Origin of the sequence: Streptomyces hokutonensis, assembly GCF_000376565.1 — a bacterium.
Lineage (GTDB): Bacteria > Actinomycetota > Actinomycetes > Streptomycetales > Streptomycetaceae > Streptomyces > Streptomyces hokutonensis.
Map to the genome: position 1 here is coordinate 1 of NZ_BARG01000075.1, position 114803 is coordinate 114803.

102 protein-coding genes and 1 pseudogene are annotated in these 114803 nt (G+C 69.5%); 46 read left to right on the forward strand and 57 right to left on the reverse strand.

Going from position 1 to position 114803, the window contains the following annotated elements; translation table 11 throughout:
• From SSP08S_RS56855 to dnaA, 3 genes are all read right to left on the reverse strand, one after another.
• Positions 1 to 245: NAD(P)-binding domain-containing protein (locus tag SSP08S_RS56855; RefSeq protein ID WP_043260130.1), on the reverse strand; the 245-nt coding region annotated here is incomplete at its 3' end.
• Positions 246 to 396: 151 nt separating this feature from the next.
• Positions 397 to 1527 (reverse strand): DNA polymerase III subunit beta, encoded by a 1131-nt coding sequence (gene dnaN / locus SSP08S_RS40425; protein ID WP_019073352.1) that lies wholly within the window; start codon positions 1525 to 1527, stop codon positions 397 to 399.
• 1155 nt (positions 1528 to 2682) lie between these two features.
• The gene (gene dnaA, locus SSP08S_RS40430; protein WP_078532679.1) at positions 2683 to 4647 is read right to left on the reverse strand and encodes a chromosomal replication initiator protein DnaA; all 1965 of its coding nucleotides are present in this window, start codon (positions 4645 to 4647) and stop codon (positions 2683 to 2685) included.
• Between the two features lie 399 nt (positions 4648 to 5046).
• Here dnaA and rpmH point away from each other — a divergent pair, with 399 nt between their 5' ends.
• From rpmH to SSP08S_RS40475, 9 genes are all read left to right on the forward strand, one after another.
• A complete protein-coding gene (gene rpmH, locus SSP08S_RS40435; protein WP_006381191.1) occupies positions 5047 to 5184 on the forward strand; it encodes a 50S ribosomal protein L34 in 138 nt (45 codons plus the stop codon).
• A gap of 21 nt (positions 5185 to 5205) precedes the next feature.
• Entirely contained in the window at positions 5206 to 5577 is a 372-nt protein-coding gene (gene rnpA, locus SSP08S_RS60010) for a ribonuclease P protein component (RefSeq protein WP_078532680.1), read from the forward strand.
• A complete protein-coding gene (gene yidD / locus SSP08S_RS40445) occupies positions 5574 to 5927 on the forward strand; it encodes a membrane protein insertion efficiency factor YidD (RefSeq protein WP_019073355.1) in 354 nt (117 codons plus the stop codon). Before rnpA ends, yidD begins: the two co-directional genes overlap by 4 nt.
• A 3-nt stretch (positions 5928 to 5930) precedes the next feature.
• Positions 5931 to 7211, forward strand: coding sequence for a membrane protein insertase YidC (yidC, locus tag SSP08S_RS40450; protein WP_019073356.1), 1281 nt, complete (start codon positions 5931 to 5933; stop codon positions 7209 to 7211).
• A 15-nt stretch (positions 7212 to 7226) separates the two neighbouring features.
• The gene (locus SSP08S_RS40455) at positions 7227 to 7742 is read left to right on the forward strand and encodes a Jag family protein (RefSeq protein ID WP_019073357.1); all 516 of its coding nucleotides are present in this window, start codon (positions 7227 to 7229) and stop codon (positions 7740 to 7742) included.
• A 135-nt stretch (positions 7743 to 7877) separates the two neighbouring features.
• Positions 7878 to 8594 carry a 16S rRNA (guanine(527)-N(7))-methyltransferase RsmG gene (rsmG, locus tag SSP08S_RS40460; RefSeq protein ID WP_026179255.1) on the forward strand — a complete coding sequence of 239 codons (717 nt, stop codon included), beginning with the start codon at positions 7878 to 7880 and terminating at the stop codon, positions 8592 to 8594.
• 263 nt (positions 8595 to 8857) lie between these two features.
• Positions 8858 to 9931: a ParA family protein gene (locus SSP08S_RS40465; RefSeq protein ID WP_078532690.1), complete on the forward strand. Its 1074-nt coding sequence runs from the start codon at positions 8858 to 8860 to the stop codon at positions 9929 to 9931.
• Positions 9928 to 11028: a ParB/RepB/Spo0J family partition protein gene (locus tag SSP08S_RS40470; protein WP_026179257.1), complete on the forward strand. Its 1101-nt coding sequence runs from the start codon at positions 9928 to 9930 to the stop codon at positions 11026 to 11028. The genes SSP08S_RS40465 and SSP08S_RS40470 overlap by 4 nt, the downstream gene beginning before the upstream one ends.
• A gap of 330 nt (positions 11029 to 11358) precedes the next feature.
• On the forward strand, positions 11359 to 11976 hold the full coding sequence (locus SSP08S_RS40475) for a GNAT family N-acetyltransferase (RefSeq protein ID WP_019073361.1): 618 nt from the start codon (positions 11359 to 11361) through the stop codon (positions 11974 to 11976).
• Positions 11977 to 12060: 84 nt separating this feature from the next.
• Here SSP08S_RS40475 and trxA read toward each other — a convergent pair whose 3' ends face one another.
• The 7 genes from trxA to SSP08S_RS40510 form a co-directional block, all read right to left on the reverse strand.
• Entirely contained in the window at positions 12061 to 12393 is a 333-nt protein-coding gene (gene trxA, locus SSP08S_RS40480; RefSeq protein WP_019073362.1) for a thioredoxin, read from the reverse strand.
• A gap of 42 nt (positions 12394 to 12435) precedes the next feature.
• Entirely contained in the window at positions 12436 to 13404 is a 969-nt protein-coding gene (gene trxB, locus SSP08S_RS40485) for a thioredoxin-disulfide reductase (protein ID WP_019073363.1), read from the reverse strand.
• 171 nt (positions 13405 to 13575) lie between these two features.
• On the reverse strand, positions 13576 to 14514 hold the full coding sequence (locus SSP08S_RS40490) for an anti-sigma factor family protein (protein ID WP_019073364.1): 939 nt from the start codon (positions 14512 to 14514) through the stop codon (positions 13576 to 13578).
• Positions 14511 to 15239, reverse strand: a complete 729-nt coding sequence (gene sigM, locus SSP08S_RS40495; RefSeq protein ID WP_019073365.1) for an RNA polymerase sigma factor SigM — start codon at positions 15237 to 15239, stop codon at positions 14511 to 14513. Before sigM ends, SSP08S_RS40490 begins: the two co-directional genes overlap by 4 nt.
• Positions 15240 to 15266: 27 nt before the next feature.
• Positions 15267 to 16982, reverse strand: coding sequence for a protein kinase family protein (locus SSP08S_RS40500; protein ID WP_019073366.1), 1716 nt, complete (start codon positions 16980 to 16982; stop codon positions 15267 to 15269).
• Between the two features lie 117 nt (positions 16983 to 17099).
• On the reverse strand, positions 17100 to 19352 hold the full coding sequence (gene murJ / locus SSP08S_RS40505; RefSeq protein ID WP_019073367.1) for a murein biosynthesis integral membrane protein MurJ: 2253 nt from the start codon (positions 19350 to 19352) through the stop codon (positions 17100 to 17102).
• Between the two features lie 46 nt (positions 19353 to 19398).
• The gene (locus SSP08S_RS40510; RefSeq protein WP_019073368.1) at positions 19399 to 21801 is read right to left on the reverse strand and encodes a DUF6049 family protein; all 2403 of its coding nucleotides are present in this window, start codon (positions 21799 to 21801) and stop codon (positions 19399 to 19401) included.
• Positions 21802 to 22059: 258 nt separating this feature from the next.
• Here SSP08S_RS40510 and SSP08S_RS40515 point away from each other — a divergent pair, with 258 nt between their 5' ends.
• Positions 22060 to 23526 carry a CCA tRNA nucleotidyltransferase gene (locus tag SSP08S_RS40515; protein WP_019073369.1) on the forward strand — a complete coding sequence of 489 codons (1467 nt, stop codon included), beginning with the start codon at positions 22060 to 22062 and terminating at the stop codon, positions 23524 to 23526.
• Positions 23527 to 23622: 96 nt separating this feature from the next.
• Here SSP08S_RS40515 and SSP08S_RS40520 read toward each other — a convergent pair whose 3' ends face one another.
• From SSP08S_RS40520 to SSP08S_RS40535, 4 genes are all read right to left on the reverse strand, one after another.
• Positions 23623 to 24165 carry an LppU/SCO3897 family protein gene (locus SSP08S_RS40520; protein ID WP_019073370.1) on the reverse strand — a complete coding sequence of 181 codons (543 nt, stop codon included), beginning with the start codon at positions 24163 to 24165 and terminating at the stop codon, positions 23623 to 23625.
• Positions 24166 to 24284: 119 nt separating this feature from the next.
• Positions 24285 to 25562, reverse strand: coding sequence for an MFS transporter (locus SSP08S_RS40525; protein ID WP_019073371.1), 1278 nt, complete (start codon positions 25560 to 25562; stop codon positions 24285 to 24287).
• A 75-nt stretch (positions 25563 to 25637) separates the two neighbouring features.
• Positions 25638 to 26720, reverse strand: coding sequence for an inositol-3-phosphate synthase (locus SSP08S_RS40530; RefSeq protein ID WP_019073372.1), 1083 nt, complete (start codon positions 26718 to 26720; stop codon positions 25638 to 25640).
• Positions 26721 to 26764: 44 nt separating this feature from the next.
• The gene (locus SSP08S_RS40535; RefSeq protein WP_019073373.1) at positions 26765 to 27451 is read right to left on the reverse strand and encodes a PadR family transcriptional regulator; all 687 of its coding nucleotides are present in this window, start codon (positions 27449 to 27451) and stop codon (positions 26765 to 26767) included.
• 741 nt (positions 27452 to 28192) lie between these two features.
• Between SSP08S_RS40535 and SSP08S_RS40540 the strand changes: the two genes are divergently transcribed.
• Both SSP08S_RS40540 and SSP08S_RS40545 read left to right on the forward strand, forming a co-directional pair.
• Positions 28193 to 30439: a transglycosylase domain-containing protein gene (locus SSP08S_RS40540; protein ID WP_019073374.1), complete on the forward strand. Its 2247-nt coding sequence runs from the start codon at positions 28193 to 28195 to the stop codon at positions 30437 to 30439.
• Positions 30440 to 30576: 137 nt separating this feature from the next.
• Entirely contained in the window at positions 30577 to 32076 is a 1500-nt protein-coding gene (locus SSP08S_RS40545; protein ID WP_019073375.1) for a glycosyltransferase family 87 protein, read from the forward strand.
• 81 nt (positions 32077 to 32157) lie between these two features.
• Here the strand turns inward: SSP08S_RS40545 and SSP08S_RS40550 are convergent, their stop codons facing one another.
• The 3 genes from SSP08S_RS40550 to SSP08S_RS40560 form a co-directional block, all read right to left on the reverse strand.
• Complete coding sequence (locus SSP08S_RS40550; protein ID WP_019073376.1) at positions 32158 to 33189, reverse strand: alanine racemase; 1032 nt, start codon at positions 33187 to 33189, stop codon at positions 32158 to 32160.
• Between the two features lie 83 nt (positions 33190 to 33272).
• The gene (femX, locus tag SSP08S_RS40555; protein WP_019073377.1) at positions 33273 to 34394 is read right to left on the reverse strand and encodes a peptidoglycan bridge formation glycyltransferase FemX; all 1122 of its coding nucleotides are present in this window, start codon (positions 34392 to 34394) and stop codon (positions 33273 to 33275) included.
• A 178-nt stretch (positions 34395 to 34572) separates the two neighbouring features.
• On the reverse strand, positions 34573 to 34887 hold the full coding sequence (locus SSP08S_RS40560) for a hypothetical protein (RefSeq protein WP_019073378.1): 315 nt from the start codon (positions 34885 to 34887) through the stop codon (positions 34573 to 34575).
• Between the two features lie 279 nt (positions 34888 to 35166).
• On the opposite strand from SSP08S_RS40560, the gene rpsF reads away from it, so the two are divergent.
• The 4 genes from rpsF (at position 35167) to rplI (ending at position 36902) form a co-directional block, all read left to right on the forward strand.
• Complete coding sequence (gene rpsF / locus SSP08S_RS40565; RefSeq protein WP_006604399.1) at positions 35167 to 35457, forward strand: 30S ribosomal protein S6; 291 nt, start codon at positions 35167 to 35169, stop codon at positions 35455 to 35457.
• An 80-nt stretch (positions 35458 to 35537) separates the two neighbouring features.
• Positions 35538 to 36143, forward strand: coding sequence for a single-stranded DNA-binding protein (locus SSP08S_RS40570; RefSeq protein ID WP_019073379.1), 606 nt, complete (start codon positions 35538 to 35540; stop codon positions 36141 to 36143).
• A 57-nt stretch (positions 36144 to 36200) separates the two neighbouring features.
• Entirely contained in the window at positions 36201 to 36437 is a 237-nt protein-coding gene (gene rpsR / locus SSP08S_RS40575) for a 30S ribosomal protein S18 (RefSeq protein WP_006381652.1), read from the forward strand.
• Between the two features lie 18 nt (positions 36438 to 36455).
• Positions 36456 to 36902, forward strand: coding sequence for a 50S ribosomal protein L9 (rplI, locus tag SSP08S_RS40580; RefSeq protein ID WP_019073380.1), 447 nt, complete (start codon positions 36456 to 36458; stop codon positions 36900 to 36902).
• Between the two features lie 163 nt (positions 36903 to 37065).
• Here rplI and SSP08S_RS40585 read toward each other — a convergent pair whose 3' ends face one another.
• A complete protein-coding gene (locus SSP08S_RS40585; RefSeq protein WP_026179258.1) occupies positions 37066 to 38403 on the reverse strand; it encodes an MATE family efflux transporter in 1338 nt (445 codons plus the stop codon).
• Between the two features lie 460 nt (positions 38404 to 38863).
• Here SSP08S_RS40585 and dnaB point away from each other — a divergent pair, with 460 nt between their 5' ends.
• Positions 38864 to 40342, forward strand: a complete 1479-nt coding sequence (gene dnaB, locus SSP08S_RS40590) for a replicative DNA helicase (protein WP_026179259.1) — start codon at positions 38864 to 38866, stop codon at positions 40340 to 40342.
• Positions 40343 to 40369: 27 nt separating this feature from the next.
• Here the strand turns inward: dnaB and SSP08S_RS40595 are convergent, their stop codons facing one another.
• The gene (locus tag SSP08S_RS40595; protein ID WP_019073383.1) at positions 40370 to 40936 is read right to left on the reverse strand and encodes a dihydrofolate reductase family protein; all 567 of its coding nucleotides are present in this window, start codon (positions 40934 to 40936) and stop codon (positions 40370 to 40372) included.
• A 170-nt stretch (positions 40937 to 41106) separates the two neighbouring features.
• Here SSP08S_RS40595 and SSP08S_RS40600 point away from each other — a divergent pair, with 170 nt between their 5' ends.
• Positions 41107 to 42492 carry a serine hydrolase domain-containing protein gene (locus tag SSP08S_RS40600; RefSeq protein WP_019073384.1) on the forward strand — a complete coding sequence of 462 codons (1386 nt, stop codon included), beginning with the start codon at positions 41107 to 41109 and terminating at the stop codon, positions 42490 to 42492.
• 112 nt (positions 42493 to 42604) lie between these two features.
• On the opposite strand, the gene SSP08S_RS40605 is transcribed toward SSP08S_RS40600, so the two are convergent.
• Both SSP08S_RS40605 and SSP08S_RS40610 read right to left on the reverse strand, forming a co-directional pair.
• Positions 42605 to 43057: a GNAT family N-acetyltransferase gene (locus SSP08S_RS40605; protein WP_019073385.1), complete on the reverse strand. Its 453-nt coding sequence runs from the start codon at positions 43055 to 43057 to the stop codon at positions 42605 to 42607.
• A gap of 36 nt (positions 43058 to 43093) precedes the next feature.
• On the reverse strand, positions 43094 to 43552 hold the full coding sequence (locus SSP08S_RS40610; RefSeq protein WP_019073386.1) for a MarR family winged helix-turn-helix transcriptional regulator: 459 nt from the start codon (positions 43550 to 43552) through the stop codon (positions 43094 to 43096).
• A 141-nt stretch (positions 43553 to 43693) separates the two neighbouring features.
• On the opposite strand from SSP08S_RS40610, the gene SSP08S_RS40615 reads away from it, so the two are divergent.
• Both SSP08S_RS40615 and SSP08S_RS40620 read left to right on the forward strand, forming a co-directional pair.
• Positions 43694 to 44902 carry an MFS transporter gene (locus SSP08S_RS40615; RefSeq protein WP_019073387.1) on the forward strand — a complete coding sequence of 403 codons (1209 nt, stop codon included), beginning with the start codon at positions 43694 to 43696 and terminating at the stop codon, positions 44900 to 44902.
• 96 nt (positions 44903 to 44998) lie between these two features.
• Positions 44999 to 45421, forward strand: coding sequence for a GlcG/HbpS family heme-binding protein (locus SSP08S_RS40620; RefSeq protein WP_019073388.1), 423 nt, complete (start codon positions 44999 to 45001; stop codon positions 45419 to 45421).
• Between the two features lie 69 nt (positions 45422 to 45490).
• Here SSP08S_RS40620 and SSP08S_RS40625 read toward each other — a convergent pair whose 3' ends face one another.
• Complete coding sequence (locus tag SSP08S_RS40625; protein WP_019073389.1) at positions 45491 to 46366, reverse strand: GNAT family N-acetyltransferase; 876 nt, start codon at positions 46364 to 46366, stop codon at positions 45491 to 45493.
• A gap of 194 nt (positions 46367 to 46560) precedes the next feature.
• Here SSP08S_RS40625 and SSP08S_RS40630 point away from each other — a divergent pair, with 194 nt between their 5' ends.
• Together SSP08S_RS40630 and SSP08S_RS60015 are read left to right on the forward strand one after the other, a co-directional pair.
• Positions 46561 to 47196: an HAD family hydrolase gene (locus SSP08S_RS40630; protein ID WP_019073390.1), complete on the forward strand. Its 636-nt coding sequence runs from the start codon at positions 46561 to 46563 to the stop codon at positions 47194 to 47196.
• A gap of 454 nt (positions 47197 to 47650) precedes the next feature.
• Complete coding sequence (locus SSP08S_RS60015) at positions 47651 to 49321, forward strand: globin domain-containing protein (protein WP_439654593.1); 1671 nt, start codon at positions 47651 to 47653, stop codon at positions 49319 to 49321.
• A gap of 16 nt (positions 49322 to 49337) precedes the next feature.
• Here SSP08S_RS60015 and SSP08S_RS40640 read toward each other — a convergent pair whose 3' ends face one another.
• The 5 genes from SSP08S_RS40640 to SSP08S_RS40660 all read right to left on the reverse strand — a co-directional run bounded on the left by SSP08S_RS40640 (position 49338) and on the right by SSP08S_RS40660 (position 53096).
• Complete coding sequence (locus SSP08S_RS40640; protein ID WP_019073392.1) at positions 49338 to 49820, reverse strand: NUDIX domain-containing protein; 483 nt, start codon at positions 49818 to 49820, stop codon at positions 49338 to 49340.
• Between the two features lie 111 nt (positions 49821 to 49931).
• Complete coding sequence (locus tag SSP08S_RS40645) at positions 49932 to 50837, reverse strand: LysR family transcriptional regulator (RefSeq protein ID WP_019073393.1); 906 nt, start codon at positions 50835 to 50837, stop codon at positions 49932 to 49934.
• Between the two features lie 228 nt (positions 50838 to 51065).
• On the reverse strand, positions 51066 to 52223 hold the full coding sequence (locus tag SSP08S_RS40650) for a cystathionine gamma-lyase (protein ID WP_019073394.1): 1158 nt from the start codon (positions 52221 to 52223) through the stop codon (positions 51066 to 51068).
• Positions 52220 to 52711: a low molecular weight protein-tyrosine-phosphatase gene (locus SSP08S_RS40655; RefSeq protein WP_019073395.1), complete on the reverse strand. Its 492-nt coding sequence runs from the start codon at positions 52709 to 52711 to the stop codon at positions 52220 to 52222. Before SSP08S_RS40655 ends, SSP08S_RS40650 begins: the two co-directional genes overlap by 4 nt.
• Positions 52712 to 52718: 7 nt before the next feature.
• Positions 52719 to 53096: a phage holin family protein gene (locus SSP08S_RS40660; RefSeq protein WP_019073396.1), complete on the reverse strand. Its 378-nt coding sequence runs from the start codon at positions 53094 to 53096 to the stop codon at positions 52719 to 52721.
• Positions 53097 to 53144: 48 nt separating this feature from the next.
• On the opposite strand from SSP08S_RS40660, the gene SSP08S_RS40665 reads away from it, so the two are divergent.
• The 4 genes from SSP08S_RS40665 to SSP08S_RS40680 all read left to right on the forward strand — a co-directional run bounded on the left by SSP08S_RS40665 (position 53145) and on the right by SSP08S_RS40680 (position 55533).
• Positions 53145 to 53462, forward strand: coding sequence for a cupin domain-containing protein (locus SSP08S_RS40665; protein WP_019073397.1), 318 nt, complete (start codon positions 53145 to 53147; stop codon positions 53460 to 53462).
• A 214-nt stretch (positions 53463 to 53676) separates the two neighbouring features.
• Positions 53677 to 53889 carry a DUF5326 family protein gene (locus tag SSP08S_RS40670; protein ID WP_019073398.1) on the forward strand — a complete coding sequence of 71 codons (213 nt, stop codon included), beginning with the start codon at positions 53677 to 53679 and terminating at the stop codon, positions 53887 to 53889.
• Between the two features lie 198 nt (positions 53890 to 54087).
• A complete protein-coding gene (locus tag SSP08S_RS40675) occupies positions 54088 to 54996 on the forward strand; it encodes an IclR family transcriptional regulator (protein ID WP_174479442.1) in 909 nt (302 codons plus the stop codon).
• A 99-nt stretch (positions 54997 to 55095) separates the two neighbouring features.
• Positions 55096 to 55533 carry an SsgA family sporulation/cell division regulator gene (locus tag SSP08S_RS40680; protein ID WP_019073400.1) on the forward strand — a complete coding sequence of 146 codons (438 nt, stop codon included), beginning with the start codon at positions 55096 to 55098 and terminating at the stop codon, positions 55531 to 55533.
• Positions 55534 to 55725: 192 nt separating this feature from the next.
• On the opposite strand, the gene SSP08S_RS40685 is transcribed toward SSP08S_RS40680, so the two are convergent.
• A complete protein-coding gene (locus SSP08S_RS40685; RefSeq protein WP_019073401.1) occupies positions 55726 to 57228 on the reverse strand; it encodes a YibE/F family protein in 1503 nt (500 codons plus the stop codon).
• Positions 57229 to 57481: 253 nt separating this feature from the next.
• Here SSP08S_RS40685 and thiC point away from each other — a divergent pair, with 253 nt between their 5' ends.
• Entirely contained in the window at positions 57482 to 59320 is a 1839-nt protein-coding gene (gene thiC, locus SSP08S_RS40690; protein ID WP_019073402.1) for a phosphomethylpyrimidine synthase ThiC, read from the forward strand.
• 38 nt (positions 59321 to 59358) lie between these two features.
• On the opposite strand, the gene SSP08S_RS40695 is transcribed toward thiC, so the two are convergent.
• Positions 59359 to 60609 (reverse strand): serine hydrolase domain-containing protein, encoded by a 1251-nt coding sequence (locus SSP08S_RS40695; protein WP_019073403.1) that lies wholly within the window; start codon positions 60607 to 60609, stop codon positions 59359 to 59361.
• 171 nt (positions 60610 to 60780) lie between these two features.
• The gene (locus SSP08S_RS40700) at positions 60781 to 61719 is read right to left on the reverse strand and encodes an NADP-dependent oxidoreductase (RefSeq protein ID WP_019073404.1); all 939 of its coding nucleotides are present in this window, start codon (positions 61717 to 61719) and stop codon (positions 60781 to 60783) included.
• A 100-nt stretch (positions 61720 to 61819) separates the two neighbouring features.
• On the opposite strand from SSP08S_RS40700, the gene SSP08S_RS40705 reads away from it, so the two are divergent.
• Positions 61820 to 62224 (forward strand): winged helix-turn-helix transcriptional regulator, encoded by a 405-nt coding sequence (locus SSP08S_RS40705; protein WP_019073405.1) that lies wholly within the window; start codon positions 61820 to 61822, stop codon positions 62222 to 62224.
• A gap of 48 nt (positions 62225 to 62272) precedes the next feature.
• Here SSP08S_RS40705 and SSP08S_RS40710 read toward each other — a convergent pair whose 3' ends face one another.
• The 3 genes from SSP08S_RS40710 to SSP08S_RS40720 form a co-directional block, all read right to left on the reverse strand.
• On the reverse strand, positions 62273 to 63133 hold the full coding sequence (locus tag SSP08S_RS40710; protein ID WP_019073406.1) for a membrane protein: 861 nt from the start codon (positions 63131 to 63133) through the stop codon (positions 62273 to 62275).
• Between the two features lie 192 nt (positions 63134 to 63325).
• Positions 63326 to 64414, reverse strand: a complete 1089-nt coding sequence (locus tag SSP08S_RS40715) for a metallophosphoesterase (RefSeq protein WP_019073407.1) — start codon at positions 64412 to 64414, stop codon at positions 63326 to 63328.
• 1437 nt (positions 64415 to 65851) lie between these two features.
• Positions 65852 to 66964 carry a LacI family DNA-binding transcriptional regulator gene (locus SSP08S_RS40720; RefSeq protein ID WP_078532683.1) on the reverse strand — a complete coding sequence of 371 codons (1113 nt, stop codon included), beginning with the start codon at positions 66962 to 66964 and terminating at the stop codon, positions 65852 to 65854.
• Between the two features lie 431 nt (positions 66965 to 67395).
• Between SSP08S_RS40720 and hisC the strand changes: the two genes are divergently transcribed.
• The 6 genes and pseudogenes from hisC to SSP08S_RS56860 form a co-directional block, all read left to right on the forward strand.
• Positions 67396 to 68475 carry a histidinol-phosphate transaminase gene (gene hisC / locus SSP08S_RS40725; protein WP_019073409.1) on the forward strand — a complete coding sequence of 360 codons (1080 nt, stop codon included), beginning with the start codon at positions 67396 to 67398 and terminating at the stop codon, positions 68473 to 68475.
• Positions 68476 to 68690: 215 nt separating this feature from the next.
• Entirely contained in the window at positions 68691 to 70199 is a 1509-nt protein-coding gene (locus tag SSP08S_RS40730; protein WP_019073410.1) for a cytochrome ubiquinol oxidase subunit I, read from the forward strand.
• Positions 70200 to 70219: 20 nt separating this feature from the next.
• On the forward strand, positions 70220 to 71224 hold the full coding sequence (gene cydB, locus SSP08S_RS40735; protein WP_019073411.1) for a cytochrome d ubiquinol oxidase subunit II: 1005 nt from the start codon (positions 70220 to 70222) through the stop codon (positions 71222 to 71224).
• Between the two features lie 101 nt (positions 71225 to 71325).
• Positions 71326 to 74814 carry a thiol reductant ABC exporter subunit CydD gene (cydD, locus tag SSP08S_RS40740; RefSeq protein ID WP_026179262.1) on the forward strand — a complete coding sequence of 1163 codons (3489 nt, stop codon included), beginning with the start codon at positions 71326 to 71328 and terminating at the stop codon, positions 74812 to 74814.
• Between the two features lie 61 nt (positions 74815 to 74875).
• Positions 74876 to 76555: a sensor histidine kinase gene (locus tag SSP08S_RS40745; protein WP_019073413.1), complete on the forward strand. Its 1680-nt coding sequence runs from the start codon at positions 74876 to 74878 to the stop codon at positions 76553 to 76555.
• A gap of 210 nt (positions 76556 to 76765) precedes the next feature.
• Positions 76766 to 77251 (forward strand): annotated as a pseudogene (locus SSP08S_RS56860) (M23 family metallopeptidase); the annotation flags it as partial.
• A gap of 1 nt (position 77252) precedes the next feature.
• Here SSP08S_RS56860 and SSP08S_RS40755 read toward each other — a convergent pair.
• The 8 genes from SSP08S_RS40755 to SSP08S_RS40790 all read right to left on the reverse strand — a co-directional run bounded on the left by SSP08S_RS40755 (position 77253) and on the right by SSP08S_RS40790 (position 84814).
• Complete coding sequence (locus tag SSP08S_RS40755) at positions 77253 to 78140, reverse strand: Cof-type HAD-IIB family hydrolase (RefSeq protein ID WP_174479443.1); 888 nt, start codon at positions 78138 to 78140, stop codon at positions 77253 to 77255.
• A gap of 90 nt (positions 78141 to 78230) precedes the next feature.
• Positions 78231 to 79133, reverse strand: a complete 903-nt coding sequence (locus SSP08S_RS40760; protein WP_019073416.1) for an LLM class flavin-dependent oxidoreductase — start codon at positions 79131 to 79133, stop codon at positions 78231 to 78233.
• Between the two features lie 42 nt (positions 79134 to 79175).
• On the reverse strand, positions 79176 to 79622 hold the full coding sequence (locus SSP08S_RS40765; protein WP_019073417.1) for a hypothetical protein: 447 nt from the start codon (positions 79620 to 79622) through the stop codon (positions 79176 to 79178).
• Positions 79623 to 79690: 68 nt separating this feature from the next.
• Positions 79691 to 80239, reverse strand: coding sequence for an RNA 2'-phosphotransferase (locus SSP08S_RS40770; protein WP_026179263.1), 549 nt, complete (start codon positions 80237 to 80239; stop codon positions 79691 to 79693).
• 123 nt (positions 80240 to 80362) lie between these two features.
• Positions 80363 to 81310 carry a MerR family transcriptional regulator gene (locus SSP08S_RS40775; RefSeq protein WP_019073419.1) on the reverse strand — a complete coding sequence of 316 codons (948 nt, stop codon included), beginning with the start codon at positions 81308 to 81310 and terminating at the stop codon, positions 80363 to 80365.
• Positions 81307 to 82224: a metal-dependent hydrolase gene (locus SSP08S_RS40780; protein ID WP_019073420.1), complete on the reverse strand. Its 918-nt coding sequence runs from the start codon at positions 82222 to 82224 to the stop codon at positions 81307 to 81309. The genes SSP08S_RS40775 and SSP08S_RS40780 overlap by 4 nt, the downstream gene beginning before the upstream one ends.
• Positions 82221 to 83975 (reverse strand): SDR family oxidoreductase, encoded by a 1755-nt coding sequence (locus SSP08S_RS40785; protein WP_019073421.1) that lies wholly within the window; start codon positions 83973 to 83975, stop codon positions 82221 to 82223. The genes SSP08S_RS40780 and SSP08S_RS40785 overlap by 4 nt, the downstream gene beginning before the upstream one ends.
• Positions 83972 to 84814 carry a M24 family metallopeptidase gene (locus SSP08S_RS40790; protein WP_026179265.1) on the reverse strand — a complete coding sequence of 281 codons (843 nt, stop codon included), beginning with the start codon at positions 84812 to 84814 and terminating at the stop codon, positions 83972 to 83974. The genes SSP08S_RS40785 and SSP08S_RS40790 overlap by 4 nt, the downstream gene beginning before the upstream one ends.
• Before the next feature lie 247 nt (positions 84815 to 85061).
• Between SSP08S_RS40790 and SSP08S_RS40795 the strand changes: the two genes are divergently transcribed.
• From SSP08S_RS40795 to SSP08S_RS40815, 5 genes are all read left to right on the forward strand, one after another.
• Positions 85062 to 86042: an ABC transporter ATP-binding protein gene (locus tag SSP08S_RS40795; protein WP_026179266.1), complete on the forward strand. Its 981-nt coding sequence runs from the start codon at positions 85062 to 85064 to the stop codon at positions 86040 to 86042.
• Positions 86032 to 86940: an ABC transporter permease subunit gene (locus SSP08S_RS40800; RefSeq protein WP_019073424.1), complete on the forward strand. Its 909-nt coding sequence runs from the start codon at positions 86032 to 86034 to the stop codon at positions 86938 to 86940. The genes SSP08S_RS40795 and SSP08S_RS40800 overlap by 11 nt, the downstream gene beginning before the upstream one ends.
• Entirely contained in the window at positions 86937 to 87848 is a 912-nt protein-coding gene (locus SSP08S_RS40805) for an ABC transporter ATP-binding protein (protein ID WP_019073425.1), read from the forward strand. Before SSP08S_RS40800 ends, SSP08S_RS40805 begins: the two co-directional genes overlap by 4 nt.
• 11 nt (positions 87849 to 87859) lie before the next feature.
• Positions 87860 to 88579: an ABC transporter permease subunit gene (locus tag SSP08S_RS40810; RefSeq protein WP_019073426.1), complete on the forward strand. Its 720-nt coding sequence runs from the start codon at positions 87860 to 87862 to the stop codon at positions 88577 to 88579.
• 80 nt (positions 88580 to 88659) lie between these two features.
• The gene (locus SSP08S_RS40815; RefSeq protein WP_019073427.1) at positions 88660 to 88899 is read left to right on the forward strand and encodes an SGM_3592 family protein; all 240 of its coding nucleotides are present in this window, start codon (positions 88660 to 88662) and stop codon (positions 88897 to 88899) included.
• 311 nt (positions 88900 to 89210) lie between these two features.
• On the opposite strand, the gene SSP08S_RS40820 is transcribed toward SSP08S_RS40815, so the two are convergent.
• The 9 genes from SSP08S_RS40820 to SSP08S_RS40860 form a co-directional block, all read right to left on the reverse strand.
• Positions 89211 to 90014 (reverse strand): HAD family hydrolase, encoded by an 804-nt coding sequence (locus SSP08S_RS40820; RefSeq protein ID WP_019073428.1) that lies wholly within the window; start codon positions 90012 to 90014, stop codon positions 89211 to 89213.
• Positions 90011 to 91288, reverse strand: a complete 1278-nt coding sequence (gene serS, locus SSP08S_RS40825) for a serine--tRNA ligase (RefSeq protein ID WP_019073429.1) — start codon at positions 91286 to 91288, stop codon at positions 90011 to 90013. Before serS ends, SSP08S_RS40820 begins: the two co-directional genes overlap by 4 nt.
• Positions 91289 to 91861: 573 nt before the next feature.
• Positions 91862 to 92794, reverse strand: coding sequence for a prephenate dehydratase (pheA, locus tag SSP08S_RS40830; RefSeq protein WP_019073430.1), 933 nt, complete (start codon positions 92792 to 92794; stop codon positions 91862 to 91864).
• 97 nt (positions 92795 to 92891) lie between these two features.
• Positions 92892 to 94190 (reverse strand): iron uptake transporter deferrochelatase/peroxidase subunit, encoded by a 1299-nt coding sequence (efeB, locus tag SSP08S_RS40835; protein WP_026179267.1) that lies wholly within the window; start codon positions 94188 to 94190, stop codon positions 92892 to 92894.
• Positions 94191 to 94198: 8 nt separating this feature from the next.
• Positions 94199 to 96139, reverse strand: coding sequence for a copper resistance CopC/CopD family protein (locus SSP08S_RS40840; RefSeq protein ID WP_019073432.1), 1941 nt, complete (start codon positions 96137 to 96139; stop codon positions 94199 to 94201).
• Between the two features lie 16 nt (positions 96140 to 96155).
• Positions 96156 to 96602: a copper chaperone PCu(A)C gene (locus SSP08S_RS40845; protein WP_019073433.1), complete on the reverse strand. Its 447-nt coding sequence runs from the start codon at positions 96600 to 96602 to the stop codon at positions 96156 to 96158.
• Positions 96599 to 97249: an SCO family protein gene (locus SSP08S_RS40850; protein ID WP_019073434.1), complete on the reverse strand. Its 651-nt coding sequence runs from the start codon at positions 97247 to 97249 to the stop codon at positions 96599 to 96601. The genes SSP08S_RS40845 and SSP08S_RS40850 overlap by 4 nt, the downstream gene beginning before the upstream one ends.
• Positions 97250 to 97343: 94 nt before the next feature.
• On the reverse strand, positions 97344 to 98060 hold the full coding sequence (locus SSP08S_RS40855; protein WP_019073435.1) for a YcnI family copper-binding membrane protein: 717 nt from the start codon (positions 98058 to 98060) through the stop codon (positions 97344 to 97346).
• Between the two features lie 131 nt (positions 98061 to 98191).
• A complete protein-coding gene (locus SSP08S_RS40860) occupies positions 98192 to 99028 on the reverse strand; it encodes a hypothetical protein (protein ID WP_019073436.1) in 837 nt (278 codons plus the stop codon).
• A gap of 236 nt (positions 99029 to 99264) precedes the next feature.
• Here SSP08S_RS40860 and SSP08S_RS40865 point away from each other — a divergent pair, with 236 nt between their 5' ends.
• The 4 genes from SSP08S_RS40865 (at position 99265) to SSP08S_RS40880 (ending at position 102176) form a co-directional block, all read left to right on the forward strand.
• Positions 99265 to 99711, forward strand: a complete 447-nt coding sequence (locus SSP08S_RS40865) for an ATP-binding protein (RefSeq protein ID WP_019073437.1) — start codon at positions 99265 to 99267, stop codon at positions 99709 to 99711.
• Between the two features lie 52 nt (positions 99712 to 99763).
• Complete coding sequence (locus tag SSP08S_RS40870) at positions 99764 to 100321, forward strand: GNAT family N-acetyltransferase (RefSeq protein ID WP_019073438.1); 558 nt, start codon at positions 99764 to 99766, stop codon at positions 100319 to 100321.
• Positions 100322 to 100387: 66 nt separating this feature from the next.
• Positions 100388 to 101332, forward strand: coding sequence for an intradiol ring-cleavage dioxygenase (locus SSP08S_RS40875; protein WP_078532686.1), 945 nt, complete (start codon positions 100388 to 100390; stop codon positions 101330 to 101332).
• A 10-nt stretch (positions 101333 to 101342) separates the two neighbouring features.
• Positions 101343 to 102176 (forward strand): triphosphoribosyl-dephospho-CoA synthase, encoded by an 834-nt coding sequence (locus SSP08S_RS40880; RefSeq protein WP_019073440.1) that lies wholly within the window; start codon positions 101343 to 101345, stop codon positions 102174 to 102176.
• Between the two features lie 44 nt (positions 102177 to 102220).
• Here the strand turns inward: SSP08S_RS40880 and SSP08S_RS40885 are convergent, their stop codons facing one another.
• From SSP08S_RS40885 to SSP08S_RS40900, 4 genes are all read right to left on the reverse strand, one after another.
• Positions 102221 to 103447 carry an MFS transporter gene (locus SSP08S_RS40885; RefSeq protein ID WP_019073441.1) on the reverse strand — a complete coding sequence of 409 codons (1227 nt, stop codon included), beginning with the start codon at positions 103445 to 103447 and terminating at the stop codon, positions 102221 to 102223.
• 68 nt (positions 103448 to 103515) lie between these two features.
• Positions 103516 to 104883 carry a MocR-like pyridoxine biosynthesis transcription factor PdxR gene (gene pdxR, locus SSP08S_RS40890; protein ID WP_019073442.1) on the reverse strand — a complete coding sequence of 456 codons (1368 nt, stop codon included), beginning with the start codon at positions 104881 to 104883 and terminating at the stop codon, positions 103516 to 103518.
• A 116-nt stretch (positions 104884 to 104999) separates the two neighbouring features.
• Complete coding sequence (locus tag SSP08S_RS40895) at positions 105000 to 106466, reverse strand: aminopeptidase P family protein (RefSeq protein ID WP_019073443.1); 1467 nt, start codon at positions 106464 to 106466, stop codon at positions 105000 to 105002.
• Positions 106467 to 106559: 93 nt separating this feature from the next.
• Positions 106560 to 108104: a PP2C family protein-serine/threonine phosphatase gene (locus SSP08S_RS40900; RefSeq protein ID WP_078532687.1), complete on the reverse strand. Its 1545-nt coding sequence runs from the start codon at positions 108102 to 108104 to the stop codon at positions 106560 to 106562.
• Between the two features lie 458 nt (positions 108105 to 108562).
• On the opposite strand from SSP08S_RS40900, the gene SSP08S_RS40905 reads away from it, so the two are divergent.
• Positions 108563 to 109228: a bifunctional DNA primase/polymerase gene (locus SSP08S_RS40905; RefSeq protein WP_026179268.1), complete on the forward strand. Its 666-nt coding sequence runs from the start codon at positions 108563 to 108565 to the stop codon at positions 109226 to 109228.
• 56 nt (positions 109229 to 109284) lie between these two features.
• A complete protein-coding gene (locus tag SSP08S_RS40910; protein WP_019073446.1) occupies positions 109285 to 109857 on the forward strand; it encodes a hypothetical protein in 573 nt (190 codons plus the stop codon).
• 244 nt (positions 109858 to 110101) lie between these two features.
• Here the strand turns inward: SSP08S_RS40910 and SSP08S_RS40915 are convergent, their stop codons facing one another.
• The 3 genes from SSP08S_RS40915 to SSP08S_RS40925 form a co-directional block, all read right to left on the reverse strand.
• On the reverse strand, positions 110102 to 111067 hold the full coding sequence (locus SSP08S_RS40915) for a DUF5926 family protein (RefSeq protein ID WP_019073447.1): 966 nt from the start codon (positions 111065 to 111067) through the stop codon (positions 110102 to 110104).
• A gap of 135 nt (positions 111068 to 111202) precedes the next feature.
• On the reverse strand, positions 111203 to 111751 hold the full coding sequence (locus SSP08S_RS40920) for an ATP-binding protein (RefSeq protein WP_043260138.1): 549 nt from the start codon (positions 111749 to 111751) through the stop codon (positions 111203 to 111205).
• Positions 111752 to 111981: 230 nt separating this feature from the next.
• Entirely contained in the window at positions 111982 to 112827 is an 846-nt protein-coding gene (locus tag SSP08S_RS40925; protein WP_019073449.1) for a glycerophosphodiester phosphodiesterase, read from the reverse strand.
• A 258-nt stretch (positions 112828 to 113085) separates the two neighbouring features.
• Here SSP08S_RS40925 and SSP08S_RS40930 point away from each other — a divergent pair, with 258 nt between their 5' ends.
• On the forward strand, positions 113086 to 114630 hold the full coding sequence (locus tag SSP08S_RS40930) for a S1C family serine protease (RefSeq protein ID WP_026179269.1): 1545 nt from the start codon (positions 113086 to 113088) through the stop codon (positions 114628 to 114630).
• Positions 114631 to 114803 lie beyond the last annotated feature (173 nt).

Here is a 114803-nt window from a genome sequence, read left to right on the forward strand (position 1 = left end):
ACGACGACGTCGCCGGGCTCCAGGAGCTCGCCCAGCTCGTCGACGGTCGACTGGGTGGCGGCACCGGCCGGGACCATCACCCACACGACGCGGGGGGCCTTGAGCCTGTCCACAAGCTCTCCCAGGCTGTGGACATCGGCGAGGTCCGGGTTGCGGTCGTATCCGATGACGGTGTGGCCTGCGCGGCGGATGCGCTCGCGCATGTTGCCGCCCATCTTGCCGAGGCCGACGAGACCGAGCTCCATCAGTTGTTCCTTAGGGTGCGACGTGGCATGAGGGCACTTGCGTACCTGTGTCCGAGCCTAAACCCGGACGGTCATGCACACCTGTGGGCATACGCGCTCAGGAGTACCCGGCCGCGTATGCCCCGACCTGCGGTGTTCTCGTCGGTACGGGTCAGCCGCTCAGGCGGACCGGCATGATCAGGTACTTGTAGGCCTCGTCCGCCTCGGCGTCCAGGGCCGGCTTGCCGCTGAGCAGCGCGGGCTTGGTGGAGGTCGTGAAGGACAGCTGGGCCACCGGGGAGTCGATGGCGCTCAGGCCGTCCAGCAGGAACGTCGGGTTGAAGGCGATCGACACGTCGTCGCCCTCGAGGTTCGCGTCGACCCGCTCCACAGCCTGTGCGTCGTCGCTGGAACCGGCCTCCAGGATCAGCACGCCCTGCTCGAAGCTCAGTCGCACCGGCGTGTTGCGCTCGGCGACCAGGGCCACGCGCTTGACGGCCTCCACGAAGGGGGCGGTCTCGATCACGGCGATGGAGTTGAACTCCGTCGGGAAGAGCGAGCGGTACTTCGGGAGGTCACCCTCCAGGAGGCGGGTCGTCGTACGACGGCCGGCGCCCTCGAAGCCGATGAGGCCCTCGCCCGCGCCCGAGCCGGAGAGCGCCAGGATCACGCTGTCGCCGCTCGTGAGGGCCTTGGCGGTGTCCAGGAGCGTCTTGGCGGGCACCAGGGCGACCGCGGACGCCTCCGGGTTCTCCGGCTTCCACAGGAACTCGCGGACCGCGAAGCGGTAGCGGTCGGTGGACGCCAGCGTCACCGTGTCGCCCTCGATCTCGATGCGCACACCGGTGAGGACGGGCAGCGTGTCGTCACGCCCGGCGGCGATGGCCACCTGGGCTGCGGCCGAGGCGAACACCTCACCGGGGACGGTGCCCGTGGCGCCCGGCATCTGCGGAAGCGCCGGGTACTCCTCCACAGGCAGTGTGTGCAGCGTGAAGCGGGAGGAGCCGCAGACCACCGTCGCCCGTACACCGTCTGTGGAAATCTCCACCGGCCGGTTGGGAAGGGCGCGGCAGATGTCGGCGAGCAGCCGGCCGGAGACGAGGACGGTGCCCTCCTCCTCGACCTCCGCGTCGACCGACACCCGCGCGGAGACCTCGTAGTCGAAGCTGGACAGGCTCAGCTGCCCCTCCTCGGACTTCAGCAGGAGGCCGGCGAGGACCGGCGCCGGCGGACGGGCCGGGAGGCTGCGTGCCGCCCAGGCAACTGCCTCCGCGAGTACGTCGCGTTCCACCCGGATCTTCACTGTTGCCGCCTCCTGCTGTTGCCGGCGCTTCTCGGCCTGCCTGGCTTCGTCGTCTGTCTCGGTGTGGTCGGTCCCTGTGAGGGGAAGGACACCGGGGAACAGTCTGACGCACGGCACTGACAGTAGGTGCCTCTCGGGGTCAAGTCGTGACGAGGGGCGGTCGGGCGACGAAGCGCGAGTTGTGCACAGGCCCCGCTTCGAAACGGTTTCCCAGCTCTCTCTAGTTGCTAGTAGTAGTAGGGGCTGTGGATACCGTGGATAACCCCGTTTTCCCAGCTCAGAGCGGGAATTTTGTCCACCGGTCCTGTGGGTGACGGCGGTGGACAACCTCGGGTTTCTGTGGAGAACGGAAAGTTCTGCACACCCCATGCACAGCCGAGGGCCACTTCTCCCCAGCGCCGTCCCCAGCTTTACCCACCTTTCCCACAGCCCAACCCGGCACCTTCGTGTGACGCCTTTCACTCGACACGGTGAGATGGCGCGTCGCGTTGCCGAACAGTGGACAGCGGTGTGGAGAAGCTGGGGGTCGCTGGGGACAACCGGCCCCGGCCTGTGGGTTGTCGGTGGACAACTCCGTCCCCAGCCTGTGGATCACGGATTTGTCCACAGCCTGTGGAGATCTTTTGTCCACGAATCCACAAGCACCTGACCTGGACTGATGGTCTCTCACCCGCGAGGCCTGTGGACACGATCTGGACAACTTCCCAGTCCCCAGGATGTGGACGGAAGAAAGTCGCCAAATCTGTGGAGGGCGGCCGTAACCCGGCGGGTATTCGAACAGCGGGCGGTCTGTACACAGCTGTGGATGGACGGCGGACACGTCCCGAGCGGCCGCGGGATCGGTCCGGGAAGGGCGTTGGACCGCTTCAAAGCGGCTTCCGACTTGCTCCCGACCGCCGCCAGACCGCCGCGGGAGCGGCTGGGGAGCAGCTGGGGAGCAGCGCCGCCCCGGCTGCGGCTCGCCCTGGAGAACTCCGCGACGCCTTCGGACGCCTTTGAGCCCGCCTTCCCCGCTGGCCGTTGAAGCGCCTGCACGTTCCCTCCGAGCGGCGTCGCGGCCGGCTCCCGGCAAGCCGAAGGGCGCCCGGGGAGAAATCCCTGGGCGCCCTCCGGTGTCGTGGATCCGCCGCCTTCGGCGTCGTAGCTGCGCTGCTGTCAGCCGTTCTTGATGCGGTTGGTCAGCTCGGTCACCTGGTTGTAGATCGAGCGGCGCTCGGCCATCAGCGCGCGGATCTTGCGGTCGGCGTGCATGACCGTGGTGTGGTCGCGGCCGCCGAACTGCGCGCCGATCTTCGGCAGCGAGAGGTCCGTCAGTTCGCGGCACACGTACATGGCGATCTGCCGGGCCGTGACCAGCTGGCGCCCGCGCGAACTGCCGCACAGGTCCTCGACCGTGATGCCGAAGTAGTCGGCGGTCGCTCCCATGATCGCCGACGCGGTGATCTCCGGGGTCGAGTCCTCGCCGCCAGGGATGAGGTCCTTGAGGACGATCTCGGTGAGACCGAGGTCCACCGGCTGCCGGTTGAGCGACGCGAACGCCGTCACCCGGATCAGCGCCCCCTCCAGCTCGCGGATGTTGCGCGAGATGCGGGAGGCGATGAACTCCAGGACCTCCGGCGGGGCGTTGAGCTGCTCCTGCACCGCCTTCTTACGAAGGATGGCGATACGGGTCTCCAGCTCGGGCGGCTGGACGTCGGTGATCAGGCCCCACTCGAAACGGTTCCGCAGCCGGTCCTCCAGCGTGACCAGCTGCTTCGGCGGCCGGTCGCTGGAGAGCACGATCTGCTTGTTCGCGTTGTGGAGCGTGTTGAACGTGTGGAAGAACTCCTCCTGCGTCGACTCCTTGTCCGCGAGGAACTGGATGTCGTCGACAAGAAGGATGTCCATCTCGCGGTACCGCTTGCGGAAGCTGTCGCCCTTGCCGTCGCGGATCGAGTTGATGAACTCGTTGGTGAACTCCTCCGAGCTCACGTACCGCACGCGCGTGCCGGGGTACAGGCTCCGCGCGTAGTGCCCGATCGCGTGCAGCAGGTGCGTCTTGCCGAGTCCCGACTCCCCATAGATGAAAAGGGGGTTGTACGCCTTCGCGGGCGCCTCGGCGACGGCGACAGCGGCGGCGTGCGCGAAGCGGTTCGAGGCGCCGATGACGAACGTGTCGAAGAGGTATTTCGGATTCAGGCGCGCGGTCGGCTCACCCGGGCCGGCCGCCGGCGCGGGCTTCGAGCCCAGCGGCCCCGGCGACCCCGGACCGCCGCGGTGCACATGGCCGGAGTTCGACGACGAGCGCGAGTCGGACAGATCGCGGCGTGCGTCGCGCTGGTTGTACTCCGCGCGGGACTTCTCGTACTCGGCCCGCGACTGCTCGTACTCCGCGCGCTGCTGCTCGTACGACGGACGCTCCATCGACTGCGGGCGGTAGTCCTGCGCCGGCGGGGCGTACTGGTCCTGCTGCGGCTTGTACGAGTCCTGGGGCGGTGCGCCGTACTGGTCCTTCGACGGCGCTCCGTACTGCTCCGAGGAGGGGGAGCCGTACTGATCCTGTGCGGGCGGCGCGTACTGGTCCTGGGACGGTGACGCGTACGGATCCCGCTCGGGGAAGCCGAGGCGCTGCTGCTGCCAGCCGTAGTCGTCCTGCGACGGCCGCGGCCAGGCGCCGGGCTCGGGCCGCTGGTACTCCGACGGGTAGGCGGGGCGGGCGGTGGGCAGCTGGTCGCCGGGGCCGCCCGGGAGCGGTTCGGCGCGATGACGGCCGTAGCCGCCCTCGTACGGGTCCCGGTTCTGCTCGGGTTCCTCGTAGCGGCGCTGGGGCGGGGCGGGGGGCGCCGGCGGGCCCGGGGGCTCGCCCGCGGAGTCGTCGACGGTGATCGCGATCCGGATCGGCCGGCCGCACTCGCGGCTCAGGGTCTCGCTGACGATCGGCGCGAGGCGGCCCTCGAGCACGCCCTTCGCAAATTCGTTCGGTACGGCGAGCAAGGCGGTGTCTGCGACGAGTGCCAGGGGCTGGCAGCGCCGGATCCAGTGCTCGTCCTTGGTCTCGACACCCTGCCCACGCCCCTCACCGAGAAGTTGCTCCAGCACTCGTGGCCACACTGCGGCAAGATCGGCAGGTACGTCAGCCACAGGGCACGCTCTCTCACGGGTCCCACGAACGTGTGGTTCGCGGACGGGACGGGATGTAAATCGGGTGGGACGCAGGGGAAAAAGGTGTCGGGGCGGGGGACAAAGGAACGAATCAGAGTCCAGCCACGGTAGTCAGGGCGACGGGTGCGGTTCAAGTTGTTGTCCCCAGCCTGTGGATAGTGTCTCGCTGTGACCGCTGGTTTGACCGGATGGCGTAGCCCCGCGTACCGTGACCAGGTCGAGTTGTCGATGGCTGCTGCCGCCTGCCTCCGATGGGCACAGATCGCATGTGGGTGATCGGTCAGCGGTGCACTCGGGCGTTACTGCGAGCTACTCGTGGGCGCACGGTGACAGCCAGGACGGCACCCGCAACCACCGATTTATTTCTGGAGCCCCCTCGTGAGCAAGCGCACCTTCCAGCCGAACAACCGTCGCCGGGCCAAGACCCACGGCTTCCGCCTGCGGATGCGTACCCGTGCCGGTCGCGCGATTCTCGCGAACCGTCGTGGCAAGGGTCGCGCCAGCCTGTCCGCCTGATCCCGATCAGGTCATGACGTCGTGCTGCCTACCGAGCATCGGCTGAGGCGGCGCGAAGACTTCGCGACCGCGGTACGACGGGGTCGCCGGGCCGGCCGCCCGCTTCTCGTCGTCCACTTTCGTAGCGGTGCCACGGACCCGCACGCGCCAGGGGAGAGCGCTCCCCCGACGCGTGCGGGTTTCGTCGTCAGCAAGGCAGTGGGCGGCGCCGTGGTGCGCAACAAAGTGAAGCGCAGACTTCGCCATCTGATGCGTGAGCGAGTCGCTCTGTTTCCCCCCGGTAGCCTGGTAGTCGTACGAGCGCTGCCCGGAGCGGGCGACGCCGACCATGCACAGCTGGCCCAAGACCTGGATGCCGCCGTTCAGCGGCTGCTGGGAGGGGGCGCGCGATGAAGTACCCACTACTGGCACTGATCAAGCTGTACCAGTGGACGATCAGTCCTTTGCTCGGGCCGGTGTGCAAGTACTACCCGTCGTGCTCCCACTACGGCTATACGGCCATCGACCGGCACGGCGCGATCAAGGGCACCGCGCTCACGGCCTGGCGCATCCTGCGGTGCAATCCGTGGTCGCTCGGCGGTGTGGACCATGTCCCGCCGCGCAAGCGTCCTCGGTGGCACGAGATGCTGCGGGGCGCACGGCGCGCAGACAAGGGCGGGACCTCCGCCGCCGAAACGGCCACTGAAGGGCTGAGTCCTTCGAGCCCGGCCGCAGAGACACCGTCCCATGCCCAAGGAGCATGATTAGTGGACACGATTGCCAGTCTTTTCAGCTTCATCACGACACCCGTTTCCTGGGTCATCGTCCAGTTCCACTCGGTGTACGGGAAGGTCTTCGGTCCCGACACGGGCTGGGCCTGGGGCCTGTCCATCGTGTCCCTGGTGATCCTGATCCGCATCTGCCTGATCCCGCTCTTCGTGAAGCAGATCAAGGCGACCCGGGCCATGCAGACCCTGCAGCCCGAGATGAAGAAGATCCAGGAACGCTACAAGAACGACAAGCAGCGTCAGTCCGAAGAGATGATGAAGCTGTACAAGGAGTCGGGTACCAACCCGCTCTCCTCGTGCCTTCCCATCCTGGCGCAGTCTCCGTTCTTCTTCGCCCTGTACCACGTGCTCAACGGCATCGCGACGGGCAAGACGATCGGCGTCATCAACGACTCGCTGCTCGCCAGCGCGCGTCAGGCGCACATCTTCGGTGCCCCGCTGGCTGCGAAGTTCACGGATGGTAGCGCCAAGGTCGCGGACCTCGGCGCCACGCTGACCGACGTCCGGGTCGTCACCGCGGTCATGATCGTGATGATGTCGGCGTCGCAGTTCTACACGCAGCGCCAGCTGATGACGAAGAACGTCGACACCACGGTGAAGACCCCGTTCATGCAGCAGCAGAAGATGCTGATGTACGTCTTCCCGGTCATGTTCGCCATCTTCGGCATCAACTTCCCCGTCGGTGTCCTCGTCTACTGGCTTACCACCAACGTGTGGACCATGGGCCAGCAGATGTACGTCATCCGCAACAACCCGACCCCGGGTTCCAAGGCCCAGGCCGCCTACCTGGAGCGCCTGACCAAGCACGTCACGCACCACGAGAAGACCCGCAGCCGGGGCGAGAAGGCCATCGTCAAGGCGATCGTCTCCAAGGGCCGTGAGCGCAACGAGTTCGAGCGCAAGTTCATCAACAGCCTCACCAAGGTGGGCCTCGTGGCCCAGGCCGACGGGACTGTGGTGAAGGGCGAGGCAGCGGTGGAGTCCGAGGACGGCACGCCGACCACGGCCGCGCCCAAGCGCCAGCAGCCCAAGCGGCAGACCAAGTCCCAGCGCCAGTCAACCGCCGCGAAGTCGGCCGACGACACTCCCGAGGACGCCGAGCCGAAGACCTCGCTGAGCAAGTCGGACGAACCCGAGGACGCCAAGCCCGCCACCGCTGCCAAGAAGGCCGCCCCGAAGCCCGCCGGCGGTACCCGCAGCAAGGCCCAGTCCGGACAGCGCAAGGGTCCGCAGCGGCCCAAGTCCCCGTCCAAGAAGTAAGAAGGAGTCCATCCCGTGACGGAAGGCACCACCACCTCCGCCGCTGCCGAGGGTGCAGACACCCTGTCCCGCCTGGAGCAGGAGGGCGAGATCGCGGCGGACTACCTTGAGGGTCTGCTCGACATCGCCGATCTCGACGGCGACATCGACATGGATGTCGAGGCCGACCGCGCCGCTGTGTCGATCATCAGCGACAGCGGCGGCCGCGATCTGCAGAAGCTCGTCGGCCGTGACGGTGAGGTGCTGGAAGCACTCCAGGAGCTCACCCGCCTGGCCGTCCACCGGGAGACCGGGGACCGCAGCCGGCTGATGCTGGACATCGCCGGCTACCGGGCCAAGAAGCGCACCGAGCTCTCCGAGCTGGGCGCCAAGACCGCGGCCGATGTGAAGAACACCGGCGAGCCGGTGAAGCTGAACCCGATGACCCCGTTCGAGCGCAAGGTCGTGCACGACGCCGTCAAGGCCGCGGGACTGCGCAGCGAGTCGGAGGGCGAGGAGCCGCAGCGCTTCGTCGTCGTGCTTCCCGCCTGATCGGTCCCCACGTTCCACCGGCCCCGTCTGTTGAGCAGACGGGGCCGAACTTTGTCAGCCTGATAGTCCTGTAGTTCTGGTGGTCCTGATGGTCAGCGCCCCATGCGCTTTTGCGGTACGGAAGGACGGTCCCCCGTGACGGAGGCAGCGGAGCTTCCCCCTGCGCCCGAGGTGGCGCGCGAGGTGTTCGGCGATCGCTTCGAGGATGCGGTCCGATACGCCGAGCTGCTCGCCGACGCGGGTGTGCAGCGTGGTCTCATCGGCCCGCGTGAGGTGCCCCGCCTGTGGGAACGGCACATCCTGAACTGTGCGGTCCTCTCGGAGGTCGTGCCGGAGAGCGTGACCGTCTGCGACGTCGGTTCGGGGGCCGGCCTGCCGGGCATTCCCCTGGCGCTCGTCCGGGAGGATCTGAAGATCACGCTGCTGGAGCCTCTGCTGCGGCGGACCAACTTCCTTGCCGAGGTCGTCGAGTTGCTGGGCCTGGACCATGTGACCGTCGTGCGCGGGCGGGCCGAAGAGGTCATGGGCAAGTTGCAGCCCGTCCATGTGGTGACGGCCCGGGCCGTGGCACCGCTGGACCGGCTGGCCACCTGGGGCATCCCGTTGCTGCGTCCCTACGGAGAGATGCTCGCCCTCAAGGGCGACACTGCCGAGGAAGAGCTCAAGGCAGCGGGAACAGCCCTGAGCAAGCTCGGTGCTGTGGAGACGTCCATCCTCCATGTGGGCGAGGGCATCGTGGATCCACTGTCCACGGTCGTGCGCGTCGAGGTCGGGGAGAGTCCTGGTGGTGTTCGCTTCGCCGCCAAGCGCGCGAAGGCGGCGCGCACCGGACGGACTCGCCGTCGTCGCTGATCCGTCCTGACGACGAGACTTACTCCACACAAGCTGCCTAACCTACGCATGCCGGAGTGTCGCGGACAGTTCGGCCTCGGCTGCTGTGCATCGTGTTTCACGTGAAACGTCGCTCACTGCTCCACGGCATCATCAGCCGCAGCCGCGCGGCCGAACCCCGCGATCGGAAGCCTCTCGGATCACTCGGAGAGGGCACGGAGTTGTCCACAGAGGTGGAATTCTCCACAGAACAACAGGCCTCACTGGTTCACGACCCTGAAGACATGGGAGGCTCTGTTCATTGCGAGCCTGAAGTCGAGGAGAGTGAATCCTTGCGGTCCGACGCCAACATCGCGGGACCGATGACCGATCCGGTCCCCGGTCCCCGTACCGAGTCGATGGGGGAGGATGTTTCACGTGAAACACCGCCCCCTATGGACGACACTCCCATCGGTCGTGCTGCCCAACTGGCTGTGGAAGCCCTAGGTCGTGCGGGCGAGGGCCTGCCGCGACCAGAGCAGACCCGAATCATGGTTGTCGCCAACCAGAAGGGCGGGGTGGGCAAGACGACGACGACCGTCAATCTTGCCGCTTCGCTGGCACTGCACGGTGCCCGTGTTCTGGTGGTCGACCTCGACCCCCAGGGCAATGCCTCCACGGCACTGGGGATCGATCATCACGCGGAAGTCCCTTCCATCTATGACGTGTTGGTCGACAGCAGGCCTCTCTCCGAGGTGGTTCAGCCGGTTCCCGATGTCGAGGGTCTCTTCTGTGCCCCTGCCACGATCGATCTCGCCGGTGCGGAGATCGAGCTGGTGTCCCTGGTGGCGAGAGAGAGCAGGCTGCAGCGGGCGATTCAGGCCTACGAGCAGCCGCTGGACTACATCCTCATCGACTGTCCGCCCTCGCTCGGCCTGCTGACGGTCAATGCGCTGGTCGCCGGTGCGGAGGTCCTCATCCCGATCCAGTGCGAGTACTACGCGCTGGAGGGCCTCGGGCAACTGCTCCGCAATGTCGACCTGGTGCGGGGTCACCTCAACCCCAACCTGCATGTGTCGACCATCCTGCTCACCATGTACGACGGTCGGACGCGTCTCGCGTCCCAGGTCGCGGACGAGGTGCGCAGTCACTTCGGCGACGAGGTGCTGCGGACGAGCATTCCCCGCTCGGTCCGTATCTCCGAGGCGCCGAGTTATGGGCAGACGGTACTGACCTACGATCCCGGATCGAGCGGTGCCCTCTCCTACTTTGAGGCAGCAAGGGAAATCGCACTGAAGGGTGTGGGCGTCAGCTACGACGCACCACATGCGCACATCGGCGCGCAGAGCGACCAGAGCATGGTGGAGGGCATCCAGTGAGCGAGCGACGGAGGGGTTTGGGCCGTGGGCTCGGCGCACTGATCCCCGCAGCCCCGACCGGGGAGAAGACGGTGGCTCCGGCCGCGATGGGAGGCGGCGCTGCTTCCGCGTCCCCCACGGTTGTACCAGTCATCACCGGCGACCGAGGAGTGGCCGCGGCGAAGGTCACCACGCTGCCCCCGGTTTCCTACGACACAGAGGACACGTCGGCGTACGGCACTCCGGAGACGCCGGCGCCTCCCGTCGGTGCCTTCTTCGCCGAGCTGCCTCTCGACTCCATCACGCCGAACTCGCGTCAGCCGCGTGAGGTCTTCGACGAGGACGCGCTGCAGGAACTCGTCACCTCCATCAAGGAGGTCGGCCTTCTCCAGCCCGTCGTCGTACGGCAGATCGCCCCGACGCGCTACGAGCTCATCATGGGCGAGCGGCGCTGGCGGGCCTGCCGTGAGGCGGGACTTGAGGCGATCCCGGCGATCGTGCGGGCCACGGAGGACGAGAAGCTTCTCCTGGACGCCCTCCTGGAGAACCTGCACCGCGCCCAGCTGAACCCGCTCGAAGAGGCGGCTGCCTACGACCAGTTGCTCAAGGACTTCAACTGCACGCACGATCAGCTGGCGGACCGTATCGGGCGTTCTCGCCCGCAGGTCTCCAACACTCTGCGGCTGCTGAAGCTCTCGCCGTCGGTCCAGCGCCGGGTTGCGGCCGGAGTGCTCTCCGCCGGCCATGCCCGGGCGCTGCTGTCCGTGGACGACTCGGAGGAGCAGGACCGGCTGGCTCACCGGATCGTGGCGGAGGGGCTCTCGGTGCGGGCCGTCGAGGAGATCGTGCACCTGATGGATTCGCGGCCCCAGTCGGCTCAGCGCTCCAAGGGGCCGCGGGCCGGCGCCCTGGTCTCCCCAGCGCTGTCGGATCTCGCCACGCGTCTCTCTGATCGCTTCGAGACCCGGGTGAAGGTCGACCTGGGCCAGAAGAAGGGCAAGATCACTGTCGAGTTCGCCTCGATGGAGGATCTTGAGCGGATCCTCGGTTCCTTGGCTCCGGGCGAGGGACCGGTCCTGCAGAGGAGTCTGGTGGACGACTCGGAGGACGAGGCCTGAGCCGTCTCGCCTTCGGCATGGTTGTTTCTGTTCGTCCGACCAGCAGAGCGGGCCGTGTCCGGTGTGTACCGGAACGCGGCCCGCTCTTTGCTTTCTGTCGGTATCGATGCAATCGCATCATGGATACGATGCGTTCGGGTATGGCGCATCCACCTGGCAGCACCTCTTAGAGGAGGCAGGGGCCATGCGAACGGTGAGCCGCACCGGACTGGTGAGCGCGGGTCTGGGCCTGGGAGCGGTCGGCGGATTCGTCGGCAGCCTGCTCAGGGAACGCAGCGCTCTGACAGCCGCCCGCGACGCTGCGGGCGAAGGAAGCGAGGATCAGCCTTCATGGGGCGTCGGCTCGTACCGCTCACGTTGGACAACCTCCCGGACATTCCCCAGCGTTGCCGGTCGTGCGTCTTCTGGGAGCTGGACCCCGTCAGCGGCCAGGCCGCGGTAAGAGCGGGCACGACAGCCCTGGAGAAGGAAGCCTGGATCTCCGCCGTCCTACTGGACTGGGGCTCCTGCGGGCGGGTCGTCTACGTCGACGACGTCCCGGTGGGCTTCGTCCTCTACGCGCCCCCTGCCTACGTTCCTCGCTCAACGGCGTTTCCCACGAGCCCCGTCTCGCCGGACGCCGTGCAGCTGATGACGGCGTTCATCATGCCGGGCTACCAGGGACAGGGGCTGGGCCGCGTCATGGTGCAGACGGTCGCCAAGGATCTGCTGCGGCGGGGCTTCAAGGCGATCGAGGCCTTCGGTGACACCCGCTGGAAAGAGCCTTCCTGCGTACTGCCTGCCGACCATCTGCTCGCTGTGGGCTTCAAGACGGTCCGCCCGCACCCCGCCCACCCACGACTGCGGCTGGAGCTGCGCACAACGCTCTCCTGGAAGGAGGACGTGGAGCTGGCGCTTGACCGGCTGTTGGGGGCCGTACAGAAGGAGCCGGCGCTGCGACCGCTCTAGGAGCGGCAAGGAACAGCTAGGGACGGCTCCAAAGCAAATGGGCCGGCTCCGGGGAGTCGGCCCATTCATGTTTCACGTGAAACATCACTCGGCGATGAAGTCCTCAAGGTCGCGGACGATCGCGGCCTTCGGCTTGGCACCGACGATGGTCTTGGCGACCTCGCCACCCTGGTAGACGTTCAGGGTCGGGATGGACATCACGCCGTACTTGGCGGCCGTACCCGGGTTCTCGTCGATGTTGAGCTTGACGATCTCGATCTTGTCGCCGTACTCGGCGGCGATGGCTTCGAGGGACGGAGCGATCTGACGGCACGGACCGCACCAGGCGGCCCAGAAGTCCACGAGGACGGGCTTGTCGCTCTTGAGGACGTCCTGCTCGAAGGTATCGTCGGTCACATTCTTCAGAGTGCCGGCCACGGCGGGCTCCTTAACTTGATCGTGCGGTGGGGCGGATGGGGGTCAGACGGTGGTCTTCGCGGGCTCTGCCTTCTCCTCGTCCGCGAGGGCGGAGAGGAAACGCTCGGCGTCGAGAGCCGCGGAGCAGCCGGTGCCGGCGGCGGTGATCGCTTGGCGGTAGGTGTGGTCGACGACGTCACCGGCGCCGAAGACACCGGTCAGGTTGGTCCGGGTCGAGGGCGCCTCGACCTTCAGGTAGCCCTCGCCGTCCAGGTCCAGCTGGCCCTTGAAGAGCTCCGTGCGGGGGTCGTGGCCGATCGCGATGAACAGACCCGTCACCGCGAGGTCCGAGAGCTCCCCGGTCTTCAGGTTGCGCAGCTTGAGGCCGGCCAGCTTCGGGTCGCCCTCGATCTCGGCGACCTCGCTGTCCCAGATGAACTTGATCTTCGGGTCGGCGAAGGCACGCTCCTGCATCGCCTTAGAGGCGCGCAGGCTGTCCCGGCGGTGGACGATCGTCACGGACTTGGCGAAGCGGGAGAGGAAGGTCGCCTCCTCCATCGCCGTGTCGCCACCACCGATGACGGCGATGTCCTGGTCCTTGAAGAAGAACCCGTCACAGGTGGCACACCAGGAGACACCCCGACCGGAGAGCGCGTCCTCGTTCGGCAGACCCAGCTTGCGGTGCTGCGAGCCGGTGGTGACGATGACGGCCTTCGCCTTGTGCACGGTGCCCGAGGTGTCCGTGACGGTCTTGATCTCACCGGTCAGGTCGACGGAGACCACGTCGTCCGGGATCAGCTCGGCACCGAAGCGCTCGGCCTGGGCGCGCATGTTGTCCATGAGCTCGGGGCCCATGATGCCGTCCTGGAAGCCCGGGAAGTTCTCGACCTCGGTGGTGTTCATCAGCGCACCACCGGCGGTGACGGCGCCCTCGAACACCAGCGGCTTCAGCGACGCGCGCGCGGTGTAGAGCGCCGCCGTGTAGCCGGCGGGCCCGGAGCCGATGATGATCACGTTTCGGACGTCGCTCACGGCTTGGTTCCTCGTCTCTGGACTGCGTCAGTACGACCGGTGGGAGCCCCTGTCAGAGCCTCCACCCCACCCAACGGATCCTACGGGGCCCGCATTCCCGGTGTGTCCGGGCACACGGAGACAGCACACAGGAGGGAAGTACCACGCCGGCCGGCGATGAGGCCTCCGGAGTCAGGGATGGGCGTACGACTGCGTCAGGAGGACCTTGCCAGGAGCGGACGTCTGACCGCTCGTGCAGGCTGAGTCGACGATGTAAGCCGTGACCCGGCTGCTGTCGGAAGCGTCAGGCAGCACCACGAGATAGACAGCGGTTCCGTCGTAGGTGCCTTGTTTGGCACCGAGGACATCCTCGTTGCCCCGGTTGATGCCCTGCCGGATGCAGCTCGGGATGGGATCCGAGGGCTGGATGAGCGTCTTGGTGGAGGGCTCTCCGTTGCCGGGTGCGGTTTCGGCCTTATAGGGGTGGCCGTCGCCGGTAGTGCCTCGACGCGTGGCCGTCCTGGTGGACAGCAGATCCGAGACCTCGCTCTCCAACTTCCCCTTGGAGAAGGTGTCCGCAGCGCTGGTCGGATTCCCGTGAGCCGCGTCGGACGTCTTGTGGTCGCCCAGCGACTGGAGGAACAGAGAGCCGGCCCCGAGAACGGCCGCGGTGAACACGGCTCCCAGGACGATCCTCCCGCGACGACCGCTGCGACTCCGGTCCTTGCGTCCGGGACCGGTCGCAGCATGCGCACGTCCCGACGGGCGGGCGGCCGGAGGCGATGTTTCACGTGAAACATGCGTCGCGGTGTCCTCGCCGGACACGGATCGGGACGCGCTCACCAAGGTGGGCGCGGCCAAGGTCTCCGGGGTGGTGGCACCCAGCAGCGCCTCGGCGGCGAGGGCCGCGTCGATACGACCCGCGATCTCGGCGGGCATCCGCGGTGGACCGGGCAGTGTGCCCAGCAGTCCCCGGATCTCCTCCAGGGAGTCATAGACGTCCGCGCAGAGTTCACACTCGTCCAGATGCTGTCGTACCTCGGCCGTCCTGGACGGCGGGAGGAGGCCCTCGGTGAGATCGGAGATCTCCGCGACATCCGGGTGCCCGGCCATGTCCGTCGTGGATGTCACGCTCGCCCACCTCCGCCCTTCACAGCAGCTGAATCGCTCGGCCCTGCGTCCTTGGGACCCGACGATTCGCGTGGTCCCGCTGCCGGTGGGACGGATGTCCCCTGCGCCCGGTTCCGTCGTGCGCCCGGTTCCTCGTCGTCAGCGGCTCTTTCCGGCCGCAGATGGGTGAGGAGCGGAAGCAGTCTGGCTCTACCGCGTGCGCAGCGGCTCTTCACCGTGCCCGTCGGAACATCGAGGATGCTGGCGGCCTCGGCGACCGGGTAGCCCTGCATGTCCACGAGGACGAGGGCGGCGCGCTGGTCGGGCGGGAGGGTGCCCAGGGCTTCCAGCAGCTGGCGGTGCAGGTCGTTGCGCTCCGCCGGGGCGGCGGCCGACTCGTGCGGCTCCAGGAGCTGTTCGAGGCGCTCGGTGTCGTCGACCGGGGACGTCTTCCTGGATGCGGCCTTGCGGGCACGGTCCAGGCAGGCGTTCACGGTGATCCGGTGCAGCCAGGTCGTGACGGCGGACTGGCCGCGGAAGGTGTGGGCGGCCCGGTAGGCGGAGACCAGGGCGTCCTGGACCGCGTCAGCGGCCTCCTCGCGGTCGCCCAGCGTGCGGAGGGCCACGGCCCAGAGACGGTCCCGGTGGCGCCGTACGAGCTCACCGAAGGCGTCCGGGTCGCCTTCGACATGACGGGCGAGCAGATCCTGATCGCTCATGCCGTCGTGTCCGGCGCCTTCCGCCATCGGACCCCCTCCCCCTTCGGTGAGACGTCAGCCCGTGAACTTCACGTCGGTGATGGCCTGCTTGTAGCCGGCATCGCTGTACCGGTCGCTCGGCGCGTGGGGCAGCGCGGTGAGCCAGACAAGAACGTACCGGGTCTTCACCTGCTTGGTGACCTTCACCGTCGCACTGGTCCCGGACGTCGTGACAGTGCCGATCTGCGTCATGGAGTCCAGGGAGGAGGGCGACAGCGAGTCGGCCGCGTACAGCTGCACCGTTGTGTGGTTGCCGCTGTAGTAGAGCCCTATGGTCGACGTGGCGACGCTCTGCGCCGAACCGAGGTCGTAGACGATGCCCACGCCCGGCTTGTACGGCGCGAGCACCGGGCCCCCTATGAAGCTCGAGGTCCGCCAGTACGTCGACGAGTCGCCGTCGTACGTCTTGTCGACATCGTTGGGGTGCTGAGCGTCGCCCTTCGCCACGAACTCCTGGGCGGCCTGGATGGAGAGCGTCTTCACCGGCTTGGTCTTGTCGCCGCTCTTGTCGTTACCGTCCGTCGGCTGCGTCTGCTTGGTGTCGTCGGACTTGTTGCCCTGATCCATCAGAGCGTCCGCGAGCTGCCAACTGCCCAGGCCCAGCGCGGCGATCAGCAGCGCGGACACGGCCCACTTGAGCGCCTTGCCGGTGCGACTCTGCAGCGGGGGCGGCGGGGTCGGCACCGCCTGGCTGGCCCCGGGACGCGGCGCGGGGCGGCCGTACGTGCCCTGTTGGTAGGTCGTGCGCTGGTATTCGGGAGGCGCGGTGAACGCGGGCTCCGGCGGGCGGATGCGGGGCATCTCGCCGATCGCCTTGACCAGCTCCTCCGGAGTGGTGCACGCCGCTTCGTGCCGGGAGGCCGTGGCACCGTCGTTGGCGAGCGCGCGCATGGCGAGCTCCGAGAGACCCCGGTGGACGCCTGCGCGCACCTGGTCGGGGGCGATGAGACCGACGCCCTTGGGCAGCCCGGACAGGCCGTAGGCGTCGCTCTCGTACGGCCAGCGCTGGGTGAGCGCCGCGTACAGCAGGGCGCCGATCGCCTCGGTGTCCGTGCGCTGCGGGGTGTCCGAACTGATGCCGCGCAGCGCGGCGTTGACGGCCAGGCCCCGGATGCGCCACTGGCCGGACGAGGTGCGCAGCACCGCGTTCGGGTTCAGGCGCAGATGGGCGAGGCCCTCGCGGTGGGCGGCGGCCATGGCGGAGGCGATCTGACTGACCATCTGGTAGGCGTCGTGCGCCTCCAGCGGGGCGGGCGCCAGAAGCGCCGTCAGTTCCGTGGCGTCGGGCAGCCATTCGTGCACGACGTAGACGAGGTCGTTCTCCTCCACGGCGTCCAGGACCTGCACGAAACGGGGATCACCCAGCAGCGCCGAGGAACGGGCCGCGGCCAGCACCGAGCGGGCCCGCGCATGGTCCGCGGGCAGGATGTGCACACCGACGGCACGGCGGAGTTTCTCGTCCACCGCGCGCCAACTGCTGAAGCCGTCCAGACGGGTGACGCACTCTTCGAGGCGATAGCGTCTGGCGAGCTTGTGCCCGCTGTGCAGTTCGGGAGGTGAGGCCTTCCCGGTTTCCTCGATCCCGCCGCTCCCCTGTGCCTGGTCGCTGTCCGTGTCCCGCTCCGGGTTCTGGGCCACCCCGTCGGCCGTGGACTGGTCCGCCTTGGCGGTCAGCGGCTTGTCGCCGCTGTTGTCTGCCACGTCGACGGCAGCCGTGCTCCGTTCCGCCACCGCCGCTCCTGCCTCCCCATCCGTTGCACGCTGTCCGACGCCGAAACCAATTGTGCCCACAGTCTGCCGCTATGCACGACACACAGCGGCGGACGATGGTTGTGCATGTGCCCCCGCTCAGCGCCCCAACCGCCCGCGCACCATGCCCACGAGGGAGTTGAGCTCCTCGATGCGCATGCGGCGGGCCGCGATGTAGAAGACTCCGAGCAGTACGGCACCGCCCACCAGAAGTGCGGCGAACGAGCCGACGACACCCTGACCGAGCGTATGTCCGATCCCGTAGCAGGCCGCACCACTGAGCAGCGCGGCCGGCACCGAGGCGATACAGAGCCGAGCGTACGTCCGCAGCACGCGGGCGCCGTCCAGGTCGCCGTCCAGCCGCTTGCGCAGCCGGTTCCAGGCGACACCGACACCGGTCGCGTACGCGAGGCCGTACGAGGCCGCCATGCCGACCACGGCCCAGCGGGCCGGGAGCACGAAGAAGCAGACCGCCGAGGCGCCCGCGTTGACCGCGGCCACGATGACGGTGTTGTAGAAGGGCGTCCGGGTGTCCTCGTAGGCGTAGAAGGCACGCAGGACGACGTACTGCACCGAGTACGGGATCAGGCCGAGGGCGAAGGCCATCAGCATGAAGCCCATGTTCGTGGCCTCGCTGGTGCCCGAGGAGCCGAAGATCAGGGTGCACATCGGGATGCCGAGCGAGAGGAAGCCGAAGGCGACGGGCACGATCGCGACGGCCGTCGTCCGCAGGCCCTGCGAGATGTCGTCGCGGACGGCACCGCCGTCGCCCTCGGCGGCCGAGCGCGAAATTCGCGGCAGCAGCGCGGCCATCAGGGACACCGTAATGATCGCCTGCGGCAGGCCCCAGATCAGCTGGGCGTTGGCGTAGGCGGCGAAGCCGGTGCCGTCGACCTTCGTGTCGTTGCCCGCGGCCGTGGACAGCTGGGTGACGACCAGCGCGCCCGCCTGGTTGGCCAGGACGAACAGAACCGTCCACTTGGCGAGCATCGCGGCCTTGCCGAGGCCGTGGCCCTTCCAGTCGAAGCGCAACCGCAGCCGGAAGTCGGTCTCCCTCAGGTACGGGATCATCGCGAGGGCCTGGACGACGAGACCGAGAAGAACACCGATGCCGAGGAGCCGCTGGCCCTCCGGCGGGATGGTCGTGACCTCCATGCCGGAGTTCGCCGCGGTGCCGTACACCCAGATGAACATGCCGAGCGTCACGATGATGACGATGTTGTTCAGGACCGGCGTCCACATCATCGCGCCGAACTTGCCGCGGGCGTTGAGGATCTGGCCCATCACCACGTGGATGCCCATGAAGAAGATCGAGGGCAGGAAGTAGCGGGTGAAGGTGACGGCGACCTCGTTGGCGGCCGGGTCGTTGGCGACCTTCACCGACAGCAGGCGGACCAGGAGGGGGGCGGCGAAGACCGCGAGCGCGGTCAGTGCGCCGAGCGCCACCATGACCAGGGTCAGCAGCCGGTTGGCGAACGCCTCGCCGCCGTCCTCGTCCTCCTTCATGGCGCGCACGAGCTGCGGCACGAAGACGGAGTTGAGTCCGCCGCCGACGGTCAGGATGTAGATCATCGTCGGCAGCTGGTAGGCGACCTGGAAGGTGTCGCCGAGCAGTCCGACACCCAGTGCGGAGACGATCAGCGCGGAGCGGACGAAGCCCGTCAGGCGGGAGACCATCGTGCCCGCCGCCATCACGGCACTCGACTTCAGGAGCCCGCCGGCCTTCCCGCCCTTCTTGGGAGCGGCCGAGGGCGCCGGTGCGGTCGGGGTGAGCTGCATCGTGGCGTCGGACATCGGGGCCGGAGCCGGCGCGAGGGGTGCCTGGCCCGGCTGCGGTGCCGGGGACGGGCCGGGGACCCCGGGGGGATCTGTCGACGGGCGTCCGCCGCCCTGGCCCTGGTCCCGGAAGAGGTGAGCGAAGGCGTCCGGCTCCTGGTAGTTCTCGCCGGCCCCGGTCACCAGGTCGTCGACGCCCACGAACTGCGTCGTGCGGGCGTCGTCGCCGTAGGGCAGGTACTGGGTCGGGCCTTCGGGTTCGGGCGCCGGGGTCTGCGCCCACACACGGGGGTCGGGGGCGTACGGGGACTGGGGCGGCTGGGCGTAGAGCGGGGGCTGCGGCGGGTACGTGCCCGGAGGCGGCGGGGGGTGTGCGGCGCGGTCGTAGAGCGCCTCGGCGACCGGGTCCTGGGCGGAGAGGTCCTGCGCCCGGTAGGGGTCCTGGTCGTAGGCGTCCTGGAGGTACATGTCCGCGGGGGGCTGCGGCGGCACCTGGCCGTGTTCGGGCGGCGGGCCCTCGGGGTAGCCCGAGCTGCCCGCGCCCTGACCGCGGTCACCGTCGTACGGCGCGTTCATGGTTACCCCACCTCATCGTCCCCGGGCCCACCGGCCACGACATCGCTCAACGGTCCACTCTCTCACCCGTGCCGGACGGGTCGGCGCTTTCCGGTGCGGTGTCCGGTGTCGGGTCACTCGGGTGCTCCGGGTCGTCTGCCCGGGACGGAGCGCCCGACTCCTCCTGGAGACGGTCCTGCGGGCCCTCGGGGTTCTCCGGGCCCTCCGGTGCCTCGCCCGCCGCGTCGTCGGGCCCGTCGGGACCCTCCTCCTCGGCCTGGCGGGCGGCGGCGCGCTTGCGGTGCGTGTACATCCGGAAGCCGGCCAGGACGAGCAGCAGGACACCGCCGCCGATGACCAGCATCACCGTGGCGGTGACCTCGGTGACCTTGACGTCGAAGTTGACGGCCTGCCCGTACTCCTGCCCGTCCTCCGTGTACAGCTGGGCGACCACGCCGACCTTGCCGTTGGCGTTGGCCGTCGTGGTGAACTTCACCGACTGGCTGTGCCCGCCGTTGACCGTGACCTGCTGCTCCGTGTAGGCCTTGCCGCCGATCTTGAGGCGCGTGGGGTTCGTCGAGGTGAGGCGCAGGATCAGGTGGTCGACGCCCTGCACCAGGTTGTTCTGCACGGTCACGGGGATCGTGGCGCTGCGGCCCGACAGCTTGGTCTCGGACTTGTCGATCAGTTTGACCTGGTCGATGAGGTCGTCGAGATAACCCAGCACGCCCTGGCGGAAGTTCGCCGCCTCGCCCGCCTGGCCGCGCCACGACGTGGACATCTCGCGGTTCATGGCCCGCCCGAAGGGGGTCACCACGCGGGCCTCGTTGGTGAGGATCACCTGGAAGTTGTCGAGCTTGTCCTGAGTGGTCGCGATCTCCTCGAAGGCCGACCTCGGCAGCTCCTGCTTGCGCAGCGAGGAGGGGTACCTGGAGGACGACGGGATCTTCGTGGTGGCACCCGGATCCGGCTTGGCCTTGGCCGCCGCGGCGAGATCCTGAGACTCGGTCCAGGTGCTGCCCTGCAGGGCCGTCAGCGCCTCGGCCATCGCCTGGGCCTGGCTGGCGGTCGGCATGCGCTGCGGGGCGACGACGATGCTGCGCTGCTTGTCCGACTGCAGGTCCAGCGCCAGGCTCTGGGCCAGGAACCGCTGCTCGGCGAGCGTGGCCGCCCCGGCCTTCGTCAGATCGCCCTCGAACGCCGTCGAGAGGCGCGCGTCGGCGACCACCGCCGTCGTACCGCCACCGATGGGGCGGGCCGCGGAGGGCGTGTACGGCAGGCCGCCGGTCTCCTGGAGGCTGTCGCTGCGGGCGATCACCTTGTCGGCGCCGGCCGAGGTGGCGACCTTGATGATCGACGGGTCCACGGCGCCGCTCACCGGCCAGGCGAAGTCGGTGTTCGGTGTCACGTGGAGCACGGTTTCCACTGTGGTCGCGGCGACGTCCGTGGCGTCCTTGAGATGACTCAGCGAACCGGTGACGCTGGTGCCGTTGTGGGCGAGGGACGCCAGGTCCGGGTCGGCGAAGGGGAGGGCGACGACCTCCTTGTCCGCCACCGCAGACTGCAGCTCGGCCAGCCACGCCTTGGCTACCGCCTGGTGGGTGCCGGTCGTGGTGGTGTCGCCGTCGCCCTGGATCTTGTAGCTACGGGTCATCGCGTCGACGGAGGCCAGCAGGTCCGGGTCGATCACCCAGGTGACGTCGAGGTCCTTGCCCAGGGAGACCATCTGCTCGAGCCGGCCGCCGGGGGCGATCTCCTTGGCGAGGTCGTCGTTCAGGAAGACCGGAGTCTGCTGTTCGTTGGAACCCGTCTGGGCCGTCATGTGGACAGAGGAGACGAGCGGCCACAGAAACGTCGTCTTCGTCTTCGTGTCCGCGTCGTCGGGCTGCCACGGCAGGAACGTCCGCTGGATGCCCAGCACCTGGTCCCACGGCTGGGCGGAGGTCTGGCCGGAGAGCGAGACACCGAGCGGGTAGACGCCGTCGTCGCCGAGGTCCAGCTTGTCGACCGGCACGGAGAGCGTGAAGGGCTCGGCGACGCCCGGAGTGAGCTTGGAGAACTTCTGCGTGTACTTGTCGTCGATCTCCGAGCCGTCGACACCCTGGACGTAGCCGGTGCGCTCGGCGACGCTGTCGATCGCCGAGCGGGTGTTCAGAGCCTGTCCCAGGCGCAGTCCCACGTGGGCGTCGGTGACCGCCTGCTTGCCGTTGTTCGTCACTGTCCCCGAGACGGTCAGTGTGTCCCCGTCCGTGGGGATGCCGGGCGTGAGTGTGTCCACGGACACGGACACCGTCTGCGAGCCGGAGGCGGCCCGTGCGGAGGTCTGCTCGGCAGCGCCGGCAGGCGCGGCGACGGACATCTGGAGGAGGCCGGCCAGCAGAGGCGCCCCGGCGAGCAGTGCGCCGGTGCGCCGCAGCCACCGGCGGGCAGGTGAGGGACACGTCCCCTGGAAGTCTGCCGCCTCGGCCACGCGCTCGCCCGTCCCTCGTCGTCGTCAGTGGTCGTCGCAATGTGCGTCCACGCATGGTAACGATGCGCGCTGAGGGGAAGTGCCGCGGACTGCTCCACAAGATCGCAGATCGATATCGGCGCGTCCTGTATGTGTGCGTATGAAGAGGAGCGCTCCGGTACGTCGCAAGGGCTGTGCTTGCAGGGGTATCAGGGGATGTATCCGTGGATATTTAATGGAGGCGCTCGCGGTCGCCCGGGCCACGTAACCTTTTCTGTTGTGCCGAACGCCAACGAAGACAACCTCAGTGCCCTGAGCCAGGTGCAGCATCGCGCGGTGAGCGAACTGCTGCGGGTGGCCCCCGTCGCCGGCGAGCTCGCCCGCCGCTTCCAGGCGGCCGGGTTCTCCCTCGCCCTGGTCGGCGGGTCGGTCCGTGACGCGCTGCTCGGCCGGCTCGGCAATGACCTGGACTTCACGACGGACGCGCGGCCCGAGGACGTACTGAAGATCGTCCGACCGTGGGCGGACGCCGTCTGGGAGGTCGGGATCGCCTTCGGCACCGTGGGCGTGCAGAAGGACGCCCGCGTCGGAGACGTCGACCGGAGCTTCCAGATCGAGGTGACCACCTATCGGTCGGAGGCCTACGACCGGACCTCACGCAAGCCCGAGGTCTCGTACGGCGACTCCATCGAGGAGGACCTCGTCCGGCGCGACTTCACGGTGAACGCGATGGCTGTCGCCCTCCCGGAGAAAGAGTTCATCGACCCGCACGGCGGTCTCGGCGACCTCGCCGCCCGCGTGCTGCGTACCCCGGGTACTCCCGAGGCGTCCTTCTCGGACGATCCCCTGCGGATGATGCGGGCGGCCCGCTTCGCCGCGCAGCTCGATTTCGAGGTCGCTCCCGAGGTCGTCGCGGCGATGAAGGAGATGTCCGGGCGGATCGAGATCGTCTCGGCCGAGCGGGTCCGGGACGAGCTGAACAAGCTGATCCTCTCCGCGCACCCCCGCAAGGGTCTGGCGCTGCTCGTCGACACCGGTCTCGCCGACCATGTCCTGCCCGAGCTGCCCGCCCTGCGTCTGGAGAGCGACGAGCACCACCGGCACAAGGACGTCTACGAACACACGCTGATCGTGCTGGAGCAGGCGATCGAACTGGAGGAGAACGGTCCCGACCTGACCCTCCGGTTGGCCGCACTGCTGCACGACATCGGCAAGCCGCGCACCCGCCGCTTCGAGAACGACGGCCGGGTCTCGTTCCACCACCACGAGGTGGTCGGCGCCAAGATGACCAAGAAGCGCATGCTGGCGCTCAAGTACTCCAACGAACTCGTGAAGGACGTCTCGCGGCTCGTCGAACTCCACCTGCGTTTCCACGGCTACGGCACCGGCGAGTGGACCGACTCGGCGGTCCGGCGCTACGTCCGTGACGCCGGCCCGCTCCTGGACCGGCTCCACAAGCTGACCCGCTCGGACTGCACCACACGCAATAAGCGCAGGGCCGCTGCGCTGTCTCGCGCCTACGACGGGCTGGAAGAGCGCATCGCGCAGCTTCAGGAGCAGGAGGAACTGGACTCGATCCGTCCCGACCTCGACGGCAACCAGATCATGGAGATCCTGGGCGTCACGCCGGGGCCGGTCATCGGTCGGGCCTACAAGTTCCTGCTCGAACTGCGGCTGGAGAACGGGCCGATGGAGCATGAGGCGGCGGTGGCCGCGCTCAAGGAGTGGTGGGCCTCGGAGGGCTGAGGCCGTGAAACGGGGTCATGTTTCACGTGAAACATGACCCCGGACAGCATCAGGGGCGGTGTTTCACGTGAAACACCGCCCCTCGCTGCAACTGCCTTACTTCTTGTAGTCCTTCAGGCAGAGCAGGAAGTCGCTGCCGTCACCGCTCTCGGTGTACGAGTACTGGAAGTCCTTCGCGGCCGCCGTGCACTTGCTCTCCGCCTCGGCCTCGGAGTACTTGCCGCTGATCTTGGCCAGCACCGTGTACTGGGCCTTCGCGTCGCTGCACTTCACGACTTCGAGGTCCGGGTTGGTGTCGCTGGTGCTGCCGCGGTGCATGCAGTCGCCGACCTTTGCGGTGTCGGCGTCGTTCTGGCTCGATATGACGCCGTAGATGGCCGCGCCAATACCGATCACGATGATGATGGCGAGCCGGATCAGCTTGGGGCTGAAACGGCGCCTGGGCTGCGCCGGGACCGGGGCGAACGGAGCCGCGCCCTGCGGCGGGAACCCGGGCTGGCCGGGCTGCTGCGGGTAGCCGCCCTGGGGCGGGTACGGGGCCTGACCCTGCGGCGGGTACGGGGCCTGCGCCTGAGGCTCGCCGTAGGGCTGCTGGCCCTGGGCGTATGGGTTCGGGCTCTGAGGCGGCGGAGTTGTCATTGGGGTCCCCCCTGGAACGTGGGCGCATGACGCGGCATGGCACGCGGCATGGTGCGAAGTAAGACGCACGTAAGTTACCGGCACCCACTGACACCGCTGTGACCCGGATGGACTCCGTGTCAGTGATGTGACACTTTCCGGCGCTCAAAGTGGGCCATAGCCGCAGCAACCGCCGAGTAGATAACGGCGACCGTGACCACCAGCGTCACCGAGCGGCCGTCAGGCGGCAGTACCAGGGCGGCCATCGCCGCCGCGCCGACGAAGGCGACGTTGAACAGGACGTCGTAGACGGAGAAGATCCGGCCGCGGAAGCCGTCGTCGACCGAGAACTGGACGATCGTGTCCGTGGCGATCTTCGCGCCCTGTGTGGTCAGGCCCAGGACGAAGGCCGCGGCCAGCATCGGGGCGGTGGTGAACGGGAGGCCGAGGGCCGGTTCCAGGACCGCGGCGCCCGCTGCGCACACGGCGATCCAGCGGCCGGGCCCCAGTCGCCCGGCGGCCCAGGGTGTCACCACGGCCGCCACAAAGAAGCCGGCGCCGGAAACCCCCAACGCCAGCCCCAGCAGGCGCAGTCCGTCGTCCGGGGTCGACGACAGGGCGTACCGGCAGAGCATCAGCAGCAGGACCGTCAGGGCGCCGTAGCAGAAACGCATCAGGGTCATCGCGAGGAGCGCCCGGACCGCCTCACGGCGGTGTGGCGCGGCGAGATGCCGTAGAGCCGCTCTCAGGTCCCGGGCGGTGCCGGCGAGGGCTGTCGCCAGGCGGGGGCGGGTCAACGCGAGGTCGGGGCCGAGGAGTTCGGGGGCGATGCGCAAGGACGTCAGGGCCGCGCACAGGTACAGGGCGGCGCCGAGCAGGACCACCGTCGCGTCGGTGTCCGCGACCAGCAGCCGGACGACGAAGGCGAGGCCGCCGCCCGCGGTCGCCGCCAGTGTTCCGGCCGTGGGGGAAAGGGAGTTGGCGAGGACGAGCCGTTCGTCGTCGACCACGCGAGGGAGCGCGGCGGACAGGCCGGCGAGGACGAAGCGGTTGACGGCGGTGACGCACAGGGCGGAGACGTAGAAGAGCCAGTCCGGGACGTGACTCACCATCAGGACGGCGGTGGCCGCGGCCAGCAGGGCGCGCAACAGGTTGCCGTAGAGGAAGACCTGGCGGCGGCGCCAGCGGTCCAGGAGGACGCCGGCGAAGGGGCCGATGAGGGAATACGGGAGGAGCAGGACCGCCATCGCAGAGGCGATCGAGCCGGCCGAGGTCTGTTTCTCCGGGGAGAAGACGACGTAGGCGGCGAGTGCGACCTGGTAGACGCCGTCCGCGCCCTGGGACAGGAGGCGTACGGCGAGCAGGCGGCGGAAGCCCTGGAAGCGCAGAAGGACGCGCAGGTCATGGACGACGGCCATGGGCACAGCCTCACATACGAGGAGGGTCCCCGGGCGGAATGCCCCGGGGACCCTCGACGAGCGGACCGGCGGGTCCTAGCGCTCGACCTCCCCCTTGATGAACTTCTCGACGTTGGCGTACGCCTCGTCGTCGAAGTACTGGACCGGCGGGGACTTCATGAAGTAGCTCGACGCGGAGAGGATCGGGCCGCCGATGCCGCGGTCCTTGGCGATCTTCGCGGCGCGCAGGGCGTCGATGATGACACCCGCGGAGTTCGGGGAGTCCCAGACCTCGAGCTTGTACTCGAGGTTCAGCGGGACGTCGCCGAAGGCACGGCCCTCAAGGCGGACGTAGGCCCACTTGCGGTCGTCGAGCCACTGGACGTAGTCCGACGGGCCGATGTGGACGTTCTTCTCGCCCAGGTCGCGGTCCGGGATCTGCGAGGTGACGGCCTGCGTCTTCGAGATCTTCTTGGACTCGAGGCGGTCGCGCTCCAGCATGTTCTTGAAGTCCATGTTGCCGCCGACGTTGAGCTGCATCGTGCGCTCGAGACGGACACCGCGGTCCTCGAACAGCTTCGCCATCACACGGTGCGTGATGGTGGCGCCGACCTGCGACTTGATGTCGTCGCCGACGATCGGGACCCCGGCCTCGGTGAACTTGTCCGCCCACTCCTTGGTGCCGGCGATGAAGACCGGGAGGGCGTTGACGAAGGCGACCTTGGCGTCGATGGCGCACTGGGCGTAGAACTTCGCCGCGTCCTCGGAGCCGACGGGCAGGTAGCAGATCAGGACGTCGACCTGCTTGTCCTTGAGGACCTGGACCACGTCGACCGGAGCCTCGTCGGACTCCTCGATCGTCATGCGGTAGTACTTGCCCAGGCCGTCGAGGGTGTGACCGCGCTGGACCGTGACGCCCTTGTTCGGGACGTCGCAGATCTTGATGGTGTTGTTCTCACTGGCACCGATGGCGTCCGAGAGGTCGAGGCCGACCTTCTTCGCGTCGACGTCGAACGCGGCGACGAACTCGACGTCACCGACGTGGTAGTCGCCGAACTGGACGTGCATCAGACCCGGCACCTTGGCCGCCGGATCGGCGTCCTTGTAGTACTCGACGCCCTGTACCAGTGAGGCGGCGCAGTTGCCCACGCCGACGATGGCTACGCGAACCGAACCCATTCCGGTTGCTCCCTGTGTGTGCGAGGTGAGGTCCTGACTGGACCTCATGTGGTGGTTTCATCGGACGGATCCGGCCCGGGGGTGGCACCCCCGAGCCGGGGCAGGCCGCCCGACTCCCCGGATGTGCTGTCCTGCTGAGCGGTGCCGTCCGGAACGGGACCCTTCAGGTCACGTCCGGCCCGCTCGCTCTCGATGAGCTCGTTCAGCCAGCGCACTTCGCGCTCCACGGACTCCATTCCGTGGCGCTGGAGCTCAAGGGTGTAGTCGTCGAGGCGCTCCCGGGTCCGCGCCAAGGAGGCGCGCATCTTCTCCAGACGCTCCTCCAGCCGGCTGCGGCGGCCCTCCAGTACGCGCATGCGTACGTCGCGTGACGTCTGCCCGAAGAAGGCGAAACGAGCGGCGAAATGTTCGTCCTCGTACGCGTCGGGCCCCGTCTGCGAGAGCAGCTCCTCGAAGTGCTCCTTACCTTCCGCCGTCAACCGGTAGACGATCTTGGCGCGACGCCCCGCGAGTGTGGCCGTGAGGGCGTCCTCAGGAGTGTTCCCCGACTCCTCGATCAACCAGCCGTTGGAGACCAGCGTCTTGAGGCAGGGATAGAGCGTCCCGTAGCTGAACGCACGGAACACACCCAGTGACGTATTGAGTCGTTTGCGCAGCTCGTAGCCGTGCATCGGGGATTCGCGGAGCAGGCCGAGGATGGCGAACTCGAGGATGCCGGAACGTCGGCTCATCGTCGCCTCCTCTCTGTCCGCGGTCCGACCGTGACGGTCTTTATGCCGAGCTGATGTATCGACTCGATACATCCAGACGATAGAACGGCCTTCCGGATGCGACAAGTGGGGAGATGGTGAGCGGCGTCACATCACTGATTCGTTGGATGCAAGTTGCCTGATTTGGGGTGAACTTCGGGGCTAAGCAGGTTTTGACGGTGCGTAGTCTGTGCGGCATGCACACCACCGGGAACCAAGTGACGCGTGGGGGCGTCAACGTCCCCGGTGCGGTACGGATGAATGCAGAACCGACCACATCCGTACTTCGGGGGGACCGGAAACCAGCCGCCGTTTCCAGGCGCGCACGGGTGCGCCTGCCCGAGGAGTAATCGTTCGATGAGCGAGCACCGTCGCAAACCGCCGCAGCCGCAGGGAGGCGGACGTGCCGCGGACCGACGCGGTCAGTCCGGACCGACCTCCGGCCGCCGCGCGGCACCGCGAGGCGCCACCACCGGGTCTCCATCCGATTCCTATGGGTCGAACCCCTCCGATTCCGGGGGCGACGACCGCCAGTACGGCAGCCGTGCCGAAGCCCGTCGAGCCGCGCAGAGAGGCGGCGGCCGTCGCAGAGGGGCCGAGCCGGCGGGCCGCGGTCCAGGTGGCCCGAACGGGCCCGGTCGGGGCAGAGGACGCGCTCCCGCGCCCGGCAAGAAGAGGTTCATCGACTATCCGCGCTTCGACAAGTACGGATGGCGCCGCTGGGTGCCCTCCTGGCGGCTGGTCTCGAGCCTGTGCCTGTTGTTCTTCGGCAGCATCGTGGCCGCGGTCGGTGTCGGCTACGCGATGGTCAGCATCCCCAGCGAGAACACCGCGGCCAAGTCGCAGAACAACGTCTACTACTGGGCCGACGGCAGCCAGATGGTCGCCACGGGCACCGGCGCCAACCGTCAGAACATCACCATCGCCGACATCCCGAAGGCCATGCAGTGGTCGGTGATCTCGGCCGAGAACAAGAGCTTCTACACGGACTCGGGCGTCGACCCCATGGGTATCGCCCGAGCCCTGGTCAACATGGCCCGGGGCGGCGAGACGCAGGGTGGTTCGACGATCACCCAGCAGTTCGTCAAGAACACCTACCTGAGCCAGGAACAGACGGTCACCCGTAAGTTCAAGGAGATGTTCATCTCCATCAAGGTGGGCACGTCGCTCAGCAAGGAGCAGGTCCTCCAGGGCTACCTGAACACCTCCTACTACGGCCGCGGCGCCTACGGCATACAGGCCGCCGCGCAGACCTACTACGGTGTGGACGCGGTCAAGCTGACGCCGAGTCAGTGCGCCTTCCTCGCGGCACTGTTGAAGGGGCCGACGTACTACGACCCGATCGGCGCCACGAACATCGACCCGGCGGCGACCGCCGACGCCAACCGCAAGCGCTCAGAGGCCCGCTGGAGCTGGATCCTCGAGCAGATGCACAACGACAAGCACATCACGGACGCCGAGTACCAGACGGCCATCAAGAAGTACCCCACGCCTCAGGGCCTGAAGGCGACCAAGGGCATGACCGGCCAGATCAGCTACCTGGTCGACACGGCCAAGAAGTACGTCCTGAACCACTCGAACATCTCGCAGACCGAGTTCGACAAGGGCGGCTTGCAGATCTACACGACCTTCGAGAAGGACAAGGTCAACGAACTGAGCGCGGCCGTGAAGAAGATCCAGAAGGAGCGCATCGACCCGAAGAAGCGCGACCTGGACAAGTACGTCCAGTTCGGCGCGGCGTCGGTGCGGCCCAAGGACGGAGCGATCGTCGCCCTCTACGGAGGTGACGGTTACGAGAACGGCCACTTCACCAACAACGCCGACACCTCGGGTGTCCCCGTGGGGTCGACCTGGAAGCCGTTCGTGCTTGCCGCGGCCATGGAGTACGGCACGTACAAGACCGATGGTGTGGGTATCTCGCCGCTGAGCAAGTACAACGGCGACGATCACCTCAAGGTGAGACAGCAGGACGGCACATACGTCCTGAACAAGGACAACTCGATCTTCTATCAGAACAACGAGAGCAACTACCCCTGGGGTTACATCACCCTGCGCAAGGCGATGGAGCAGTCCATCAACACGCCGTACGTCCAGCTCGGAGTGGACGTCGGGATGACGAAGGTGCGGGACGTCGCCGAGTCGGCCGGCATCCTGGAATCGAGCATGGCGAAGAGCCTCAATCCGTCCTTCGCGATCGGTACGTCGACGCCCAGCGCGATCCGGATGGCCGACGCCTACGCGACGTTCGCCGCCTCGGGCAAGCAGGCGGACCCGTACTCGGTGACGGCCGTCAAGCAGGGCGGTCAGCCGGTGCCCGGCTTCGAGAAGCCGGCTGTGAAGCAGGCGATGCCGGAGAACGTGGCGAACAACGTCACGGACACCCTGGAGAACGTCATCCAGAACGGTACGGCCAAGAACGCCAAGGTTCTGGGCCGCGCGGCGGCCGGCAAGACCGGTACCACCGACAGCAACAAGTCGGCCTGGTTCGTCGGCTACACCCAGCAGCTCTCGACGTCGATCGCGATGTTCAGGGAGAACCCCAAGGACGCCGAACTGCTCTCCATGAACGGCACGGCGGGCGTGGCGTCCATTCACGGTGGTGACATCCCGACGTCGATCTGGACCGAGTACATGGAGGCCGCGCTCAAGGGCGACTCCGACCCGGGCTTCCCGGATGCCACCAAGATCGACAAGGTCCAGAACGAGGACGGCGCACCGTCTCCCACTCCGACTCCCGTGGTGACGCCGAGCGATACGCCCAGTGAGACGCCGAGCGAGACGCCCAGTGAGACGCCGAGTTCGACGCCTTCGGCAACCGAGTCCTGCCGATTCAGCTGGCAGTGCAGTGACAACGGCGGCACCGACGGAGGCGCGACGTCCACGCCGACGGACACGGCCACTGCGACGGAGTCCAGCGGCACCAATAACGGCAACGGCAATGGGGGCATCTTCGGAGGCTCAACCGGTTAGCCGCCATACCGTCCACGATGGGTGTTTCACGTGAAACACCCATCGTGGACTGTTTCACGTGAAACAGGGGCCGTCGCATCCACCGGGTTGCGGCGGCCCTCGGCGTACTCCTAGGTGTGTACGGCAGGATGTGCCCCATGCCCAGTGCAGAACTGACGCCCACGAGCGTGCACGAGCCGGATCCGGTGAAGCCGACCAAGGTTGACCAGGTCGCCGCCGCCGGTAGCGAACTGATCGGTGGCCCCATCGGGCGGCGCGCCCTTCTCGGGGCGTCCTGGTGGACTCCCGTACGGGTCGTCGCGCTGGTGGCGATCGGTATGTTCGCCCTCGGCCTGGTCCAGAAGGCGCCCTGCTACAACAGCGGTTGGTTCTTCGGAGCGAGTTCGCAGTACACGCACGCGTGCTACTCGGACATCCCGCACCTCTACCAGGGGCGCGGCTTCGCCGACGGGCTCGTCCCGTACTTCGACAAGCTCCCCGGCGACATGCAGTACCTCGAATACCCGGTGCTGACCGGCGTGTTCATGGAGGTGGCCGCCTGGCTCACACCGGGCAGCGGCAGCATCCAGCACCAGGAACAGTGGTACTGGATGGTCAACGCCGGGATGCTGATGGTGTGCGCGGCCGTCATCGTCGTCTGCGTCAGCCGGACACACGCCCGCCGCCCCTGGGACGGACTCCTGGTCGCCCTGGCCCCCGCCTTCGCGCTGACCGCCACCATCAACTGGGACCTGCTGGCGGTCGCTCTGACGGCCTCGGCGATGCTGATGTGGTCCCGGGGCCGTTCCCTCGCTTTCGGCGTCCTGTTGGGCCTTGCCACGGCCGCCAAGCTGTATCCCGTCTTTCTCCTCGGCCCCTTGTTCCTGCTGTGCTGGCGCGCGGGCAAGTGGCGGGACTTCGGGAAGGCGTTCGGCGGAACCGCCGTCGCCTGGCTGGCGGTGAACCTGCCGGTGATGCTCTTCGCCTTCGACGGCTGGTCGAAGTTCTACACGTTCAGCCAGGAACGGGGCGTCGACTTCGGGTCCTTCTGGCTGATCCTGGCCCAGAACTCCAGCGACCCGCTCAGCACCGACACCGTCAACACCTTCGCCACCCTGCTGATGCTGCTGTGCTGCGGAGCCATTGCGGCACTCACGCTGACCGCTCCGCGCCGGCCGCGCTTCGCCCAGCTGGCCTTCCTGATCGTCGCGGCGTTCATCCTGACCAACAAGGTCTACTCGCCGCAGTACGTGCTGTGGCTGGTCCCGCTGGCTGTGCTGGCCCGGCCGAAGTGGCGGGACTTCCTGATCTGGCAGGCGTGCGAGGTGGCGTACTTCCTGGGGATCTGGATGTACCTCGCGTACACGACCAGCGGAAACGCCCACAAGGGCCTGCCGACCGACGGCTATCACTGGGCCATCGGTCTGCACCTCCTGGGCACGCTCTACCTGTGCGCCGTGATCGTGCGCGACATCCTCATGCCGGAGCGGGACGTGGTGCGCCTGGCGGGCGACGACGACCCCTCGGGCGGGGTGCTCGACCGGGCGGAGGACGTGTTCGTGTTCGGGGCCGGGGCCCGTCCCGGGCGGCACGCGGCCCCCTTCGACGGACCGCAGGTGGAGTGGGGTGGCGAGGGGACGGCGGACCGTTCGCTCTGAGCGAACAGGGCCTGGCGGGACCACGCGAAAGGCCGTACACGGAAGGTTCCGTGTACGGCCTTTCGGCTGTTCAGGAGAGGCTCAGCGATCGACGATGCGGTCGAACTGGGTGGTGGTGTGCCGGAGATGGGCCACCAGCTCCTCGCCGACCTTCGGTTCGGCCGCTTCCGACGGCACGAACAGGATCGAGACCTGCATGTGCGGAGGCTCGGCGAACCAGCGCTGCTTGCCGTCCCAGACGAACGGAGAAAGGTTCCGGTTCACCGTGGCCAGGCCGGCGCGGGCGACGCCCTTGGCGCGCGGCATGACGCCGTGCAGCGCCTTCGGGGCCTCCAGACCCACCCCGTGCGACGTACCGCCCGCCACGACCACCAGATAGCCGTCCGAGGCCGCCTTCTGCTGCCGGTAGCCGAAGCGGTCACCCTTGGAGACCCGAGTGACGTCCAGAACCGCCCCGCGGTACTCGGTGGCCTCGTGGTCCCCCAGCCACAGCCGGGTGCCGATACGGGCCCGGAAGCGGGTCTGCGGGAACTGCTGCTGCAGCCGGGCGAGTTCCTCGGCCTTGAGGTGGCTGACGAACATCGTGTGCAAGGGCAGCCGGGCGGCCCGCAGCCGGTCCATCCAGCCGATGACCTCCTCGACGGCGTCCGAGCCGTCGGTGCGGTCCAGCGGGAGGTGGATGGCGAAGCCCTCCAGGCGGACGTTCTCTATGGCCGAGTGCAGCTGCGGCAGTTCCTGCTCGCTGACGCCGTGCCGCTTCATCGAGGACATCACCTCGATGACCACACGGGCGCCCACGAGGCCGTACACACCGTCGATGGACGACACCGAGCGGATCACCCGGTCCGGCAGCGGAACGGGCTCCTCGCCGCGGCGGTAGGGCGTCAGCACCAGCAGGTCGCCCCCGAACCAGTCCTTGATCCGGGCGGCCTCGTACGTCGTGCCGACGGCGAGGACGTCCGCGCCGAGACGCGTCGCCTCCTCCGCCAGCCGCTCGTGCCCGAAGCCGTAGCCGTTGCCCTTGCAGACCGGGACGAGCCCCGGGAACTGCTCGGCCACGTGCTTGTGATGCGCCCGCCAGCGCGCAGTGTCGACGTAGAGCGTGAGCGCCATGGCCGGACCTGGAACCTTTCGGGTGGCTGCGGTGTATCAGGAGTATGAGAGCTGTCGACGCTATCGAAGCGAGGACCGTGAGGTCAGCGGCGCGACATGTAGATGTCGAGTGCCTTGTGGAGCAGCTTGTTGAGCGGGAAGTCCCACTCGCCGAGGTACTCGGCGGCCTGCCCGCCGGTGCCCACCTTGAACTGGATCAGACCGAAGAGGTGGTCCGTCTCGTCCAGCGAGTCGGAGATGCCGCGCAGGTCGTACACGGTGGCGCCGAGCGCGTAGGCGTCGCGCAGCATCCGCCACTGCATCGCGTTCGAGGGCCGGACCTCACGGCCGATGTTGTCGGAGGCGCCGTAGGAGTACCAGACGTGTCCGCCGACCACGAGCATCGTCGCCGCCGACAGGTTCACCCCGTTGTGCCGGGCGAAGTACAGCCGCATCCGGTTGGGGTCCTCGGTGTTGAGGGCCGTCCACATGCGCTGGAAGTACGACAGCGGGCGGGGCCGGAAGTGGTCGCGCACGGCCGTGATCTCGTACAGCCGCTGCCATTCCTCGAGGTCGTGGTAGCCGCCCTGGACGACCTCGACACCGGCCTTCTCGGCCTTCTTGATGTTGCGGCGCCACAGCTGGTTGAAGTTCTTGTGGACCTCCTCCAGCGAGCGGTTCGCCAGCGGCACCTGGTAGACGTAGCGCGGCTGGACGTCGCCGAAGCCGGCGCCGCCGTCCTCGCCCTGCTGCCAGCCCATACGGCGCAGCTTGTCGGCCACCTCGAAGGCGCGCGGCTCGATGTAGTCGGCCTCGATGTCGCGCAGCCGCTTCACGTCCGGGTTCTGGATGCCCGCCTTGATGGAGGTGGCCTCCCAGCGCCGGATGATGACCGGCGGGCCCATCTTCACCGAGAAGGCGCCCTGCTGCTTGAGGTGGGCCAGCATCGGCTGGATCCAGTCGTCCAGATTCGGCGCGAACCAGTTGATGACCGGGCCCTCGGGCAGATAGGCCAAGTAGCGCTTGATCTTGGGGAGTTGGCGGTAGAGAACCAGGCCCACACCGACCAGCTCGCCGGTCTTCTCGTCGAACCAGCCGAGGTTCTCGGAGCGCCACTCCGCCTTCACATCAGCCCATGCCGGGACCTGCATGTGGCTAGCCGACGGCAGGCTCTGGATGAATGCCAGATGCTGCTCTCGGCTGATGGTCCTCAGGGTCAGGCTCATTCGGGGCGCTCCTCGGGCTGGTGTGTCCCCATGGGTACAGGGGCTCCGGCTCTCGCGCCGAAGCCTACTGCGCCTTGCGAGCGCCCCGACTGGGCGTATGCAACCTTCGCCTCGGCCTGTGGGTCGCCGAGGCGTTCCGTGGTGTTTTACGCGGTGTTCGGACCGTGGTGCCGAAGCGTCAGCTGATGACACCGCCGAACAGTCCGCCGTGCGCCATGCCGAGGAAGAACCCGACACCCGCGGCACCGAGACCCAGGATCAGGCCGAAGCGTTCCCTCGTCGTCTCCGAGATCCACTGGCCGTAGGCGCCGGTGAGGATCCCCACCAGGCCGGTCCATGAGCTGAGCAGATGCAGGTGGTGGAAGAAGCCCGTGACGAACGCGGTCAGCCCGAGCACCACGGTCACCGCGAGCAGCGTGTCCTGGAGCGGATGGGGCTTGCCGTCCGTGGCGAAAAGGGAACCGGCGGTGTTGGGTCGCAATGCCTGTGCCATGTGGCACCTCCTGCGGAAGGCGGCGCGTCGTCGCGCCGGACACACCCGATGTGTACAGATTGACGCTCTCCGCCACCGGATTTCAACCGGAAGCCGGTGTGCGGGTAGTCTGTACCCTCTGCACTGGTGTCTGCCCACGTCGTCACGGATCGGAATCCCCGCAAGGGGCACCCGATGTCAGTGGCGGCTGTTTTACTGGCACACACTGTTGCTTACGCATCACAACCCTCCTGCCACGGATCGACCGTGGCCGCTGAGTCCAAAGGAGGTGGGTTCCACATGCGTCACTACGAGGTGATGGTCATCCTCGACCCCGATCTGGAGGAGCGCGCTGTCTCCCCCCTGATCGAGAACTTCCTCTCCGTCGTCCGTGAGGGCAACGGAAAGGTCGAGAAGGTCGACACCTGGGGCCGTCGTCGTCTCTCGTACGAGATCAAGAAGAAGCCCGAGGGCATCTACTCGGTCATCGACCTGCAGGCTGAGCCTGCGGTCGTCAAGGAGCTCGACCGCCAGATGAACCTGAACGAGTCGGTCCTCCGGACCAAGGTCCTCCGCCCCGAGACCCACTGAGCATCTAGCTCAGCTGATCTCGGGATCCGAGTAGCAGCAGCACCAAGCAGCCAGCAGCAAACCCGCCGAGAGGTTCCCCCATGGCAGGCGAGACCGTCATCACGGTCGTCGGCAATCTTGTCGACGACCCCGAGCTGCGCTTCACCCCTTCCGGTGCGGCGGTCGCGAAGTTCCGTGTCGCGTCCACTCCCCGCACCTTCGACCGCCAGACGAACGAGTGGAAGGACGGCGAAAGCCTCTTCCTCACCTGCTCGGTCTGGCGTCAGGCGGCGGAGAACGTCGCCGAATCGCTCCAGCGAGGCATGCGCGTCATCGTGCAGGGCCGGTTGAAGCAGCGGTCCTACGAGGACCGTGAGGGCGTCAAGCGCACGGTCTACGAACTGGACGTCGAAGAAGTCGGCGCCAGCCTGCGCAGTGCCACGGCCAAGGTCACCAAGACCGCCGGTGGCGCTCGCGGTGGCCAGGGCGGCGGCTTCGGCGGCGGCGGTGGTGGCGGCCAGGGTGGCGGCGGCTGGGGTGGAAACTCCGGCGGCGGTCAGCCGGCCGGCGGCGCTCCCGCCGACGACCCGTGGGCGACCGGCGCTCCCGCCGGTGGCAACCAGGGCGGCGGCGGTGGCGGCTGGGGTGGAAACTCCGGCGGCGGTGCCGGCGGTGGCGGCGGCTACTCGGACGAACCCCCCTTCTAGGCCTCCGGGCCGAGGGTGGGTCGTACCCACACTTCTTGATCACACAGGAGATACACCATGGCGAAGCCGCCTGTGCGCAAGCCGAAGAAGAAGGTCTGCGCATTCTGCAAGGACAAGGTCCAGTACGTGGACTACAAGGACACGAACATGCTGCGGAAGTTCATTTCCGACCGCGGCAAGATCCGTGCCCGCCGCGTGACCGGCAACTGCACGCAGCACCAGCGTGACGTCGCCACGGCCGTGAAGAACAGCCGTGAGATGGCGCTGCTGCCCTACACCTCCACCGCGCGATAAGGGAAGGGTGACCGACCAATGAAGATCATCCTCACCCACGAGGTCTCCGGCCTCGGTGCCGCGGGCGACGTCGTCGACGTCAAGGACGGTTACGCTCGCAACTACCTGATCCCGCGGAAGTTCGCTATCCGCTGGACCAAGGGTGGCGAGAAGGACGTCGAGCAGATCCGTCGTGCTCGCAAGATCCACGAGATCCAGACCATCGAGCAGGCCAACTCTGTGAAGGCCCAGCTCGAGGGCGTCAAGGTTCGTCTGGCCGTCCGCTCCGGCGACGCCGGTCGTCTCTTCGGCTCCGTCACCCCAGCCGACATCGCTTCGGCGATCAAGGCTTCCGGTGGCCCCGAGGTCGACAAGCGTCGTATCGAGCTGTCTGCCCCGATCAAGACGCTGGGCGCCCACGAGACGTCTGTGCGTCTGCACCCCGAGGTTGCCGCCAAGGTCAACATCGAGGTCATCGCGGCCTGACCGCCGCGCTCGGCATAGCTGAGAGAGGGGCCGTACCCGTTGGGGTGCGGCCCCTCTGCCGTGCTCGGGGCTGGGCAGACCCTGGCTCGCATGTTGGGGGCGGTGCTACGGCGCTCATGTTTCACGTGAAACGTGGCAGCGCGCGGTGTTTCACGTGAAACGGTCAGCGGGTCGCGCCCGTGACGACCCAGCGACCCGAGCGAGTGCGCAGCAAGAGCGTCAGCATGCGCACCGTCATCATCAGAGTCATCGCTCCCCAGAGAGCGGTCAGTCCGGCACCGAAGGCCGGCACGAGCAGGGCCACCGGGGCGAAGACCGCCAGGGTCACCAGCATCGCTCCTGCGAGATACGGCCCGTCTCCCGCGCCCATGAGCACTCCGTCGAGGACGAAGACGACACCGCAGATCGGCTGCGAGAGCGCCACCATGATCAGGGCTGGGAGGGCTGTGTCCTTGACGGTGGAGTCGCTGGTGAACAAGGGGAGGAGCAGCGGGCGGGACACGATCACCAGGAGGCCGAGCACCACTCCGACGGCGATGCCCCACTGCACCATGCGGCGGCAGGCGGCTCGGGCGCCCTGTGGATCGTCCGCACCGAGGTAGCGGCCGATGATGGCCTGGCCCGCGATGGCGATGGCGTCGAGTGCGAAGGCCAGCAGAGACCACAGCGACAGGATGATCTGGTGGGCGGCGATGTCGGCATCCCCCAGCCGGGCGGCGACCGCCGTCGCGATCAGGAGGATCGCTCTCAGGGAGAGCGTGCGCACCAGGAGAGGTGCACCTGCCTGCGCCGAGGCTCGGATCCCGGTCGCGTCGGGGCGGAGCGAGGCACCGTGCCGGCGAGCTCCGCGGACGACCACGACGAGATAAACAGCGGCCATCCCCCATTGGGCGATGACGGTGCCCCAGGCGGAACCGGCGATGCCGAGGTCGGCGCCGTAGACGAGCCCCAGGTTGAGGACGCCGTTGGCGACGAAGCCTGTGATGGCGACGTACAGCGGTGTCTTTGTGTTCTGCAGTCCGCGCAGGACTCCGGTGGCGGCGAGTACGACCAGCATGGCCGGGATGCCGAGGGAGGAGATCCGGAGATAGGTGGACGCGTAGGGGGCCGCCGTTTCCGAGGCGCCGAAGAGGCCGACGAGGGAGGGGGCCGCGGGGAGAACGACGGCGATGACGGTGGCACCGATCAGCAGGGCGAGCCAGATGCCGTCCATGCCCTGGCGGATGGCTGCCTGGAGATCACCTGAGCCGACCCGTCGGGCGACGGCCGCGGTGGTGGCGTAGGCGAGGAAGACGAAGACGCTCACGGCTGTCGTCAGGAGGGCGGAAGCCACGCCGAGTCCGGCGAGTTGTGCGGTGCCGAGATGGCCCACGATCGCGCTGTCGGCCATGACGAAGAGGGGCTCGGCGACGAGTGCGCCGAAGGCCGGGACGGCCAGCATGACGATCTCGCGGTCGTGCCGGCGTCGGGTGGCCCTGGTGGTCGCGGGAGCCTGTGTCATGAGCACTAATCTAATCGTCCACAGGTAAGAGATGCAATTGCTATGTGACCCTTACCTCTGATCTCGCCTCGTGTCCCCTCGCGCACTGTTCGAAGCGATCTTGGTCCGGCTGGAGAAGTTTTTCTTCTGCACAGCCGGTGGATGGGGAAAGGGCAGGTCAGATGGGTCGCGTGCGGAAAGCGGAGGTCTTGTTCACAGGGCTGTCCACCGGGTCGTGCACAGGTTTTGGCGGGTTCTCCACAGCATCCGGGCCGTCGTCCACATGGCCTGTGGATAACCAGATTGGCTGACGGTGCCCGCGGGCCTACGGTGGACCGGCGCCCGCTCCGTCCGTCGGCCTGAGAACCATCACAAAACCGACGCGCCCGTACCGGAGTTGGGCGTCTCATTTGTCAGTGCCGTGCCGTAGAAATAAGGGGCACGGCGAGGTCCGCTCGGCGGACGGGAGGAGGTGGCTCGGTTGAGTATTTCCGAGCCCTTGGACGACCCGTGGGCCGACAGCGGTCCAAGTGATCGTCTGCCCGCTTCCCGACGGCGCGGCGACGGAGGCCGGGGCCGCGACGAACAGCACGACCGCGGCCGGGAAGGCGGCGAGTGGGAGGGCGCGGGCTCGGCCTTCGAACGCGTACCGCCGCAGGACCTCGATGCCGAGCAGTCCGTACTCGGCGGCATGCTCCTGTCCAAGGACGCCATCGCCGACGTCGTCGAGGTCCTCAAGGGCCACGACTTCTACAAGCCCGCGCACGAGACGATCTACCAGGCGATCCTCGACGTCTACGCCAAGGGCGAGCCGGCCGACCCGATCACCATCGCCGCCGAACTCACCAAGCGCGGCGAGATCAACAAGGTCGGCGGCGCATCGTATCTGCACACGCTCGTCCAGACCGTGCCGACGGCGGCCAACGCGGAGTACTACGCCGAAATCGTCCATGAGCGTGCCGTCCTGCGCCGCCTGGTCGAGGCCGGTACGCGCATCACGCAGATGGGATACGCGGCCGACGACGACGTCGACGAGATCGTCAACCGGGCCCAGGCCGAGATCTACGCCGTCACCGAGCAGCGGACCAGCGAGGACTACCTCCCGCTCGGCGACATCATGGAGGGCGCGCTCGACGAGATCGAGGCGATCGGCTCGCGCAGCGGCGAGATGACGGGTGTGCCCACCGGGTTCACCGACCTCGACTCGCTCACCAACGGTCTGCACCCGGGCCAGATGATCGTCATCGCGGCCCGTCCCGCCATGGGCAAGTCCACACTCGCGCTGGACTTCGCGCGCGCGGCATCGATCAAGCACAACCTGCCGAGCGTCATCTTCTCCCTCGAAATGGGGCGCAACGAGATCGCGATGCGTCTGCTGTCCGCCGAGGCCCGTGTCGCCCTGCACCACATGCGGTCCGGCACCATGACCGACGAGGACTGGACCCGCCTGGCCCGTCGGATGCCCGAGGTGTCGTCCGCGCCGCTCTACATCGACGACTCCCCGAACCTGTCGATGATGGAGATCCGCGCGAAGTGCCGCCGGCTCAAGCAGCGCAGCGACATCAAGCTGGTGATCATCGACTATCTGCAGCTGATGCAGGCCGGCGGTTCCAAGCGCCAGGAGAGCCGTCAGCAGGAGGTCTCGGACATGTCCCGAAACCTCAAGCTCCTGGCCAAGGAGCTGGAGGTCCCGGTGATCGCGCTCTCACAGCTCAACCGTGGTCCCGAGCAGCGCACGGACAAGAAGCCGATGGTGTCCGACCTGCGTGAGTCCGGCTCCATCGAGCAGGACGCCGACATGGTCATCCTGCTGCACCGCGAGGACGCCTACGAGAAGGAGTCGCCGCGCGCGGGCGAGGCGGACATCATCGTGGGCAAGCACCGTAACGGCCCGACGGCGACGATCACCGTCGCCTTCCAGGGCCACTACTCGCGCTTCGTGGACATGGCGCAGACCTGACCGGGCGATGTGGGTGGGTGCTGCTGCTCAGCGCCTCGTCTCGTACCTGCTCAGGATCACGCCGCCGGGAAGCGTCCGCGTCTCCACCAGGTTCAGGTTCACCCAGCTGTCCAGCGCGGTGAAGAACGGTGTGCCGCCGCCCACCAGGACTGGCGAAGTGGCCAGCACGTACTCGTCGATCAGCCCGGCCCGCATGGCCGCCCCGGCGAGCGTCGCGCCGCCGATGTCCATCGGGCCGCCGTCCTCGGCCTTGAGCCGGGTGATCTCGGCGACCGCGTCGCCGGTGACCAGGCGGGTGTTCCAGTCGACCTTGTCGGTCGTCGAGGAGAACACCACCTTCGCCATGTCCCTCCAGCGCCGCGCGAACTCGATCTCCGCCGGGGTGGCGCCCGGCTGTTGGTCGCCGGTCGGCCAGTAGGAGCTCATCGTCTGCCAGAGCTTGCGCCCGTACAGCGACAGGTCGGTCGCCTGCAACTGGTCGGACCAGAACTGGAACAACTCGTCGCTCGGCGGTCCGCCCCAGCCGATGTCGTCGCCGGGCGCGGCGATGTAGCCGTCCAGGGTCAGGTTCATGCCGTAGATCAGTTTCCGCATGCCGCCAGCCTTCCGTGAGTCGGTCTCACGCGTACGGACCGGCGCGGCACCGGAAACTCATCGGTATGTCATCGGCGGCGAGACGCTCCACGACCGTGGGCGGCCGGCCCAGTGCCGTGTCCCGGGAAATGTGCTCGACGTAGGGCAGTCCCGCCGGATGGACTGGGGGCATGACGACATCTCAGGACGACCTGCTTCCCGCTACCCGCCGGGCGTTGCTGCACCGGATCGCCGTGGCCCAGGCCGAGGGGCGGGCACCGTCGTTGGTCGCGGCGGTGGTGCGGGACGGGCGGGCGGTGTGGCACGGTGCGCGGACCTCGGTGGACGGGCACGGGCCGGACGAGAACGTGCAGTACCGGATCGGCTCGATCACCAAGACGTTCACCGCCGTCCTGGTGCTCCGGCTGCGTGACGAAAGCGTCCTCGATCTCGGTGACCCCCTGGAGAAGCATCTGCCGGGCACCGGCGCGGGGGAGGCCACCATTGCCCAACTGCTCGCGCACACAAGCGGGTTGGCGGCCGAGTCACCCGCGCCCTGGTGGGAACGGACGCCCGGTTCCCTGCGCCCCGAACTCCGCGATGTGCTGGGCGAGCAGCCCCTGCTGCATCCGGTCGGCCGCCGGTTCCACTACTCGAACCCCGGATACACGCTGTTGGGCGCTCTCGTCGAGGAGCTGCGCGGTGCGCCCTGGGAGGACGTACTCCGGCGAGAAGTGCTCGAACCCCTGGGCCTCCGTCGCACGAGCGCTCAGCCTCAGGCACCCCACGCGGGCGGCTGGGCGGTGCATCCATGGGCCGACGCGCTGCTGCCGGAACCCGCCGAGGACCTCGGTCTCATGGCGTCGGCCGGTCAACTCTGGTCCACCACCGGTGACTTGGCGCGGTTCGCGGTCTTCCTGGCCAACGGTGACGAACGGGTCCTGAGCGCGGAGTCCGTGCGGGAGATGCGAACCCCCGCCGCGCCGGCCGAGGCGGCCGATGTCGTGGACGGCGCCGCCTACGGTTTCGGCCTCCAGATTCAGCACCGCGACGGCCGCCTGCTCGTCGGCCACTCCGGATCGCTGCCCGGCTTCCTGGCGAACCTCACCATCAGCCTGGAGGACGACGTCGCGGCTGTGGTGCTGGCCAATTGCACCTCGGGACCGCTGCTGTCATCGCTGGGCGCCGAGCTCGTCGGTATCGTCGCCGAGGCCGAACCGAGGATTCCCGAGCCTTGGCGCCCGATGCCCGAAGTCGACGCCGCCGCACTGGAGTTGGCCGGCCAGTGGTACTGGGGCACGCACGGTTTCGCCCTGCGGCTGACGGCAGATGGAAAGGCCTCGCTGGAGCCGTTGGCGGGCAAGGGCCGCCGCTCACGTTTCCGGGCCAACGGTGACGGCACCTGGACCGGCCTGGAGGGCTACTACGCCGGAGAGCTCCTACGGCCCGTACGGCGCCCGGACGGGTCCGTCAGCCACCTGGACCTCGGATCGTTCGTCTTCACGCGGCAGCCGTACGACGAGAGCGCTTCTGTACCGGGTGGGGTGGACCCGGAGGGGTGGCGGGGGATCCGCTAGCCGTGGTGGTCGGGCAGGGGTCGTGTTTCACGTGAAACACGACCCCTCCCGATGTCGGCCGGGTGCTTCGCTCTCGCTTCAGAAGAGGGTTCTCTTCAGGGAAGAGTTCTCTTCAGAGGGGGAGCTTGAAGCCCACATGCGAGGCCGTGAAGCCGAGCCGTTCGTAGAACCGGTGGGCGTCGGTGCGGGTGGCATCCGAGGTCAGCTGGACCAACTGGCAGCCTTGGCGGCGCGATTCGGCGATCGCCCACTCGATGAGTCGCGTGCCGAGGCCGCTGCCCCGCTCGTCCGCGTGGATGCGCACGGCCTCGATGACCGACCGCGTGGCGCCTCTGCGGGACAGGCCGGGAATGACCGTGAGCTGGAGGGTTCCGACGACGCGGCCCTCGCGCACGGCGACGACCAGGTGCTGGTTGGGGTCGGCGGTCAGACGCTCCAGCGCCGCCAGGTAGGGCGTCAGGTCGTCGGGTGACTCCCGCTGGGAGCCCAACGGGTCGTCGGCGAGCATGCCGACGATGGCGGGGACGTCTTCGGTGACCGCGGCTCGTATTTCAAGATCTCCCATGGTCACACCATAGGCAGCGGTGGGCGACGGGACCGGCTACGCGGGCGCGTGCATCGACTCCACGACACGGACCAGCGGTGCCAGCTCGGGGTTTCCGGCAGCGGCGTCGAGCGCCTCGCGCAGGGCGGTGTCGTTGGTGGGCCGGGCCTCTTCGAGCAGGGCGAGGCCGGCCTCGGAGACGTTGGTGTAGATGCCCCGGCGGTCGGTCGGGCACAGATACCGGGCGAGCAGACCGCGGTCCTCGAGCCGGGTGACCAGCCGGGTGGTGGCGCTCTGGCTGAGGACGACCGCGTCGGCGACCTGCCGCATCTGCAGATGGCCCCCGTCGCCGTCGTGCTGTCGGCTGAGGACGTCGAGCAGGGAGTACTCCCGCATGCTCAGGTCGTGCTTGGCCTGCAGGGCGCGCTCGATGTGCGCCTCGATCCTCCCGTGCAGCAGGGAGAGGGCGCACCAGCCCTGGGCAAGGGCGGTGAGCGCGGGGTCCGTCGCTGTCATTGGCGTTTCCTCCGTCCCGGAGCGGCTGAACCCAGGATAGAGCACAGGCGAAATAGTCCGCGCTTGCATATAGCCCGCGTCTGCAACTATTGTGAACGCACGCAAAGCGCTCCTGCAATCTTCTGTGAAGGGTTCATCCCCATGCCTCTCGCGCTTCTGGCCCTCGCGATCGGGGCCTTCGGAATCGGAACGACCGAGTTCGTGATCATGGGCCTGCTGCCCCAGGTCGCAGGCGACTTCGGGGTCTCCATCCCCACCGCCGGCCTGCTGGTCACCGGCTACGCGCTGGGCGTGGTGATCGGCGCCCCGCTGATGACCGTGCTCGGCACCAAGGTCCCCCGCAAGCGGATGCTGATGCTGCTGATGGGTCTGTTCATCGTCGGCAACCTGCTCTCCGCCGTCGCCCCCAGCTTCTCGGTGATGCTGATCGGCCGTGTGGTCGCCTCGCTCGCCCACGGTGCCTTCTTCGGCATCGGCTCGGTCGTCGCGGCCGAGCTCGTCGCCCCGGACAAGAAGGCCGGAGCCATCGCGATGATGTTCACCGGGCTGACCGTCGCCAATGTCGTCGGCGTCCCGCTGGGCACCCTCGTGGGGCAGTCCGTCGGCTGGCGGGTCACCTTCGCCGTCGTCGCGGGCCTCGGCGTGATCGGCCTGGCGGGCATCGCCAAGCTCGTGCCCGATCTGCCCAGGCCCGAGGGCGTACAACTGCGCCACGAACTGGCCGCCTTCAAGAACACCCAGGTCCTGCTCGCCATGGCGATGACCGTCCTCGGCTTCGGCGGCGTCTTCGCGGCCATCACCTACATCGCCCCGATGATGACCCACGTCGCCGGCTTCGCCGACGGCTCCGTCACCTGGCTGCTCGTCCTCTTCGGCCTCGGCATGGTCGGCGGCAACCTCATCGGCGGCAAGTTCGCCGACCGCGCCCTCATGCCCATGCTCTACGTCTCACTCGGCGCCCTGGCGGTCGTGCTCGCGCTCTTCACGGTCACCGCGCACAACAAGATCGCGGCGGCCGTCACCATCGCCCTGATCGGAGCCCTGGGCTTCGCCACCGTGCCGCCGCTGCAGAAGCGGGTCCTGGACCAGGCGCACGGTGCCCCGACGCTGGCCTCCGCGGTGAACATCGGCGCCTTCAACCTCGGCAACGCGCTGTCCGCCTGGCTCGGCGGCATCGTCATCGCGGCCGGCCTCGGCTACACCGCCCCCAACTGGGTCGGCGCCGTCCTCGCCGCGGCCGCCCTGGTCCTCGCGATCCTCTCGGCCGCCCTGGAACGCCGCACCGCCGCCCGCGGCACGGTCGTGGCGGGCAGCCTGCCGAACGCACAGCGGACCGCCGTCCACCACTGACCCCGTAGGGCCGGAGCGGGGAGACGCGAGGCCAGGGCCGTTCCCGTGACTTTCGACCGACACCACCACCAGCAACACCCGCAAGGAGAAACCCTGATGAGCACCACCACCGCCGTAGCCTCGCTGACCATCCAGGACGCCGAAGCCCTCGTCGACCAGGCCCGCCGTGCCGCGGAGGCCGCCGGAGTCACGGTCAGTGTCACCGTGCTGGACGCGGGCGGTCATCTGCTCGCCTTCCGGCGCGACGACCGGGCCGTGCTGATCTCCGGGGAGACCAGCACCCGCAAGGCGTACACCGCGCTTCAGCTGAACGCGGCCACCGCCGACCTCGTCGACGCGGTCCAGCCCGGCGGCCTCTTCCACACCCTGCCGACCGCACTCGACCGACCGCTGCTGTTCATCGCGGGCGGTGTCCCGGTGCACCGCGACGGTCGGCTGATCGGAGCGATCGGGGTCGGTGGCGGCGCGCCGTCGCAGGACCACGGTTTCGCCCAGGCCGCCGTGGAGGCACTCGTCTGACGTCCGAAGACGGCTGAGACGCCGGTTCCCGATCATGTCGGGAGCCGGCGTTTTCCATGCTCGAAGGTGTCAGCCGGCCGCGACCGTCAGGGGTGCGAACCGCCGCGTCCAGTCGCCGGGCAGCTCCGCGATCCCGTAGGTCATGACGGAGTTGGAGGCGCAGTACTCCAGGCCGCGTTCCTTCGCCCAGGACAGCAGGTCTTCGTGGCGTGCGTCGATGTCGGTGCGCAGAGGACGGTCGGTGCGGGCGGCGAGTGAGGCGAGGAGAGCCTTCGCCGTCTCCGAGTCCTGCGCGATCAGCGGGCCCACGACGTGTGTGTCCATGTTGGGCCAGGCCGCCGCGTACCCGATGATCCGGCCGTTGTCCTGTGCCACCCGCAACTGGTCGGCGAAGGCGGGCAGGCGGGTGATGAGCGGTGTGCGATCGGTGCCGAAGACCTCCTCGTCGAGCCGGAGGATGCCGGTGAGGTCCTCGGCCGTGGCCGCGCGGGTGGCGATCCGGGACTCGGGTCCGTCAGATCCATCCGGCGTGAAACGGCCGCGCAGCATCTCGGCTCGACCCGTCACCTTGAAGCCGAGTTCTTCGTAGAGCGGGCGCCCGTTCGGGGTCGCGTGCAGGGTCAGTGGCGTGGGGCCCAGCACTGACAGCAGGTGGCGCATCAGCCGGCGTCCCACGCCCTGGCGGGCATGTCGTTCGGCGACCAGGACCATGCCGATGGCGCTCAGATCCGGGCGGTCCTGCGGGCCGTACTCCGTGACGACGCACGCCGCGACAAGGCCGCCTTCCGGGCTGTCGATGCCGTACCCCGTCCCCGCGCTGAGGAGGAAGCCCCACTTGTGTTCCTCGCGTGGCCACCCCCGGTCCTCGGAAAGGTCGGCGCAGGCGATGCGATCGCGGAGTGTCAGCCGGCGGATGGGCAGAGCGGCGAGGGAATGAGTCGGCACGCAGGTCAGGCTGTCTGACTGCGATGTCGGCGTCCACCCGTTTCCGGGGAGACGTACTTGCTTTTGGCCATGTCGTGGCCGACCGCACCACACCTCGGCCGAAGCCGGATGTTTCACGTGAAACACCGGCGAACGGCGAGCATCGGGCAGGCTCGCGGAAGCTGCCACAGTTCCGCCGACTAACCTCGTGGCCCATGGCGAGACTTCATCTCTTCGACCTCGACGGCACTTTGCTGCACGGAACCAGCGCACCCCTGGAGATCTCACGTCAGCTCGGTCTGGAAGCCGAGACGGTGGAGCTTGAACAGGAGATCTCGGCCGGGCTGATCGGTCCGCCGGAGTATGCGACCCGTGTGTACGAGCTATGGGCGGATCTCAAGGAGGCCCATGTCGCGGCTGCCTTTGAAGAGGCCCCCTGGCTGGCGCGGATTCGTGAGGTCTGGGCCGAGATCAGGAGCGCCGGCGAATACTGCGCCGTCGTATCGCTCTCGCCCTCCTTCTTTGTGGAACGGCTCACGGGTTGGGGCGCGCACGCGGCACACGGATCTCTTTTCCCCGCTGTGCCCTTCACCGAGCCGTCGATGGACCTGGCCGGAGTCCTCAACGCCGCTGCCAAGGTGGTGATCGCGGATCGGCTCTGTGAGGAGTTCGGGGTGACGAGGGCGGACTGTGTCGCCTATGGCGACTCGATGTCGGACAAGGATCTGTTCGGCGCCGTGCCCGTCTCTGTCGCGGTGAACGCCGATCGGCATCTGGCGGGCCTTGCCACCCACTCCTATGCGGGGCGGGATCTGTGGGATGCCTACGAATTGGTGCGCGGCGCCCGGTAGTTGAGGGAATTGAGGGTTCGCGTCTCCCGCTGTTCGTGGGGGAGCCGGGCCGGACTTGTGCGCGCATCACGGGCCGGTATGGTCGACTCCGGTTCTTGTCCGCAGCGGGGCGCCGCAGGCGAGTACTGCGGGCAATGTCACATCTCGCCTTACTTGTCCGTACGCGGTGGGAATGTGGGTTGGATATGGCTGTATTGGCCGCTTGAACGAACGGGGAAGAGCAAGCAGTCCGCGCGGAACGCAGGCAGCTTCCGATGAAGGAAGCACGCCGACCGACCGAAAGATGTTCGAGGCGAGGCACACCATGGACGCTCCGACCACCACGTCGGCCGACAACGGCCCGTCCGGCGGCGGAGGCGGCAGCGGCGGAGGCGGCTGGTTCACGCCCCGCAAGCAGCCGGAGGTGCCTCCGGGCGAAGAGCGGGGGACGACCGGGGTGCGGCGTCCGGCCGTGATGCGCCCGGTCCGCAGGTCCGCGCCGGGTGCCAACGAGCGCCCGCCCGCAGAGAGTTCGGAGCGGTCCGCCCAGAGTGCCGAGGGCGTCGAGTCGGAGCCGGAGAGTCACGGTTCGCCGCAGGGCGTCCCGCCCGACCAGGAGCGAATATCGCCGGCTGCGACCACCCCCCAGCCCTTCACCCCGGCCCAGCCTCCGCCGCCCACGCCTCCGCAGCCCTTCGTTCCCGCTCAAGCCTCGCCTACGACACCTCCGCAACCCTTCGTTCCCGCCCAAGCCTCGTCCACGCCCCCTCCGCAGCCCTTCGCGCCTGCTCAAACCCCGCCTCCCACACCCCCGCCACCCGCCACACCTGCCCAGGCTCCGCCCCCCACGCCTCCGGCACCCGCCATGCAGGCCCAGGGACTGTCTCCCGCGCTCTCGTCGCCCTTCACGCCCGCGCAGGTTCTGCCTCCCGAGCCGTCGGCTCCCGCACCTGTCCCGCCCGTCGCCGCGACGGAATCGGCCGTCGTGAGGGTGCCCATCCAGCGCTCTTCCGGCACCGTCACCGAGAACGCCTCCCCAGACGCCGTACTCGTTCGCCGGACCATGGCCGAAGTCGCCCCGGTGGCCGACAAGGTCACCTCGTACTTCTACGCGCTGCTCTTCGTACGCCACCCCGAGCTGCGGTCGCTCTTCCCGGCGGCGATGGACACCCAGCGGGACCGGTTGCTGAAGGCGCTCCTCACCGCGGCCGAGCACATCGACAACACCGAGGTGCTCGTCGCGTATCTGCAGAACCTCGGCCGCGGGCACCGCAAGTACGGCACCCGGCCCGAGCACTACCCGGCCGTCGGCGAGTGCCTGATCGGTGCGCTGAACAAGTACGCCTCCGATGTGTGGGACGCCGAGACGGAGGCGGCCTGGGTCCGGGCGTACACGACGATCTCGCAGGTCATGATCGACGCGGCCGCCGCGGATGAACTGCGTGCACCGGCCTGGTGGAACGCGGAGGTCGTCGCCCACGATCTCAGGACCCGCGACATCGCGGTCGTCACCGTGCGCCCCGACCAGCCCTACCCCTTTCTCGCCGGGCAGTATACGAGCCTGGAGACACCCTGGTGGCCGCGAATATGGCGGCACTACTCCTTCGCCTCGGCGCCCCGCTCGGACGGACTGCTGACCTTCCATGTGAAGGCCGTCCCGGCGGGCTGGGTCTCGAACGCGCTGGTGCACCGTGCCCGGCCCGGCGACGTCATCCGGCTCGGTCCGCCGGCCGGCTCGATGACCGTGAACCACCGCACCGACAGCGGACTGCTCTGCCTGGGCGGCGGCACCGGCATAGCGCCGATCAAGGCACTGGTCGAGGACGTCGCCGAGCACGGCGAACGGCGGCCGGTGGAGGTCTTCTACGGAGCCCGTACCGACCACGACCTCTATGACATCGACACGATGCTCCGGCTCCAGCAGTCGTATCCCTGGCTCACGGTCCGGACGGTCGTCGACCAACAGGCACGTCTCCAACTCCCGGACGCCATAAGGACGTACGGGCCGTGGAGTGGGTACGACGCCTATGTCTCGGGCCCGCCCGGAATGATCCGCAGCGGTGTTGACGTTCTGAAGGACGTCGGTATCCCGGCGGATCGCATACGGCACGACTCGGTCGAGGAACTGGTGGCCACCGGGGACTGACCCGGCGCCGGAGAGGTCAGCCGAGGTCGGGGGCGTGCATCGCGCGGACCCCTTCGATGTTGCCGTCCAGATAGTGCCGTAGAGACAGGGGCACGAGGTGGACGGACGCGATGCCTACCCGGGTGAAGGGGACTCTGACGATCTCGTACTCGCCGAGGGGAGCGTCCACTTCGGGGCCGTGGCGCAGCGCCGGGTCCATGGACTCCAGGTGGCAGACGAAGAAGTGCTGGACCTTCACGCCGGTCGCGGTGGCGTCCGCGCCGATGTGCTCGACGGTGTCCACGAAGCAGGGGACCACGTCAGTGATCTTGGCGCCGAGCTCCTCGTGCACCTCGCGGTGCAGGGCATCGACGACGGTGGTGTCCTCGGGCTCGACCCCGCCACCGGGCGTGACCCAGTAGGGATCCACACCGGGCTTGGTGCGCTTGATCAGGATCAGGTCGTCGCCGTCGAGGAGGACGGCACGTGCGGTGCGCTTGACCACGGGTCGGACGGTCATGGGAGAAATGTGGCCCGGCTGGTTCCACGTGAAACATCGCGAAACGTCACCTGGGTGGTTCAGAGCGTGACATTCGGCGGCGTCGACGCGAAGCGACGACAAAGTCCCTGGTCAGCCCCATACGGTGGCCGCGCGGTGCAGCCACTCGTGGGCCCGGGCGATGTGCGGCATCGCGAGAGTTCCGGTGCGCACGACCAGGAAATACGTCCGCAGCGGTGGCACCGTCGGCTCGTGGAGCGGGACGACCTCACCGCGCTCCAGTGCGAGGGCGCACAGATAGCGGGGCAGCACCGCGAGTCCGGCGCCCGCGCCGGCGCAGGCGAGCACCGCGCGGAGATCTGGCACGATGACCGTGCCCGAGGCGGCCGGACGGGAGTCGAAGACGGACGCCCAGTACCGGGAGACGAAGGGCAGTGACTCGTGGACCTCGATCAGGGGGAGATCGTCCAGAGCGGGCGCGTCCTTGGGATCGGGGTTCGCGGAGCCGATCCGCTCGGCCCAGCGCGGAGCGGCGACGAGGATGTGCTCCTCGTCGCAGAGCGTTGTCGCCGTGAGCAGGGCACCCCGCGGACGGGCCGTGCTGATGGCCAGATCATGATGTCCGGCGGCCAGCCCCTCCAGGGTTTCCTCGGCGTTCCCGAAGGACGCACGCAGTGCGAAGGGCTGGCCGTCGTCGCCGGTCAGCTCCGTGAGGGCGGGCAGCGCCCGCTCGGCGGTGAACTCGGGGGGTCCGGCGAGATGCAGGGTGCGCAAGGAGGCGTCGTTGTCGGGGCCGGTCTCGGCTATCTCCACGAGGGCGTCTAGATGCGGCGCGGCCTTGTGCGCGAGTTCGTCGCCCATGGTCGTGGGGGTGACTCCACGGGCCTGGCGCAGGAACAAGGGGCGGCCCAACTGCCGTTCCAGGGTGCGGATCTGGGACGTCACTGCGGGCTGGGAGAGGCCGAGGAGCGCTGCGGCGCGGGTGAAGGAGCCGGCCCGGTGCACGGTCACGAAGGTGCGCAGCAAGGCCAGATCCATGGCACGCACTCTCCTTTCCCCGCCCTTCCTCCGGCCCCGGGCAGGGCCCAACTATAAATAAGTCGATAGGTCTCTGTCGCTACTGTGATTGGACACTGACACAGAGTCAACTAGCCTTGGGCGCGCGGTTCTTCGCGCGCAGAACCGAGGACGGTCCGAGCCACGAGGGGGGAGGCTCGGACCGTCCGTTGTGCGTAGCCGGACACCGACCGGCGGTACGTAAAGCGGTCACCGCGCCGACTCCTCCAGCGCACGCAGCACATCGGCCACCAGGTCCTCGGGATCTTCGGCGCCCACCGAGAAGCGAACGAAGCCCTCCGGCACCGCGTCCCCGCCCCAGCGTCCCCGGCGTTCGGCGGTCGACCGCACCCCGCCGAAACTCGTCGCGTCGTCCACGAGCCGCAGCGCGTCGAGAAAACGCTCGGCACGCGCGCGCGTGGGCAACGTGAACGAAACCACACACCCGTAGCGCCGCATCTGCCGCGAGGCGACCTTGTGCGAGGGATCGTCGGGCAGCCCCGGATAGCGCAGCCCCGTCACCTCGTCCCGCCCCCGCAGGGCCTCGGCGAGGATCAGCGCGGTGGTGTCCTGCCGGTCCACGCGCAGCTGGAGCGTGGCGATCGAGCGGTGCGCGAGCCAGGCCTCCATGGGCCCGGGAATCGCGCCGACGACCTTGCGCCAACGGCGTACGGCGGTCATCGCGGCGGCGTCGGTTCCGGCGACGTAGCCGAGAAGGATGTCCCCGTGCCCGGTGAGCTGCTTGGTGCCGCTCGCCACGGCGAAGTCGGCGCCGAGCTCCAGCGGGCGCTGTCCCAGGGGTGTGGCGAGGGTGTTGTCGACGGCCACGAGGGCGCCACGCGCGTGTGCCGCCTCGACGAGCCGGCGGATGTCGCAGACGTCGAGTCCGGGGTTCGAGGGGGTCTCGAGCCACAGCAGTTTCGCGCCGTCGAGGAGGTCGAGCTGGGCGTCCCCGCCGGTCGGCGCGGTCCGCACCTCGATGCCGTACGCCTCCAACTGGGCGCGCACCAGGGGCAGTACCTGGTATCCGTCGTTCGGCAGGACGACCGTGTCGCCGGCGCGCAGCTGGGAGAAGAGCACCGCCGAGATGGCGGCCATCCCGGAGGCGAACGCGAGCGTCTCGACACCGTCGCGCCCCGGGGCCTCCAGCTCGCCGATGGCGCGCTCCAGGTGGGTCCAGGTCGGGTTGTCGTCGCGGCCATAGCTGTACGGGCCCGCCACCTCGCCAGGGAGGTGGAAGTGCGCGGCGAACACCGGTCCGGGGAGCGTCGGTTCGTATTTGACCGACTCGGGCAGACCGGCGCGCACCGCGCGCGTGCCGTCCCCGGCGCCGTCTCCGACGCCTCCGTCTGCGGCGGAATCACTCATATCGCTCGTCCTTCCACTTCCTCGCGTACCGCGGCGAGCAGACCCTCGCTCGCCGCCTCCACCATCTCAAGACACTCCTCGAAGCCGTCCAGACCCCCGTAGTACGGGTCCGGTACGTCGAGGTCGGCGCCGGCGGCGGGGTCGTAGGAGCGGAGCAGATGGACCTTCTCGGCGTCCTGCTCGGTCGGGGCGAGGTGGCGCAGGGGCTTGCGGTGGCCGGAGTCGAGGGCGATGACGAGATCCAGGCGGGCGAACCGGGAGGCCTGGAACTGGCGTGCGACATGGTCGGTCCCGTAGCCGTGCTCCGCCAGGACGGCGACGGCGCGCGGGTCGGCGCCGTCGCCCTCGTGCCAGCCACCGGTGCCCGCGCTCTCGACCTCGACCCGATCGCCGAGCCCGGCCTCCTCCACCCGCGCGCGGAAGACCGATTCGGCCATCGGGGAGCGGCAGATGTTGCCGGTGCAGACGAAGCTGACGCGGTAGGTCATCGCGCGCTCAGTCCCCGTCGGGGAGGGCGAGGTTGAGCGCCCAGGAGACGACCGAGATGATCAGGCCGCCCAGGACGGCGGTCCAGAAGCCGTCGACGTGGAAACTCAGGTCGAGCTTGTCGGCCAGCCACGAGGTGAGCAGCAGCATCAGCGCGTTGACCACCAGGGTGATCAGACCGAGCGTCAGGATGAACAGCGGGAAGGTCAGCACCTTGACGATCGGCTTGACCAGGAAGTTCACCAGGCCGAAGACCAGGGCGACCAGGATCAGGGTCCAGACCTTCTTGAAGGTGCTGTCGCCGGTCAGGGTGATCTTGTCGATGAGCCATACGGCGACCGCCAGGGCACCCGCGTTGGCGATCGTCTTGACTAGGAAATTCTTCATGTGTCTGATCGTGACAGAAGAGATCGACTCCGAGCGTGGACGAGGGCGATGAAGGCATTCCGGTTGGATGAACTGGAGGCGGAGCGTGCCGCCAACGACGGCGCATACCTGCAGTTCCTGCGCGAGAAGAACATGTCGGTCGGCCTCTACGCGCTCGACGCGGGCGATCACGACCGGCAGCAGCCGCACAACCAGGACGAGGTGTACTTCGTCGTGAGCGGCCGGGCCGCGATCACCGTCGGCATGGAGACCACCCAGGTGGCGCGCGGCAGCGTGGTCTATGTGCCGGCCGGGGTGGCCCACAAGTTCCACCACATCAGCGAGGACCTGCGGGTGCTGGTGGTGTTCTCGCCGCCGGAGGCCTGATCCCGCCGGAGGCTCGACTCTCCCCCGTAAGCCTGATGCCGCGTCTCAGGGTTCCCTAGGGGAACGGTCAGGGGAGGACAAGGGATGCGAGGCCCCCGTTCCGCCTTCGGCCGCCCTAGCATCGGGTGCAGGACATCAGAGGTCCGGCACAGCAGTGACGGACACCGACAGGACCCGGTACGAGCGACGGGCGGAGAGGTAAAGGACGAGGGCGATGCGAGAGATCTTCGGCGGACTGCCGTGGTGGGTGAAGTGGGTCGCGGTGCCGGTCATCGCCCTGGTCGTGTTCGGCGGGCTGATAACGGCCGTTCTGACGGTCGTCATCGGACTGCTCTTCAAGGCACTGGTCTTCGTGGCGCTGGTCGGCGGACTGATCTACGTCGTGCGGAAGTTCACGGCGGGTTCCTCCTCACGCAGCGACTGGTGAGGCTCTGCTGGGCAACCGGTGATCGGTAACAGGAATCACCGGTTCCCTCGGGCGGGGGAAGTTTTCCGGACAGGCCGTCTGCGGGCGGTGGCGGGCGGTTACAGTCCGGAATTCGACGCGGGGACGAACCCCGCGGGCGGCGCACCCCCTCCCCGTGTTCCCCGCACGGGCTGCCCCCTCGCGCTCCGGAAGTGACCCTTGGCCACGGTTGACACCGCACCCGTAGAACCGCACGCACCCCCCACCCAGCCCGGCCCGCCGACCTGGCCGAGTTCAGTGGCGATCCCCGCACAACTGCGTCCCGTGGCGACCCCGCCGCGGCAGCGCTCCGCGACAGCCCCCGAGCGGCAGCCCCAGCCCGCCGCCACCCTCATCGGATCCGTCCAGCGGGCGATGCGGCTGCTGGAGTCCGTGGCCGCGCACGAACACGGGGCCCCCGCGAAGCAGTTGGCCCGTGAGACCGGCCTCGCGCTTCCCACGGCGTACCACCTGCTGCGCACCCTCGTGCACGAGGGCTATCTCCGCCGTGACAAAGGGCTGTTCTTCCTCGGCGAAGCGGCCGAGAGGCTGAGCAGCAGCGGGGCGCAGGAGAAACGTCGCAGCACGCTAGTGGACGCGCTGGCGGCCTGGCGGGATTCGATCGGTGTTCCGGTCTACTACGCGATGTACCGCGACGGCGAGATCGAGGTCATGTGCGTCTCCGACAGCCCCGGCAACCCGGCGGTCGAGGAGTGGGCCGACTTCCGTGAGACGGGGCACGCGCACGCGATCGGCCAGTGTCTGCTGGCCCAACTGGACGAGGACGCCCGACGCGACCACCTCGACCGCTACCCCGCGCAGTCACTCACGCCGTACACCGTGCGGGACGGTCACGCCCTGCTGCGGCGGCTGGAGCGGATGCGGCGGATGGAGCTGGTGGTGGAGCGTCAGGAGTACGCGCTGGGGACGGTCTGCGCGGCGATTCCGATCACGCTCGGCAGTACGGCGGCCACGATGGCCATTTCTCTCCCCTCGCATCAGGCCGACCGTCTGCCGGCCGCTGCCCTGGAGTTGCAGACCGAGGTGGGCAGGCTGCTGGGGTCGCTCGCGCTCTCTATCAGTATCTGAAAACTTACTCCTTGTGATCTGTTGTGTACGTTCAGCAATATTCCTTCAGTGTCACAGGGATCATTCCCAGCCAGTCGGCGGCAATTGACGGGATAGGCGATGCGCGAGTCCGTACAGGCAGAGGTCATGATGAGCTTCCTCGTCTCCGAGGAGCTCTCCTTCCGTATCCCGGTCGAACTGGGCTACGAGACGTGCGATCCGTACGCCGTACGGCTGACCTTCCATTTGCCGGGCGATGCCCCGGTGACCTGGGCCTTCGGCCGGGAGCTGCTGATCGACGGGGTGGGCCGGGCGTCCGGGGACGGCGATGTGCGGATCGAGCCCGTCGATCCCGAGACGCTGGGCGAAGTGCTGATCAGGCTTCAGGTGGGCGGCGACCAGGCGCTGTTCCGTACCGGCGCGGCCCCGCTCGTGGCGTTCCTCGACCGCACCGACCGGCTGGTTCCGCTCGGTCAGGAGGGTGCGCTCGCGGATTTCGACGCCCACCTCGACGAGGCACTGGACCGCATCCTGGCGGAGGAGCAGAGCGCCGGCTGAAGCGTTCCCATGGCTGTGGGGGGAGTTGGCGTAACGCTTCGCCACGGGGCCCGAAGTCCCTGGAGGCATCTGTGACGCTCTGAAAGGCGTGCGGGGCCGCGAGGGTCCGGGAGCGGTCCGGGGAAGTCCGGGACGGGCCCTGGAGTCGCAGGAACGCTTCTGCGTGGCTCCCTGCGGCAGATCTCGCCGTCCTCAGTGCTTGCGGCGCCGACCCTTCCCGCCGCGCGCCGGCGCCGGCTTGGCGCCGGGGGCTGTCGCGGGCCCGGCACCCGGCCCCGCCGTGGCCGCCGCCGCAACCCCCGCCGGAGCCGTTTCGCGTCCCGGTCGGTCCGCCGAGACCACCAGGGCAGCGAGCGCCGTGGTGACCGGCACCGAGGCGACCAGGCCGATCGAGCCCACCAGCGTGCGCACGATCTCCTCGGCGACCAACTCGCTGTTGGCCACCGACCCCACGCTGCTCTGCGCGATGGAGAAGAGCAGCAGCAACGGCAGGGCGGCGCCCGCGTAGGCGAGGACGAGCGTGTTGACCACGGACGCGATGTGGTCGCGGCCGATCCGGATACCGGCGCGGTACAGCCCGCGCCAGCCCATCGCCGGGTTGGCCTCGTGCAGTTCCCAGACCGCCGAGGTCTGCGTGACCGTCACATCGTCGAGCACACCGAGCGAACCGATGATGACGCCGGCGAGCAGCAGACCGCTCATGTCGATCGACGGGTACAGCCCGTGGATCAGGCCCGTGTTGTCGTCCGTGTTGCCGGTCAGCGCGGCCCAGTCGATGAACCCCGAACCCAGGACACCGATCAGCACCAGCGACATCAGCGTGCCGAGCACCGCCACGGACGTACGGGCCGAAAGCCCGTGGCACATGTAGAGGGCGATCAGCATGATGGCGCTCGATCCGACCACCGCCACGATCAGCGGGTTCGAGCCGTGCAGGATCGCGGGCAGGATGAAGAAGTTGAGGATCATGAAGCTGATGGCCAGCGCGATCAGCGCCATGACACCGCGCAGCCGGCCCACCACCACGACGGCCAGCGCGAAGATGCCGGCGAGCAGCGCCATCGGGAACTTACGGTTCACATCGGTGACCGAGTACTGCAGATCCCTGGGCGCGGAGGGCTCGTAGGCGACCACGACCTTCTCGCCCTGGTGCAACTGCCGTGACTGGTCGGGCTGCACGATCTCCGTGAACGTACGGCCCTTGTCCTTGCCGGTACTGACCGTGACCGTGGCCTTCTTGCAGGTGCCGCCCGCTTCCTGTGCCGCTGAGGAGCCCTCGGCCGTGGAGGTGTCCCCGGTCGCGCCCCCGCCCGAGGCGTTCACCGAGGCGCAGCTCACGCTGACGACCTTGGTGACCGTCGCCTGCTGCGTCTGCCGGTCGAAACCGACCCCGGTGCGCTTGTGCGACGGTGCGCCGCCGGGCCACAGCACGACCATCCCGACCACAACCGCCACCGTGAACGGGATCAGGATCGCCGCGATCACCTTCCGGAGGTGACGGGAGACGGGGGCTGCCGGGCCATGACTGTGCGAGTGACCGTGTCCGCCGCCCGCGCCGGAGCCGTGCCCGCCGTCGCCGTGGGAGCCGTGGTCGTCCCCGGACCCGGAACCGTGGTTGCCATCGGAACCGTGGCCGTGGTCATGGCCATGCGGCGGCCCGGTGGGCGGGTACGGGGGCTGCTGCGTCGTGGTCACCGACCGATCATCGCAAGAACGCCGGAGGCCCACTGTTCACCGCGCCACATATGACGCTAGCGTGGAGGCACCTTTGCACACGCGGGAGCTCGGAGCACCGGGCTGAGAGGGCGCTGACCTCCGTCTCTGCGATGTTTCACGGGAAACGTCACCTGTATCGAGTGATGTTTCACATGAAACATCGGCTGACGGAAGCCGCTGCGTCGACCGCCGAACCTGTTACCGGGTAATGCCGGCGTAGGGAGTAGGTCTCATGACCAACAAGGACGCACGCACGCCTGCCTTCAGCCAGGACGAACAGCCCATTCCGGGCGAGGAGTTCGCACGGGCCGAGCAGCCGACGGGGGCCGAGGAGTCCCCTGAGGCCGGGAAGTCCGCCGGCTGGCACAAGGGGTATGTCGAGGGCTCGCGCCCCGATCTGCGGGTGCCGGTCCGTCAGGTGCACCTCACCAACGGACAGTCCGTGACGCTGTACGACACCTCCGGCCCGTACACCGATCCGCTCGTCGACACCGACGTCCGCAGGGGGCTGGCCCCGCTGCGGGAGAACTGGATCATCGCCCGGGGCGACACCGAGGAGTACGCGGGCCGTCCCGTCCGCCCCGAGGACGACGGAATCAAGCACACGTCACCGCGCGGTGGACTCCGCAACCTCGACGCGGTGTTTCCGGGCCGCCCCCGGCAGCCGCGCCGAGGACGCGACGGCACGGCGGTGACTCAACTCGCCTACGCGCGACGGGGCGAGATCACACCCGAGATGGAGTTCGTGGCCGTACGGGAGAAGGTCTCGCCGGAGGTGGTCCGGGAGGAGATCGCGGCCGGGCGTGCGGTGCTGCCGGCCAACGTCAACCACCCCGAGATCGAGCCGATGATCATCGGCAAGCGGTTCCTGGTGAAGGTCAACGCCAACATCGGCAATTCCGCGGTCACTTCCTCCATCGAGGAGGAGGTCGAGAAGATGACCTGGGCGACTCGCTGGGGCGCCGACACGGTCATGGACCTGTCCACCGGCCGCAATATCCACACCACCCGCGAGTGGGTGCTGCGCAACTCCCCCGTCCCCATCGGCACGGTGCCGCTCTACCAGGCGCTCGAAAAGGTCGACGGCCGTGCCGAGGAGCTGACCTGGGAGATCTACAAGGACACGGTCGTCGAACAGGCCGAACAGGGCGTGGACTACATGACCGTCCACGCGGGCGTACGGCTGCCGTTCGTACCGCTGACGGCGAACCGCAAGACCGGCATCGTCTCGCGCGGCGGCTCGATCATGGCGGCCTGGTGCCTGGCGCACCACAAGGAATCGTTCCTCTACGAGAACTTCGAGGAACTCTGCGAGATCCTCGCCGCCTACGACGTCACGTACTCGCTGGGCGACGGTCTGCGGCCGGGGTCGATCGCGGACGCCAACGACGAGGCACAGTTCGCCGAGTTGAGGACTCTCGGGGAACTCAACACGATCGCGAAGCGTTTCAACGTACAGACCATGATCGAGGGCCCGGGACATGTCCCGATGCACAAGATCAAGGAGAACATCGACCTTCAGCAGGAGATCTGTGATGAGGCTCCGTTCTATACGCTCGGCCCGCTGACGACTGACGTCGCGCCTGCGTACGACCACATCACTTCTGGCATCGGTGCCGCGATGATCGCCTGGTGGGGCACGGCCATGCTCTGCTATGTCACGCCCAAGGAGCACTTGGGCCTGCCCAATCGTGACGACGTCAAGACCGGCGTCATCACCTACAAGATCGCCGCCCACGCAGCCGACCTCGCCAAGGGGCACCCAGGTGCACAGGAGTGGGACGACGCGCTGTCCGACGCCCGCTTCGAGTTCCGCTGGGAGGACCAGTTCAACCTGGCCCTCGACCCGGTCACGGCACGGGAGTTCCACGACGAGACGCTGCCGGCGGAGCCGGCCAAGACGGCGCACTTCTGCTCGATGTGCGGGCCGAAGTTCTGCTCGATGAAGATCTCCCAGGACATTCGCCGTGAACACGGCGGTACCAAGGCGGAGGTCGAGGAGGGCATGGCGCGGAAGTCGAAGGAGTTCGCGGCGGCGGGCAACCGGGTGTATCTGCCGATCGCCGACTGACGACGACCGGCCGGGTCGGACACGGTCCAGCAGGGTGTCTAGTTCTTCGGCGAGCCCTTGGCCGACGTCATGTCGCACAGGGCGTGGTCGACGAGGGTGCCGGTCGCGCGGTTGAGGGCGGTGAGGTCCGGGGGCGCGGTGGTGGTCGTGATGGAGACGGTCACCGCGCGCCTGCCGTCGGCGCTCACCGCGGGGCGGGTGTTGACGCCCGCTCCGTCGCCCTCGTGGGTGTAGTAGAAGCCGCCGCAGGAGAGCGGGATCCTGCGCAGGCCGAGGCCGTAGGTGCCCTCGGGCATCTCGGCCACGTCCTCCGGGTCGTCGGTCCGCTGCACGGTCTGCCGCATCTCGCGCCACTGCGTGGCGGGGAGCAGCCTGCCGTCGGCCAGGGCCCGGAAGAAGGTGTTCAGGTCGGCGGTGGTGCTCACCACACCGGAGTCCGCGGTGTGCTGGAAGCTGTGATCGGTGACGTCCAGGCGCTTGCCGTCGGCGGTCGTCAGATAGGCGTTCACGTGCGGGTCGGGCAGGAACGGGTCGAGCCCGGGAATGGAGGTGTTGCGCAGTCCGAGCTTCGCGATGATCCGGTGGGCGACCAGGTCCTGCCAGCTCGCGCCGCCGGCTTTCTCGGCGATCATCCCGGCCAGCAGGTAGTTGGTGTTGGAGTACGCCCACCGGGTGGCCCCGCCCGGCTGCGGCACGAAGAGCGGGTGGTGCTTCATCGCGACGGCGACCAGGTCGGCCGCCGGGGTGGTGTCGTAGCGGTTCTCGTCGAAGTGGTTGATCAGGCGGTCCTGGATCGCCGGGTCGTCGATGTAGTCGTAGAGGCCGCTGGTCTGGCGGAGCAGGTCGCGGACGGTGATGCGGGTGCCGTCGTTGCCGTTGCCCGTGACGACTCCCGGCAGCCAGTGCTCGACGGTGTCGTCGAGCGACAGCCGCTTCTCCGCGACGAGTTGGAGGACGACGGTCGCCACGAACGTCTTCGTCGTGCTCGCCACACGGAAGTGCGCGTTCCAGGGGATCGGGGCCGTGGAGTCGGTGGTGCGGGTGCCGATGCGGGCCATGAGCGGTGTGCCGTTCGGTCCGTCGACCCTGGCGAGCACGTTCACATCGCCGCCCCCGGCCTTCCGTACGGCTGCCAGGTCGCGCTGGAGCACGGCCTCGTCGTACCCGTGGGAGGGGTGGTCCGGTGCCGGGTGTCCGGTGGTGGCGGTCGCGGCCACGGGCGCGCCCAGTGCGAGCAGCGCCGCTGCCAGCACGGCGGCGCCGGTCTTCCTCGATGACGGCCTCTGCATGGTCGAATCCCCCGTTGCTCCTGGTCCTGATCGGTGACGATCACAAGCCAACCGGATCGGGGCGCGGGGGAGGATGGGGCTGTCCGCCGAGTGCGGGGTGGTCGTAACCCCCCTGTGAACCTCGGGTTCGTCCCCGTCGGGCCCCGGTGGGGAATCGGCGGACCGAGTCGGTCACGGCACGAGGACGAGCTTGCCCGTGGTGCGCTTGGCCTCGATGGCGCGGTGGGCCTCGGCGGCTTCGGCCAGCGGGTAGGTGCGCTCGACGGAGACCCGCAGCCGACCTGCCTCGACGCGTTCGGTGATCTGCTTCAGCAGGGCGCCGGAGGGCTCGGCCGTGACCCAGGTGTAGCGCAGGCCACGGGCGGCGGCCTGTTGCTCGTCCGTCCCCGGGTCGATCGACGCGCCGACGAGCAGACCGTCCGGCCGGAGCACGTCGAGGGAGTGCGGGCCGTAGGAACCGCCGACCAGGTCCAGGACCGCGTCCACCGGCGCGACGGCGGTCCGGAAGTCGGTGGTGGTGTAGTCGATCAGCTCGTCGGCACCCAGCTCGCGCAGGAAGTCGTGGTGGGCCGCGCGGGCGGTGCCGATGACGTATGCCCCGAGTTCCCTGGCCAGTTGGACGGCGACGTGTCCGACGCCGCCGGCCGCCGCGTGGATCAGCACCCGGTCGCCGGGCCCGACCCGTGCCAGCACGGCGAGGGCCTGCCAGGCGGTGATCGCGACCAGGGGTACGGCCCCCGCGTGGGCGAGGTCGAGGTTCTTGGGCGCGGGCGCCAGCGCGTCGGCCGGTACGGCGGTGAACTCGGCGTACGCGCCCCGTGGGCGGACGGACAGCATGCCGTACACCTCGTCGCCCGGCGCGAACCGTGTCACGCCCTCGCCGACCCGCTCGACGACGCCGGACACGTCGTTGCCCGGCGTCCACGGCAGGGGGACCAGCTCCGGCACCCGGCCGGACCGCAGTACCGCGTCGCCCGGGTTGACGCCGGCGCCGGCGACCCGCAGGAGCACCTCACCGGGGGCGGGCTCGGGGACGTCGGTCGCGACGTAGGCGAGGGTCTCGGGGCCGCCGAACACGGACTGGACGATGGCGTGCATACGGGCGGACATCCTGACTCCTCGTCAACAGGGCGTGGTGCGTGGCGCGTTCCATGATCTGTCGGGCGGCGACCCTGCGGAAGGAGGCACTTCTCTGATATCGAGGTTCCTCATGGATACCGGCTTCGACCTGAGGAAATACGGTGGCGTGGACATCTTCCTGCGCGACTGCCCCACCCGTGCCGTACTGGAGCTGATCGCGGGCAAGTGGACCATGCTGGTGCTGGTGGCCCTGGAGGACGCCCGGACCATGCGGTTCGCCGAACTGCGGCGACGGCTGGACGGCGTGACGCCGAAGGTGCTGACGGGGACCCTGCGAGCGCTGGAGCGCGAGGGGCTGCTGATCCGCACGGTGTACCCGACTGTGCCACCGCGCGTGGAGTACCGGCTGACCGAACTGGGCCAGGAGGTGGGCGGGTTGGTGCAGGGCATCACCGTCTGGGCGCAGGCGAACGTCACCGCCATGCGCGCGGCGCGGGAGGAGTTCGACGGGCGGGACGAGCAGCAGAGCCTGTGACCGGGTCTTCGGCTTGCGCTCCCCTGGTTGGGGGCGCAAGCCGAGGGGCTACTCCGGCGCGTGCTCGGGCCCCCCGAAGTCCGGGCTGCTGAAGTCCGGGCTGGTGAAGCTCGGGCGGTGGCCCGGTTCGGGGCCGTCGTCGGGGCTGGAGAAGCCCGGGCGGTCGTAGCCGAGGTGCGGCATGCGACTCGGTGCCGAGGGGGTCGTACGGCGTCGGGCCGCCGTGCCCGGGGCCGCGAGCGCCTCCTGGAGGAACGGCAGGATGCCGCGTTCCAGAAGGGCGTCGTGCCAGGCTTCCCTGGCCCGGGCCACCTCACCGCCCGACTCCCCGTAGGGGTCGGCGTCGAACGTCGGCCGGTTGCGCAGGGCCGTGAGGAGCAGGCCGATGGCGGCGACGAGGATCGCCGCGGCGGTCATCGCGCCGAACACCCAGCCGGCGGTGAGCATGGTCTGGGCGAATGCGGGTTCGGGGGTGAGCATCTTGAGGATGTAACCCACGAGCAGGAATATCGCCGCGGCCGTGCCGGCGAGGACGGGGGTGAGGACGGCGGCGACGGCGACGGCACCCGCACCCTCGGCAGCCTCCCCCAGGGTGGTGGCGAGCCCCATCGCGCCCACGCCGCCCGGCTCCGCGGAGCCGGTCTCGTGGACGGACGGCGGGGTGGACGACGCCGGCCGGCGCAGTTCCTCGCGGACCTTCACGTAGTGCTGGTACTCGGTCGCCGCGGCCGCCGTGATGAGTGCGGTGGCGTTCAGCGCCATGGTGCGCAGCTGTTCGGGGTTGAGCCGCTTACCGACAGCGGCCAGTTCCGGGCGGGTAGGGGCGGAGCGCAGCGCCTCGTCGAGGATCCGCTCGTACTCCTGGCGGTCCTCGCTGAGCAGGTGCTGCGGAACGCTGTTCATGTGCATCCCCCGATGCTCCGTAGGGCTTGGGGCTCGCATGCCAACGAGCCGTCGGGCAGAAACGGAGGGGAGCCTGCTACGGATAAGCCGATGGTAGAGCGGCGACGGCACACGGTGACAGGGGGTTTCCAGAAATTGGCCCCTGGCCAGCGCTGTCGTCCGCCGGTCCTCCGAGGGGGACGTCTGCCCGTTAAACGCTCAGATATCCAACGGCAGTTGCTGGACCAGCAGTTTTCCGGCCATGGTCACTCCGCCGTCCATCGCGATGGCCAGTCCCTCGGCGTAGACGTGCGGTCCCTCGACCACGGGACTGGCGGAGTCCTCGCCGTCCTCGGAGCCGACGTCGCCCAGGAGGTACGGAATCGGGCTGTGGCCGTGCACGATCCGGGTCCCGCCGTACATGTCGAGCAACGAGCGGACATGTTCGGCGCCGCCCTCGTCGCGGAAGGAGAAGCGCTTGGTGAACTTGCGGAACACGTCCCACACCTCGTCCGCGTCGTTGCGGGTGAGGGTCTCGCGGACGTTGTCGTTGACGGCCTCGATCGAGTCGCCGTAGTCGAGGTAGGCGGTGGTGTCGGAGTGGACGAGGAGGTGGCCGTCGACCTCCTCCATGGCGTCCAGCCGGGACATCCACTGCAGGTGGACGTCCTGGAGACGGTCCATGTCGGTCTTCTGGCCGCCGTTGAGCAGCCAGGCCGCCTGGAAGGTGGCGGTGCCCGCGCCGGAGTTGACGGGGGTGTCGCCGAACCGCTTGGCGCCGAGCAGCAGCAGCTCGTGGTTGCCCATGAGGGCCTTGCAGTAGCCGCCGGCCGCGGCGGCCTCGGCGGACAGCCGCATCACCAGGTCGATGACGCCGATGCCGTCCGGCCCGCGGTCGGTGAAGTCGCCGAGGAACCACAGCCGCGCGGTGCCCGCACACCAGCTGCCGGCCGCGTCGATCAGGCCCTTCTCCCGCAGCGCGGCCACCAGTTCGTCGAGGTAGCCGTGCACATCCCCTACGACGAACAGCGGACCGGGGCCCTCCGTCTGCCGGGGGATGCCCACCGACGCCGGGTCCACCGCGACCTGAACCGTGTCACCCCTATTGATGACCGGCAGATCACGCTGAGTCGGTGTGTACCCGTCGGGATAGGCCTCGTCGAAGGCCTCCTCGTCGGGTCGTACGGCGCCGCCGGGCTGCGCGCTGTCGGCGTACGGACCGGTCTCGTGGACATACGCCGGCACCCGGAAGTCGCGCAACGTCGCCGCCCGCTCCGTCTCGGGTCCCTGACCGGCCCCCTGAGTCATCGACCCCTCCACCATCACGCCGCGTCTGCACCGCGTCGGACTGCCTGGTCGCAGCGGCCCGCGGTGTCGTGGGCCCATCATAGGAATGCGGATCGCGCCATGTGATGACCCAGGGGTGGTGAATCAGAGCAGGACTCCGGTTCACTGTGGCTTTCGCCCCGATTGGGCAGGGCTTCGACCACTCGACCAGCACCCGAAGGACGATCGGTTCCCGCCGGAAGCGCGGCTGAATTTCGCCGGTGCGCTGCCCTCCGGCGGTTGCCGTACTCCACCTCCGACTTCGGTACGACCACCGACCGTCGGCCGGTCGGTGGTCGACTCCGGTGCCGGGTGGGTGCCTGGGGAGACGGGGCCGGGCGGGCGTCGAAGGGGCAGGGGCGGGCGCTACGGCCCGAGCGGCATCGGGTGGATGCCTGGCGAGACAGGGTCGGGCGGGCGTCGAGGGGGCAGGGGCGGGCGCTACGGCCCGAGCGGCATCGGGTGGGTGCCTGGGGATGCAGGGTCGGGCGGGCGTCGAGGGGGCAGGGGCGGGCGCTACGGCCCGCACGGGATCGGGTGGGTGCCTGGGGATGCAGGGTCGGGCGGGCGTCGAGGGGGCAGGGCCGTGCGCTACGGCCCGAACGGCGCCGGGTGGGAGTCCCGGCACCGTCCGGCCCGTACCGGAGCCCGAGGGAAGCGCCCGGGCACCGCCCGCCCGCCACTCCGCCCCGAGAGACGCCCAGCACCGCGTCAACCGCCTCGCGGAGCCCGTCACGGCGTCCTCCCCCCAGCCCTCCCTGTGCGGGCCGCGAGCAAGGGCCCGGCGCCGGCACGTCCCGGCTACGACGCCCCGCCCGTCCCGGCTCCGCCCCGCCCCCCACGCCCGTCACCACACCCCGCGAACACCCCGAGCGGCCCTTGGCGCGGGCACGCGCCAGCAAGCGGACCCACCGACGGTCGACCCAACGGAAGGCGCTCGCCGGGGCAGCCCCACCGCCGCCCCGACCTACCGCTGCGCTGACGCACCGCCGGCCCATGCCACCGCTCGACCGGTTCACCGACCGAGCGGCCCACACCAGCGGACGGGACGGGCCCGACCGACATCAGGCCCACCGGGAACCCGACAGGCAGACCGACCACTGTTGGACCGACCCAGCGCCAGACCGACCCGCAGTCGAACCGACTCACCGTCAGACCGCCTCACGGCCGGACCCGACGACGGCCCACCACAGGACCGACCGATCGCCGACTGGCCGACAGGTCCGCCCCAAAGCCCCACCCGCCAACGGCCCGACAGCCTCGCTGCCTGACTCACCGCCAGACGAGCCGCCCGCCCCTCCGGAAACTCGCCCGACCGCCCGACCGCCCGACCGCCCGACTGACCCACCGGCCACCCGCCTCCCCCGAAAGAGCCGCCCAACCGGCCGCCCCCGAAGGGCAACTCGACCGCCCGACCCCCTACTTCCCCTCCGGCGACCGAGGCGGACTCACCGTCGTCCGCGGTGGCCGTCGCTGGGACGACGTACGGATGATCAGTTCCGTCGGTATCACCTGCTCGACCGGCAGATCCGAATCGACCCCCTCGATGGCGTCGATGAGGAGCTGCACCACCGCCGTACCGATGCGGCGCGGTTTCAGCGAGAGCGTGGTGATCGGCGGCTCGGTGTTGGCGTACACCGTGGACTCGCTGCAGCACACGAGCAGCAGATCCTCCGGCACCCGCATCCCGTAACGGCGGGCCGCGGCCAGCAGATCCGTGCCGTTGGGGTCGAACAGGCCGTAGACCGCGTCCGGCCGGTCGGGCCGGGCGAGCAGCCGGTCGGCGGCGACGGCGCCCGCGCACGGATCGTGCGCCGGATAGGACTCGTACACCGGATCCTGGCCCACCCGCTCGCACCAACGCAGGTATGCGGTGGTCGAGAGATGTGTGTATGTGTCCGTGCTCGTGCCCGTGAGCAGGCCGATCCGGCGGGCGCCGGCGTCGGCCAGGTGGTCGAGGATGCCGAGGACGGCGGCCTCGTGGTCGTTGTCGACCCAGGCGGTCACCGGGAGCGAGCCGGCCGGGCGGCCGTCGGAGACGACCGGTAAACCCTGCCGGACGAGCTCGCTGACCACCGGGTCCTGGTCGGACGGGTCGATGACGACCGTGCCGTCCAGGGCGACGTTCGACCACACGTCGTGGCGCGAGGTCGCCGGAAGGATCACGAGGGCGTAGCCGCGGGCGAGCGCGGCCGAGGTGGCGGCGCGCGCCATCTCGGCGAAGTACGCGAATTCGGTGAAGGTGAAAGGTTCATCCCCGTACGTCGTGACGGTCAGGCCGATGAGGCCCGATTTCCCGGTACGGAGCGTGCGAGCCGCCGCGGAGGGCCGATAGCCCAGCCGGTCGGCCACTTCGCGGACATGGCGTCGGGTGGCGTCCGGGAGCCGGCCCTTGCCGTTGAGGGCGTCGGAGACGGTCGTGATGGAGACTCCGGCCGCGGCGGCCACGTCTCTGATTCCCGCCCGGCCCGGCCGGCTTCCTCGACGAGAGGTTTCCGCGCGGCTCACCTGGTGCTTCCCTGCTGCTGTCATGGCGAGCCGATAGTAGGGCTCATGCGGTGGGGTAGTGCGGACGCATATGCACGCGTTGACAGGCACGTTTCTGCAAGGTCAGAAAGGGTCAACTACCTTAGAAACAAAGGCAGTTAAACGCTTCGATGGCATTACGTGACTTGTCGGCGCGCATGGGCCTGCCAAGTCCCCGATGTTTCGAAGAGGTCTCAACTCACCTGCACGAGGGATGCGCGCCACGGCGTGAGCTACCGGCGCATAGATATATGTACAGCGCGCCCCCGGTTCGTGCGCCTTCGTACGCTGTTGCCCCTGATGCGGATGTGACGTGTGAGACATTCCTGGCCGGCGTCCACGGGCCGCTCACCCGGACGCGACCTGTACGCGGCGGCGTCGAATCCTCATAAGGTGAGCAGTATTGAATTCCGGTGGTGGTCACAAGGAGGACTGCGGTGAGCGAGACGAGCCCCAAGCTGCGCGCCGAGCTGGAGGGTATCCCCACCTACAAGCCGGGCAAGCCCGCCGCGGCGGACGGTCCGGTGGCCTACAAGCTGTCCTCCAACGAGAACCCGTACCCGCCGCTGCCCGGTGTCATGGAGAGCGTGACGGCGGCCGCCGCGTCCTTCAACCGGTACCCTGACATGGCCTGCACCGGTCTGATGAACGAGCTGGCGGAACGGTTCGGCGTCCCCGTCTCCCACCTGGCCACCGGCACGGGCTCGGTCGGCGTCGCCCAGCAGCTGATCCAGGCGACCGCGGGACCGGGCGACGAGGTCATGTACGCCTGGCGCTCCTTCGAGGCGTACCCGATCATCACGCGGATCAGCGGCGCCACGGCCGTGCAGGTGCCGCTGACCCCGGGCGATGTGCACGACCTCGACGCGATGGCCGACGCGATCACCGACCGGACCCGGCTGATCTTCGTCTGCAACCCCAACAACCCGACGGGCACGGTCGTACGGCGGGCAGAGCTGGAGCGCTTCCTGGACCGGGTGCCCGGCGATGTGCTCGTCGTACTGGACGAGGCGTACCGGGAGTTCATCCGGGACATGGAGGTGCCGGACGGCGTCCAGCTCTACCGCGACCGGCCGAACGTCTGCGTCCTGCGGACCTTCTCCAAGGCGTACGGCCTCGCCGGGCTGCGGGTCGGCTTCGCGATCGCGCACGAGCCGGTGGCGGCGGCGCTGCGCAAGACGGCGGTGCCGTTCGGGGTGAGCCAGCTCGCGCAGGACGCGGCGGTCACCTCGCTGCGCGCCGAGGACGAACTGCTCGGCCGGGTCGGCTCGTTGGTGTCCGAGCGCACCCGCGTGGTCGACACGCTGCGAGCCCAGGGCTGGACGGTCCCGGAGACCCAGGCGAACTTCGTGTGGCTGCGGCTGGGGGAGCGTACGGTCGATTTCGCCGAGGTGTGCGACCGGGCGGGCGTGGTGGTGCGGCCGTTCGCGGGTGAGGGCGTGCGGATCACGATCGGGGAGACCGAGGCCAACGACATCTTCCTGAAAGTGGCGGAGGGCTTCCGCAAGGAGTTGTAGGGCGTCGTCGACGCCATAGGCCGGCCGGTCCCTCCCTGGTGGGGCCGGTCGGCCGCGTTAGGGGACCCCCCGCCTCTCACGTCTCGAACTGCCATGCGTCATAATTCCTTGTGAATGTGAACGCGTTCACAAGCGTGTCCTGGTTGTCCAGTGATGCGTGGGGCATAAGGGGCAAACTGCCGCTGTGACCACGGCGACATAAGGAGACTGACGACGTGCAACTGGCTCTGGCGCCGGAGACACTGGCGCGATGGCAGTTCGGCATCACCACCGTCTACCACTTCCTGTTCGTCCCTCTGACGATCTCGCTCGCCGCTCTCACGGCCGGGCTGCAGACCGCGTGGGTGCGCACGGAGAAGGAGAAGTACCTCAGGGCCACCAAGTTCTGGGGCAAGCTCTTCCTGATCAACATCGCCATGGGCGTCGTCACGGGCATCGTGCAGGAGTTCCAGTTCGGCATGAACTGGTCCGCCTACTCGCGGTTCGTCGGTGACATCTTCGGTGCCCCGCTCGCCTTCGAGGCGCTGATCGCGTTCTTCTTCGAGTCCACCTTCATCGGCCTGTGGATCTTCGGCTGGGACAAGCTCCCCAAGCGGATCCACCTGGCCTGCATCTGGATGGTCTCGATCGGCACGATCCTCTCGGCGTACTTCATCCTCGCGGCCAACTCGTGGATGCAGCACCCCGTCGGCTACAAGATCAACAAAGCCAAGGGCCGTGCCGAACTCACCGACTTCTGGCACGTCCTGACCCAGAACACCGCGCTCGCGCAGGCCTTCCACACGCTCTCCGCGTCCTTCCTGACCGGCGGCGCGTTCATGGTCGGCATCGCGGCCTTCCACCTGTTCCGCAAGAAGCACATCGCGGTGATGAAGAGTTCGCTGCGGCTGGGCCTGATCACCGTCACCATCGCCGGCCTGCTCACCGCCGTCAGCGGCGACACCCTCGGCAAGGTCATGTTCAAGCAGCAGCCGATGAAGATGGCCGCCGCCGAGGCCCTGTGGGACGGCCAGGACTCCGCGCCGTTCTCGATCTTCGCCTACGGCGACGTCAGCAAGGGCCACAACACCGTCGAGCTCTCGATCCCCGGGATACTGTCGTTCCTCGCCGACGACGACTTCAGCTCGTACGTCCCCGGCATCAACGACACCAACAAGGCCGAGCAGGCGAAGTACGGCCCCGGCGACTACCGGCCCATCATCCCCGTCACCTTCTGGGCGTTCCGCTGGATGATCGGCTTCGGCATGGCGTCCTTCGCGGTCGGCCTGGCCGGACTCTGGCTGACCCGCAAGAAGTTCATGCTGCCCCAGCATCTGCGGGTCGGCGAGGACGAGGTCCCGAACGTGGTCCTCTTCAAGAAGAAGGCCCTCGGCCCGAAACTCACCAAGCTCTACTGGCTGGTGTCCATCTGGACCCTCGGCTTCCCCCTCGTCGCCAACTCCTGGGGCTGGATCTTCACCGAGATGGGCCGCCAGCCCTGGGTCGTCTACGGCCTCTTCCAGACCCGTGACGCCGTCTCCCCCAGCGTCTCCCAGGGCGAGGTCCTCACCTCGATGATCGTCTTCACCTCGCTCTACGCGATCCTCGCCGTCATCGAGGTCAAGCTGCTCGCGAAGTACGTCAAGGCCGGCCCGCCCGAACTCACCGAGGCCGACCTCAACCCGCCCACGAAGATCGGCGGCGACTCCCAGGACGCCGACAAGCCGATGGCGTTCTCCTACTAGGCCGAGGGAGCTGCACAGTCATGGAACTGCACGACGTCTGGTTCGTCCTCATCGCCGTCCTGTGGACCGGCTACTTCTTCCTGGAGGGCTTCGACTTCGGGGTCGGCATCCTCACCAAGCTGCTCGCCCGCAACCGCACCGAGAAGCGGGTGCTGATCAACACGATCGGCCCGGTCTGGGACGGCAACGAGGTCTGGCTGCTCACGGCCGGCGGCGCGACCTTCGCCGCCTTCCCCGAGTGGTACGCCACTCTTTTCTCCGGCTTCTACCTCGCCCTGCTGATCATCCTGGTTTGCCTGATCGTCCGGGGCGTCGCCTTCGAGTACCGGGCGAAGCGGCCCGAGGAGAACTGGCAGCGCAACTGGGAGACGGCGATCTTCTGGACCTCGCTGCTCCCCGCCTTCCTGTGGGGCGTGGCCTTCGGCAACATCGTGCGGGGCGTGAAGATCGACAAGAACTTCGAGTACGCCGGCACCTTCTGGGACCTGCTCAACCCGTACGCCATCCTCGGCGGCCTGGTCACGCTGACGCTGTTCACCTTCCACGGCGCGGTGTTCACGGCGCTCAAGACCGTCGGGGACATCCGGGCGCGGGCACGGAAGCTGGCCCTTCAAGTCGGTCTCGTCACCGCCCTGCTGGCGCTGGCCTTCCTGATCTGGACCCAGGTCGACAGCGGTGACGGCAAGAGCCTGGTGGCGATGATCGTGGCTGTCGTCGCCCTGGTCGCGGCGCTGGGGGCGATCCAAGTCGGGCGCGAGGGCTGGTCGTTCGCGTTCTCCGGGGTCACCATCATTGCCGCCGTCGCGATGCTCTTCCTGTCGCTCTTCCCGAACGTCATGCCGTCCTCGCTCAACGCGGACTGGAGCCTCACGGTCACCAACGCCTCGTCGAGCCCGTACACGCTGCGGATCATGACCTGGTGCGCGGGGATCGCGACCCCGATCGTCCTGCTCTACCAGGGCTGGACGTACTGGGTGTTCCGCAAGCGGATCGGTACGCAGCACATCGCAGAAGCGGCGCACTGAGGCCGAGCACTGAGTCCGCTTTGGGGCATGTTTCACGTGAAACATGCCCCCTTGGGGCCAACTGAGAAGTCGGGACCTCCCGAGATGAGGGTGTGTTTCACGTGAAACCAATCGACCCACGGCTACTTCGATACGCCCGCGCCACCCGCCTCTTCCTGATGGCGGTCGTCGGCCTGGGTGCCGTAGGGGCGCTGCTGGTCATCGCCCAGGCGATGCTCATCGCCGAGGTCGTGGTCGGCGCCTTCCAGCACGGCAAGTCCGTGAATGAACTCGGCACTCCCCTGCTGCTGTTGGTGGCCGTCGCGGCCGGCCGTGCCCTGGTCTCCTGGCTCACCGAACTCGCCGCCCACCGTGCCAGCGCCTCCGTGAAGTCGGAGCTACGGCGACGGCTGCTGGAGCGTTCCGTGGAGCTGGGCCCCGGCTGGCTGAGCGGGCAGCGGACCGGTTCGCTGGTCGCCCTCGCCACGCGTGGTGTCGATGCCCTGGATGACTACTTCTCGCGCTATCTCCCGCAGTTGGGGCTCGCGGTGGTCGTCCCGGTGGCGGTGCTGGCGCGGATCGTCACCGAGGACTGGGTCTCGGCGGCGATCATCGTCGGCACTCTGCCGCTCATCCCGCTCTTCATGGTGATCATCGGCTGGGCCACACAGTCCCGGATGGACCGCCAGTGGCAGTTGCTGTCCCGGCTCTCCGGGCACTTCCTGGACGTGGTCGCGGGCCTGCCCACCCTGAAGGTGTTCGGGCGGGCCAAGGCGCAGGCCGAGTCGATCCGGCGCATCACCGGCGAGTACCGGCAGGCGACGATGCGGACGCTACGGATCGCTTTCGTCTCCTCTTTCGCCCTGGAACTCCTGGCCACCCTCTCCGTGGCCCTGGTCGCCGTGACGATCGGCATGCGGCTTGTCCACGGCGACATGGACCTCTACATCGGCCTCGTCGTCCTCGTCCTGGCCCCCGAGGCGTATCTGCCCCTGCGTCAGGTGGGTGCGCAGTACCACGCGGCGGCGGAAGGCCTCGCGGCGGCCGAGGAGATCTTCGCCGTACTGGAGACACCGGTCCCGGCCACGGGAACCACCGAAGTGCCCTCCGACGCGCTCGCCTTCGAAGGTGTGACGGTCCGGTATCCAGGGCGGTCCGTGGACGCCGTGTCGGACGTGTCCTTCACCGTGGAACCCGGCGAGACGGTCGCCCTCGTGGGCCCGAGCGGCTCGGGCAAGTCCACTTTGCTGAACGCCCTGTTGGGGTTCGTGCGGCCCACCGAGGGACGGGTACTGGTCGGGGGAGTCGATCTCACCGACGCCGACCTGGAGCGGTGGCGCTCGCGGATCGCCTGGGTGCCGCAACGCCCGCAGCTGTACGCCGGGACGATCGCCGAGAACGTACGGCTCGCCCGGCCCGACGCCGACGACACCGCCGTACGGCGGGCGTTGGCCGACGCAGGCGCCCTGGACTTCGTGGACGCGCTGCCCGAGGGCATCGGGAGTGTGCTCGGCGAGGACGGGGCCGGACTGTCCGCCGGGCAGCGGCAGCGGCTCGCGCTCGCCCGGGCCTTCCTCGCCGACCGTCCCGTCCTGCTCCTCGACGAGCCGACGGCCGCCCTGGACGGGGCGACCGAGGCCGAAGTGGTCGAGGCGGTAAGGCGGTTGGCGGTCGGGCGGACAGTGCTGCTCGTGGTGCACCGGCCGGCTCTGCTGGCGGTGGCGGACCGGGTGGTACGGGTGACGGAGGGCGAGACCGCGGTTCGTGCGGAGGTCGTGCCGACGCTCGCCGGTACGAGCCCGAAGGCGATGGTGAGTTCCGTGGACGTCGATGAGCCCGAGACTCGGCTTGCCGCACACACGGGCAGCGTCCTCGCCCGCGTCCGCGCCATGTCCGGTGCCCGGCGTGGCCGCCTCGCCCTGGCCCTGTTGCTCGGAAGTCTGGCGCTGGGCAGTGCAGTTGGGCTCATGGCCACGTCCGGGTGGCTGATCTCGCGGGCCTCGCAGCAGCCGCCCGTGCTGTATCTGATGGTGGCGGTGACCGCGACCCGGGCCTTCGGGATCGGGCGGGCCGTGTTCCGGTACGCCGAGCGGCTCGTGTCGCACGACGCGGTGCTGCGGATGCTGGCCGACACCCGGGTCGCCGTCTACAGGCGCCTCGAACGGCTCGCGCCCGCCGGGCTGCGGGACACCCGCCGGGGCGATCTGCTGTCCCGGCTCGTCGCCGACGTGGACGCGCTCCAGGACTACTGGCTGCGCTGGCTGTTGCCCGCCGGGGTCGCGGCCACTGTCTCGGCGGCGACGGTCGGCTTCACGGCCTGGCTGCTGCCCGAGGCCGGTGCCGTCCTCGCGGTCGGTCTCCTCGCGGCCGGCGTCGGCGTCCCCCTCGTCACCGGTGCCGTGGCCCGCCGCGCCGAACGGCGGCTGGCCCCCGCTCGCGGAGCGCTCGCCACCCGCGTGACCGAACTGCTCACCGGCACCGCCGAGTTGACGGTCGCCGGCGCACTGCCCGCCCGTACCGCCGAGGCCCGGCGCGCGGACGGCGTCCTCACCCGGATCGCCTCCCGCGCCGCTACCGCCACCGCGCTCGGCGACGGCCTCACCGCGCTGATCTCCGGCCTGACCGTCGCCGCCACCGCCCTGGTCGCAGCGCAGGCCGTCGCCGCGGGACGACTCAGCGGTGTCCTGACGGCCGTCGTCGTCCTCACCCCGCTCGCCGCCTTCGAGGCCGTCCTCGGACTGCCCCTCGCCGTGCAGTACCGGCAGCGGGTCCGCAAGAGCGCCGAGCGCGTGTACGAGGTCCTGGACGCCCCCGAGCCCGTACGGGAACCGGAGCGGCCCCGCCAGGCGCCCGCGACGCCGTTCCCGCTCGTCGTACAGGGGCTGGCCGCCCGGCACACCGGGCAGGACCGGGACGCGCTCGCCGGGCTCGACCTGACGCTGGAGAAGGGGCGCCGGGTCGCCGTGGTCGGGGCCTCCGGGTCCGGCAAGACGACGCTGGCGCAGGTGCTGCTGCGCTTCCTCGACGCGGACGCCGGTTCGTACACGCTGGCCGGCGTGGACGCGTACGCCCTGGACGGCGACGACGTACGACGGCTCGTCGGGCTGTGTGCCCAGGACGCGCACCTCTTCGACAGTTCGGTGCGCGAGAACCTGCTGCTCGCGAGGAAGGACGCGACCGAGGACGAGCTGCGGGCCGCGCTGGAGCGGGCCCGGCTGCTGGACTGGGCCGACGGGCTGCCCGACGGCCTGGACACGCTCGTCGGTGAGCACGGGGCGCGGCTGTCCGGCGGGCAGCGGCAGCGGCTGGCACTCGCCCGCGCGCTGCTCGCGGACTTCCCGGTGCTCGTGCTCGACGAGCCCGCCGAACACCTGGACCTCGCGACCGCCGACGCGCTCACCGCCGATCTGCTGGCCGCCACGGAGGGCCGTACGACGCTGCTCATCACGCACCGGCTGGCGGGGCTCGAGGACGTGGACGAGGTGATCGTGCTGGACGAGGGACGGGTCGTGCAGCGGGGGCCGTACGCCCGACTGGCCTCGGTGGAGGGGCCGTTGCGGGGGATGGCGGAGCGGGAGGCGGAGTCCGAGGTGCTGGTGGCGGCCGGATAGGGAGACTCGGGGTCGAGGCGCTCGACTTTCCGTGACAAAGCGGACTAATTAGGCTCGGGGCATGTCAGCCGCCGCGAGTGCCGGTCCCCCGTCGCCCTCCTCCGGGCTCTCCGCCGAACTGGCCGTACGCGTGCCGCAGTTGCTGGCGGCGATGCGGTCCGTGGGCAGCGGGCTCGAACTGCACTCCACGCTGGAGCGGATCTGCGAGGCGGCGGCCACACTGACGGAAGCCCGTTACGCGGGGCTCGGTGTCGTCGACGAGGACGGTGACGCCCTGGCCGACTTCGTCTTCCACGGAGTCGACGCCGGCACCGCGCGGCGCATCGGGCGGTTTCCCGACGGGCACAAGGGACTGCTCGGCGCGCTCATCCGGGAGCCGGAGCCGGTCCGGCTCCCGGATGTGACCCAGGACCCGCGTTCCTGGGGCTTCCCCGCGCACCATCCGCGGATGCGGGCCTTCCTCGGTGTTCCGATCCGCGTCCAGGGCGAGGTCTTCGGGAATCTCTATCTGGGCGAGAAACGCGGCGGGGACCCGTTCAACGACGACGACGTCAACATGGTCCGGGTCCTGGCGACCGAGGCCGGCATCGCGATCGGCAACGCCCGGCTGTACGAGGCCGCCCAGCAGCGTGAGCGGTGGATCGACGGGTCGGTGGCCGTCACGACCGCCCTGCTGTCCGGCGGAGACGCCGAGGACGCGCTCCGGGTCGTCGCGGAACGCGCCCGCCGGCTGTCCGGATCGGCGGCCGGGATCGTGCTGCTGCCCGCCGACGAGGGCGGCATGGAGATCGTCGCCGTGGCCTCGGAACAGCCGTCGAACCAGCTCGGCAGAGTCGTCCCGCCGGAGAGCGAGATCGTCGCGCAACTCCTCGACGGACAGCCGGTGTTCGTGGGGGACGCGGGCACAGATCCCCGTATGATCAGCGCCCTCGCGCGCGCGTACGGACCGATCATGGCGCTGCCCCTGCAGAGCGGAGGGCGCGTCCTGGGGGCCCTGGTCACACCTCGCGCGTGCGGTGAGCCGCCGTTCACGGAGGCGGAACGCACCCTCGCCATCCAGTTCGCCTCGCAGGCCGCGCTCGCGCTGATGATGGCCGAGGCGCAGCGCGACCGGGAACGCCTCGCGGTGTACGAGGACCGGGACCGCATCGCCCGCGACCTGCACGACCTGGTCATCCAACGGCTGTTCGCCACCGGCATGATGCTGGAGAGCGCCCGGCGCGACTCGCTCGTGCCCGAGGTGCGGCAGGGCGTCGGCAACGCCGTCGACGAACTCGACATCACCATCCAGGAGATCCGCACCGCGATCTTCGCGCTCCAACAGCGGCCCACCGAAGCCCCATCCGGACTGCGCACGCGGGTGCTGCGGGAGATCAACATGGCCGCCGTGCCGCTCGGTTTCACACCCGCGCACAGTTTCGTCGGCGCGGTCGACATCGTGGTCGGCGACCTGAGCGGCAAGAACCTCATCGCGGCCCTGCGCGAGGCCCTCTCCAACGCGTTCCGGCACGCGGCGGCCACCCGGATCGAGGTCGTCGTCGACGCGACCGCGACCCTGCCCGACGGCCGGCCGGGCGTCCGGCTCACCGTCGCGGACGACGGGGTCGGCATCCCGGAGGGCGGTCGCCGCAGCGGCCTGAAGAACCTCAAGCGACGGGCCGAATCCCTGGGCGGCGACAGCTGGTACGGACCCGGCAACGGCGGAGGCGGCACGACGGTGGTGTGGCAGGCACCCCACTGAGCCCGTCCCCCCGGGGGCTCCCACTGAGCCGTTCGCGCCACCCTGTCCCCCATGCGTACGACTTGAACAGGGCACCGGTCCGCCGCGCGGGTCACGATCGCTGACATGCCCTCATCTCGCCGTCACCCACTGCTCGTTCCGGTGCTGCTGTGCGCGATCGCCGTGCTGGCGGCCCGCCCCGGCGACGGCGACAGCCACACAGCGGGTACCGGGCAGACGAACGGATCGGTCGGGTCGGGCTCCTGCCCGGGCGCCGTCCGCCTCGACCAGCCGCCGACCACCGAAACCGCCTCATGGGTCGCGCCGGTGGAGACGAGCGAGCTGTCCGCCGGATTCGGCAGCAGCGGCTCCCGCTGGGCGAACCGGCACACCGGCCAGGACTTCGCGGTGCCCGTCGGCACGCCGGTCCGGGCGGTCGGAGCGGGCCGGGTGGTGCGGGTGTCCTGCGGCGGCGCCTTCGGCATCCAGATCGTGGTCGAGCATCCGGGCGGCAACTGCACGCAGTACGCCCATCTCTCCACCGTGGCCGTCGATCAGGGGGACCGCGTCACCGCCGGCCAGTGGATCGGCGAGTCCGGCACGACCGGCAACTCGACCGGACCGCACCTGCACTTCGAGGTACGGGCCACTCCGGAGACGGACTCGGCGGTCGATCCGCTGCCGTGGCTGGAGGCCCGCGGAGTGGCTGTCGGCTGAGCTACCGCCGCTCGGACAACATCCGCTCGATCACGACGGCCACGCCGTCCTCGTTGTTGTCGACGGTCCGCCCGGAGGCCGCCGCGAGCACGGCGGGGTGCGCGTTGCCCATCGCGTACGACTGCCCGGCCCAGGTGAGCATCTCGACGTCGTTCGGCATGTCCCCGAAGGCGACGACCTCCTCGGGCGCGATCCCCCGCTCCGCGCAGCACAGGGCGAGCGTGCTCGCCTTGGAGACGCCGGGGCCGCTGATCTCCAGCAGGGCGCTGGGACTGGAGCGGGTGACGTTCGCGCGGTCGCCCAGGGCGAGGCGGGCGGTGGTCAGGAAGTCGTCCGGGTCGAGGTCGGGGTGGAACGCGAGGATCTTCAGCACCGGCTCGTCGGCCCCCGGGGCGTCCGCCGCGAGGAGCTTCTCGGCGGGCGCCAGGGTGTCCGGGATCTCCATGTGCATCTTCGGATACGCCGGCTCCTGGTAGAAGCCGTAGGTCTGCTCGATCGCGTACACGGTCCCGGGCGCCGCCTCGCGCACGAGTCGTACGGCGTCGAGGGCGTTGTTCCGGGCCAGTTCGCGGACCTTCACGAAACGGTGGGCCCCGGGGCCGCCGTGCAGGTCGACCACGGCGGCGCCGTTTCCGCAGATCGCCAGGCCGTGACCGTGGACGTGGTCGCTGACGACGTCCATCCAGCGGGCCGGGCGGCCGGTCACGAAGAAGACCTCGATGCCCGCCTCCTCGGCAGCCGCCAGAGCGGCCACCGTGCGGGGGGACACCGACTTGTCGTCGCGCAGCAGAGTGCCGTCCAGGTCGGTGGCGATCAGCCGTGGCGGGACGGCGGAGGCCGGGGTCTCGGGCTGTCGAGTCGCTGAGGTCACCGGGCCATTCTCCCGCATATGCCCGCACGGCCGTGCGGCAGTGCGCACATGTGAGTGGTTAGGGCTCCCAGCAGGGCCGTTGCGCCCGAGGTCAGGGATGCCGCCGGGTCAGCGGAGCTGCGTGGGGGCTTCCATCGCGATCTGCTCGAAGACCTTCTCGTCCGCCGCGAAGTCGGAGTCCGGAATGGGCCAGTGGATCACGATGTCGGTGAAGCCCAGTTCCTGGTGCCGGCCCGCGAAGTCGACGAAGGCGCCGAGGGACTCCAGCGGACGGCCGCGGTCCGGGGTGAAACCGGTGAGCAGGATCTTGTCGAGCCCCGCCGCGTCCCGGCCGATCGACGCGCAGGCGTCGGCCAGCTTCTCGACCTGCCCGCGAATGGCCTGAACCGACTGCTCGGGATTGCCGTTCTCGAACAGCCGGGGATCACCGGTGGTCACCCAGGCCTGCCCGTGGCGGGCGGTGAGCTTCAGACCACGCGGCCCGGTGGCGGCCACCGCGAACGGCAGCCGGGGCCGCTGCACACACCCTGGAATGTTCCGGGCTTCGTGCGCCGAGTAGAAGTCACCCTCGTACGACACCGAGTCCTCGGTGAGCAGCCGGTCCAGCAGCGGAACGAACTCCCCGAACCGGTCGGCACGCTCCCGTGGGGTCCACGGGTCCTGTCCGAGGGCGGTGGCGTCGAAGCCGGTGCCGCCCGCACCGATGCCGAGGGTGACGCGTCCGTCGGAGACGTCGTCGAGCGTGATGAGGTCCTTGGCGAGGGTCACCGGGTGCCGGAAATTGGGCGACGTGACGAGCGTGCCCAGACGCATCCGCTCGGTGACGGCCGCTGCGGCGGTCAGCGTCGGTACGGCGCCGAACCACGGGCCGTCCCGGAAGGTGCGCCAGGACAGGTGGTCGTAGGTGTAGGCGGTGTGGAAGCCGAGCTGCTCCGCGCGCTGCCATGCCTCGCGGCTCCCCTCGTTCCAGCGGCGGTACGGGAGGATCACGGTGCTCAGGCGCAGGTTCATGGCTCCCAGGCTATGCGGCGGTCCGTGTTTCACGTGAAACCGTCACCTGATGCGGCCGTTCAGCCACGGTGTGAGGGTGATCATCGCGATCCACTCCTTGTGCGTCCGGTCGCCGGGCAGCGGCACGACCAGGTTGCAGCCGGGCGGGAAGCGACGAGTCTTGACGTAGGCGTGGCCGTCGAAGACGGAGCGGAGGAAGGCGGCGACGTCGTCGCGTGCGACGTCGGGGCAGGCGATGCCCTCGACCGTGATCACGGCGTCGTCCTCGGGGAAGAGCCGCACGCTCACCCGCGGCAGTCCGCCGAACTCGATGAAGGCCTCGTGCGGGAGCGAACCGTCGGGGTCGGTGGTGACGCCGAAACCCGCGGCGGTGCGGCGCGAGGTCTGGTCGGCGCCGATGTCGTGGGTGACCTCGATCTCACGCGCGTACTCGGCCGCGATGTCACGCAGGGCGGTCACGGCCGCCTCGGTGCTGGGGAAATGGTCCATACCTCTGATCATGCCGGGGGTGGTGCGGCCGAGGCCATACCCCGTGACACATCTCGGGCCGTGCGGGGTCAGTGGGATTCGGGGAACCGCAGATAGCGCGTGGGTACCGCCTCGGTGAGCCACACCCCGTTCTCGCTGACCCGGAACACATGGCCGTCGCCGTGCATCGCGCCCGCGTCCACGGCGAGCACGACGGGCCGGCCGCGACGGGCGCCCACCCGGGTCGCGGTCTCCCGGTCGGCGGAGAGGTGCACGGCATGGCGGTTCATGGGCCGGAGCCCCTCGGCCCGGATCGCGTCCAGGTTGCGTGCCACCGTGCCGTGGAAGAGGTACGACGGCGGGGTGGCCGGGGGCAGTCCGAGGTCGACCTCGATGCTGTGGCCCTGGCTGGCGCGGATGCGCGTGCCCTCGATCGCGAAGCGCTGCTTGTCGTTCGTGGTCACCACATGGTCGAGTTCCTGGCGGCTGAAGCGGAACCCTTGCGCGGCACAGGCGGCGATCAGCGTGTCGATCTCGACCCAGCCGGCCTCGTCGAGGGTGAGCCCGATCCGCTCGGGCTGGTGGCGCAGGTGCTTCGAGAGGTATTTCGACACCTTCACGGTGCGTCTTTCATCCATCCGTTCAGCATGACGGGAGAGACGCGGATCACGCATTTTCTTTTTAGGGGCGATGTTTGGTCCACAACCAACTGTAGTTATCCACAGGGGAATTGGCGTTTCTGTGGATAACTCCCTGTCATGTCAGGCCTGTTCGTCAAGATCAGCTGGGGGGCGCTCACTTGGCATGAGCGCATCCAACGCCCTTGCCCGCAGCTCCCGTTCAGCCGCCAGCGCGACGAACTCCGCCGCGTTCGCCGCCCCAACCAGCGCCTCCACGGCCCGCATTGTCTCCTCGGGCACGGCCACGGAACGTGACGAGGACACCGACGGCGAAGGTTCCGCCGCCCCCAGGTGCTGCCGCAGCGAACGGTTGGCGAACAGCCGCATCGCGCGGGCGAGTTCCGCGTCCACAGTCTGCTGGGCGAGGGGCCGCAGGCGTCGTACGAGCGAGGCCGCCTCGGCCGCGTCCGCGTCGGTCGGACGGTGCGGTCCTTCGAGGTAGCGGGCGAAGACGTGCTCGGTGGTGAACTCCAGGAAACGGGAGGCGATGTGCTCGACCTGGACCCTCAACTCCCGCAGATGGGAAGAGATCGCGGACAGCGGAACCCCGGAGGCGTACAACTCGACGGCCACCGCCAGCTCTTGGGGGCTCGGCACGAGGAAGGAGTCGGTGTCTCCGGGGACCGGCTCCAGTACGCCGAGTTCGACGGCCTCGGCGACGGCCGCGTCGTCCGGGCTGCCGCCGAAGCGCCGCTCCAGTTCGGCGCGCGAGATCCGGGCCGCCTCCTCGTCGGTCCACGGCCCGTCGACCTCCGCGACCAGCCCGAGCACCCCGCCCAGGCCCCGGCCCGCGTCCCAGGCCTCCAGCAACTCCTTGATGGAGGCCAGGGTGTAGCCGCGTTCGAGCAGGTCCGCGATCTGGCGGAGCCGGGCGAGATGGACGTCCGCGTACACATTGGCCCGCCCGCGCCGCTCGGGGCGGGGGAGCAGCCCGCGATCCTGATAGGCGCGGATCGTCCGGACCGTGGCCCCGCTGAGCCGCGCGAGATCCTCGATCCGGTAGGCGACCGCACCGGAGCCGGCACTCACGCGGCCCCCGCCCCCGCCCGCGCCGCCGGTGACCGTCTCAGGTACTCCACCGCCCGGCTCAGCGATCCCTCCCGCGAGGGATGGTAGGAGCGCCGCAGATAGCGGGGGACGGCCGCGCCGAGCGACCGCCAGGTGGGCAACAGGCCTTTCCGTACGGCCCTGTTGTGCTCGGCGAGCGAGTAGCGGACGCGCCCGGCGAGCTGCGGGTCGTGGCGGATCAGATAGGCCGTGCCCCAGGCCCACAGGTAGAGCATCACGGGCGCGGTGACCGTCATGCCGGCGATACGGCGGGCGTACCGGGGGAGACCGCGGCCCCCGCAGTGCTGGAACATGTCGAAGGCCACCGCGCGGTGTTCGACCTCTTCCGCGCCGTGCCAGCGCAGCAGGTCGAGCATGATCTCGTCGGCGCCCGCCCGGTCGAGGTCCTCGGCGGCCAGGATCCAGTCGCCCAGCACCGCCGTGAACTGCTCGATCGCCGCGACGACCGCGAGCCGGAAGCGCAGCCACTCGCGCTCGGGCAACGGTGCGCCGAGCGGCGGGCGTTCGCCCAGCAGCCGTTCGAAGAGGAAGTCGACGTGCTTGGTGAAGTCCGCCGTGTCCAGCCGCTGGGCCGCGAGATGGTCCAGTACGTGCGCGTGCTGGACGCTGTGTGTGGCCTCCTGGCCCATGAACCCCTTGACGTCCGTGAGGAGTTCGGGGTCCCTGACCAGCGGCAGGCCCTCCTTGAGGACCTTCACGAACCACCGCTCCCCCGCCGGCAGCAGCAGATGCAGCACGTTGATGACATGCGTGGCGGTCGGCTCGTCCGGGATCCAGTGCAGGGGCGTGCGCGACCAGTCGAAGGAGACCCGGCGGGGCGCGATCGCGTGGTGTTCGCTCACGTCATGCTCGTGGTGCTCGTTCGCTGAGGTCACAGCGGCGGCTCCAGCCGGGCCACCGCCCGCAGCGCGCGCGGGGCGAACCGGGACAGCAGATGGGCGCCGCGCGCCTCCGGAGTGACGGGTACGACGGCCTGGTCGCGGACGACCGCCCGCAGGATCGCGTCGGCGACCTTCTCCGGCGGGTAGTTCCGCAGCCCGTACAGCCGTGCCGACCGCTTCTGGCGCCTTTTCTCCTCGACGGCGTCGACCCCGGCGAAGTGCGCGGTCGAGGTGATGTTGGTGTTGACGAGGCCCGGGCATATCGCCGAGACGCCGATCCCCTGCCCGGACAGCTCGGCGCGCAGGCACTCGCTGAGCATCAGGACGGCCGCCTTGGAGGTGCTGTAGGCGGGCAGTGCCTTGGAGGGCTGGAAGGCCGCCGCCGACGCGGTGTTGACGATGTGGCCGCCCTGGCCGCGCTCGGCCATCTGCTTCCCGAAGAGCCGGCAGCCGTGAATGACACCCCACAGGTTGACGTCGAGGACCTTCTTCCAGTCCTCCGGGGTGGTGTCGAAGAAGGAACCGGAGAGTCCGATTCCGGCGTTGTTCACGAGGACGTCCACCACGCCGTACTCGCCGGCGACCTTCGCGGCGAGCTTCTCCATGGCCGGCCCGTCGGAGACGTCGACCGTCTCCGCCCAGGCCTCGGGGGCGCCGATGAGCCGCGCCAACTCGGCGGTGCGGGCGGCACTTTCCGCGTCCCGGTCGACCGCCACCACGCGCGCGCCCGCCTCGGCGAACGCGAACGCCGTGGCCCGCCCGATCCCGCTGCCCGCCCCCGTGACCAGCACGAGCTGCCCGCCGAACCGCTCGGCGTACTTGCCCGTCCCCGTGGGCGTCACCGGGTCATCTTCCTTGGCCGTCACGAACTCCGTGATCCAGGAGGCCAGTTGATCGGGCCGTGTGCGCGGGATCCAGTGCTTGGCCGGCAGCGTCCGCCGCACCAGCTCCGGCGCCCACTCCTCCAGCCCGTCGTAGAGCCGCTCGGACAGAAACGCGTCCCCCAGGGGCGTGATGAGCTGCACGCGCGCGTGCGCGTAGGCGTCGGGGCGTGGCCTGCGCAGCCGCGCCCGGACGTTGTCGCGGTACAGCCAGGCGCCGTGGGCCGCGTCCGTGGGCAGCGAGGACGTCGGGTAGTCGCCGCCGGGGACCTTCTCGACGCGTTCCAGGATCTTCGGCCAGCGTTTGCCGAGCGGGCCGCGCCAGGCGAGTTCGGGCAGTACGGGCGTGTGCAGGAGGTACACGTACCAGGACTTGGCGCCCTGGCCCAGGAGTTGGCCGACGCGGCGCGGGGTGGGCCGGGTCAGGCGCTTGTTGATCCAGTGCCCGAAGTGGTCGAGGGAGGGCCCGGACATCGACGTGAAGGAGGCGATACGGCCCTTCGTGCGCTCGACCGTGACGAACTCCCAGGACTGCACCGAGCCCCAGTCGTGGCCCACCAGATGCACCGGCCGGTCAGGGCTGACCGCGTCCGCGACCGCGAGGAAGTCGTCCGTCAGCTTCTCCAGCGTGAACCCGCCCCGCAGCGGCTGCGGGGCCGTGGACTTGCCGTGGCCCCGGACGTCGTAGAGCACGACGTGGAAGCGGTCGGCCAGCCGGGACGCGACCTCGGACCACACCTCCTTGCTGTCGGGATAGCCGTGCACCAGGACCACCGTGGGGTTCGACGCGTCCCCCAGCTCGGCCACGCACAGCTCGACCCCGCCGGTCCGCACCCGGCGCTCGCGCGCACCCTCAAGCGTCACTTGTCCTCCGCCCAGCGCCGCACGTGCGGCAGATCGTCGTCCAGCCAGAAGGCGCTCTGTTCGGGGTCCTTGGAGTCGGTGACGACGAGGATCTCCTCGAACTTGGCGCCCGTGCCCCGGAATCCGAGATGCGGTTCGACCGCCCACAGGCCGGGGTGCGGGGGGTGGTCGGAGAAGCGGTACGGCGACCACAGCGGGGACCAGCCGTCGCGGTGGCCGTGCAGCGCGTCGCTCGCCAGGCCCTTGAGGGACTGGGTGCCGAACCCGAACAGGCGCGGGGACCAAGGGCGTTCGGCGACCCGGTCGACCTTGTGCGCGATCACGCCGAAGGGATACGCGCGGTGCCGGTTGGCGTAGCCCTGGCGGACCATGAGGCGGTCCACGTCCTCGTAGATTGCGCGCAGCGGGCGCCGTTCGCGCACCTCGCGCAGGATCAGCTCGCGGTGTGCCTCCAGGTCGGCCATCAGCCGGTCCTGCACCGGATTCGCCCCCAGGGAGCCCGAGTACCCGATGTCGGCCGTGAAGCCCTTGTACACGGGGGCCATGTCCAGGATGAACGGCATCCCGGGCTCCAGCCGCCGGTTCGTGGGGAAGAACTGCAGCGGCACCCGGAAGTTCGTGAACGCCGTGCGGTCGCCGAACCAGGCGAAGGGGAGATGGAACCAGTCCCGCACTCCCCGCGCGCGCAGCCACGACCGCTGCATGCGCGCCGCGTCGCGCTCGGTCACCCCGGGCTTCAGCCGGGCCGCGACGGCCTCGGCGCACTCGTACGCCAGCCGCTGGACCTCCCTGAACCCCCGCAGTTCCGCGGAGAGTTCGCGTGTCACCGCCGTAGTCATGCCACCGCCCCACCTGTCCACACCGACTGCGGTACGTGCCCGTAACTTGACACTGGTGAATGTGACAGTTGTTAGAGGCTGCGTCAATAGCCTTGATCTCTACCTGTGGACAAGTGCGCGAGGGCGGTCGCGTAGCTCTCAAGTAGGGGCATCCCCTACGGACCCGTACGTCTGGAGTCTGACGTGAGGACAGCTCTGCGGGGTGACGACCGGAGTGGTCCGCGTCACTACCTTCGTAGACGTGACTGTGATCGCGACCGAAAGCCTGAGCAAGCGGTTCCCCCGGGTGACCGCGCTTGACCGGCTCTCCGTGGACGTCGGCCCCGGTGTGACGGGGCTCGTCGGTGCCAACGGAGCCGGCAAGTCGACCTTGATCAAGATCCTGCTGGGTCTGTCCCCCGCCTCCGAGGGCCGAGCCGAAGTGCTCGGACTCGATGTCGCCACCAAGGGTGCCGACATCCGCGAGCGCGTGGGGTACATGCCGGAGCACGACTGTCTGCCGCCCGACGTCTCGGCCACCGAGTTCGTCGTCCACATGGCGCGCATGTCCGGACTGCCGCCCACGGCCGCGCGCGAGCGCACCGCGGACACGCTGCGCCATGTCGGTCTGTACGAGGAGCGCTACCGCCCCATCGGCGGCTACTCGACGGGCATGAAGCAGCGCGTCAAGCTCGCGCAGGCCCTCGTCCACGACCCGCAGCTGGTCTTCCTGGACGAGCCGACCAACGGCCTGGACCCGGTCGGCCGCGACGAGATGCTCGGCCTGATCCGCCGGATCTACACGGACTTCGGCATCTCGGTCCTGGTGACCTCGCACCTGCTGGGCGAGTTGGAGCGCACCTGCGACCACGTGATCGTGGTCGACGGCGGCAAGCTCCTGCGCTCCAGCTCCACCACGGACTTCACCCAGACCACGACGACCCTGGCGATCGAGGTCACCGACACCGACGAGCACCCGGACGGCACCCGCGCGGTGCGCGAGGCGCTCCACGCGCGCGGGGTGGACACCCACGACGGCAGCGGCCTGCCGGGCGCGGGCCACGTCCTGCTCCTGACGGCCTCGGGCGAGGAGACGTACGACGTGGTCCGGGACGTGATCGCGGACCTCGGCCTCGGCCTGGTGCGCATGGAGCAGCGCCGCCACCACATCTCCGAGGTCTTCACCGACACCGAGACCGGCACCGACAGCGACGCAGAGCGGAAGGAGGCCGTAGGCCATGGCAATTGACCAGCCCCTGGTCCCCCAGCCGGGCGACCAGACCCGTATCCACAACATCGGCTACCGCAACTACGACGGCCCCCGCCTGGGCCGCGCCTACGCCCGGCGCTCCCTCTACTCGCAGTCCCTGCGCGGCGCCTACGGCCTCGGCCGCTCGGTGAAGTCCAAGGTGCTGCCGATGCTTTTGTTCGTGGTCATGTGCGTGCCCGCGGCCATCATGGTGGCCGTCGCGGTCGCCACGAAGGCCAAGGACCTGCCCGTCCACTACACCCGCTACGCGATCATCATGCAGGCCGTCATCAGCCTCTACGTCGCCTCCCAGGCACCCCAGTCCGTCTCGCGGGACCTGCGCTTCAAGACCGTTCCGCTGTACTTCTCGCGGCCGATCGAGACCGCCGACTACGTGCGGGCCAAGTTCGCGGCCCTCGCCTCGGCCATGTTCATCCTGACCGCCGCCCCGCTGATCGTGCTCTACGTAGGAGCGTTGCTCGCGAAGCTCGACTTCGCCGACCAGACCAAGGGCTTCGCCCAGGGACTCGTCTCCGTGACCCTCCTCTCCCTGCTCTTCGCCGGCATCGGCCTGGTCATCGCGGCGGTCACCCCGCGCCGAGGCTTCGGCATCGCGGCCGTCATCGCCGTACTGACCATCTCCTACGGCGCCGTCTCCACCCTCCAGGCGATCGCCGACGCGCAGAACGCCACGAACGCCATCCCCTGGATCGGCCTCTTCTCGCCCGTCACCCTCATCGACGGCCTCCAGTCGGCCTTCCTGGGCGCGAGTTCGGCGTTCCCCGGAGGCGTCGGCCCCACCCACGGAGAAGGCGTCGTCTACGTCCTCGCCGTGCTGGGCCTCATCGCCGCGACCTACGGCCTCCTGATCCGCCGCTACCGGAAGGTGGGCCTGTGACCACGCTCTCCATCGACCACGTCTCCCGCTGGTTCGGCAACGTGGTCGCCGTCAACGACATCACCATGAACGTCGGCCCCGGAGTCACCGGACTCCTCGGCCCGAACGGCGCGGGAAAGTCCACCCTCATCAACATGATGGGCGGCTTCCTCGCCCCCTCCACCGGCACCGTCACCCTCGACGGCCAGCAGGTCTGGCGCAACGAACAGATCTACAAGCACATCGGGATCGTCCCCGAGCGCGAGGCGATGTACGACTTCCTCACGGGACGCGAATTCGTCGTCGCCAACGCCGAGTTGCACGGCCTCGGCGCCAAGGCGGCCCAGAAGGCGCTGGCCACGGTCGAGATGGAGTACGCGCAGGACCGCAAGATCTCCACGTACTCCAAGGGCATGCGCCAGCGCGTGAAGATGGCGTCCGCCCTGGTCCACGACCCCTCGCTGCTCCTCCTCGACGAGCCCTTCAACGGCATGGACCCGCGCCAGCGCATGCAGCTCATGGACCTGCTGCGGCGGATGGGCGACGAGGGCCGCACGGTGCTGTTCTCGTCCCACATCCTCGAAGAGGTCGAGCAGCTCGCCTGGCACATCGAGGTCGTCGTCGCCGGACGGCACGCGGCCAGCGGCGACTTCCGCAAGATCCGCCGCCTGATGACCGACCGCCCGCACCGCTACCTGGTCCGCTCCAGCGACGACCGCGCACTCGCCGCCGCGCTGATCGCGGACCCGTCGACCTCGGGCATCGAGGTCGACCTGGCCGAGGGCGCGCTGCGCATCCAGGCCGTCGACTTCGGCCGGTTCACCGCCCTGCTGCCCCGGGTGGCCAGGGACCACGGCATCCGGCTGCTCACGGTCTCGCCGTCGGACGAGTCCCTCGAGTCCGTCTTCTCGTATCTCGTCGCGGCGTAGGAGGCCAAGAGATGTACGACCCCACAGTCGCCCGACTCACCTACCGGGCCCTGCTCGGCAAGCGCCGGGCCCTCATCCTGGGCGCCCTGCCCCTGCTGCTGATCGTGATCTCCGTGGTGGTGCGCGCCCTCGCCGGCGCCGACGACCAGACCGCCGTCGACGTCCTGGGCGGCCTCGGCCTCGCCACGATGGTGCCGATCATCGGCGTCATCGCGGGCACGGGCGCGATCGGACCGGAGATCGACGACGGCTCCGTGGTGTACCTGCTGTCCAAGCCGCTGAAGCGGCCCACGATCATCTTCACCAAGCTGATCGTGGCGGTCGGCGTCACCATGGTGTTCTCGGCCGTGCCCATGCTGATCTCCGGGTTCATCCTGAACGGCAACGGACAGCAGATCGCCGTCGCCTACACGGTGGCCGCCCTGGTCGCCTCCATCGCCTACGCGGCACTCTTCCTGCTGCTCGGCACGGTGTCGCGGCACGCGGTGGTCTTCGGGCTCGTCTACGCCCTCGTCTGGGAGGCCCTGTTCGGCTCCCTGGTCGCCGGCGCCCGCACGCTCAGCGTCCAGCAGTGGTCCCTGGCCGTCGCCCACAAGGTGTCCGGCGGCGAGCTGGTGACCTCGGACGTCGGACTGACCACGGCGACGATCTTCCTGGTCGCGGTCACCCTGGGGGCGACTTGGTACGCCGGACAGAAGTTGCGCTCGCTGACCCTCGCCGGCGAGGAATGACAGGTCCTGATCTTGACGGGGGCTTCATCTCTGTCCGGGCACACTGGGCAAACGGGGACGCACGGCTAGGAGGAACGGGGATGGCGGGACAGGCACCGTACGGCGGCGGACAGGCCGAATCAGGGGACGGCTGGGACAAGTTGGTCCTGGACGACGACTTCATACGGTCCGCCGAGACGGCCGAGCCGTCCGCGCGCGCCCGGATGCTCGCGGCCCGCTGGCGCAACGAGTCGCCCGAGCCGCAGCCCTGGCGCTCGGACGAGCCGCCCGCGGGCTGGTTCTTCAGCAAGGCGCGTCGGCGCAGGTGGCGCCGGGGCTAGCAGCCACGCGGCTGCCCTTTTATTCGGTGGCGTCCAACTCGGCGTACAGGCACAGTTGTTCTGTCGACGCCGGAGCAGCCGGCGCCACCTACTGGGAGAGGAGCTGGACGATGTCGATGCACGACAGGACGTCCAACTCCCTTCAGGGCAGCCCGCGGCGGTCTCCGGAGTAGTTACCCCTCCGTCGAGTCGCCCACCACGGGGAGCTGCCCGGGGCGGCCGCTTCGAGCACGCGACTCATTATCGCGTGGGCCGCCCTCCCTTTCGCCCCCATCGCAGGGGGCACGACGGGCTGGGGCGGTTGCCCACACCTACGCGAGCAACCGCTCCAGCACGACCGCGATGCCGTCGTCCTCGTTCGAGGACGTCACCTCGTCCGCCACCGCCTTGAGTTCCTCGTGGGCGTTGGCCATCGCCACGCCGTGGGCCGCCCACGCGAACATCGCGATGTCGTTGGGCATGTCGCCGAAGGCGATGGTGTCGGCGGACTTCAGGCCCAGGCGGCGGGCCGCGATGGAGAGGCCCGTGGCCTTGGACAGGCCCAGGGGCAGCAGTTCGACGATGCCCTCGCCCGCCATCGCGACCGAGACGAAGCCGCCCGCGGCCTCACGGGCCGCCTCGGCGAGCTGGTCGTCGGTGAGGGTCGGGTGCTGGATGTAGATCTTGTTCAGGGGAGCGGCCCACAGCTCGGACACGTCCGTGAACGGGGTCGCGGGCAGTGCCCCCAAGACCCGGTACCCGGGCCCGACCAGCACCTCGCCGTCCAGGCCGCCCTGGCTCGCCGCCAGGAACAGCGGGCCGACCTCCGCCTCGATCTTGGCGAGCGCCACGGCGGCCAGCTGCCGGTCCAGGGTGACCGAAGTCAGCAGGCGGTGCTCCCCGGCGTCGTAGACCTGGGCGCCCTGGGCGCAGACCGCGAGGCCCTCGTAGCCGAGGTCGTCGAGGATGTGCCGGGTCCAGGGGGCCGAGCGGCCGGTCACCACGATGTGCGCGGCACCGGCCTCCGTGGCCGCCGCGAGGGCGGCACGGGTGCGCGGCGAGACCGACTCGTCGGAGCGCAGGAGCGTTCCGTCGAGGTCGGTCGCGATCAGCTTGTACGGGAAGCCGGTGCTCACTTGGCGACCGGCGTCAGGACCTCACGGCCGCCGAGATACGGGCGCAGCACCTCGGGCACACGCACCGAACCGTCGGCGAGCTGGTGGTTCTCCAGGATCGCCACGATCGTGCGCGGTACGGCGCACAGCGTGCCGTTGAGCGTGGCCAGCGGCTGGACCTTCTTGCCGTCGCGCAGCCGTACGGACAGCCGGCGGGCCTGGAAGCTGTCGCAGTTGGAGGCCGAGGTCAGCTCGCGGTACTTGCCCTGGGTCGGGATCCACGCCTCGCAGTCGAACTTGCGGGAGGCGGAGGCGCCCAGGTCGCCCGAGGCCACGTCGATGACCTGGTAGGGCAGTTCGAGGCCGTCCAGCCACTGCTTCTCCCAGTCCAGGAGCCGCCGGTGCTCGTTCTCCGCGTCCTCGGGGAGGACGTACGAGAACATCTCGACCTTGTCGAACTGGTGCACGCGGAAGATGCCCCGCGTGTCCTTGCCGTAGGTGCCGGCCTCGCGGCGGAAGCACGGGGAGAAGCCCGCGTAGCGCAGCGGCAGCTTGTCGGCCTCGAGGATCTCGTCCATGTGGTACGCGGCGAGGGGGACCTCGGAGGTGCCGACCAGGTAGTAGTCGTCCTTCTCCAGGTGGTACACGTTCTCCGCGGCCTGGCCGAGGAAGCCGGTGCCCTCCATGGCGCGCGGGCGGACCAGCGCCGGGGTCAGCATCGGGACGAAGCCGGCCTCCGTGGCCTGCGCGATCGCCGCGTTGACGAGCGCCAGCTCCAGGAGAGCGCCGACGCCGGTGAGGTAGTAGAAGCGCGAGCCGGAGACCTTGGCGCCGCGCTCGACGTCGATGGCGCCCAGCGCCTCGCCGAGCTCCAGGTGGTCCTTGGGCTCGAAACCCTCGGCGGCGAAGTCGCGGATCGTGCCGTGCGTCTCCAGGACGACGAAGTCCTCCTCGCCGCCCACCGGCACGTCCGGGTGCACGAGGTTGCCGAGCTGGAGCGCGAGGCGCTTGGTCTCCTCGTCCGCCTCGTGCTGCTCGGCGTCGGCCGCCTTGACGTCGGCGGCGAGCCGGCCCGTCTTCTTGAGCAGCTCGGCCTTCTCGTCGCCGGAGGCCTTGGAGATGAGCTTGCCGATGCTCTTCTGCTCGGAACGCAGCTCGTCGAAGCGGACGCCGGACGACCTGCGTCGCTCGTCGGCGGACAGGAGAGCGTCGACGAGCGCGACGTCCTCTCCACGGGCGCGCTGGGACGCGCGCACACGGTCGGGGTCCTCACGGAGCAGGCGAAGGTCAATCACGCGGACCAGGCTACCGGTGCGGGGTTCCGGCTCACGACTTGGTATTCCGAACTGCGGCTTACATCCAGTTATGGGGTAATTGCGCAGAGTGTCAATATCGGTGGACGCGAGTCAATAAAAGAGCGTCCCACTCCCCGGAACGGGGCAGGCGCGAGGCGGCCTGTTGACTCGAATCCCTTGTGGGAGACGGGACTTGAGGCCGCGGTTGTCCACAGGAATCCACATCCCGGAAGAGTTATCCACAGGCTGTGTGGAAGATCTGTGGATGCCGGAAGTGATCATTCCTAAAGGGGTCTCGGGATCAAGGAATTCCCGACCCAAACGTCCCTCACACCCACTTTCGGGTGGAATTGCGTCGCCCCATAGGATTGCCCGAAGGAAACGGGTGGACGAAGAGTGACCTACGCGCCGGTGCCCGCGACGGGGGCCTGCAGGGCGATTTGTCGACAGACTGATGCCCCACTGTCGACTTGTCCCCAGGTCGAGAAGTGGGCCTGTGGATAACTTCTGTGGATAACGAAGATACGCAGGTACTACCGGGGCACTGTCGGTACACCACCGGTGCACAGGCGGTCAGAAACGGCCGTCCTGGCAGTGCGCGACCCAGTCCGCCGCCGACAGGAACTCCTCGTCCGAGGTCCCCGGGAACAGCGGCCGTACGCCGTCGACGCCGACGTCCGCGCGCGGGTACGAACCGAGGAAGCGCACCTGCAGACAGATCCGCTTGAGCCCCATCAGGGCCTCGGCGACCCGGCGGTCGGAGATGTGCCCCTCGGCGTCGACGCAGAAGCAGTAGTTGCCGATGCCGGCGCCGGTCGGGCGGGACTGGAGCAGCATGAGGTTGATGCCCCGGGTGGCGAACTCGCCCAGCAGGTCGCGCAGACCGCCGGGGTGGTCGTCGCGCTGCCAGATCACGACGGACGTCTTGTCCGCGCCGGTCGGTGCCGCGGGGCGGGCGGGCCTGCCCACCAGCACGAACCGGGTCTGCGCGTTCTCCGCGTCGTGGATCTCCGTCTCCAGGGCCTCCAGGCCGTACCGGGCGGCGGCGAACTCACCGGCGAACGCGGCGTCGTAGCGGCCCTCCTGGACCAGGCGGGCCGCGTCCGCGTTCGAGGCGGCCGACTCCCACAGGGCGTCCGGGAGGTTCGCCTTCATCCAGTTGCGGACCTGCGGCTGGGCGGCGGGGTGCGCGGAGACCGTCTTGATGTCGGAGATCTTCGTGCCGGGCCTGACCAGCAGCGCGAAGGTGATTGACAGCAGCACCTCGCGGTAGATCATCAGCGGTGCGCCCGCGACCAGCTCGTCCAGGGTGGTGGTGATACCGCCCTCGACGGAGTTCTCGATCGGCACGAACGCGGCCTCGGCGTCACCGGTGCGCACCGCGTCGAGCGCGGACTGCACCGACACATACGGGATCAGCTCCCGGGTGGCCGCCTCGGGAAGCGTCCGCAGGGCGACTTCGGTGAAGGTGCCCTCAGGGCCGAGATACGCGTAGCTGGCTGGCATGACCTCACCCTAATGGGCCTTGCGAAACCGGACGTACTGTTCCTGGTCCGGCCACCCGTCAGGGCGACGGGCTCCCCCTCCAGCCGCGGCAACGGCCTCACGCCTCCAGCAGCCGCTGCCCCACGTACTCGCCCTCCGCCGCCCCGCCCGGCACCGCGAACAGGCCGCTCGCCTCGTGCCGGATGTACGTCGACAGGGCGTCGCCGCGGTCGAGCTTGCGCTGGACGGTGACGAAGCCGCGCAGCGGGTCGGCCTGCCAGCAGACGAAGAGGAGCCCGGCGTCCGGGGTGCCGTCGGCGGCGATGCCGTCGTGGTACGAGAACGGGCGCCGGAGCATCGCAGCCCCGCCGTTCTGGTCGGGGCGGGCGATCCGGGCGTGCGCGTTGATGGGGACGACCAGGGCGCCCTTCGCGTCGGTCTTCTCCAGGTCCATCGCGGTCGTCTCACCGCCCCCGGAAAGCGGCGCCCCATTGGACTTGCGGCGCCCGACGACGTTCTCCTGGGCGCCGGTCGAGAGCTTCTCCCAGTCGTCGAGGAGCATGCGGATCCGGCGTACGACGGCGTAGGAGCCGTTCGCCATCCAGGCCGGGTCGGCCGAACCGGACGCCGGCACGAAGATCCGCTTGTCGAAGTCGGACTCGGTCGGCTTGGGATTGCGGGTGCCGTCGAGCTGGCCCATCAGATTGCGGGCCGTCATCTTGTGGGCCGTAGCACCCGGTGTCCGGTTGAAGCCGTTCATCTGCCAGCGGACCTTGGCGGCGCTGCCCGCGTCCTTCTGGATCGTGCGCAGGGCGTGGAAGGCGACCAGGGCGTCGTCGGCGCCGATCTGCACCCAGAGGTCGCCGTTGCTGCGCGACTTGTCGAGCTGGTCGGAGGAGAAGTCGGGGAGCGGGTCGAGGGAGGCGGGGCGCTGCTTCTCCAGGCCCGTACGGGAGAAGAAGCTGTTGCCGAAGCCGAAGGTGATCGTCAGCGACGAGGGCCCCGCGTCCCGGGCGACATCCGTGTCGTCCTGCGCCGCCGGCTCACCCGCCATCAGCCGCTGGGCGGTCGTCGACCAGCGGCGCAGCAGAGCCGCCGCCTCCTTGCGGCCCGCGCCTGCCGCCAGATCGAAGGCGACCAGATGGCCGCGCGCCTGGAGGCCCTCGGTGATGCCGGGCTGATGTTTCCCGTGAAACATTGCCCTGTCCGCGCCAAGCGAGGTCAGCGGTGTGGCCCCGGCGGGTGCGGAGGCGTACCCCACGGCCGCGCCCGCCGCGCCGAGTACGAGCCCGGTGGCACCGGCCGTACCGAGGAGCCGTCGGCGGGAAACACCCTCCCCCGGGGAGGCGTTTTCGGAAACGGCCTCCCCAGGAGGTGCCTTTGCGGTGCGGGCCTCGGGAATGGACTGGTCAGGCATGACGTGGTTCAGCCGATCTGCGCGTTCTTGTCGACGGTCGTCTGGTCGATGTCGGAGGTCCGCACGGTCACCGAGATCTTCCAGTCGCCCGCCATGGGGATCTGGATTCCGTTCGCCGCCCAGTGCCCGGTGGTGATGCGGTCGGGCGTCACGGGCAGCGGACCGATCTTCTTCGCCGCGAGCGTGAAGGCGACCTTCACCTCGGGGACGTCGAAGGCCCGGCCGTTGGGGCGCTGCACATAGACGTGCATCTCGTTGCCGCCCACGCGCGCGGGGTCGATGTCGACCCGGATGACGCCCTTGCCGTCCGTGCCCCCGGTGTCGAAGGACATGTCCAGGGTCAGCGCGCCGGAGGACGACGAGGAAGAGGACGAGGAGGAGGCTTTGGCCGCCTTGGCGTCCTCCTCGGTGCGGCCCGGTTCGGTGGTCGTCAGGGCCGTGGTGACGGCGAGGACGACGACCGCTACGGCTGCCTCGGCGAGGACCGAGCGGCGCAGCCCGAAGAGGTTCGGGTCGGCGTCCCGCAGCCGCTTCTGCCGGGTGTTGTCCACGGCGGCCTGCTGGCGCGCGAGTTGGGCGGCGCGCTTGGAGTCACCGGACGAGCCGGACGAACCGCCGGCCTTGGCGGACGCAGTGACGTGCTCCTTCTCCGGTTCGCTCACCTCGGCCGCCGCTGTTTCCTCAGCGACCGTCTCAGCCGTAGCCGTGTCGGTGTCGCTGTCCGCGAGCCGCCCCGTCCACCGCCGGGAGATCGACGCGATCCCCACCAGCAGTGCCACAAGCCCGATCTTGACGAGCAGCAACTGCCCGTAGCCGGTGTCGGTGAACGCCGACCAGGAGCCGAGCTGGCGCCAGGACTGGTAGACGCCGGTCGCGACGAGCGCGACGACACTGCCGAACGCGAGGCGCGAGAAACGCTGTACGGCGGTCCGCCCGACGGGGTTGTCGGCGGGCGCCCGGTACAGCGAGACGAGGAGGGCGGTGAGGCCGCCGAGCCAGGCCGCGACGGCCAGCAGGTGGACGACGTCGACCGGCATCGCGATGCCCGGCTGCAGCCCGGTCGAGGCGTGCTCGGACAGTGCCCAGCTCGCCGCGAGCCCGGCGGCCACCACACCGCCGCCGATGGCCAGCCCGAAGGTCAGGTCGCGCTTCTCCTCGTCCTCCCGCTTGTCGTAGGCCCCGAAGAGCACGGCGATGAACAGCGCGGCGGCGGCGAGCAGCAGCAGCCGGGAGACGAGCGAGGCGCCCGTCTTGGTCTGGAGGACCTGGCCGAGGAGGTTCAGGTCGAAGATGTCGCCGAACTTCCCGGAGGTCGTGTACGAGCCGCGCAGAAGCAGCAGCCAGAGCGTGGCCGCGGTCAGCGAGACCCACCCGGACACCACCAGCCGCTGGAGGGCGCGCACTCCGGCGCCCCGCTGCCAGCAGGCCAGGACGAAGGCGGCGCCGCCGACCATGACGATGAAGCCGGCGTACGACATGTAGCGCCCGAAGCCGTACAGCCCGCCGACGAGCCCGCCGCCGACGTCCTGTTCGGCCGACGCGGAGACGACGGTCTTCGAGGGGGAGCCGATGGAGAAGGTGAAGGCGCCGCCCACGGGGTGGCTGTCCGCGGACACGACCTGCCAGGCCACCGTGTAGGTGCCGGCGGGCAGTCCGCTGCGGATCTGCGTGGCGTACGTCGTACCGCTGATGTTGGACGGTTTGCCGACGTCGACGCGTTTGCCCTTCGGGTCGAGCACGCGCAGCGAGTCGTTGTTCGTCGCGACCTTCTCGGAGAAGGTGAGCGAGACCTGTGTCGGGGCCTTGTTGACCACCACCCCCGAAGAGGGGTCGCTGCCGGTCAGGGCGGCGTGCGCGGAGGCCGTCCCGGCACCCGCGAACAGCATGCCGACGACGGCCAGGAACAGCAGCACCAGCGTGCGGACTCGGGGGGTGATGGTCGTCTTCAAGGTGGGGGTCCCTCCCTCAGTGCCCGGTCGTGGGGTTGTACGTCGCCGACTTCACGGGCATCTCAACCGTGAGAGGGCCGGACTTGGCAAAGTGCAGCTTCACGGTCACGTTGTCGCCCTGCTTCAGCGTGTGCTTCAGCTTGTCGAACATCAGGTGGTTGCCCCCGCTCTTGAACACGAGTTGACCGTGTGCGGGCACATCGAGGGACTTGACCTCCTCCATCGCCTGGCCGACCGTCTCGTGCACGGAGACCGGGCCGACGTCGCTCGTGACGGAGGTCAACTCGTCCTTCTCGCCGCCCTTGTTGGCGATGTCCAGGAAGCCCGCCGCCATGTCCGAGACCGGCTGGGGCATGTAGGCGGAGCCGACGGAGAGCTGGGCCTTCGCGTCGTCCGAGCCGCCGCAGCCGGTGAGGACCAGCGCGCCGGTCAGCACCGCGACGGGCCCGGCGAACCGCCTCACGGAGTCTCCCCCTTGATGATCTTGGGGAGGTCCTTGGTGTAGTCGTCGACGGTGGTGTCCTGGCCGTAGAGGAGGTAGCCACCGTTGGTCTTCGGGGAGAACGCGACGACCTGCGTGCCGTGGACGGAGACGAGCTTGCCGTTCTTGTCCTTGGAGGTCGGCTCGATGGAGATGCCCAGGGTGCGGGCGCCGGCCTGGATGGTGGCGAAGTCGCCGGTCAGGCCGACGAACTGGGTGTCGATGCCCTTGAGCCACTTGCCGAGCTCCGACGCGGTGTCGCGGGCGGGGTCGGTGGTGACGAACACGACGAGCAGCTTGTCCTGCTCGGCCTTGGGCAGCGACTTCTTGGCGACGGCGATGTTGTTCATCGTCAGCGGGCAGATGTCGGGGCAGTGGGTGTAGCCGAAGTAGATCAGCGTCGGCCGGTTCTTGGTCTCCGCCCGGAAGTCGTACTTCTTGCCGTGTGTGTCCGTGAGGACCAGGTCCGGCTTCTCGAACGGGGTGTCGAGCACGGTGGCGGCCTGGGTCGCGGTGTCCTCGGAGACCACGGCGACGGGGCTGTTGCCGTCGTCGCCGCTGCCGCAGGCGGAGAGCGTCAGGGTGGCGGCGGCGAGCAGCGCTGCCGCCGCGAACGTCTTCTTGCGCATAGGAAAAATGTCCCAGTTGTGAGAGCTCCGGCGCGCACCGGGGTCGTACGCAAGAGTCGCACGGACCCCTGTGCGCGCCATGAGCGGACGGGCCTCAGACGGTCGTACGCCGTCGGCCGGCGAGAACGCCGTACGCCACACCGGCCGCGCCGACGGCGATGCCGACGACGGCGAGGACGCGGGCGGTGGTGTCGGAGGTGTCGGCGGCGGTCGTGGTGGCTGCGGCGGTGTTCTCGGTCTTCTCGGAGGCGTCCTCGGCAGTCGCGCCGGAGGCGGAGGCGGAGGTCAGCTCAAGCGTCGGAGCCGGGTTCTCGGGCTCCTCCGCGCCGTCCTTCTGCACCTCGATCCAGCGCACGACCTCCTTGTCGGAGTACGTCTGGAGGGCCTTGAAGACGAGCTGGTCGGTATCCGTGGGCAGCATGCCGACGGAGACCGGGAACTTCTGGAAGTAGCCGGGCTCGACGCCCTTGCCGGTCGCGGTCCAGGTGACCTTGGTGACGGCCTCGGTGATCGTCTCGCCGTGCATCTCGGCGGGCTTGGCCAGCTTCGACTTGGTGACCTTGACGGTCCAGCCGCTGATCGGCTCCGGCATCACGGAGGCCAGCGGGTGGTCGGTCGGGAAGGTGACTTCGAGCTTCGTGGTCGAGGCGTCGTCGCGCTCGTTCGGGACCTTGAAGTCGACGACCGCGTAGCCGCCCTTGACGGCCGCGCCCTCCGGCTGCACGGAGACGTGCGCGAAGGCGGGGGAGGACAGGACGACAACGGCCGAGCCGGCGACGGCAGCGGCGGCGGCGATACGAGAAGCCTTCATGGAAGGGAGCACTCCACTTCGAGTTCGAGTGAGTTCCGGTGGTGAAGAGGGGGCGCGTGGCACGCGCGTGTGCCGCACGACGGCGGCCTCTCCACGCACGAAAGGAGTGCGGTGATGGTGGTCGCGTCGCGTCAGGCGGCGAGAACGTGGGCGACGGCCGAAGGCGGGCCGCGCCGGATCACCGAGTGCTGGAGTGCGGTGGTGTGCGGCGCGGGCGGCGCGAACAGGGCCGTACGCCGCAGCCGCGGGCCCGTCCCGGGCGCCCCCGGCAGCCCGGCCCGCAGGGCGCGCACCAGGGCGAGCGCCCCGCGCAGGGACCGTACGAGCGCCCCTTCCGCGACTCCGTGCGCCGACAGTTCCATCAGGCGCCGCAGCGCCAGGTCCCCGTGCCGCAGCAGCCAGCCCGCGGCGAGTGCCGCGAGGAGGTGGCCGAGCAGCATGGACACGGACGGGAACAGCGACATGGAGGAGGCGGCCGAGGTGGACATGGCGTCCGCCGGGTGGTGCATCGACCCCATGGAGCTCATCCCGCTCATCGAGCCCGAGGCCGGCAGCAGCCGCGCGTCGGCGAGGAGTTGGTGGGCCTGCGCCGGGCTGATCGCCGCCGCGGTGGTCCCGCACAGCAGATGCGCGGCGCGGGCGACGAGCGTGGCGTCGGACGCGGACAGGCTGCCCGTGGTCGACGTACCGGCGCTCTGGCCGAGCCCGAACAGCGTGTGCAGGACGGTCTGTCCGACCGCGAGCAGTGCCGCGATCCCCGGCAGCGAGCGCTCGCGCCCGGCGAGCGGCGCGACGACCAGGAACGTGGCGAGGAAGCCCGCGCCGAGTGTCCACAGCGGAACGGTGGCGCAGGAGGCGATGGCATGACCGGCCGCGGCCAGCACGACACAGACCGCGGCGAACACCGCGGCCCGCAGGACCCGGAGTTCACCTCCGGAGCGCGCCGTACGTGGGTGGGGGGCAGTCATGGCGGGCTCATCATCGCACCGGCCCTGCGGACGTCATACGGCAGGTCCGCCACACCGGGACGATAATGTGTCATAGATCACAAAGGTCACTCTCCGACGTGAGCTACCTCCGGATACACCAATTACGTTTCGGACACATCCCCCATATGGGCGGCATCACGTCAACTCCGTGCTTACACAGGGGCACTGGCGGCAATAGGTATCGGTATGTCGAGCCGCGGCCAGGAGGCTGGAGCATGAGCATCTGGTGGTCACTCCATCTGAGGCGCGAGGCCGCGAGCGTTCCGCTCGCCCGCCGGCTTCTCCTCGGCACGATGGAGACCGCGGGCGTCGACCCGGACATCTCCTACGACCTCTCGGTCGCCCTCAGCGAGGCGTGCGCCAACGCCGTCGAGCACGGCGGCGACACCGAGCCCGGCGCGTCCTCGGAGGCGTACCGCGTGACCGCGTACCTGGACGGCGAGAAGTGCCGTATCGAGGTCGCGGACTCGGGCCCCGGCTTCGCGCGCGCCCAGGCCGTCCGCCCCGCCCCGAGCGAGGCGGAGAACGGCCGGGGGCTGTGTCTCATCCAGGAACTCGCCGACCACGTCCACATCGGCAACAAGCCGGGTGTGGGCGGCGCGGTGGTGAGCTTCGACAAGATCCTCAAGTGGCGGAAGGACGCGCCGCTGATGGCGGTGTGAGGCAGCGTCCGAAGCGCGTCCCCCGGGCGCGGCGCCACGGCAGAATCCGCGCATGGACATCCGACCCGAACAACTGGCCGACGGTCTGACGCTGCGGCTCGCCGAGCCGGCCGACGGCCCGGCCCTCGCCGCCGCCTTCACCGAGAACCGGAGCCCCTGGGAGCCGTACCGCCCGGACGCCTTCTTCACCGCCGAAGGGCAGCGCGGGCGTCTGCAGGCGATGCTGCGGGAGCACCGGGAGGGCCGGCTCGTGCCGCTGCTCCTCGTGTCCGGCGAGCGGGTCGCCGGGGCCTTCACCCTGGCCGGGATCGTGCTCGGTTCCTTCCGCAGCGCCTCGCTCGGCTACTGGATCACCGCCGACCTGCAGGGGCGCGGCCTGGCCACCTCGGGTGTCGAACGGGTGTGCCGGCTCGCGCGGGAGACGATCGGACTGCACCGGCTGGAGGCGACCACGCGGCTCGACAACCTGGCCTCCCAACGCGTCCTGGAGAAGAGCGGGTTCGAGCCGATCGGCATGGCTCCGCGCTACGCGCACATCGGCGGGGCCTGGCAGGACCACCGGCTGTTCCAGCGGATCCTGCACGACGACGACCCGATGTCAGTTTTCTAAGGATTCTTACCGTGCGCACAGCCGGGACCCACGCCCCTGACGGGTGCCGTTCGTAGCTTCCCGATCATGACGGGAAACCACAAGGACAAAACCATCAGCCGACGCCGCGCCCTCGCGGTGACCGGCGGGACGGTCGCGGCCGGCGGGCTGGCGGTGGCCGGGTTCCAGTCGGCGTTCGCCGACACGACCGACACGACGGCCGACGCGGACGCGACGGCCACGGCGACCTCGACCGGCGGCGAGTGCATGACGCTGATGACGAGCGTCACCGAGGGCCCGTACTACCTCGACGGTGCCCTGGTGCGCAAGGACATCACCGAGGGCAAGGCGGGCGTCCCCCTCACCCTGCGCCTGACCGTCGTCGACGCCACCGACGGCTGCACCCCGGTCAAGGGCGCGGCCGTGGAGATCTGGCACTGCGACGCCTGGGGCTACTACTCCGGCTACACCACCGCCAACCCCGGCGGCTCGGCCCCCGCCGAGAGCGAGGAGGGCGACAGCGCCAACGACCTCACCTACCTGCGTGGTTACCAGATCGCCAACGCCAACGGGGTCGTCAAGTTCGAGACGATCTTCCCGGGCTGGTACACGCCCCGCACCTGCCACATCCACGTCAAGGTGCACACCGGCGGCGAGAAGGAGGACGGCACCTACGAGGGCGGCAAGGTCAACTACACCGGCCAGCTGTTCTTCGCCGACGACATCGCCGAGGAGATCTTCACCCTCGACCCCTACTCCAAGCACACGGGCTCGTACACCGTCCTCGCGAACGACATGGTCTACGACGGCGGAGGCGCCGCCAGCGGCCTCCTCACCCTCAAGGCCGTCCACAAGAAGGACCCGTCCAAGGGCTACAAGGGCTCCCTGACGCTCGGCGTCGACCCGGACGCGGAGAGCACGGGCGCGGGCAGCGGCGGAGGCGGCACGCCCCCGAGCGGCGCTCCCAGCGACGCCCCCACGGGTACGCCGCCCAGCGACAGCGCCTCCCCTTCCGCCTCGGCCTCCTCATAAGGTAAGGGACATGACAAGTCGCGAGGACGACGCGCTGGCGCGGGCCGCCGTGGCCGCGCTCACCGGTCAGCTGGCCCTGGCCCCGAAGCCGGGCCTGCCCGACCCGCGTGACCTGGACGCCCGCAGCACGCGCCGCGAGCACGACAGTCTGCGCTGGTCGGCCAAGGCGCTGACGCCCGGTCTCGCGGCGATGGCCGCCGCCGCCCGCCGTGCCGGCGAAGCCACGCCGGCGCTGCGGGCGGAGCTGGGCGCGATCGGCCGGTGCACCGAGCACTCGGTCGGCCTGGCCGGAGGCGGCCACAAGGGCGCCCTGTGGGCCCTCGGCTTCCTGGTCGCCGCGGCCGCCCTGGACCCCGGCGCCAAGGCCGGCGAGATCGCCGTGAGCACCCGGAAGATCGCCGCGTTCAACGACAAGGGCGCCCCCAGGCGCCCCTCCCGGGGGTCGTCGATCTCCGTCAAGTACGGCGCGGCCGGCGCCCGGGGCGAGGCAAGGGCCGGATTCCCGCACGTGCGCAAGGCGCTGGACGCCCTCGCCGCGGCCCGCACGGCGGGTGCCACGGAGACCCAGGCCCGCCTGGACGCCCTCCTCACGGTGATGTCCACCCTCCAGGACACCGAACTCCTGCACACGGCGGGCCCGTTGGGTCTGCGCCAGGTCCAGGCGGGCGCCCGCGGTGTTCTGGAGGCGGGCGGCACGGCGACGGAGGCCGGCGCGCAGGCTCTGGCCGCCTTCGACGCCGACCTCCACGCGCGCGCGTGGAGCCCTCGCGGAAGCGCGGGGCTCCTGGCGGGAGCGCTGTTCCTGGACTCCTTACCGGTCGGCTCACTGGCAGGGGCCGCCTGATGGAGCCGGTGCCGGTCAACTCACCCATACCTGGTGCCTGACGGTCACTTCACCAGCACCGGCCGCCTGACCGTCACGTCACCCGCACCGGCGGCCCACCGCGCCGCCGGTCCCATCGCGTACGAAGCCGCCACCGTCGCCCCGCCCAGCAGCAGCCAGCCCGGCGTCCCCCACTCCAGGAGGAGGGACGTCAGTACCAGGGGGCCCATCGTCCTGGCCACGGTCACGCCGGTGCCGAAGAACCCCTGGTACTCGCCCACCCGGTCGACGGGCGCCAGCGCGAAGGACAGTTGCCAGGAACCCGCCGACTGCCCCATCTCGGCAGCCACCTGGAGCACCGCCCCGACCACCAGCGCCCCCGCCGCCACCCACGGCGACGCGCCCGCCGACAGCGCGAAAGCCGCGCAGGCCGCCAGCATCACCCAGCCCGAACGGCGCACCACGCGCGTGGCCGACGCGAGCCCCGTGACCCCGCGTGCCGTCCGCACCTGGAAGACCATCACCGCACCGGTGTTGAGCACGAACAGCGCGGACACCAGCCAGGTCGGCGCGTCGGTCCGCTCGGCGATCCACAGCGGCAGCCCGAGGCTGAGCAGCGGCATCCGCAGCAGCAGCACGGTGTTGAGCAGCGTGACGACGACGTACGGGCGGTCGCGCAGGACACCGAGGCCGCCCGCCTTCTTCACGTGGGCGACCCGAACCGACGGCAGCCGCAGCAGCAGCCCCGCACAGACCGCGAAGCTCACCGCGTCCAGCGCGAACACCCCGAGGTACGCCGACCGCGTCCCCGCCCGCAGCGCGAGCCCGCCGAGGCCCGCGCCCACCGCGAGACCGGCGTTCAGCGTCGACTGGAGGTGCGCCAGCAGCCCGGTCCGCTCCCCGGCGGACACCAGCCCCGCCAGCAGCGCCTGCCGGGCCGCCGCGAGCCCCGACTGCGCGGAGGCGTAGGCGCACGCGGCGAGCACGAACGGCACGAATCCCCGGACGACGAGGAAGGACGCCACCGCGAGCCCGGTCGCCAGCGCCAGCAGCACCGCCGTACCGCGCGGCCCCCGCCGGTCGGCCAGCCGCCCCAGCGGCACGCCCACCAGCGAACCGACGGCCCACGCGAGGGTGAGCCCCAGGCCCACGCGCGCGGGGGCGAGCCCGACGACGTGGGTGAAGTACAGCGCCGAGGTCACGTAGTAGGCGCCGTCACCGACGGAGTTGGTCAACTGGGCCAGCGCGAGGGTGCGTTGCGGGCCCGCGGGCGGGACGAGCGAGTTCGTCATGGCTACGACGTTAGAAGCTCATTGGGTCTCCGTTGAGACCCAATAGTCATTCCATTTGTTGGTCCAATTCAGGACCCGTCCAGCACCCGCCCCAGCACCTCCAGCGCCTCCGGATACACCCGCTCCCGAGGTGTCCCGTACCCCACCACCAGCCCCTGCGGGCGTTCCCCGCCCGCCGTGTGCCAGTGCTCCCCGAGCCGCCCCACCGCGAGCCCCTCCTTCTCGGCCCGCGCCAGCACGGCCTCCTCGTCGGCGACCTCCACCAGCGCGTGCAGCCCGGCCGCGATCCCGCGCACGCCGCCGCGCGCCCCCAGCCGGTCGAGGAGCTGGTCGCGGCGGCGCCGGTACCGGAGTCGGCACGCGCGCACGTGCCGGTCGTAGGCGTGGCTGTCGATCAGTTCGGCGAGGGCCAGCTGGCCGATGGTCTCGGTGTGGTGGTCGCTGTGGAGCTTGGCGTCGGCGACCGGGTCGACCAGGTGCGGCGGCAGCACCATCCAGCCCAGCCGCAGGGCGGGCCCGAGTGTCTTGGAGGCGGTGCCCAGGTACGCGACCTGGCCCGGTGCCATCCCCTGGAGCGCGCCCACGGGCTGCCGGTCGTAGCGGAACTCCCCGTCGTAGTCGTCCTCGACGATCAGTCCCCCACGCGCGCGTGCCCAGTCGGTCAGCGCCCGTCTGCGCTCCGGGTGCAGGGTCACTCCGGTCGGGTACTGGTGGGCCGGGGTGACCACCACGGCCGCCGCGTCCCCCAACTCCTCGGCGCGGGCGCCCCGTTCGTCGACCCCTACGGGGACAACGGTGCCGCCGTTGTGCCGGACCACCTCCCTGTGGAAGGGCAGCCCGGGATCCTCCATGGCCACCCGGGAACCGTCGAGCACGCGCGTGAGGAGCGCGAGCCCCTGGACGTACCCGGAGGTGATGACGATCCGCTCCGGGGGCGCGATCACCCCGCGCGCCCGCCCCAGGTAGCCCGAGAGCGCGGTGCGCAGTTCGACCCGGCCGCGCGGATCGCCGTAGTCGTACGCCAGTGAGGGTGCCGTGGCGATGGCGCGGCGCAGCGCGCGGAGCCAGGCCGCCGCCGGGAACGCGCCGACGTCCGGGCTGCCGGGCCGCAGGTCGAAACGGGGTACACGCGCGCGTGCCGCCGCCCCCGGTGTCTCCGCGTCGACGGAGGGCAGCAGCGCGACCTGGGTGCCGGAGCCCTGGCGGGCGGTCAGATAGCCCTCGGCGACGAGCTGGTCGTAGGCCGCCTTCGCGGTGCCCCTGGAGACGCCGAGTTCGGTCGCGAGGCGACGGGTCGCCGGGAGGCGCGTCCCAGGAGACAGCCGTCCGTCGCGTACGGCGTCCCGGAGCGCGCGTTCGAGACCGGCGCGCCGGCCGCCCTCCGGGTCGGGTTCCAGATGCAGGTCGACCCCGACACCGGACCAGAAGTCGTTCACGGAAAAGCCCTCCCCCTGGGCATACGACTGCCCTGCGACCGTCATGCGACTCGGCACACGAATGGCCGGGCACCGCACGTGTGCCCGGCCATCAGTCTTGTATCAGTTATCGGCTGTCAGCTCTTGAGGGACGCCATCCAGCTCTCGACCTCGGCCGAGGTGCGGGGCAGGCCGTCGGAGAGGTTCCGGTTGCCGTTCTCGGTGACCAGGATGTCGTCCTCGATGCGGACGCCGATGCCGCGGTACTCCTCGGGGACGGTCAGGTCGTCCGCCTGGAAGTACAGGCCGGGCTCCACCGTGAGGACCATGCCGGGCTCCAGCGTGCCCTCGACATACGTCTCGGTGCGCGCGGCGGCGCAGTCGTGGACGTCCATGCCGAGCATGTGGCCCGTGCCGTGCAGCGTCCAGCGGCGCTGGAGGCCCAGCTCCAGGACGCGCTCCACGGGACCCTCGACAAGGCCCCACTCGACGATCTTCTCGGCCAGCACGCGCTGCGCCGCGTCGTGGAAGTCGCGGTACTTGCCGCCCGGCTGCACCGCCGCGATACCGGCCTCCTGGGCCTCGTACACGGCGTCGTAGACCTGCTTCTGGATCTCGCTGAAGCGGCCGTTGACCGGCAGCGTGCGCGTGACGTCGGCGGTGTACAGGGTGTGCGTCTCGACGCCGGCGTCGAGGAGGAGCAGGTCGCCGGAGCGGACCGGGCCGTCGTTGCGCACCCAGTGCAGGGTGGTGGCGTGCGGACCCGCGGCGCAGATCGAGCCGTAGCCGACGTCGTTGCCCTCGACGCGCGCGCGGAGGAAGAACGTGCCCTCGATGTAGCGCTCGCTGGTCGCCTCGGCCTTGTCGAGGACCTTCACCACGTCCTCGAAGCCGCGGACCGTCGAGTCGACGGCCTTCTGCAGCTCGGCGATCTCGAACTCGTCCTTGACCAGACGGGCTTCGGAGAGGAAGACCCGCAGCTCCTCGTCGCGCTCGGCGGTGACCTTGTCGGTCAGCGCGGCCTCGATGCCGGCGTCGTAGCCGCGGACGACCCGGACCGGGCCGGTGGCCTCGCGCAGCGCCTCGGGCAGTTCGCGGACGTCGGAGGCGGGGATGCCGTAGAGCGCCTCGGACTCGGTCAGCGAGTGGCGGCGGCCGACCCACAGCTCGCCCTGGCCGGAGAGCCAGAACTCGCCGTTCTCGCGGTCGGAGCGCGGCAGGAGGTAGATCGTCGCCTTGTGGCCGTCGGCGGTGGGCTCCAGGACGAGGACGCCGTCCTCGGTGAGGCTGCCCGTCAGGTACGCGTACTCGACCGACGCCCGGAAGGGGTACTCGGTGTCGTTCGAGCGGGTCTTCAGGTTGCCCGCGGGGATCACCAGGCGCTCGCCCGGGAAACGCGCGGAGAGCGCGGCGCGGCGGCGGGCGGTGTGCCCGGCCTGCTCGACGGGCCGCAGGTCGTGCAGCTCGGTGTCGGCCCAGCCGGACTTCATGCTCTCGGCCAACTCGTCGGACACGCCCGGGTACAGGCCGTTCTTCCGCTTCTTGATGGGCTCCTCAGGCTCCGCTTCCGGGGTCTCCGGATTGAGCTCGTCGGCCACGGTCATCCTCCTAGATACGGCACTGGACCCCCTCCATCGTACGGTCGTACGGAAGGGGGCCCAGGGCCGTATGGCCTGTTACACATGGCTTCCGGGCGACTACTCGAAACGGGCCGCCAGGAGGACGACGTCCTCGTCGCTGTCGGCCGTGTCGAGGCCGTCCGGCAGTACGGTCCGCAGCACGTGGTCGGCGATCGCGGCCGGGTCGGCGCGCAGCGCCTTGGGGACGCCCGCCGCCGCCGAGTGCAGGCGGGCGAAGGCGCGGTCCATGGGGTCGCCGGTACGGTGCAGCAGCCCGTCCGTGTAGAGCAGAACCGTCTCGCCGGGCTCCGCCTCCAGCTCCACGCTCGGCGCCTCCCAGCAGGCCAGCATGCCCAGCGGCGCGGACACGGAGGTCTCGACGAACTCCGTGCGCCGCTCGCCGACCAGCAGCGGCGGGCTGTGTCCGGCGCCGGCCAGGGTGATCTTGCGCAGCGCGGGCTCGCAGTAGGCGAACAGGGCGGTGGCCGAGCGGGCGGGCTCGGTGAGCCTGAGGAGCAGTTCGAGGTCGGACAGGACCGCGACCGGGTCCTCGCCCTCCATCACCGCGTACGCCCGCAGGGAGGCCCGGAGCCGGCCCATCGCGGCGATCGCGCTCGGCCCGGAACCGGTCACCGAGCCGACCGCGAGACCGAGCGCGGCGTCCGGCAGCGGCAGCGCGTCGTACCAGTCGCCGCCGCCGCGCGGACCCGTGCGGTGCAGCGCGGCGAGCTGCACACCGGCCACGCGGGGGAGCCGGGACGGCAGCAGCTCCTCGGCGATGGTCGCCACGCACGCGCGCGTGCGCTCGACTTCCAGGAGCCGCGCCAGGTGCTCGGCGGCGAACCGGGTGTACAGGCCGGCGAGATGGCGCTGCCGCTCGACCGGCTCGGCGGCCTCGTCGTACAGCCACACGGCGGCGCCGAGCCGTCCGGCCGCGTCGGTCGCCAGGGGCAGCGCGTAACTCGCCGCGTAGCCGAGGCGTACGGCGACCTCGCGGTGGCGCGGGTCGAGGCCGTCCTCGGCGAACAGGTCGGCGTGGACGATCTCGCCGCCCTCGCCACCGGGAGCCCCGTCGAGAATCTGGCCGTAGGACATCGCCCCGCGCGGGACGGTCTCGATGTGGCCGAGGTCGGAGCGGTCGAGGCCCAGGCCGATGGTGGTGTGCGGGCCGAGGCCGTCGCCGGGTTCCAGGACGACGAGTCCGCGCCGGGCGCCCACCAGGGCGGCTCCGGCGCGCAGCAGTTCCTGGAGTGCGTCCGCGAGTGCGTCCGTGCGGGTCAGGCGTTCCGTGAGTTCGTGGAGGGTCGTGAGGTCGGAGACCCAGCCGGCGAGACGGTCCTGGAGCAGGGCACTTGGCGCGTTCGGAGCGGTTTCCGGCGGATTCTGGACGTTCGGGGAAGGGGCCGGAGGGGTACCGGTGGCGGCAGGCGCGGGCGCGACAGTGTGTGCGGGCGAGGGAACCGTTGAATCGATTCCAGCCACTTTCGGAGGGTGAGGGGCGTTCATGGCGTCCGGCTTTCCGACCGGTGCGTATTGCTCAAAAGCATCGCAAACCCCCATGTCATTCTGCGCCGCTGGCAGTGTCTCCACATGTACACGCACTCGTGAGGGGATGTCCAGCATTGTCCTGCTGGGATTCCTGGTGTCCATGGGTTTCGCGGGGGCATTTCGCTCTCCCCTTGCGGATTGGCAAAGTTGGCTTAAAACTGCATCAGGGGACGGTCCTTTGCGGTCGACTGGGCTTGCTCGACGGAGCGTCACAGCGGTCGTGATGGGTACGTACTCGGAGAAGACCAGGGGTGGCGGGGGCCGCCCGGAACCTGGTGAGGGACCCGGGCGTCTTAACCACCGACGATCGTGCCCCATCCTCCCGTGGCGGAGGCGGAGAGAAATACGCGGAACGGCAAAACGCCAGACTTCGCCACCCCCACGCCACGCCCATGCTTTTCAGCACGCACGGGTTCCCCTTGCTTCGCGCAGGGGTGTGATGCGCCAACAGGTACGCACAGTGAAGTGATCGACACATGGTGTGATGTGGTCCTCGGTGTTGCCAGCGGTGCAACGGAAAGGAACGAGCGCTCATGCGCGAGATCCTCGGAAAGCGACGCAGGCTCCTGTCCAGGCGAGACAACAGGAGGTCTGAGATGCTCGGCGCGGCCCTGACCTTCGCGACGGAATGGAAATGGCCCGTACTCCCGGGCGTGGCACCGGACCCCCAGGGCCGGGCCCGCTGCGGCTGTCCGGACCCCGAGTGCACGGTTCCCGGCGCCCACCCCTTCGACCCCGGCCTCCTCGCGGCCACCACCGACGCCCGCATGGTGCGCTGGTGGTGGGGCAACCGCCCCGCCGCGCCCATCGTCCTCGCCACCGGCGGGAAGGCCCCCTGCGCGGTCAGCCTGCCCGCCCCCGCCGCGGCCCGGGCCCTGGCCGCGCTCGATCTCCAGGGCATGCGCCTCGGCCCGGTCGTCGCCGCGCCTACCCGGTGGTCGCTGCTCGTCAAGCCGTACTCCATGGAGCAGTTGGGCGAACTGCTCTACGCCAAGGACCATGTCCCCGGCTCGCTCCGCTTCCACGGCGAGGGCGGCTACCTCGCCCTGCCGCCCTCCGAGACCGGCCAGGGGCAGATCCGCTGGGAGCGTGCACCACTGCCCGGCTCGTCCTCGCCCTGGGTCCCCGATGTCGAGGCCGTGGTGGACGCCGTGGTCGAGGCCCTCACTCGTACGGGTGTGAGCGCCCCCGAGTTGTAGGGGTGTCGGGCGCGCGCGGACCGCGGCGCCCGTAGTTGGTCGTTATCTTCCGAACCATGAACCTTCGTCTGCTCGCCCTCGCGGGCGTCGCGGTGTGCGCGGTCGCGCTGCCGCTGGCCGTGGCGTCCGCGGGACCCGTACGCGACGAGGGTCACGCGGTCGTACGGTCCCTGGTCGACTCCTCCGTCTCCTCCGGCGGTGACGCGAAGGAGCCGTCCGCGGTGCCCTCGCCGGCGCCCGCGCCCACCCGCTCCCCGCTGACGCTCGGCCTGGGGCTGGCCACCGCCGCGCGCTGCGGACCCGAACTCTCCACGCCCGACGGCATCGAGGCGCAGACCTGTGTGATGACGCAGGGCGAGGACACCTGGGCGCGCACCTACTACCGGAACGCGACCGGCGACGACCTGGACGCGGTGCTCAGCCTCATGGGTCCCGCGGACCGCACCGTGCAGATGCACTGCGCCGTGAGCGCCGAGGACGAGCCCTCGCTGTGCGAGACGCCCAGGGAGCACACACAGGGCGATCCGGCGGCCTACACGGCCGTCGCGGAGTTCGCCGCCGGACAGGGTGGGCGCGGGCCGCTGTTGCTGCGCTCGGGGAGCAACTCCTCGGCGCCTACGGCGAGTTGACGGACGACATCGTTCCGTACACGCGGGCCGGGCATGAAAAGACCCGGTTGCTGGCGACGGGGGATGCACCAGCAACCGGGCTACTCGAACGGTAACAAGAGATCGGCGGTTCGCAAATTCGATCTCGGCTATTCGGACACCGACTTCCCTTTCACAACGGGGAGTTGTGACAGGAGTCACCGGAGTGAACGGGCCTGTTGCGACTGACCGGTCGGTCAGCCGCAACCCCGCGCCCTCCTGTGGGTCAGCTGAGTGTGACCTGCCGGTTGGTGAGGCCGCCGCGCGCGCGGCGCTCGTCCGCGGTGAGCGGGGTGTCCGCGGCCAGCGCGGCGGTGAGGCGCTCGGCGAACTCGGCGGCCGGCTTCTCCACGTCGTCCGCGCCGAACCCGCTCGGCAGGTCCCACACGGGCACGGTGAGACCGTGAGCACGGAAGGACCCCACGAGGCGGGTGCCCTCACCGAGACCGGAGCGGCCGGCCGCGTGCAGCCGGGCGAGAGCGTCCAGAAGCTGCTCCTCCGGGTACGGCATGACCCAGCGCAGGTGGTTCTTGTCCGGCGTCTCGCACCAGTACGCGGCGTCCACGCCCTGGAGTTTCACGGTCGGGATGGCGGCGGCGTTGGCGCGCTCCAGGGAGGCGGTCACCTCGGGCGACGCGTTCTCCGCCTCCGGAACCCAGAATTCGAAGCCCGTGTGCACAACTGGCTCGAACGCGCCTTCAGGGTCGAGCAGTTCCTGCAGTCGCGGGCCGTCGGCCGGGGCGCGGCGGGACTGCACCGGAGTGCCCGGCTCCGCGACCAGGGCGCGCTGGAGGGTGTCGGCGAGGTCGCGGCTGATGTCGCCGGACGCCGTGTCGTTCTGCAGACCGAGCAGCACCGAGCCGTCGTCGCGGCGCAGGGCCGGCCAGGCCATCGGCAGCACCGTGGCGAGCGTGACCGACGGAACCCCTTCGGGGAGGCCGCCCTTCAGCGGCAGCGCGACCGTGGCGGCCGGCACCAGTTCGCGCAGCGCCACCCAGTCGCCCTCGCCGGGCAGCCCCTCGAAGGGCCGCTGCACCAGCTCGGTCACCGCGTGCGCGGCGGCCCGGCCGTGGCACGCCTTGTAGCGGCGGCCACTGCCGCAGGGGCAGGGCTCGCGGGCACCGACCACCGGGACCTCTGCGTCGCTGAGCTGAGGCCGCTTGGCCGTGGTCTGGGGTCGCTTCTTGGCCATCGTGGGTGTCTCCCGGTTACGGCTCGTCTCGTACGGGCGGGAGCCTAGCCGTTCACGCCATGACCGACGGGAGCCTGTGGACAACGCGGAGACGCGCGCCGCCTGTGGAAAACCCGGCGCCCGTGGACGGACGCGTCAGTCCAGGTCGTCGTAGGCGTCCGCGTAGCCCAGCCGGGCACTCGAGACCGTCGGGGCCGTGACGCGCGTAGCGAAGTCGTCGCGCCGGTGCGCGGCGTCCGGATCATGGACGTCCTCGTGTATGACGACCCACACGGTGACCTCGCCCCGGGTGTCGTCGCGTACGCCCCAGTCGTCGGCCAGCGCCGTGATGATGTTCAGGCCGCGTCCGCCGTGGGCCGTGACCGACGGGGTCGCCGGAGCCGGGCGGGTCGGGCCGCCGCCGTCCGTCACCTCGACCGTGAGCCGACCGCCCGTGTCCACGCGCCAGGCGCAGCGGACGTCACCGTCACCGGCCAGGGCGTCGCCCAGCGGCCGGCCGTGTTTGCACGCATTGCTGAGAAGTTCGGACAGGATCAGTACGGCATCGTCGATGACCGATTCCGACACACCGCCCGTGCGCAACTGGTCGCGCATGCGATGTCTTGCCTGGCCCACGCCCGCAGGGCCATGGGTCACGGCCATGCTCGACGACGTGGGCACTTCCTGTGCCACCACCAACGCCACCCCCGAGACCTCCTTCGCCCCACGCCACGGTGTGGATGCCCTCTTGGCCTGTACCGGAAACCGGCCAATCCACGTTCAGTGACGCATTCGCAACGATCGAACACGGACCGAACGCGCCGGAGCACTCCCTGTAATCGGGTGGCTTGTTTTCGATGGTGTGGCCGAGTTCGGAGGATGGTGCAGGTGGGGCTGTCGGGTCAAGGGGTGTTTGGCGGTCTTTATGAGGTTCTTTAATGTTCCCTACCGAGCTGGCTCAGAACGGCCCGCGGCCGGTTGGTGATGATGGCGTCAATGCCCAGGTCAACGCAGAGATCGACGTCCTCGGGCTCGTTGACGGTCCACACATGCACTCGATGACCGGCGTTTTTCAGCCGCTCGATGTACGCAGGGTGATTACGGACGATCCGGATCGAGGGGCCTGCGATCCGGACACCGGCCGGAAGTCGACCGTCCCGGAGGCGGGGCGAGAGGAACTGCAACAGGTAGACCGTCGGCAGCGTCGGGGAGGCCGCCCGCACCCGGTGCAGGGATCGCGCCGAGAAACTCATGACCCGTACCGGGGAGTCGGCGGCGGAGGCCGGGGCGTCCAGGCCGAAGCGCTTCAGGAGCACCAGCAGCCGTTCCTCGACCTGCCCCGCCCAGCGCGTCGGATGCTTCGTCTCGATCGCCAGCTCCACCCGCCGGCCCGCGTCCGCGACGAGTTCGAGCAGCCGCTCCAGGGTGAGTACGGAGGTGTCCGCGCGGTCCTCCGGAAGGTGCTCCCAGTCCGGCTCCTCGTCCCGCGTCCGCCAGGAGTCGCGGGAGGAGTCGCGGCCCTTCCAGGAGCCGAAGTCGAGGGCGGCCAGATCGGCGAGCTCCAGCGCCGAGACCGCTCCGCGTCCGTTCGACGTACGGTTGACGCGTCGGTCGTGGACGCAGACGAGATGGCCGTCGGCGGTCAGTCGTACATCGCACTCAAGCGCGTCCGCGCCGTCCTCGATCGCCTTCTTGTAGGCGGCGAGGGTGTGTTCAGGAGCCTCTTCGGAGGCTCCGCGGTGGGCGACGACTTGGATCCGGTGCTGCCGTGCGTGGGTCACCGCGTCATGGTGCCACCGCAAAGGGGTACACGTGGAACCGAAAAGGCGTAGGTATGCGGCTTTTTGGTGCTGATGACCGCTTATAAAGGATCGCCATGGACCCACAGGCACCGCTTATGGTGCCCTGACGTCCGGTGGGAAAAGCTGACGGCATACAAAAGCACCAGCACAGCTGTTTCGCGCCGGACCGTCGACAAGCGTGAACGAGTGTGACCGCATGCTTCCGAGAACAACAGCCGTGGACCGAGGAGAAGAGCTGTGAGCACCGAGAACGAGGGCACTGAGGTACCCCCGGCCCCGTCTGCACCTCCTGTGCCGGTGGAATCTCCCGCAGCTTCCCCGCAGGCGGCTGCGCCCGAGGGGGGCGCGCCCACCACGCAGCTCCCCCCGGTGCCTCCGAGCGCCCCGCAGGACGCCGGGCACACGCCCGCGTACGGCGCCGCGCCGCAGACGCCCGGCCCCGAGAGCACGGGATCCGCTCCCGACGCCGCCTGGCCGCCCCCGCCCGCCACACCGTCGTACGCCGACGGAGGCACGGCCGCGGGCGCGTACGGCGGCGAGGGCGTGGGCGGATACGGCGGCGACGGCTACGGAGGTGACGGCGCGTCCGGTGCGGGTGGCTACGGCGGCGACGGCGCGGGCGGCTGGGGCACCCCGTACCAGCAGCAGCCGGCGCCCAAGAAGGCCGGCGGCGGAAGAGGCGGCCTGATCGCCGCCGTGCTGATCGCCGCGCTCGTCGCGGGCGGCCTGGGCGGTGGCCTCGGCTACACCCTGGCCAAGGACAACGACGACAACAGCAACTCCACCACCGTCTCCGCCGACACCGGCAGCAGCGCCTCCGTCAAGCGCGACCCGGGCACCATCGCCGGAGTGGCCGCCAAGTCCCTGCCCAGCACGGTCACCATCGAGGCCGAGAGCACCAGCGGCGAGGGCGGCACCGGCACGGGCTTCGTCTTCGACACCCAGGGCCACATCGTCACCAACAACCACGTCGTCGCCGACGCGGTCGACGGCGGCAAGCTCACGGCGACCTTCCCGAACGGCAAGAAGTACGACGCCGAGATCGTCGGCCACGCCCAGGGCTACGACGTGGCGGTCATCAAGCTCAAGAACGCCCCCACCGACCTCAAGCCGCTCGCCCTCGGCGACTCGGACAAGGTCGCCGTCGGCGACGAGACGATCGCCATCGGCGCCCCCTTCGGCCTGTCCAACACGGTCACCACAGGCATCATCAGCGCCAAGAACCGCCCGGTCGCCTCCAGCGACGGCAGCTCCACCAGCAAGGCGTCCTACATGAGCGCCCTGCAGACCGACGCCTCGATCAACCCGGGCAACTCCGGCGGCCCGCTCCTGGACGCCCAGGGCGCGGTGATCGGCATCAACTCCGCGATCCAGTCCACCAGCAGCGGCGGCCTCAGCGGCGGCAGCCAGTCCGGCTCGATCGGCCTCGGCTTCGCCATCCCGATCAACCAGGCGAAGTACGTCGCCCAGCAGCTGATCAAGACCGGCAAGCCGGTGTACGCCAAGATCGGCGCCTCCGTCTCCCTGGAGGACAGCACCGCGGGCGCGACGATCACGACCGGCTCCTCCGCGGTCGAGGCCGGCGGCCCCGCCGCCAAGGCCGGCCTCAAGGCCGGCGACGTCATCACCAAGCTCGACGACTCGGTGATCGACAGCGGCCCGACCCTCATCGGCGAGATCTGGACCCACAAGCCGGGCGACAAGGTCACGATCACCTACAAGCGCGGCGGCACGGAACACACCACGGAACTGACCCTGGGGTCTCGGGTGGGCGACAGCTGACGTAGCGGCAGACGACCAGCCGGCGGGCCGGGCAAGGGATCCCTTGCCCGGCCCGAGCGTTTTTCCGTCCTCTCCCTCCATGGGCGCGCACACCGCGGGAACCGGATTCCTCCCTGCGGCGAAGTACGGGTGAAAGCCCAATCTTCATCAGCGTGTTCGCATGGACGACTCGC

Excerpts from the sequence above, each read along its gene's own strand:
- SSP08S_RS40720 (WP_078532683.1), bottom strand. The coding sequence starts at position 66,964 with ATGACAGCAGCAGGGAAGCACCAGGTGAGCCGCGCGGAAACCTCTCGT.
- SSP08S_RS40850 (WP_019073434.1), bottom strand. The coding sequence starts at position 97,249 with ATGCGCAAGAAGACGTTCGCGGCGGCAGCGCTGCTCGCCGCCGCCACC.
- SSP08S_RS40875 (WP_078532686.1), top strand. The coding sequence starts at position 100,388 with ATGACGGGAAACCACAAGGACAAAACCATCAGCCGACGCCGCGCCCTC.
- SSP08S_RS40790 (WP_026179265.1), bottom strand. The coding sequence starts at position 84,814 with ATGACTACGGCGGTGACACGCGAACTCTCCGCGGAACTGCGGGGGTTC.
- SSP08S_RS40655 (WP_019073395.1), bottom strand. The coding sequence starts at position 52,711 with ATGACCTACCGCGTCAGCTTCGTCTGCACCGGCAACATCTGCCGCTCC.
- yidD (WP_019073355.1), top strand. The coding sequence starts at position 5,574 with ATGAAGTACCCACTACTGGCACTGATCAAGCTGTACCAGTGGACGATC.
- SSP08S_RS40640 (WP_019073392.1), bottom strand. The coding sequence starts at position 49,820 with ATGACCGTCCGACCCGTGGTCAAGCGCACCGCACGTGCCGTCCTCCTC.
- cydB (WP_019073411.1), top strand. The coding sequence starts at position 70,220 with ATGGAACTGCACGACGTCTGGTTCGTCCTCATCGCCGTCCTGTGGACC.
- SSP08S_RS40760 (WP_019073416.1), bottom strand. The coding sequence starts at position 79,133 with ATGAACCTGCGCCTGAGCACCGTGATCCTCCCGTACCGCCGCTGGAAC.
- SSP08S_RS40885 (WP_019073441.1), bottom strand. The coding sequence starts at position 103,447 with ATGACGAACTCGCTCGTCCCGCCCGCGGGCCCGCAACGCACCCTCGCG.
- SSP08S_RS40860 (WP_019073436.1), bottom strand. The coding sequence starts at position 99,028 with ATGACTGCCCCCCACCCACGTACGGCGCGCTCCGGAGGTGAACTCCGG.
- SSP08S_RS40665 (WP_019073397.1), top strand. The coding sequence starts at position 53,145 with ATGAAGGCATTCCGGTTGGATGAACTGGAGGCGGAGCGTGCCGCCAAC.
- SSP08S_RS40895 (WP_019073443.1), bottom strand. The coding sequence starts at position 106,466 with ATGACCGTGGCCGACGAGCTCAATCCGGAGACCCCGGAAGCGGAGCCT.
- rpsR (WP_006381652.1), top strand. The coding sequence starts at position 36,201 with ATGGCGAAGCCGCCTGTGCGCAAGCCGAAGAAGAAGGTCTGCGCATTC.
- SSP08S_RS40585 (WP_026179258.1), bottom strand. The coding sequence starts at position 38,403 with ATGACACAGGCTCCCGCGACCACCAGGGCCACCCGACGCCGGCACGAC.
- SSP08S_RS40660 (WP_019073396.1), bottom strand. The coding sequence starts at position 53,096 with ATGAAGAATTTCCTAGTCAAGACGATCGCCAACGCGGGTGCCCTGGCG.
- SSP08S_RS40915 (WP_019073447.1), bottom strand. The coding sequence starts at position 111,067 with ATGGCCAAGAAGCGACCCCAGACCACGGCCAAGCGGCCTCAGCTCAGC.
- SSP08S_RS40570 (WP_019073379.1), top strand. The coding sequence starts at position 35,538 with ATGGCAGGCGAGACCGTCATCACGGTCGTCGGCAATCTTGTCGACGAC.
- sigM (WP_019073365.1), bottom strand. The coding sequence starts at position 15,239 with ATGGCGGAAGGCGCCGGACACGACGGCATGAGCGATCAGGATCTGCTC.
- SSP08S_RS40550 (WP_019073376.1), bottom strand. The coding sequence starts at position 33,189 with ATGGCGCTCACGCTCTACGTCGACACTGCGCGCTGGCGGGCGCATCAC.
- SSP08S_RS40765 (WP_019073417.1), bottom strand. The coding sequence starts at position 79,622 with ATGGACCATTTCCCCAGCACCGAGGCGGCCGTGACCGCCCTGCGTGAC.
- SSP08S_RS40710 (WP_019073406.1), bottom strand. The coding sequence starts at position 63,133 with ATGCACATGAACAGCGTTCCGCAGCACCTGCTCAGCGAGGACCGCCAG.
- SSP08S_RS40560 (WP_019073378.1), bottom strand. The coding sequence starts at position 34,887 with ATGGCACAGGCATTGCGACCCAACACCGCCGGTTCCCTTTTCGCCACG.
- SSP08S_RS40705 (WP_019073405.1), top strand. The coding sequence starts at position 61,820 with ATGGATACCGGCTTCGACCTGAGGAAATACGGTGGCGTGGACATCTTC.
- SSP08S_RS40770 (WP_026179263.1), bottom strand. The coding sequence starts at position 80,239 with ATGGATGAAAGACGCACCGTGAAGGTGTCGAAATACCTCTCGAAGCAC.
- SSP08S_RS40620 (WP_019073388.1), top strand. The coding sequence starts at position 44,999 with ATGAGCACCACCACCGCCGTAGCCTCGCTGACCATCCAGGACGCCGAA.
- SSP08S_RS40600 (WP_019073384.1), top strand. The coding sequence starts at position 41,107 with ATGACGACATCTCAGGACGACCTGCTTCCCGCTACCCGCCGGGCGTTG.
- SSP08S_RS40630 (WP_019073390.1), top strand. The coding sequence starts at position 46,561 with ATGGCGAGACTTCATCTCTTCGACCTCGACGGCACTTTGCTGCACGGA.
- SSP08S_RS40910 (WP_019073446.1), top strand. The coding sequence starts at position 109,285 with ATGAACCTTCGTCTGCTCGCCCTCGCGGGCGTCGCGGTGTGCGCGGTC.
- femX (WP_019073377.1), bottom strand. The coding sequence starts at position 34,394 with ATGAGCCTGACCCTGAGGACCATCAGCCGAGAGCAGCATCTGGCATTC.
- SSP08S_RS40610 (WP_019073386.1), bottom strand. The coding sequence starts at position 43,552 with ATGACAGCGACGGACCCCGCGCTCACCGCCCTTGCCCAGGGCTGGTGC.
- murJ (WP_019073367.1), bottom strand. The coding sequence starts at position 19,352 with ATGAACGCGCCGTACGACGGTGACCGCGGTCAGGGCGCGGGCAGCTCG.
- SSP08S_RS40680 (WP_019073400.1), top strand. The coding sequence starts at position 55,096 with ATGCGCGAGTCCGTACAGGCAGAGGTCATGATGAGCTTCCTCGTCTCC.
- SSP08S_RS40645 (WP_019073393.1), bottom strand. The coding sequence starts at position 50,837 with ATGGATCTGGCCTTGCTGCGCACCTTCGTGACCGTGCACCGGGCCGGC.
- SSP08S_RS40595 (WP_019073383.1), bottom strand. The coding sequence starts at position 40,936 with ATGCGGAAACTGATCTACGGCATGAACCTGACCCTGGACGGCTACATC.
- SSP08S_RS40530 (WP_019073372.1), bottom strand. The coding sequence starts at position 26,720 with ATGGGTTCGGTTCGCGTAGCCATCGTCGGCGTGGGCAACTGCGCCGCC.
- SSP08S_RS40800 (WP_019073424.1), top strand. The coding sequence starts at position 86,032 with ATGGCAATTGACCAGCCCCTGGTCCCCCAGCCGGGCGACCAGACCCGT.
- SSP08S_RS40865 (WP_019073437.1), top strand. The coding sequence starts at position 99,265 with ATGAGCATCTGGTGGTCACTCCATCTGAGGCGCGAGGCCGCGAGCGTT.
- SSP08S_RS40880 (WP_019073440.1), top strand. The coding sequence starts at position 101,343 with ATGACAAGTCGCGAGGACGACGCGCTGGCGCGGGCCGCCGTGGCCGCG.
- SSP08S_RS40855 (WP_019073435.1), bottom strand. The coding sequence starts at position 98,060 with ATGAAGGCTTCTCGTATCGCCGCCGCCGCTGCCGTCGCCGGCTCGGCC.
- SSP08S_RS60015 (WP_439654593.1), top strand. The coding sequence starts at position 47,651 with ATGCGCCCGGTCCGCAGGTCCGCGCCGGGTGCCAACGAGCGCCCGCCC.
- SSP08S_RS40545 (WP_019073375.1), top strand. The coding sequence starts at position 30,577 with ATGCCCAGTGCAGAACTGACGCCCACGAGCGTGCACGAGCCGGATCCG.
- pheA (WP_019073430.1), bottom strand. The coding sequence starts at position 92,794 with ATGCCAGCCAGCTACGCGTATCTCGGCCCTGAGGGCACCTTCACCGAA.
- SSP08S_RS40745 (WP_019073413.1), top strand. The coding sequence starts at position 74,876 with ATGTCAGCCGCCGCGAGTGCCGGTCCCCCGTCGCCCTCCTCCGGGCTC.
- SSP08S_RS40815 (WP_019073427.1), top strand. The coding sequence starts at position 88,660 with ATGGCGGGACAGGCACCGTACGGCGGCGGACAGGCCGAATCAGGGGAC.
- rpsF (WP_006604399.1), top strand. The coding sequence starts at position 35,167 with ATGCGTCACTACGAGGTGATGGTCATCCTCGACCCCGATCTGGAGGAG.
- SSP08S_RS40715 (WP_019073407.1), bottom strand. The coding sequence starts at position 64,414 with ATGACTCAGGGGGCCGGTCAGGGACCCGAGACGGAGCGGGCGGCGACG.
- SSP08S_RS40905 (WP_026179268.1), top strand. The coding sequence starts at position 108,563 with ATGCGCGAGATCCTCGGAAAGCGACGCAGGCTCCTGTCCAGGCGAGAC.
- rplI (WP_019073380.1), top strand. The coding sequence starts at position 36,456 with ATGAAGATCATCCTCACCCACGAGGTCTCCGGCCTCGGTGCCGCGGGC.
- SSP08S_RS40755 (WP_174479443.1), bottom strand. The coding sequence starts at position 78,140 with ATGCGGGAGAATGGCCCGGTGACCTCAGCGACTCGACAGCCCGAGACC.
- SSP08S_RS40535 (WP_019073373.1), bottom strand. The coding sequence starts at position 27,451 with ATGAGCCGACGTTCCGGCATCCTCGAGTTCGCCATCCTCGGCCTGCTC.
- SSP08S_RS40465 (WP_078532690.1), top strand. The coding sequence starts at position 8,858 with ATGGGAGGCTCTGTTCATTGCGAGCCTGAAGTCGAGGAGAGTGAATCC.
- SSP08S_RS40525 (WP_019073371.1), bottom strand. The coding sequence starts at position 25,562 with ATGGCCGTCGTCCATGACCTGCGCGTCCTTCTGCGCTTCCAGGGCTTC.
- SSP08S_RS40870 (WP_019073438.1), top strand. The coding sequence starts at position 99,764 with ATGGACATCCGACCCGAACAACTGGCCGACGGTCTGACGCTGCGGCTC.
- SSP08S_RS40900 (WP_078532687.1), bottom strand. The coding sequence starts at position 108,104 with ATGCTGGACATCCCCTCACGAGTGCGTGTACATGTGGAGACACTGCCA.
- SSP08S_RS40695 (WP_019073403.1), bottom strand. The coding sequence starts at position 60,609 with ATGCAGAGGCCGTCATCGAGGAAGACCGGCGCCGCCGTGCTGGCAGCG.
- SSP08S_RS40700 (WP_019073404.1), bottom strand. The coding sequence starts at position 61,719 with ATGTCCGCCCGTATGCACGCCATCGTCCAGTCCGTGTTCGGCGGCCCC.
- SSP08S_RS40670 (WP_019073398.1), top strand. The coding sequence starts at position 53,677 with ATGCGAGAGATCTTCGGCGGACTGCCGTGGTGGGTGAAGTGGGTCGCG.
- SSP08S_RS40605 (WP_019073385.1), bottom strand. The coding sequence starts at position 43,057 with ATGGGAGATCTTGAAATACGAGCCGCGGTCACCGAAGACGTCCCCGCC.
- efeB (WP_026179267.1), bottom strand. The coding sequence starts at position 94,190 with ATGCCTGACCAGTCCATTCCCGAGGCCCGCACCGCAAAGGCACCTCCT.
- SSP08S_RS40520 (WP_019073370.1), bottom strand. The coding sequence starts at position 24,165 with ATGACAACTCCGCCGCCTCAGAGCCCGAACCCATACGCCCAGGGCCAG.
- SSP08S_RS40810 (WP_019073426.1), top strand. The coding sequence starts at position 87,860 with ATGTACGACCCCACAGTCGCCCGACTCACCTACCGGGCCCTGCTCGGC.
- SSP08S_RS40650 (WP_019073394.1), bottom strand. The coding sequence starts at position 52,223 with ATGAGTGATTCCGCCGCAGACGGAGGCGTCGGAGACGGCGCCGGGGAC.
- SSP08S_RS40475 (WP_019073361.1), top strand. The coding sequence starts at position 11,359 with ATGGGGCGTCGGCTCGTACCGCTCACGTTGGACAACCTCCCGGACATT.
- SSP08S_RS40615 (WP_019073387.1), top strand. The coding sequence starts at position 43,694 with ATGCCTCTCGCGCTTCTGGCCCTCGCGATCGGGGCCTTCGGAATCGGA.
- thiC (WP_019073402.1), top strand. The coding sequence starts at position 57,482 with ATGACCAACAAGGACGCACGCACGCCTGCCTTCAGCCAGGACGAACAG.